The 115,343-nt window shown below is 35.9% G+C and carries 79 protein-coding genes (2 of these 79 running past the window's edge); 21 read left to right on the forward strand and 58 right to left on the reverse strand.

Going from position 1 to position 115,343, the window contains the following annotated elements; all coding sequences use genetic code 11:
* The 4 genes from DF185_RS16795 to DF185_RS16810 form a co-directional block, all read right to left on the reverse strand.
* On the reverse strand, positions 1 to 1,235 hold the 5' portion of the coding sequence (locus tag DF185_RS16795; RefSeq protein WP_110361921.1) for a SusC/RagA family TonB-linked outer membrane protein. Its footprint begins 2,014 nt before the window's first position; the window shows 1,235 of its 3,249 coding nt (coding positions 1–1,235); it begins with the start codon at positions 1,233 to 1,235; the stop codon falls past the left edge of the window.
* Between the two features lie 498 nt (positions 1,236 to 1,733).
* The gene (locus DF185_RS16800; RefSeq protein ID WP_110361922.1) at positions 1,734 to 2,513 is read right to left on the reverse strand and encodes a hypothetical protein; all 780 of its coding nucleotides are present in this window, start codon (positions 2,511 to 2,513) and stop codon (positions 1,734 to 1,736) included.
* Between the two features lie 34 nt (positions 2,514 to 2,547).
* Positions 2,548 to 4,146: a RagB/SusD family nutrient uptake outer membrane protein gene (locus tag DF185_RS16805; RefSeq protein WP_110361923.1), complete on the reverse strand. Its 1,599-nt coding sequence runs from the start codon at positions 4,144 to 4,146 to the stop codon at positions 2,548 to 2,550.
* A gap of 17 nt (positions 4,147 to 4,163) precedes the next feature.
* The gene (locus DF185_RS16810) at positions 4,164 to 7,334 is read right to left on the reverse strand and encodes a SusC/RagA family TonB-linked outer membrane protein (RefSeq protein WP_110361924.1); all 3,171 of its coding nucleotides are present in this window, start codon (positions 7,332 to 7,334) and stop codon (positions 4,164 to 4,166) included.
* A 362-nt stretch (positions 7,335 to 7,696) separates the two neighbouring features.
* Between DF185_RS16810 and DF185_RS16815 the strand changes: the two genes are divergently transcribed.
* The 3 genes from DF185_RS16815 to DF185_RS16825 all read left to right on the forward strand — a co-directional run bounded on the left by DF185_RS16815 (position 7,697) and on the right by DF185_RS16825 (position 10,480).
* Positions 7,697 to 9,160 carry an aminoacyl-histidine dipeptidase gene (locus tag DF185_RS16815; RefSeq protein ID WP_110361925.1) on the forward strand — a complete coding sequence of 488 codons (1,464 nt, stop codon included), beginning with the start codon at positions 7,697 to 7,699 and terminating at the stop codon, positions 9,158 to 9,160.
* A 201-nt stretch (positions 9,161 to 9,361) separates the two neighbouring features.
* Positions 9,362 to 10,141, forward strand: coding sequence for an HD domain-containing protein (locus DF185_RS16820; protein WP_165836056.1), 780 nt, complete (start codon positions 9,362 to 9,364; stop codon positions 10,139 to 10,141).
* Between the two features lie 114 nt (positions 10,142 to 10,255).
* Positions 10,256 to 10,480 (forward strand): (2Fe-2S)-binding protein, encoded by a 225-nt coding sequence (locus DF185_RS16825; RefSeq protein ID WP_110361927.1) that lies wholly within the window; start codon positions 10,256 to 10,258, stop codon positions 10,478 to 10,480.
* Positions 10,481 to 10,973: 493 nt separating this feature from the next.
* Here DF185_RS16825 and DF185_RS16830 read toward each other — a convergent pair whose 3' ends face one another.
* The 5 genes from DF185_RS16830 to mce form a co-directional block, all read right to left on the reverse strand.
* Entirely contained in the window at positions 10,974 to 12,608 is a 1,635-nt protein-coding gene (locus DF185_RS16830; protein WP_243421786.1) for a sodium ion-translocating decarboxylase subunit beta, read from the reverse strand.
* A gap of 33 nt (positions 12,609 to 12,641) precedes the next feature.
* Positions 12,642 to 13,064 (reverse strand): biotin/lipoyl-containing protein, encoded by a 423-nt coding sequence (locus DF185_RS16835; protein WP_110361928.1) that lies wholly within the window; start codon positions 13,062 to 13,064, stop codon positions 12,642 to 12,644.
* A gap of 4 nt (positions 13,065 to 13,068) precedes the next feature.
* Complete coding sequence (locus DF185_RS16840; RefSeq protein WP_243421787.1) at positions 13,069 to 13,419, reverse strand: OadG family protein; 351 nt, start codon at positions 13,417 to 13,419, stop codon at positions 13,069 to 13,071.
* Between the two features lie 11 nt (positions 13,420 to 13,430).
* Positions 13,431 to 14,987, reverse strand: a complete 1,557-nt coding sequence (locus DF185_RS16845; protein ID WP_110361929.1) for an acyl-CoA carboxylase subunit beta — start codon at positions 14,985 to 14,987, stop codon at positions 13,431 to 13,433.
* 122 nt (positions 14,988 to 15,109) lie between these two features.
* Complete coding sequence (gene mce, locus DF185_RS16850; protein WP_110361930.1) at positions 15,110 to 15,514, reverse strand: methylmalonyl-CoA epimerase; 405 nt, start codon at positions 15,512 to 15,514, stop codon at positions 15,110 to 15,112.
* Between the two features lie 512 nt (positions 15,515 to 16,026).
* On the opposite strand from mce, the gene purL reads away from it, so the two are divergent.
* Positions 16,027 to 19,716: a phosphoribosylformylglycinamidine synthase gene (purL, locus tag DF185_RS16855; RefSeq protein WP_110361931.1), complete on the forward strand. Its 3,690-nt coding sequence runs from the start codon at positions 16,027 to 16,029 to the stop codon at positions 19,714 to 19,716.
* Between the two features lie 170 nt (positions 19,717 to 19,886).
* Here purL and DF185_RS16860 read toward each other — a convergent pair whose 3' ends face one another.
* On the reverse strand, positions 19,887 to 23,624 hold the full coding sequence (locus DF185_RS16860; RefSeq protein WP_110361932.1) for a T9SS type A sorting domain-containing protein: 3,738 nt from the start codon (positions 23,622 to 23,624) through the stop codon (positions 19,887 to 19,889).
* A gap of 44 nt (positions 23,625 to 23,668) precedes the next feature.
* Positions 23,669 to 24,100, reverse strand: a complete 432-nt coding sequence (locus tag DF185_RS16865; protein WP_110361933.1) for a hypothetical protein — start codon at positions 24,098 to 24,100, stop codon at positions 23,669 to 23,671.
* Positions 24,101 to 24,424: 324 nt separating this feature from the next.
* On the opposite strand from DF185_RS16865, the gene DF185_RS16870 reads away from it, so the two are divergent.
* The 3 genes from DF185_RS16870 (at position 24,425) to DF185_RS16880 (ending at position 29,169) form a co-directional block, all read left to right on the forward strand.
* Complete coding sequence (locus tag DF185_RS16870) at positions 24,425 to 24,817, forward strand: hypothetical protein (protein ID WP_110361934.1); 393 nt, start codon at positions 24,425 to 24,427, stop codon at positions 24,815 to 24,817.
* 130 nt (positions 24,818 to 24,947) lie between these two features.
* Complete coding sequence (locus tag DF185_RS16875; RefSeq protein WP_110361935.1) at positions 24,948 to 28,094, forward strand: PKD domain-containing protein; 3,147 nt, start codon at positions 24,948 to 24,950, stop codon at positions 28,092 to 28,094.
* A 703-nt stretch (positions 28,095 to 28,797) separates the two neighbouring features.
* Positions 28,798 to 29,169: a helix-turn-helix domain-containing protein gene (locus DF185_RS16880; protein WP_110361936.1), complete on the forward strand. Its 372-nt coding sequence runs from the start codon at positions 28,798 to 28,800 to the stop codon at positions 29,167 to 29,169.
* Positions 29,170 to 29,241: 72 nt separating this feature from the next.
* Here the strand turns inward: DF185_RS16880 and DF185_RS16885 are convergent, their stop codons facing one another.
* Positions 29,242 to 31,053 (reverse strand): glycoside hydrolase family 15 protein, encoded by a 1,812-nt coding sequence (locus DF185_RS16885; protein WP_110361937.1) that lies wholly within the window; start codon positions 31,051 to 31,053, stop codon positions 29,242 to 29,244.
* Positions 31,054 to 31,300: 247 nt separating this feature from the next.
* Between DF185_RS16885 and DF185_RS16890 the strand changes: the two genes are divergently transcribed.
* The 6 genes from DF185_RS16890 to DF185_RS16915 all read left to right on the forward strand — a co-directional run bounded on the left by DF185_RS16890 (position 31,301) and on the right by DF185_RS16915 (position 40,087).
* Positions 31,301 to 33,505, forward strand: coding sequence for a bifunctional alpha,alpha-trehalose-phosphate synthase (UDP-forming)/trehalose-phosphatase (locus DF185_RS16890; RefSeq protein WP_110361938.1), 2,205 nt, complete (start codon positions 31,301 to 31,303; stop codon positions 33,503 to 33,505).
* Positions 33,506 to 33,660: 155 nt separating this feature from the next.
* On the forward strand, positions 33,661 to 35,238 hold the full coding sequence (gene nadB / locus DF185_RS16895) for an L-aspartate oxidase (protein ID WP_110361939.1): 1,578 nt from the start codon (positions 33,661 to 33,663) through the stop codon (positions 35,236 to 35,238).
* 15 nt (positions 35,239 to 35,253) lie between these two features.
* Positions 35,254 to 36,102 carry a carboxylating nicotinate-nucleotide diphosphorylase gene (gene nadC / locus DF185_RS16900; protein WP_110361940.1) on the forward strand — a complete coding sequence of 283 codons (849 nt, stop codon included), beginning with the start codon at positions 35,254 to 35,256 and terminating at the stop codon, positions 36,100 to 36,102.
* 24 nt (positions 36,103 to 36,126) lie between these two features.
* Positions 36,127 to 37,053 carry a quinolinate synthase NadA gene (gene nadA / locus DF185_RS16905; protein ID WP_110361941.1) on the forward strand — a complete coding sequence of 309 codons (927 nt, stop codon included), beginning with the start codon at positions 36,127 to 36,129 and terminating at the stop codon, positions 37,051 to 37,053.
* A gap of 229 nt (positions 37,054 to 37,282) precedes the next feature.
* The gene (locus tag DF185_RS16910) at positions 37,283 to 39,430 is read left to right on the forward strand and encodes a tetratricopeptide repeat-containing sensor histidine kinase (RefSeq protein ID WP_110361942.1); all 2,148 of its coding nucleotides are present in this window, start codon (positions 37,283 to 37,285) and stop codon (positions 39,428 to 39,430) included.
* Between the two features lie 96 nt (positions 39,431 to 39,526).
* Complete coding sequence (locus DF185_RS16915; RefSeq protein ID WP_110361943.1) at positions 39,527 to 40,087, forward strand: manganese efflux pump MntP; 561 nt, start codon at positions 39,527 to 39,529, stop codon at positions 40,085 to 40,087.
* Here DF185_RS16915 and DF185_RS16920 read toward each other — a convergent pair.
* Together DF185_RS16920 and DF185_RS16925 are read right to left on the reverse strand one after the other, a co-directional pair.
* A complete protein-coding gene (locus DF185_RS16920) occupies positions 40,084 to 40,620 on the reverse strand; it encodes an FMN-binding protein (protein WP_165836057.1) in 537 nt (178 codons plus the stop codon). The two genes, DF185_RS16915 and DF185_RS16920, sit on opposite strands and share 4 nt — an antisense overlap.
* A gap of 79 nt (positions 40,621 to 40,699) precedes the next feature.
* Positions 40,700 to 41,869 carry a putative porin gene (locus DF185_RS16925; RefSeq protein WP_110361945.1) on the reverse strand — a complete coding sequence of 390 codons (1,170 nt, stop codon included), beginning with the start codon at positions 41,867 to 41,869 and terminating at the stop codon, positions 40,700 to 40,702.
* Between the two features lie 200 nt (positions 41,870 to 42,069).
* On the opposite strand from DF185_RS16925, the gene DF185_RS16930 reads away from it, so the two are divergent.
* The 4 genes from DF185_RS16930 to DF185_RS16945 all read left to right on the forward strand — a co-directional run bounded on the left by DF185_RS16930 (position 42,070) and on the right by DF185_RS16945 (position 47,407).
* Positions 42,070 to 43,392, forward strand: a complete 1,323-nt coding sequence (locus DF185_RS16930; RefSeq protein WP_110361946.1) for an SO_0444 family Cu/Zn efflux transporter — start codon at positions 42,070 to 42,072, stop codon at positions 43,390 to 43,392.
* A 363-nt stretch (positions 43,393 to 43,755) separates the two neighbouring features.
* A complete protein-coding gene (accC, locus tag DF185_RS16935; protein WP_110361947.1) occupies positions 43,756 to 45,279 on the forward strand; it encodes an acetyl-CoA carboxylase biotin carboxylase subunit in 1,524 nt (507 codons plus the stop codon).
* A 26-nt stretch (positions 45,280 to 45,305) separates the two neighbouring features.
* Entirely contained in the window at positions 45,306 to 45,815 is a 510-nt protein-coding gene (locus DF185_RS16940; protein ID WP_110361948.1) for a biotin/lipoyl-containing protein, read from the forward strand.
* A gap of 56 nt (positions 45,816 to 45,871) precedes the next feature.
* On the forward strand, positions 45,872 to 47,407 hold the full coding sequence (locus DF185_RS16945) for an acyl-CoA carboxylase subunit beta (protein WP_243421788.1): 1,536 nt from the start codon (positions 45,872 to 45,874) through the stop codon (positions 47,405 to 47,407).
* A 65-nt stretch (positions 47,408 to 47,472) separates the two neighbouring features.
* On the opposite strand, the gene DF185_RS16950 is transcribed toward DF185_RS16945, so the two are convergent.
* The 6 genes from DF185_RS16950 to DF185_RS16975 form a co-directional block, all read right to left on the reverse strand.
* On the reverse strand, positions 47,473 to 48,555 hold the full coding sequence (locus tag DF185_RS16950) for an alpha/beta hydrolase family protein (RefSeq protein WP_110361949.1): 1,083 nt from the start codon (positions 48,553 to 48,555) through the stop codon (positions 47,473 to 47,475).
* Positions 48,556 to 49,060: 505 nt separating this feature from the next.
* Positions 49,061 to 50,383: a tRNA lysidine(34) synthetase TilS gene (gene tilS, locus DF185_RS16955; RefSeq protein ID WP_110361950.1), complete on the reverse strand. Its 1,323-nt coding sequence runs from the start codon at positions 50,381 to 50,383 to the stop codon at positions 49,061 to 49,063.
* Between the two features lie 101 nt (positions 50,384 to 50,484).
* On the reverse strand, positions 50,485 to 51,798 hold the full coding sequence (gene pabB, locus DF185_RS16960) for an aminodeoxychorismate synthase component I (protein ID WP_110361951.1): 1,314 nt from the start codon (positions 51,796 to 51,798) through the stop codon (positions 50,485 to 50,487).
* Between the two features lie 527 nt (positions 51,799 to 52,325).
* Positions 52,326 to 52,769: a DUF6265 family protein gene (locus tag DF185_RS16965; protein ID WP_110361952.1), complete on the reverse strand. Its 444-nt coding sequence runs from the start codon at positions 52,767 to 52,769 to the stop codon at positions 52,326 to 52,328.
* A gap of 29 nt (positions 52,770 to 52,798) precedes the next feature.
* Entirely contained in the window at positions 52,799 to 53,884 is a 1,086-nt protein-coding gene (locus DF185_RS16970; RefSeq protein ID WP_110361953.1) for an SGNH/GDSL hydrolase family protein, read from the reverse strand.
* A 130-nt stretch (positions 53,885 to 54,014) separates the two neighbouring features.
* A complete protein-coding gene (locus DF185_RS16975; RefSeq protein WP_110361954.1) occupies positions 54,015 to 55,007 on the reverse strand; it encodes a YhdH/YhfP family quinone oxidoreductase in 993 nt (330 codons plus the stop codon).
* Positions 55,008 to 55,144: 137 nt separating this feature from the next.
* Here DF185_RS16975 and DF185_RS16980 point away from each other — a divergent pair, with 137 nt between their 5' ends.
* On the forward strand, positions 55,145 to 55,459 hold the full coding sequence (locus DF185_RS16980; RefSeq protein WP_110361955.1) for a winged helix-turn-helix transcriptional regulator: 315 nt from the start codon (positions 55,145 to 55,147) through the stop codon (positions 55,457 to 55,459).
* Between the two features lie 17 nt (positions 55,460 to 55,476).
* Here the strand turns inward: DF185_RS16980 and DF185_RS16985 are convergent, their stop codons facing one another.
* The 4 genes from DF185_RS16985 to proS all read right to left on the reverse strand — a co-directional run bounded on the left by DF185_RS16985 (position 55,477) and on the right by proS (position 61,255).
* On the reverse strand, positions 55,477 to 57,486 hold the full coding sequence (locus DF185_RS16985) for a sensor histidine kinase (RefSeq protein WP_110361956.1): 2,010 nt from the start codon (positions 57,484 to 57,486) through the stop codon (positions 55,477 to 55,479).
* A 145-nt stretch (positions 57,487 to 57,631) separates the two neighbouring features.
* A complete protein-coding gene (gene pepT, locus DF185_RS16990) occupies positions 57,632 to 58,858 on the reverse strand; it encodes a peptidase T (protein ID WP_110361957.1) in 1,227 nt (408 codons plus the stop codon).
* Positions 58,859 to 59,002: 144 nt separating this feature from the next.
* A complete protein-coding gene (locus DF185_RS16995) occupies positions 59,003 to 59,686 on the reverse strand; it encodes a hypothetical protein (protein WP_110361958.1) in 684 nt (227 codons plus the stop codon).
* Between the two features lie 93 nt (positions 59,687 to 59,779).
* On the reverse strand, positions 59,780 to 61,255 hold the full coding sequence (gene proS, locus DF185_RS17000; RefSeq protein WP_110361959.1) for a proline--tRNA ligase: 1,476 nt from the start codon (positions 61,253 to 61,255) through the stop codon (positions 59,780 to 59,782).
* Between the two features lie 250 nt (positions 61,256 to 61,505).
* On the opposite strand from proS, the gene DF185_RS17005 reads away from it, so the two are divergent.
* Together DF185_RS17005 and DF185_RS17010 are read left to right on the forward strand one after the other, a co-directional pair.
* Complete coding sequence (locus tag DF185_RS17005; RefSeq protein ID WP_133250069.1) at positions 61,506 to 62,924, forward strand: hypothetical protein; 1,419 nt, start codon at positions 61,506 to 61,508, stop codon at positions 62,922 to 62,924.
* A gap of 109 nt (positions 62,925 to 63,033) precedes the next feature.
* Complete coding sequence (locus tag DF185_RS17010) at positions 63,034 to 64,524, forward strand: OmpP1/FadL family transporter (protein ID WP_110361961.1); 1,491 nt, start codon at positions 63,034 to 63,036, stop codon at positions 64,522 to 64,524.
* A gap of 107 nt (positions 64,525 to 64,631) precedes the next feature.
* On the opposite strand, the gene cysN is transcribed toward DF185_RS17010, so the two are convergent.
* The 9 genes from cysN to DF185_RS17050 form a co-directional block, all read right to left on the reverse strand.
* Positions 64,632 to 65,903: a sulfate adenylyltransferase subunit CysN gene (gene cysN, locus DF185_RS17015; RefSeq protein ID WP_110361962.1), complete on the reverse strand. Its 1,272-nt coding sequence runs from the start codon at positions 65,901 to 65,903 to the stop codon at positions 64,632 to 64,634.
* An 85-nt stretch (positions 65,904 to 65,988) separates the two neighbouring features.
* Complete coding sequence (gene cysD / locus DF185_RS17020; RefSeq protein WP_110361963.1) at positions 65,989 to 66,894, reverse strand: sulfate adenylyltransferase subunit CysD; 906 nt, start codon at positions 66,892 to 66,894, stop codon at positions 65,989 to 65,991.
* Between the two features lie 322 nt (positions 66,895 to 67,216).
* Positions 67,217 to 68,056: an enoyl-ACP reductase FabI gene (locus DF185_RS17025; RefSeq protein WP_110361964.1), complete on the reverse strand. Its 840-nt coding sequence runs from the start codon at positions 68,054 to 68,056 to the stop codon at positions 67,217 to 67,219.
* Between the two features lie 118 nt (positions 68,057 to 68,174).
* Entirely contained in the window at positions 68,175 to 69,830 is a 1,656-nt protein-coding gene (gene recN / locus DF185_RS17030) for a DNA repair protein RecN (RefSeq protein WP_110361965.1), read from the reverse strand.
* Between the two features lie 69 nt (positions 69,831 to 69,899).
* Entirely contained in the window at positions 69,900 to 70,799 is a 900-nt protein-coding gene (porD, locus tag DF185_RS17035; RefSeq protein ID WP_110361966.1) for a type IX secretion system protein PorD, read from the reverse strand.
* Positions 70,800 to 70,857: 58 nt separating this feature from the next.
* Positions 70,858 to 71,541, reverse strand: coding sequence for a phosphopantothenoylcysteine decarboxylase domain-containing protein (locus DF185_RS23960; RefSeq protein ID WP_317046854.1), 684 nt, complete (start codon positions 71,539 to 71,541; stop codon positions 70,858 to 70,860).
* Positions 71,505 to 72,062, reverse strand: a complete 558-nt coding sequence (locus tag DF185_RS23965; RefSeq protein ID WP_243421789.1) for a flavoprotein — start codon at positions 72,060 to 72,062, stop codon at positions 71,505 to 71,507. The genes DF185_RS23960 and DF185_RS23965 overlap by 37 nt, the downstream gene beginning before the upstream one ends.
* A 67-nt stretch (positions 72,063 to 72,129) precedes the next feature.
* Positions 72,130 to 72,465, reverse strand: a complete 336-nt coding sequence (locus DF185_RS17045; protein ID WP_054721395.1) for a DNA-directed RNA polymerase subunit omega — start codon at positions 72,463 to 72,465, stop codon at positions 72,130 to 72,132.
* A gap of 23 nt (positions 72,466 to 72,488) precedes the next feature.
* Positions 72,489 to 73,292, reverse strand: coding sequence for an outer membrane protein assembly factor BamD (locus DF185_RS17050; protein WP_110361967.1), 804 nt, complete (start codon positions 73,290 to 73,292; stop codon positions 72,489 to 72,491).
* Between the two features lie 168 nt (positions 73,293 to 73,460).
* On the opposite strand from DF185_RS17050, the gene DF185_RS17055 reads away from it, so the two are divergent.
* Entirely contained in the window at positions 73,461 to 74,711 is a 1,251-nt protein-coding gene (locus tag DF185_RS17055; protein ID WP_110361968.1) for an aminotransferase class I/II-fold pyridoxal phosphate-dependent enzyme, read from the forward strand.
* A gap of 174 nt (positions 74,712 to 74,885) precedes the next feature.
* Here the strand turns inward: DF185_RS17055 and trxB are convergent, their stop codons facing one another.
* The 25 genes from trxB to DF185_RS17185 all read right to left on the reverse strand — a co-directional run.
* Positions 74,886 to 75,863, reverse strand: coding sequence for a thioredoxin-disulfide reductase (gene trxB / locus DF185_RS17060; RefSeq protein ID WP_110362016.1), 978 nt, complete (start codon positions 75,861 to 75,863; stop codon positions 74,886 to 74,888).
* Positions 75,864 to 76,123: 260 nt separating this feature from the next.
* A complete protein-coding gene (locus tag DF185_RS17065) occupies positions 76,124 to 78,028 on the reverse strand; it encodes a pyruvate carboxylase subunit B (protein WP_110361969.1) in 1,905 nt (634 codons plus the stop codon).
* 55 nt (positions 78,029 to 78,083) lie between these two features.
* Positions 78,084 to 78,272, reverse strand: a complete 189-nt coding sequence (locus DF185_RS17070; RefSeq protein WP_110361970.1) for a hypothetical protein — start codon at positions 78,270 to 78,272, stop codon at positions 78,084 to 78,086.
* 40 nt (positions 78,273 to 78,312) lie between these two features.
* Positions 78,313 to 79,869 carry an acyl-CoA carboxylase subunit beta gene (locus DF185_RS17075; RefSeq protein ID WP_110361971.1) on the reverse strand — a complete coding sequence of 519 codons (1,557 nt, stop codon included), beginning with the start codon at positions 79,867 to 79,869 and terminating at the stop codon, positions 78,313 to 78,315.
* Between the two features lie 1,301 nt (positions 79,870 to 81,170).
* Positions 81,171 to 84,095: a GH92 family glycosyl hydrolase gene (locus DF185_RS17080; protein ID WP_110361972.1), complete on the reverse strand. Its 2,925-nt coding sequence runs from the start codon at positions 84,093 to 84,095 to the stop codon at positions 81,171 to 81,173.
* A 166-nt stretch (positions 84,096 to 84,261) separates the two neighbouring features.
* Positions 84,262 to 86,283, reverse strand: a complete 2,022-nt coding sequence (locus tag DF185_RS17085) for a basic secretory protein-like protein (RefSeq protein ID WP_110361973.1) — start codon at positions 86,281 to 86,283, stop codon at positions 84,262 to 84,264.
* Positions 86,284 to 86,330: 47 nt separating this feature from the next.
* The gene (locus DF185_RS17090) at positions 86,331 to 87,722 is read right to left on the reverse strand and encodes a basic secretory protein-like protein (protein ID WP_165836058.1); all 1,392 of its coding nucleotides are present in this window, start codon (positions 87,720 to 87,722) and stop codon (positions 86,331 to 86,333) included.
* Positions 87,723 to 87,873: 151 nt separating this feature from the next.
* Complete coding sequence (locus DF185_RS17095; protein WP_110361975.1) at positions 87,874 to 90,213, reverse strand: GH92 family glycosyl hydrolase; 2,340 nt, start codon at positions 90,211 to 90,213, stop codon at positions 87,874 to 87,876.
* A gap of 63 nt (positions 90,214 to 90,276) precedes the next feature.
* Positions 90,277 to 92,598, reverse strand: a complete 2,322-nt coding sequence (locus tag DF185_RS17100) for a GH92 family glycosyl hydrolase (RefSeq protein ID WP_110361976.1) — start codon at positions 92,596 to 92,598, stop codon at positions 90,277 to 90,279.
* Between the two features lie 91 nt (positions 92,599 to 92,689).
* On the reverse strand, positions 92,690 to 94,222 hold the full coding sequence (locus tag DF185_RS17105; protein ID WP_110361977.1) for a RagB/SusD family nutrient uptake outer membrane protein: 1,533 nt from the start codon (positions 94,220 to 94,222) through the stop codon (positions 92,690 to 92,692).
* A 17-nt stretch (positions 94,223 to 94,239) separates the two neighbouring features.
* Positions 94,240 to 97,491 (reverse strand): SusC/RagA family TonB-linked outer membrane protein, encoded by a 3,252-nt coding sequence (locus DF185_RS17110; RefSeq protein WP_110361978.1) that lies wholly within the window; start codon positions 97,489 to 97,491, stop codon positions 94,240 to 94,242.
* 184 nt (positions 97,492 to 97,675) lie between these two features.
* Complete coding sequence (locus DF185_RS17115) at positions 97,676 to 98,668, reverse strand: FecR family protein (RefSeq protein WP_110361979.1); 993 nt, start codon at positions 98,666 to 98,668, stop codon at positions 97,676 to 97,678.
* Between the two features lie 173 nt (positions 98,669 to 98,841).
* Positions 98,842 to 99,426, reverse strand: coding sequence for an RNA polymerase sigma-70 factor (locus DF185_RS17120; RefSeq protein WP_110361980.1), 585 nt, complete (start codon positions 99,424 to 99,426; stop codon positions 98,842 to 98,844).
* 232 nt (positions 99,427 to 99,658) lie between these two features.
* Positions 99,659 to 100,327: a DNA/RNA non-specific endonuclease gene (locus DF185_RS17130; RefSeq protein WP_110361982.1), complete on the reverse strand. Its 669-nt coding sequence runs from the start codon at positions 100,325 to 100,327 to the stop codon at positions 99,659 to 99,661.
* Between the two features lie 169 nt (positions 100,328 to 100,496).
* The gene (locus tag DF185_RS17135; protein ID WP_110361983.1) at positions 100,497 to 101,849 is read right to left on the reverse strand and encodes an MFS transporter; all 1,353 of its coding nucleotides are present in this window, start codon (positions 101,847 to 101,849) and stop codon (positions 100,497 to 100,499) included.
* Between the two features lie 80 nt (positions 101,850 to 101,929).
* The gene (locus DF185_RS17140; protein ID WP_207784683.1) at positions 101,930 to 102,928 is read right to left on the reverse strand and encodes a glycoside hydrolase family 2 TIM barrel-domain containing protein; all 999 of its coding nucleotides are present in this window, start codon (positions 102,926 to 102,928) and stop codon (positions 101,930 to 101,932) included.
* Between the two features lie 16 nt (positions 102,929 to 102,944).
* Complete coding sequence (locus DF185_RS17145) at positions 102,945 to 104,435, reverse strand: glycoside hydrolase family 30 protein (RefSeq protein WP_110361985.1); 1,491 nt, start codon at positions 104,433 to 104,435, stop codon at positions 102,945 to 102,947.
* Between the two features lie 20 nt (positions 104,436 to 104,455).
* Positions 104,456 to 105,892 carry an MFS transporter gene (locus DF185_RS17150; RefSeq protein ID WP_110361986.1) on the reverse strand — a complete coding sequence of 479 codons (1,437 nt, stop codon included), beginning with the start codon at positions 105,890 to 105,892 and terminating at the stop codon, positions 104,456 to 104,458.
* A gap of 56 nt (positions 105,893 to 105,948) precedes the next feature.
* Complete coding sequence (locus DF185_RS17155) at positions 105,949 to 107,028, reverse strand: glycosyl hydrolase family 17 protein (protein ID WP_110361987.1); 1,080 nt, start codon at positions 107,026 to 107,028, stop codon at positions 105,949 to 105,951.
* A gap of 12 nt (positions 107,029 to 107,040) precedes the next feature.
* Positions 107,041 to 107,988 (reverse strand): glycoside hydrolase family 17 protein, encoded by a 948-nt coding sequence (locus tag DF185_RS17160; RefSeq protein WP_207784684.1) that lies wholly within the window; start codon positions 107,986 to 107,988, stop codon positions 107,041 to 107,043.
* 36 nt (positions 107,989 to 108,024) lie between these two features.
* A complete protein-coding gene (locus tag DF185_RS17165; protein ID WP_110361988.1) occupies positions 108,025 to 108,909 on the reverse strand; it encodes a glycoside hydrolase family 17 protein in 885 nt (294 codons plus the stop codon).
* A gap of 73 nt (positions 108,910 to 108,982) precedes the next feature.
* The gene (locus DF185_RS17170; RefSeq protein ID WP_110361989.1) at positions 108,983 to 112,435 is read right to left on the reverse strand and encodes a 1,3-beta-D-glucan phosphorylase, GH149 family; all 3,453 of its coding nucleotides are present in this window, start codon (positions 112,433 to 112,435) and stop codon (positions 108,983 to 108,985) included.
* A gap of 87 nt (positions 112,436 to 112,522) precedes the next feature.
* Entirely contained in the window at positions 112,523 to 114,079 is a 1,557-nt protein-coding gene (locus tag DF185_RS17175) for a sugar porter family MFS transporter (RefSeq protein WP_110361990.1), read from the reverse strand.
* Positions 114,080 to 114,081: 2 nt separating this feature from the next.
* On the reverse strand, positions 114,082 to 114,912 hold the full coding sequence (locus tag DF185_RS17180) for a glycoside hydrolase family 16 protein (protein WP_243421790.1): 831 nt from the start codon (positions 114,910 to 114,912) through the stop codon (positions 114,082 to 114,084).
* A 78-nt stretch (positions 114,913 to 114,990) separates the two neighbouring features.
* A protein-coding gene (locus DF185_RS17185) for a family 16 glycosylhydrolase (protein WP_207784685.1) crosses the window boundary here: on the reverse strand, positions 114,991 to 115,343 show its 3' portion. It continues 1,285 nt past the right edge of the window; 353 of the gene's 1,638 nt are visible here — the last part of the coding sequence; the start codon falls outside the window, past its right edge; the stop codon is at positions 114,991 to 114,993.

Raw genomic sequence — 115,343 nt, forward strand, 5'->3', positions numbered from 1 at the left:
ACAGATAATTTATCTGTTAGATCCGCTCTGGTTGAAACCTTAAAGTCATGCTTTTCTTGCGATGAATTAGGCATTGTACCATCAACATCAGTGTATTTGTATGCTAAACGCATGCCATAATCTTCACCTGATTTATTGATACCAATCGAAGTAGTTGAAGTAACACCTGTTTCCCAAAAATCTTCAACATCATTAGCTGGAGCAACCCAAGGTCTAGTTTCTTTAACTGATCCATCCTCATTAAAACCATCCCAATGAACAACATTCACATTAGGGTTGTATCTTGGTCCCCAAGATTCATCTACTTGATATTGCGGATGTAAGTAAGTTTGTCCACCAACAGTAACTGTTGCGAAACCATTAACTCCTCCATCTTCGTCAGCAACGATGGTACCTCCACCATATTTTTTCTGCATTTCAGGAATAGTAGCTACTCTTTCGAAGCCCATACTTTGGCTAAAATCAATAGAAAATCCCTTTTTACCTTTGCTACCACTTTTTGTAGTAATTAAGACAACACCATTAGCAGCACGAGAACCATAAAGAGCTGCCGCAGCACCTTTCAATACAGAAATATCTTCGATCTCATCTGCATTGATATCGTTCAACATGTTACCATAGTCAATACCTCCACCACCAGAAGCAGCACCACCGGCATTGTAGTTAGAGTTATCCATTGGAACACCGTCTACAATAAATAAAGGCTGGTTTTCCTGAGTAATTGAGTTAGCCCCTCTAATAAGAATTCGGCTAGAACCTCCCATGTTTCCAGATGAAGCAATTTGCACACCTGCTACTCGTCCAGATAATGCACTAACAGCATCAGTTTGTTGAATTGTATTCAATTCATCTCCACCTACTTCTTGTGCAGCATAACCTAATGCCTTTTTCTCACGAGTAATACCTAATGCAGTTACAACAACTTCATCTACTCCAATAGATTCAGTTTCTAAAACCACATCAATTACAGTTTTTTGGCCTACTGTAATTTCTTGGGTAACCATACCTACGAAGCTAAACATTAAAACGTCTTCAGGGGATGCTTCTAAGGAATATTTACCGTCAATGTCGGTACTAGCACCAATAGTGGTACCTTTAATAACAACAGATACTCCAGGCATGCCTAGACCATCCTCAGCACTGGTAACTGTACCAGAAATCTGCTTGCTTTGCGCATTTACTACTTGTAAGCCCATAAAAATAAGACATACAAATAGTCCAATCATTTTTTTCATAAAAAAACTTTTTAGTTAGTAATTAAGTAAAGATGCAAAATGGTTAATGGTAATTCTTGAGGATAAAAATAGCACTTTAATTGGTTTTAACAAATTTTAACACATCTAAACGCACGCTATTACAATCGTTTACGTAAACACCATCTCATTATTTTGTTTACTACAGGTGAAAATATTTTCTATCCCCTAATAAAAAATAAAACTCATTCCATTCAATTTAATTCACTGATTAAATGACACTAATATATATTCGCTCTTGGTCACTATTTCATTGAACAAGATTTTCACAAATTAACATATTTACATTCCTTCATTTTTTTTATAAATAGACTAATTTTTCCACAAACATTTAAATTTTATACCTAAAGACATCCCATCAATTATCAAAATAGAAGGATATTACAACAAAAATGTTTATGCCACAAAAAAAAAGCTGCTCCACAGCGGGAACAGCTTTTAAATTTTTTGGCTTACTATAAGCCATTGTTTTAGCAGAAATTAATTCATAGTATAGGTATCATCTCCTTCTCCGAAAGAACCTGCAGAAACAGTCCATTTTCTCGTAAAAGTAAACGTTTTAGTTCCTGCATCATATGAAGCAGCATTAGTAGTAGCACTAACCATTCCATATGTAGGATGTACCATACCCGTTTCAATTGTTTTAGGTACAGGAGTAATCTCATTTTCTCCATCCCATGTAAATACGAAATGAACTCCTTCACTCATCAGGTTTCGGAATCTATATTGCTCCTTAGCAGGAGAATATTGAAGAACTTGAGTAAAGCTTTCTTCAGACCACCAGCTATAATAGGTTCCTGTTGAATAATCTGCCCAATCCGAAATTATAATTTTACCATAGTAGGTAGCATATTCTGTTTTATACGGATTTGACGAAGCATCATCAATCTTTATTTCCAAAGCAAGCTCAATACCTTTAGGAGCTCCATCTGCAATTGATACAATTAAGTCTGCAGTTTTAGATCCTGCTGCAAAAGCAATACTATTTGGAATAACAAAACCATTTTCCTGGTTCTCAACTACCACTACAGGTACTTCCAATGCATTGGTTTCATCATCTCTAGTAACTGTTAAAGTAAAAGATGCGCTAGCCAATGGATCATGTTCAAATGCGCTAGGGTTTTCATTTATAAACCTAACTGCAGGATTTCCTTCTGATATTTCTGGACTTAACTCCACCGTATCATCCCAGTCGCTACATCCTGCCATAAAAACTGTCATTAAAAACAGAACAGGAATATATATATTATTGAATTTCATACAATTAAAATTAATAGTAAAACATTATTAAAAACTATTCCGATACAGGAGTTGGTGCAGGAGCTGATGGATTGTTATCATCATCAGTTAATGCTGGATTCGCTTGAATTTCAGCTTCAGGAATTCTCCACAATAGAATATCACTACCTGCTGGAATATTAAATATCATAGTAGCATTAGGATAACCAGCTCCACGACGGTCAACTCCTTTGTTCAAACGCATGATATCAAACCAATTTAAACCTTCTCCCCAGAATTCGATTCTTCTATGGCGGAACACCTCTTCTTGAACTTCTGTTGCACTACTAGCTAAACTAGTATAGCTAGGATCACGATAAGTACGAATAAAATTCTCAAGCGTAGTTTTTCCAGCGCCACCACTCATTGCTTCAGCTTCTGCTTTAATTAAATACATTTCTTCAATTCTCATCAAAGGAATATCATTAGCATTTGTGGAAGTTTCCAATTCATTTTTATAAGGAGCAAACTTTACTTGAGAATAAGCAGGATAACCATGATCATCCATAACTGCAAGCTCTTCACTTGTCAAATTTGCAGATGTTTTATTTTCATCAAGCCACCAACCTTTACGTACATCGGTACTAGCAATAGAGTTAAATAATATCTTATTAATTTGTCTTCCACCATTATACCAGCAATAACCATAGTTAAATGATCCAAGGTGAGAGATATAATTTACAATACCCGAAGTTACAACAGCATCAGTTTCTGCAATAATAATACCCCACATCCAGTTGTCTTCATCAACAGTCCAAAACGAAGGATCATCTACATCATCAATACTAGCCGGTGTTGCACTTGTTGCATTAATAGCACTTGTTGCATCCGCAGCAGCTTCCGCATACTTATGCATAGTTAAATTAATACGAGCTCTTAAACCATAAGCAACAGCTAAACTAATATAGCGCTTATCCTTACGAACCACCGCTGCTTCTTCAGCATCTTTTAATAGTCTGACTGCATTATCAATATCGGTCATTATTAGATCATAAACTTCTTGAACTGAAGCGCGAGGGGCTCCATTTAGTGCGGCATCGTTAGAATTCTCATTAGTAATAATAGGTACACATGGTTTTTCTTGGTTTCCATCGTAATTAAATTGGAACAACTGAGCTAATATCCAATAACTAAAAGCTCTTGTTGCCAAACCTTGACCTAAATAGTATTTAGACAAAGCTTCCTCAGTATCGATACTAATAGAACCAATCACATTATTGGAATTACTAATAATAGAATACATGTCATTCCAAATAATCTGACACTCTCTAGAAGCAAAATCTCGATCTAAATATTCCAAATTATTTCCAGACCAATTGTATCCATTATCTTCCTGAACTATGTCATTACCATTGGCATCAGTAAACATCATCACTGAAGGATATCCAAAATCATTGTGACGAGATCCAATAGCATCTGCGTTCGGCTGATACTGATTAAACTGTGCAAAAACAGCATTTACACTAGCTTCTGCCTTTGAAGGATCATTTGCTACAACCTCCTCTTTTTGACCAGTAGTAACAGTATCTCCTTCTGGCAAAGTATCTAGATCTTCACACCCATATGCAAAAATCATTACGGGTATAAGTAACGTATATAAATATTTATTTTTCATATTAATCTTGTTAACTATTAAAACGATAAGTTAATACCACCAGAAATTGTTCTAATTGGTGTATAGCGAGCAGTAGTAGCAGCTGTAAAACTTTGACGAGGATCTAATCCTTTTCTGCTAGACCATAATGCAACATTATCAGCAGCTACATATACGCGAAGTTTTTCAACTCTAAGTTTTTTAACAAGCTCTTGAGGCAATGTATAACCTAAAGTAATGTTGTTTAAACTTAAATAATCCGAACTAGTAATAAATCTAGTAGATGTAGAACTCGCATACTTATCATTAGCATTCAAACGAGGCACATCAGTTTTCGTATTTTCAGGAGTCCAAGCATTGTAAATATCTTTATGCCAATTTGTACCAGCAGAACTACCTGTTCCACTATGCATTAGACGTCGGTAACCTGAGTCATAAATTTTTCCACCTAATTGGTAAGCACACTGAACTGAGGCATCAAAACCAAATGCATTAATAGTTGTCCCAAATCCACCATAAACAGTAGGTAGCAAATCATCGGTAGCCACTTTGAATTCTGTAGCAACTGAATAGTCATCTGTTTTTATTCTATTTCCTTCCTCATCTTCTGCCCAATATAAGGCTTTTCCATTGGTTTCATCAACACCAGCATAATCAACCAAGTACATACGATACATTGACTCTCCTTCAGAGTAAATTCTACTTCCATCAATTAACTCACCTTCAAGATCAGGATGTAATTCGTTAATCTTGTTCTTAAGGAAAGTCGCATTTCCATTGAAAGTCCAATCAATATCACTATTTTTAAAGATGGTATAAGATAAATCAATCTCTAAACCTGAATTGGTCAAAGAACCAATATTCATTGGAATAGAAGTATAACCCAAACTACCCGCAACAGGCTTATAGTACAACATATCTTGAGACTTTCGCCCAAAATATTCAAGTGTACCAACTAATTTATTATCTAATACTGCAAAATCAACACCAATATTATAAGATGTAGAAGTCTCCCATGTTATGTCTGGATTACCTTTGTAAGATAAAGATCCATCCGAAAATACTCCATCAGCACCAGTAACTTCATATTGGTCCATATATGCATAATAATTACCAATAGCATCATTTCCTTGCTCTCCGTAAGAACCTTTTAGTTTCAGCATATTAACCCAATCGATAGACTCCATAAATGACTCGTTAGAAAGAATCCAAGCTGCACTAGCTGAGTAGAAGTTACCCCAACGGTTATCAGGATGGAAGCGAGAAGATGCGTCACGACGGTAAGCTACATTAAAGAAATATGTATCATTATATGAATAATTCACTCGACCAAACATACCTTTGGTTGCATAGGTATCTTTTGCTCCACCACCTCTTAAGTTATCGATAGCATTGTTTACATAGTACAATTCAGGATTATAAAGATTTTGTCCCGTAGCATAAACATATTCTGTCTCGTATTCATAACCATCATAACCTGCTGTAATGTCAATTTGATGAATATCATTTACATCAAACTGATAGTTTGCTACATATTGCTGATTGAAACCTGTTGTTCTAGTCTGACTCTGATAAGCAGTACCTCCATAAGATGCACTTTGCCCCATATAAGCGTTACCCAAATCATTGTAACGAGTATTGTCAACATTTAATCCATAGCGAGCAGTAATAGTTAATCCATCAATTGGAGAAATCTCAGCAAACCAAGTTGAATTAACAATATCCATAACATAATCCGTATTGTTATAAGTTAAATCACCTGCAGGGTTAGCAATTGACATGAATGAACGGTCAAAATTTGTACTTACACCATCACCATAATCATAAACTTTACGACCTTTAATTGTTTGAATCTGCTTTGTCTCACCATCGCGAACATATAGTGGATAAATTGGAGCAATGTAGTTTGCAACAAAGAAAGCATTTCCACTAGAACTTGTAGATGTTTGTTCTCCTGGATAATCACTTGTAATATTGTTTATATTTACATTCGCTCCTACTTTTAACCAGTCTTTAACCTTATGCTCTCCTTTTACACGTCCTGAGAAACGCTCAAATCCAGAACCATCAATAACCCCTTTATCATCAAGGTAACCGAAAGAAACATAGTAAGTACTTTTATCGTTACCACCTGAAATAGATAAGTTATACTCTTGTCTTGTTTTGTTTTTGAAAGTTTCATCTTCCCAATTGTCTGGAGTATAATAATAATCACCATCACTATAACCTAATATTGCATTAGGATTTAGCTTACCATTAGCACCAATTAGTAATTCTCCATCAGGAATAGTGTAAACCTGATATCCAAGACCACCTTCAGTATCAGTAATAATTTTTGAGTTTGCATAAGTATTGGCTTGAGCTGGAGAATAGCCTAAATTATAGATCCCCGCATTGTAAATTGCCTTATATGCCGTTTCCATATAATTCTGAGGGCTTGTTAGTACCTCGTAATTCTCAATTGCACGAGAATTCACACCAACTTTCATATCAAAATTAACTCTTGCTTTACCAGCCTTTGCTTTTTTGGTTGTAATCATGATGATACCATTAGCACCACGAGCACCATACAAAGCAGTAGAAGCAGCATCTTTCAATACTGTCATAGATTCAATATCTGTTGAGCTGATAGAAGATAAGTCTCCATCAAAAGGAATTCCATCAACAACATATAATGGATTTGATCCGGCATTAATCGAACCAACACCACGTACACGAACAGTTGCTTCGGCACCTGGCTGACCATTATTGCTTAAAACCTGAACCCCAGCAACAGAACCTGACAATGCCTGAGAAACATTTGACACTTGACGCTTTTCAAGAACTTCCGCGTCCATTACGGCTGCAGATCCTGTAAAAGCTCCTTTAGTTGATGTACCATAAGCGGTTACAATAACTTCATCCATACCAATGGACTCAGATTCCAAAACAACATTAATTACAGTTTGATCTCCCACTGTAATCTCTTGGGTAACCATTCCTACAAAACTAAACATCAAAACATCCGATGGATCAGCTTTAAGGGAATATTTACCATCAATATCAGTACTAGCCCCAATAGTAGTACCTTTAATAACAACAGATACGCCTGGCATCCCCAGTCCGTCTTCGGCACTTGTTACAGTACCCGATATCTGTTTACTTTGTGCATTTACCATTTGCATACCTATTATAAATAGACATACAAACAGTCCAATCATTTTTTTCATAAAAAAAACTTTTTAGTTAGTAATTAAGTAAAGATTCTATCTGGTTAATGGTAATTTGAGATTATAAATATAATGCAATTATAGTTTTTAACAAATTTTAACAGACTTCTGAAACTATACAATCATATGACTTTTATCATATTTAGCATTTTTTCACTTTAAATAATTGAGAAAATTTAATGTTTAAAAAACTATAAATCATTTACAAACAAATTATATTTTACTTCTAAATTAGATTAGTTTTTTTTTTTACATTCAGAGAAAAAAAATATCGTTAATTAAAAAAAGACCAATTATTGAATTACAATTTGAGGAGATATTACAATTACTTATTCTTACATTTGAAAAAAATTTAAACAACAATGGAAAATATATTAAACAAATTAGAACCAAAGGAAGTTTGGAAACACTTTGAAGACATTTGTCAGGTTCCTCGCCCTTCTAAAAAGGAAGAACAAATAATTGAGTTTTTAATTGAATTTGGAAAGAATAACAAATTAGAAACGAAAAGAGATGAGATTGGTAATGTTTTAATTAAGAAACCTGCTACCCCTGGCAAAGAAAATCTTAAAACAGTGGTTCTCCAATCACATATGGATATGGTTTGTGAGAAAAACAATGATACAATTCACAATTTTGATACCGACCCAATCACTCCATGGATTGACAATGGATGGGTAAAAGCAAAAGGAACTACTCTCGGTGCTGATGATGGTATTGGTATGGCTGCAGAAATGGCTCTACTAACTTCTAATGATATTGAACATGGACCAATAGAATGTCTTTTTACTGTAGATGAAGAAACGGGCTTATCAGGTGCTTTCGCTCTACAACCAGGTTTTTTCGACGGTAAGATTTTATTGAATTTAGACTCAGAAGACGAAGGTGAGATTTTCATTGGATGTGCTGGAGGAATTGACACTTTAGCCAATATGGAGTATCAAAAAGAAGAGGTTCCTAACGGACATTTTGCCATTAGAATTGATGTTAAGGGATTGCTTGGTGGTCATTCTGGTGATGAAATTAATAAGGGACGAGGAAATTCGAATAAAATATTGAATCGATTTTTATGGCAAATCAATAAGAAATACCACATTCGAATTAACGAATTTAATGGAGGTAACTTAAGAAATGCAATTCCTCGTGAAGCATATGCAATTATTACTATCCCTTCGGAGTTTAAAGAAAATGTTAGAGCTGACTTGAACATTTACGCTGCAGAAATGGAGCATGTTTGGGAAATTTACGAACCTAAATTGAAGATCACATTAGAGTCTGTTGAAAAACCAGACTTTGTTATAGATGTAAATACCAGTAATAATTTAATGGATGCTATTTATGCATGTCCTCACGGAGTTTTCGCCATGAGTTCAAGAATGCCAGGTATGGTCGAAACATCAACTAATTTAGCTTCTATTAAATTTTCTAATGAAAATAAAATCCAAATCACAACTTCACAACGAAGTGATGTGGATAGCGAAAAATACAACATTGCCCAAATGGTTGGAAGTTCCTTAACTTTGGCAGGAGCTCAAATAGAACATACTGATGGTTATCCTGGCTGGGCGCCAAATCCTAATTCGGAAATTCTAACTGTTGCTGTAGATTCATATAAAAAACTTTTTGGGAAAGAGCCTATAGTAAGATCTATTCATGCAGGACTAGAGTGTGGTTTGTTTCTGGAAAAATATCCAGAAATGGATATGATTTCATTTGGACCGACTTTAAGAGATGTGCATTCTCCTGATGAAAAAATTAATATCGAAACTGTCGAGAAATTCTGGCTGCATTTGGTAGACATCATACAGAATATGCCAACAAACTAAGAAATAAAATAGATAATGCGATCAATAATTGGTCGCATTTTTTCTATCTCAAATCGTGAAAATTTAAGTATTAAACCAATGGATTTAGACTCTTGTCATGATACATGAACATTGGTCAAATCCTTATCAATTCTATTGTACAAATACTTTCCGCTTTTGTAGAAAAGATGTAGTTTTGCGTGCTATTTTAACACACACATCTTGAATCAAGAAATTTACCAAAATATAGAATCCTGGTTTGAAACATACTCAAACAGTTTTTCAAGCGAGAATGAAGAAATTCAATTGAATTTTGACCTTAAAAGAAATCATTCTTTTAATACAGTTGAGATCATTACTGAACTTTCATCAGAATGTGAATTAAATGATGAACAGTTATTAGTTTCTAAAACAATTGCTCTTCTGCATGATGTTGGAAGATTCGCACAATTATTGAAACACGAAACGTTCTCGGATAACGAACAGGATAATCATATCGATTTAGGAATCGATGTTTTAAAATCGGAAAATGTACTCGGAAAACTCGAGGAGGATACCGTTCAAATCATTTTCGAATGCATTCGCTATCACGATATCGACACACTACCTAAATCAGTAAATGAGGAAGCTTTAACATTTCTTAAGCTTCTAAGAGATGCTGATAGAATAGATATTCTTAATATTCTTTCAAAATACTATACGGAATATAAACCTGGCTCTAACAAAAGATTAGAACTAGAGTTAGCCGATAAACCAGAAATCTCAAAAATGGTTTATAAATCAGTAATGGACGAAAAAGTTGTTAGTAAAAAGGATGTTCTTACACTTAATGAACAAAAGCTTCATCAAATGTCATGGGTTTACGATTTAAACTTTAAAAAAAGCTTTAAAGTGGTAAGCGAAAAGAACTATCTAAAAAAGATCTACGAGTCTTTGCCCAAAAAAGATGAAGTTATAGATATGTACAGACAGGTGAAAATATATCTGGAAAACAACTTATAATCAAGCTCGCCACATCTCTATTTAGATTAATTTTAAATTAATTGCTTTATTTCTCTGATTTAAATCGAAGAATATATATATTTACATCAGAATTATATATTAATACAGATTAACATGAGAGACATAGTTTGCAACTGTCAAATGGTAGACAGAGACACAATAGATAAAGCAATTCACGATAAAAATGCCACTACAATAGAAGAAATTAGACGATACACTGGAGCCAATACAGGATGCGGAAAGTGCATGTCGTATATCAATAGTATTTTAGACGTAGAAGTTCCTAAAATAGTCAAAAAGGAAGAAAATACACAAGGCAGTAGATTTAAACTATGGTAATATAAAGCTTCGATTTTCGAAGCTTTTTTTTTATTTATATAACTCAAATCCTATAAAATCAGAAACAGGAGAAACGAAAAAACATTATCATTTTCGCCTCTCCCATTAAAACCATTTTTACATCTGATATAATTAGTTGTTATAAATATATAACAACCAATCAATATAAAAAAATCAGATATTTAAAATATCAAAACCTTCTGAAAGGCGCGCGAAGAGCGCCTCATTATAGCTATGGAAGGGTAATACAGGCTATGGAAGGCTTTTTGAGGCTATGGATGTATCGATTGAGGCTATGGAAAGTAAAATCGAGGCTATGGACGGGTCAAACTTGCGCAGGAAAAAATTCTTTAGGCTATGGGGAGTGTTATTTAGGCTATGGAGTAGTAAAAATCAAGAAGGAAGTGCTTTAAACGCCCAAGAGTATTGAGAAACAAAAAAAGGACTGTCGATTACTCAACAGTCCTTGCTATATAGATTTTTTAACGTTTCACTACATTAAGAAACTCAACAAAATACCAGCACCTACTGCCGAACCAATTACTCCAGATACGTTAGGAGCCATTGCATGCATCAATAAGTGATTAGATGGATCGTTTTGTAATCCCATGTTCTGAACTACACGAGCACTATCTGGTACAGCTGATACACCTGCAGCACCAATCATTGGGTTGATAGGACGATCTTTTGGTGAGAAAAAGTTCATGATTTTAGCGAAAATCACACCACCAGCAGTTGCTACGATAAATGAAGCAGCACCAAGACCGAAAATCATGATAGAATCAGCAGTTAAGAATACGTCAGCCTGAGTAGAAGCACCAACAGTAACACCCAACAAAATTGTAATGGTGTTGATTAATGCATTACTTGCAGTATCTGCCAAACGGTTAGTAACAGTTGATTCTTTTAACAAGTTACCGAAGAATAACATACCCAATAGAGGTAGAGCTGTTGGCGAAATGTATGCAGTTAACAACAAACCTACAATAGGGAAGATAATCTTCTCAAGACGAGTTACTGCACGCGGTGGCTTCATCTTAATCTTTCTTTCCTTCTTAGTTGTAAGCAAGTTGATAATTGGAGGCTGAATCACTGGCACCAATGCCATATATGAATAAGCCGCAATCGCAATAGGACCGATCAGGTTCTTCACAGTTTCACCATTGGCCATTACGTTCATACCGTTCGCCAATTTCGATGAAAGGAAGATAGCAGTTGGACCATCAGCACCACCAATAATACCAATTGCACCCGCTTCTGGTGGAGCAAATCCTAACCAAAGAGCACCTAGGAAAGTAGCAAAAATACCAACCTGAGCTGCTGCTCCCAATACCATCAATCTTGGATTTGAGATCAACGATGAGAAGTCGGTCATTGCACCAATTCCCAAGAAAATCAGAGGTGGATACCATCCATTCACAACACCGGAATAGAGAATATTCATTACTGAACCTGGCTCATAAATACCCAACTTCAAGTTGAAATCAACCGCCTGGAACATTGGAATATTACCAATAATGATACCAGTACCGATAGGAATCAATAGTAATGGTTCGTAATCATATCTAATTGCTAAGAATATGAAAACCAATCCGATTAACACCATTAACAGGTTACCGCCTGTAACGTTTGCAAATCCGGTAAATTCATAAAAGTTTTTCAACCCGACTACCGCACTTGAATTGTGCTCACTATCTAATACTGGGTTTCCGAAGTTTAGAAAGTCGCCTTCAATTTTTGCATTTCGTTCAGCAATTTGTAGAACTTCTGAAGTTGTAACATATGCATTTGAACCTGAATTAGGGTCAGTATTCTTATGCAAGTGAGTAACTTTTTTAGGATTAAAGGTCATTGTTAAGTTAGTACCATTTAGCACCCAATGTCCAGTAAATCTCTGCTTAATAGAGTCCATTGTAAAGGTATTATCCTTCTTGAACTCGATAGTTTTGTAACGTTTTACCGTTGTTTTCGATTCACCAATAGGATTTGGAATATAACCATCAGCATGGTTAACCCATTTTCCGCTTGTTAGTTTAGCTGTTGTATCCCCTTGATCTTGAGCAATAGAGTTTATTGCAAACCCCATTATCAAAATCATCGAGAATACCAATGTATAAAGTTTTCTCATTGTGTCAGTTCTTTGACTTTAAATTCAAAAATGTTATGCAATTTCAACAAGAACATCGTCCTGAAGTACGCTCTCGCCTACTGCAACCTTAACGGCCTTAACAGTACCTCCTTTTTCAGCCATAACATTGTTTTCCATCTTCATTGCTTCCATTACCAACAAAGTATCACCTGGGTTAATGGTATCACCAACAGCAACGTTGATTTTAATAATGCTACCTGGAAGTGGAGCCTTAACAGCAGTTGCACCAGCACCACCTTTTTGAATTTTTCCTTCGCCTGGCTTGTTAATAACAGGCTTACGAACTAGTGTAGGAGTTTTAGTTGCTTTTTCTTCAACGTGTACATCTACATCATAGCTAGTTCCGTTCACTTCAATTTTGGCATTCGATCCTTCAAAATCCTTGATTTCAACATCGTATTCCTGCCCTCTTATCGTAAATTTGAACTTCTTCATTTTTTTATCTTGGTTGATTATTTACCCCATAAATCTTAGAACTCCATGGAGAATAATTCTTAGTAACTTTTTTAATTGTGATGATATTGCTTTCTTCATCGTGCAATTGATTGAAGTGCATATGCAAAGCCATTGCGATAGCTGCATTCACGTTTCCTTCAACTGTTAAATCATCAACTTCTGCGCAAGGCTTACCTTCCTTTACAAGCTTCTTTCTTAAATTAAGCTGTAGAAGTTTAGGCAAATTGGTAAAAACAATAACCAAAAGTACCAATGCAACAAATACAATTGAGTACCCTACTAACGCTACTGTCCATCCTCCTTGACTTCCTATAGATAATAAATTCATCATCATAGTGCTATTTTTTACAATGGAATATTAGAGTGCTTCTTAGGTGGATTCACCAATTTCTTAGTCTGTAGAGACTGGAATGCGCGAATCACACGGAAACGAGTATTTCTTGGCTCAATTACATCATCAATGTAACCGTAAGAAGCAGCATTGTAAGGATTAGCAAATGCTTCGTTGTACTCAACTTCTTTTTCTTCAATGAACTTCACTTTTTCATCATCGTTCAGTTCAGCAAGCTTTCTACCGTGAAGTACTTCAATCGCACCCTTAGCACCCATAACTGCAATTTCAGCAGTTGGCCAAGCATAGTTCAAATCACCACGAAGTTGCTTAGAAGACATTACATCGTGAGCTCCACCGTAAGATTTTCTAAGAGTAATAGTTACTTTTGGTACCGTAGCTTCTCCGTAAGCAAACATTAATTTCGCTCCGTGAGTAATGATACCACCGAATTCTTGTCCTGATCCAGGTAGGAATCCAGGAACATCAACCAATGTTAAAATTGGAATATTGAAACAGTCACAGAAACGGATAAATCTAGCCGCTTTTCTTGACGATTCAATATCAAGAACACCAGCAAGGAAGTTTGGTTGGTTAGCAACCACACCAACTGACATTCCACCCATACGAGTAAAACCAACGATGATATTCTTAGCATAGTGACGGTGAACCTCCAAGAATTCTGCATCGTCAGCAATTGCATAAATAACATCCTTCATATCGTAAGGCATGTTAGGATTGTCAGGAATAATTTCATTAAGAACGTCCTCCATTCTATCAATAGGGTCGTTACTTGCTATAATTGGAGCTTCTTCCAAGTTGTTTGAAGGCATGTAAGATAACAACTTACGGATAATAGCAATACCTTCTTCCTCATCTTCCAACATGAAGTGAGAAACACCTGATTTAGAAGCATGCATTTTTGCACCACCAAGATCCTCTACTGTAATATCTTCACCTGTTACAGTTTTTACAACTTTAGGACCAGTAACGAACATATATGATTTCTCTTCAGTCATCATGATGAAGTCAGTTAATGCTGGAGAATACACAGCGCCACCTGCACAAGGACCGAAAATTGCAGAAATCTGAGGAATAACACCAGAAGCAAGAATATTTCTTTCGAAAATTTCAGCGTATCCTGCCAAAGCAGTAACACCTTCCTGAATACGAGCTCCACCTGAATCATTCAAACCGATAACTGGTGCACCCATCTTCATTGCCATATCCATGATCTTGCAAATCTTCTGTGCAAAGGTTTCCGATAATGAACCTCCAAATACAGTAAAATCTTGAGAGAATACAAATACCAATCGTCCATCGATTGTACCTTGTCCTGTAACAACACCATCTCCTAAGAACTTGGTTTTTTCCATACCAAAGTTAGTACAACGGTGAGTTACGAACATGTCGAATTCCTCAAAACTTCCTTCATCAAGAAGCATGTCGATTCTTTCGCGGGCTGTATACTTACCTTTCTTGTGTTGAGATTCGATTCTTTTCTCACCTCCACCAAGCTTAGCCTCTGCTCTTAAATCAATTAGTTTTTTAATCTTATCCTGACTAGCCATAACTTTTATTGAGTTATTATTTTAACGTGAGTTCGACCTAAAATTCCATCCTTAGAAATTTATTTCGAGCTCACGTTAATTAGTATATTATAATTATTGAGTTTTTATGTAATTATGAGTTTTTATTTTTCACCACAAAGCTCTGTCAATACTCTCATGGTTGATTTTGGATGTAAGAATCCAATCTTCAAACCTTCAGCACCGCCACGAGGAGCTTTATCGATTACTTGGCAACCAGCTTCCTGAACATCATTCAATGCTTCTTGTACATCTTCAACAGCAAAAGCCAAATGGTGCATACCACCTCCTGTTTTCTCTACAAATTTTCCGATTGGTCCTTCAGGATCTGTAGACTCCAACAACTCGATCTTTACGTCTCCAACTTTAAAAAAAGCAGTCTTCACCTTCTGATCAACAACTTCTTCAATTGCGTAACACTCCAATCCCAATACTTTTTCATAAAATGGAATTGCTTCTTCTAAGCTTTTTACAGCGATACCGATATGTTCAATATGCGTTGGTTTCATACTAGTTAATTTTTAAAAATTTATTTTGGACAAAAATATCTAATCAAAAAATTTTGGTCAATGATCTTGAACATTATTAAAGTTGTTCTTCAACATATTCTTGATTTACGGCCAAAAAGCTATTTACTTATTGAATTTCAATAAAATAACATTTTAATTCGAGTATTACGGTAACGATTTCATATATTTTTTTCGAAAACCTTTGCAGAATTAAATCGTCATTTTGAATTGCACTCCAAAGGAAGATGTTTTTTTCAAATTAAATGACAAAAATTTTACTATTACAAAACATATCTCTGCAGCATATAAAAGAGCTAAAACTCCGCTTCTATATTGACAATTTATTATGCGAGAACACCTATAATATTTATTTGCATTCCTATCGAAAAATTATTCTTGATTATTCATTTAAATCAGCATATAAATAAAAGCGATAATGCAAGTCTTTTATTTATATTTGCACTTTGAAACAACATTCAACCAATTTTATAAATTTATAAGTTGACTTTAAGATGATTTTATTCTTCAAAAAAGACGAAGTACACTTTGTTGTTCAGGCAACAAACCAATTGAATGGATTAGATCTTAACAAGCTATCGTGGCTGTTTGGTAATGCAGAAAAATTAGATCAAGATACACTTGATGGAATTTTTGTGGGTCCAAGAAAAGAAATGATTACTCCTTGGAGTACAAACGCTGTGGAAATCACTCAAAACATGGGAATTGATGGTTTGCTAAGAATAGAGCAATACATTCTTGTTGATTCCGACAAAGCTGATTTTGACCCTATGCTTCAGTCGATGTACAAAGGCCTAGATCAGGAAGTTTACACAATTGACAAGCAACCAGATCCAATTGTTTACATTGATAATATTGAAGAATACAATCAGCAAGAAGGGTTAGCCTTAAGTGCTGATGAAATCTCTTATTTGAATGATGTTTCAGAAAAAATTGGAAGAAAATTAACAGATTCTGAGGTATTTGGTTTTTCTCAAGTAAACTCAGAACACTGTCGACATAAAATCTTTAATGGTACCTTTATTATAGATGGAGAAGAAAAAGAATCTTCTTTATTCCAATTAATAAAAAAGACATCAAAAGAAAACCACAATAGAATTGTATCTGCATATAAAGACAATTGTGCTTTCCTTGGTGGACCAAAAGCTGAGCAATTTGCTCCTTACTCACACGACAAAGCAGATTTTTTCTATACAAAGGATATTGAAACTGTAATCTCGCTTAAAGCAGAAACTCACAACTTCCCAACAACAGTAGAGCCATTCAATGGTGCTGCAACAGGTACAGGTGGTGAAATTCGTGATAGAATTGCAGGTGGTAAAGCATCAATTCCAATGGCTGGAACTGCTGTTTACATGACTTCATACCCAAGATTGGAAGCTTCCCGCAAATGGGAAAGCGCTACTGAAGCAAGAGAATGGTTGTACCAAACCCCTGAAGAAATCTTAATTAAGGCATCAAATGGTGCTTCTGATTTTGGTAACAAATTCGGTCAGCCTTTAATTGTAGGTTCTGTTCTTACTTTCGAACATTTTGAGAACAATAAAAAGTATGGTTACGACAAGGTAATTATGCAGGCTGGTGGTATTGGTTATGGCCGTCTGGAACAAGCACAGAAAGATGTTCCTGAAAAAGGAGATAAAGTGGTTCTTCTTGGTGGTGATAACTACCGCATTGGAATGGGTGGTGGAGCCGTTTCTTCGGTTGCTACCGGTGAGTTCGACAACTCTATTGAGCTGAATGCTGTTCAGCGTTCAAACCCTGAAATGCAGAAGCGTGTATGTAATGCAATTCGTGCAATGGCTGAAGCTGATGAGAATCCAATCATTTCTATCCACGACCACGGTGCAGGTGGACACTTGAACTGTCTTTCTGAGTTGGTTGAGGAAACCGGAGGTAAGATTGATTTGAATGCGCTTCCAGTTGGAGATCCTACCCTATCTGCTAAAGAAATTGTAGGTAACGAATCTCAGGAGAGAATGGGATTGGTAATGAAGGAAAAAGACGTTGAGCTTTTGACTAAGATTGCCGAAAGAGAAAGAGCTCCTATCTATCAGATTGGTGAAACAACTGGTGATATGAGATTTACTTTTGAAGATAAAAAGACAGGTGAAAATCCTATTGATCTTGGTCTTTCTGAAATGTTTGGTAAACCACCAAAAACAATCATGAACGACAAGACAGTAAACGAAGGATTCGAAGCTGTTTCATATGATATTAATAAGTTCGAAGAATATTTAGAAGATGTTCTTCAGTTAGAGGCTGTAGCCTGTAAGGATTGGTTGACAAACAAAGTTGACCGTTCGGTAACAGGTAAAATTGCAATGCAGCAATGTGCTGGCCCTCTACAATTGCCATTGAATAACCTCGGTGCTGTTGCCATCGATTTCCAGGGCGAAAAAGGGATTGCAACTTCTATTGGACACACTCCTGTAGCTGCTTTGGTTGATTCTAAAAATGGTAGCCGTTTGTCGGTTGCAGAATCATTAACCAATATGGTATGGGCGCCAATCGAAAAAGGATTGAAAGGAATTTCGCTTTCTGCGAACTGGATGTGGCCATGTAAAAACGAAGGCGAAGATGCTCGTTTGTACAATGCAGTTCAATCGATCAGTGATTTTGCAATCAAATTGGGAATCAATATTCCAACTGGTAAAGACTCACTTTCCATGACTCAAAAATATGGACAAGATGATGTTGTTTACTCTCCAGGAACCGTTATCATTTCAACTGTAGGTGAGATTATCGATATCAAAAAGATGATTTCCCCGGTAATGAAAAATGATGCAAACTCTCACTTGGTATATCTTGATTTCTCTAAAGATAATTTCCAATTGGGTGGCAGTAGTTTTGCTCAAATCGTTAACAAACTAGGTAAGCAAACTCCTGATGTTACTGATGCTGACTACTTCGTGAAAGCATTCGAGACTTTACAACAATTGATACTTGATGGAAAAGTATTGGCTGGTCACGATATTTCTGCCGGTGGTATGATTACTGCTCTATTAGAAATGTGTTTTGCTGATAACAAGCTAGGTGCAAACATCGACTTAAACTCAATTGAAGAGCAAGACTTAATTAAAGTACTTTTCAGTGAGAATCCAGGTGTTATCTTCCAGGTAAAAGACAAGGATGCTGTTAGCAAAATTCTTGCTGATTCAGGCCTTCGTTTCCACTTCATTGGTTCTCCTGCAGAGGCTGGAACTCTTAAGCTTACTAAAGATGAGCAATCATTCAACTTAGATATTACAAGCCTTCGTGACCTTTGGTACAAGACTTCTTACCTATTGGATCGAAACCAGTCAGGTAAAGATCTTGCCTTGGAAAGATTCGAAAGCTACAAGAAAAACGAGTTGACTTACAAGTTCCCAGAGAACTTCATAGGAAAATTCGCTCAATATGGTATCGATCCGAAGAGAAAAGACAAATCAGGCGTTAAAGCTGCTATCATCCGTGAAAAGGGTGTGAATGGCGATAGAGAGATGGCCTGGATCATGCACCTTGCAGGTATGGATGTGAAAGATGTTCACATGACAGACTTGATTGCTGGTCGTGAAGATTTAAGCGATGTAAACATGATTGTATTTGTTGGTGGTTTCTCTAACTCAGATGTTCTTGGATCGGCAAAAGGTTGGGCCGGAGCATTCCTTTACAATGAGAAAGCAAAAGCTGCTTTGGATAACTTCTACAGCAGACCTGATACTTTAAGTTTAGGTGTATGTAACGGTTGTCAGCTAATTTCTGAACTTGAATTGATCTACCCAGAACACGAAAAACATCCTAAGTTAATCCACAATGAGTCACACAAATTCGAATCTGGCTTCGTAAGTGTAGAAGTTCCTGAAAATAATTCTGTAATGCTATCAAGCTTAGAAGGAAGTAGAATGGGGATTTGGATTGCTCATGGTGAAGGTAAGTTCGAACTACCATATGCAGAAGAAGAATACAATATTCCAATGAAGTATGCATACGATCAGTATCCTGCGAATCCAAATGGTTCACCATTTGCTACAGCAGCAATTTCTTCAAAAGATGGTCGTCATTTGGCGATGATGCCTCACTTAGAGCGTGCTACTTATCCTTGGAACTGGGCATACTATAATGAAAACCGCATGGAAGATGAATTGACTCCTTGGGTTGAAGCATTTGTAAATGCTAAGAACTGGATTATTGAAAACAAATAATCTTATCTAAGATATAATTATAAAGCCTCTGCAATTGCAGGGGCTTTTTTTATTCAATCAATAAAACATGTACAATGAAATCCTTCATATATCTTCAAAACTCAATACAAAAAAAAGCCTCAGGTGAATATTACCTGAGGCTAAATTTATTGTAAGTTATCTTTAAAACACTATCGAACTACTTGAATCTTTCCTGAATAAAATTCATCTCCAGCTTTTACTCTTACTATATACAAACCAGCTTCTAAAGATTGAATTCTAATCGTATTTTCTCCAGCATTAGTATCTTGCTTCGAAAACACTTTCTTACCACTTAGATCGAAGATTTCAATTGCAAAATCTTTAGCTGCATTTCCTAATGCAAGTTTAAACTCACCTCTACAAGGATTAGGATACATTTTAAACTCCTTAGTGGCTTCTTCAAGAACATCGTCAATTCCTGTAGCAATAATATCCACTTCCTGCGAATTAGATTTAAAAGGAGTATCAAATAAATATCCTATTACATAAACAGTGTAAAGCCCCGACTCTTCAGCATTAATATTGTAATAAAGAGTACCACGTGATGAATTAATAACTGTTTTATATAGATCATCATTCACATAAACTTCAAGCTTATCGTAATTTACAGGAGTTTCAACCCTTAAATCTAAATTGTTATCTCCATCAAAATCCAAGGATGTTACTTCAGGTAATTTATCCTTTATTTCAAATTCTTTTTCACTTGATTTAAATGGTTCGTCTGATATATAACCTATAACATAAGCACTATACACTCCTGACTCACTAACAGTAACAGAATATGACTGCTCTCCCTTTTCTGGAGTCTCAATTGTTTGATCTAAGTTATCATTAATATAGATTTCAATCTTTTGATAGTCAACTTTTACATTCATGTTAAGATTAACAACTTTATCTTTAACCTCTACCATTTCAGTAATTACCGGAATTCTATCAATTTCAGGAATATCTACACTCCAAACACCTCTACCATGAGTCGCAAGAACAACTTGATTTCCTACCACCTGCATATCGTAAATTGAAACCGGTGGTAAATTCCCTTCTAGCATATGCCATGAAACACCATCGTCATTTGACTCAAAAACTCCAATTTCAGTTCCTGCCCACAAAGTTTTTGTATCATGCGGCATTACCAACATACAATGAGTTACTACATCAGGAAATCCATTTGCACTTACAGTACCTGATGCACCAAAACCTGTAATATCTTCCCAAGTTTGACCTAGATCCTTTGTCCTAAGTATTTTTGGAGCCTTACTTAAAGAGTACATTAAATAAGCTGTATTGGGGTCACTTGGATGTGTAGAAAGACCACTTATATAGGTTACCATATCTCTCTCTGAATAGGCATTTACCCCTTTAAAAGTTTCTCCCTCATCTTGAGAAACAAAAATTTTATAACTACCACTTTGAGTCATAGCTGCACCACCCCAAACAATTTTTGGATCAGCCATGGATACCTCTACATTGTGCTGACTGGTTACTCCTTTCCATGCAGCATCAATATTCTTGAGAGTCCAATTCGCACCAAAGTCATTTGATTTATAAACTCCATCTTTAGCTACTGCAAAAACAACGTCAGGATTTCCTTTAGAAGCTGATAGTTTGGTTAAAAAAGGACCATCTTCTTCGGTTATTCCTGCTACCGAAGACCAATTTTTACCTCCATTTAATGACTTATAAATTGCATTATAATATATACTACCAAGCAATTTATTTGGATCTTCACTATGCCATAAACATTCAAAACCATCTCCACCCAAACGGAAAAAGTATTTAGTAGTTGAAGAAGCATCTTCTCCAACCGCAGATTGCCAAGTTCCATTGTCTTGCATTCCTCCTATATACTCATTAGCATTAGGATTTTTAGCAACACCATAAAATTGAGTGGTTATATAATTATTAGGCTTTTGTGTAAATGTTTTTCCATTATCTTCTGATACCCCAATACCTCCATCATTACCATTTACGATACGGAAGTTCTCTCCATCCATCGGAATTATAGTAATATTATGGTGGTCTGGATGTAAACCTGGAATTTTTGTATCTCCGAACCCAGCACCTTGATCATAACCATTTGAACCTCCATAATTGCCATAAGCATCAGCAACACTGGTTTTCTTACCATCGAACACTTCTACACCGCCATACTCAATAATAATTTTCGAATTAGGAAGGTTTGCATCATCCCAGGTTGCACCAGATTTTAGCTCAGGCCAAATCATATAAAGAGCCTTTTGTATATGACCTCCATTTACTGCAACGCTGGCATCAGCTTCATTTGCATTGTATTCAATTGCATTAATATATAGATATTCTCTACCTAAATCACCATATGCGTCACTTTCCCCATTTCGAGTATATAGATTAAACTTTCCATCTTTCTCTTGATCTCGGAAAGAAACCATCAATTGCTTATTATTAGTAACATCCCATACCTCAAAAGGAACGTCTACATAATCTACATAAGTATATTCTGCATCATTCACCCCAGAAGTTTTCTTATCAGGAACAGTAAAGCGATGCGCTTTCTGGCTTAATCCAGGACCAAATCTAACCTCTACCGAGGTCCAATCTGTTGATAATACATTAGATCCTATATCCGTTTTTAAACCGCCGTCCAAATGACTTCCTCCGAAATTTACAAATGATAGAAAGTCTGTATTTTCGGTATAAGCAGATTTAACTGCAGGATTTAATTCCGATGGTGTCTTGTTAAAAGCAAGCTGCCACATATCAACACCAGCTACAAATACTACACTATCAATAAATGGATGAGCCGCTATGGTATTGTCATATCCTCCTTGTCCTCCAAGGAAGTTTTGATCATCGTTATACTTTGACCAATTGTTTGCATTATCTTTAGATAAGAATACATGTGATTCTTTACTTGAGATATTTACACTTGTATAAACAAAATTTCTATCAACAGGAGAAACTGCTACTTCGTAACGAGTGCCTGCAGAAAGCCCTTTTGAAAATACTTTCCAACTATCACCTCCATCAATCGTACGCAAAACTCCTTTTCCATTTTCTCCTGCAAAAATTGTATCTCTTGCTTCTGGAAATGCAGATAAATCCTCAACTCCACCGGCACTCTCATAAACCTGATTCCAAGTAGTACCACCATCAACCGATTTAAAAATTCCCATTTCTGTTGCTGCAATAACAATGTTTGCATCAATTGGGCTCACAAATAGACGGTTAATGTATCCAAATTTCTCATCTGTTGCAGTACTTGCCAATTGACTCCAACTTTCACCTCTATCTTCTGATTTCCAAATCCCATTTCCCAAATTCTGAGCACTTCCAGGAAAACTCTCGCCCGTACCAGCGTATATAATATTATGATTTGACTTAGCCATTACTAATGCATTCACTGACAAATTCGTCAAATCATTCGATAAGTTAGTCCAGTTTTCTGCTCCATCAGTAGTCTTCCAGATACCTCCCGTTGCACTTCCTGCAAACCAAGTATTCTTATTTGAGTCATCAGGATCAACGATTATGGCACGTGTACGTCCTCCAACATTGGCTGGCCCTCTCGATATAAAGTTCAATTTAGTTTCTGAACTCTTAACTTTCAATCGAAATTTACGAGCTTTCTGAAGTTCTTTTGTTTTGTAATTCATTTCATAGCCAGACTCTTCCTCTCCCATTCGAGTTGTAATAGCCTTAAAGTACTTGCTATACATATCAGGTTTGTCCGCCTTACTATAGCCTACTTTTCTTTTTGCCTTTTTTTTCTGAAACTGATTTTGCCAGAACTCTTCAGGCGTAAAATCATTACTCGAGAATTGTTTTTTATCCTGCCTAATGTACTTCGTTACCGCAAGTATCGATAAAACAATTAGTCCACCCGCAAGTAGATAATAAAATTTCTTCATAAACTTTTAAAGTTAGTTAGTGATTTGGTTATTAATTTAATTAGTTAATTCTTTTCTCTTATGTCAGTTATTTTTTTCTTTGTTATCAAATCAAACACATAGGCCCATTTCCCTGTATCCTCAGGATTTGTTATATATCCTCTCTGTTTGGTTATTAAAAGTTGTTTTTCATTATGCCACTCAACCTTCGCATTGGCAATCTTATCTTCATAAATAATAGCTCCTTTGGTAATATCATATACAAAAAACTCTTTTAGCTGATTTGGATTAGGTTGTAATTTTGAATTCATCTTTTCGCAAATCACATATTTTTTGTCAAGATTAAATTTAAACTCTACCTCTTCCCCATATTTCTCTTTAGCAACCTGCTGATAAGTTGATTGTTGATTTTTTGTCATTTTTTTACTTGATTGATTCTTCGTTGCACAACCGGAGAATAGCATTACCAATATTATATTTAAAATTAGAGTTCTCATAGGTGTATTTTAGATAAGATTTTAATTCAACTAAACTTTGACATTATGTCGTTACTAATAATCATGTTTTTTTAGGGGAAATAAATATAATAACATTAAAGGATATATAAAATTTTCATAAAACAATATATACGCGAAATAAATTTTATCCATTTCTATCACTCTTTTATTTGGACATTAAAACCATCTCTTCCTTGTATATAATCGAATTAATATATCATGTTCTTCTCATCTAAAATCTATGTTAATCAACATTTAAGAATATCTATCCAAAAAATGCAATCTTTTTTGTAACTTATATCGAATCAGTCAAATAAATCAGTTATGAAGAACGTATATTATATTTTTTTATTTATAATCTTTCTTTCTGGATGCAATACTTCTAAACCTATTGCGAATTCAGAAAAAACCTCTCCTAAATCCAACCCGGAAAAAAAAGACAAAACTCATCAACAAATTGCACCAGCTACTTGTTACTTATCAGTTACTGATGTTGAATTATTTATTGATAGCAGTTCCATAAAAGCTAAAGTTTTAAAAATTCATGGATATGGTGCTGGATTCTCAACTTCTTTTCATGTAAATCAAGAAATTGAGTTAAAAGTATCAGATAAACACTTAAAAGAAATTAGAAATCACCAAACCATTTCATGTGTCATTTCACAAGTTACTGGCATGAACAACAAATCATTCTTAAAACTTATTGAACTCAAATAGAATTCTTGTAATAAAGACAATTTTATTCTCCTCTCACACTAATGCAAACAATCTCTTTTGCTGGGTAATACTAAAATTAAAAAATTGAACTGCACCTAATTGTTTGAGTGCTGAACAAACACTGTATACAATGAAGAATTTGTTAATTATTATAGCGATCTCTATACTCAGTTGTACTGTATTTGCAGAAAACAAAAAAAAGAAGAAGGAAGAAAAAGTACAAAACATTGTCATTACCGAGGAAACATTCCAAAATATTACAAACAGAAATGTAAACAAAAGCAAGCTTTCTAAAATTGCTGATCGCAGAGCGGGGAAATACAATTTTGCTGATGACCCCATAAGAAGACAAGAGTTTGAATTCAATCAGCTTAAGAATCCAATTACGGGTAAAATTCCCAACAACATTAAACTACTGGAAAAAAAATATGTTCTTTCTGCAAAATCAAAATTACAAAGCAATTTAAAAGCTGATGAAGTGAGTTATCAAATAAGTGGCCCACGCAATGTTGGAGGTAGAACAAGAGCTTTGGCAGTTGACAATAGCAACCCATCTGGTAATACAATATTGGCAGGCGGAGTTACCGGAGGAATGTGGAAATCAACTAACAGAGGTGTTTCCTGGACCAGAACAACAGACTTGGACGAACACCCAAGCGTTACAGCCATTGCTCAAGATCCAAGAACTGGTTCACAAAACATTTGGTACTATACTACGGGAGAATACTTGGGGAGCGCAAGCGAAGATGGAGCATTCTACGCTGGAAACGGAATATTTAAGTCTACAAATAATGGCGATACCTGGGATCTTTTACCTAGTACTGCCGAAAATACTTTTGCCTCCTTCGATCGTTTTTTCGACATCTGCTGGAATATATGCGTAGATCCAAACAATGGAGATGTTTATGCTGCTACTTATGGTGCAATTTATATTTCAAAGAATCAAGGAACCACATGGACTCGCGAAATAGAATCTTTTAATTCTACCGATCCAAATTATGCGGCTTACACCGATGTAATTTGCACTTCTGATGGAACAAAATATGCCAGTATTAGTTCAGGAGGAGATAAAAATGGAGGTATCTGGCGAAAAGATAGTGGAGCTACTACTTGGGAGAATATAAACCCAGAAGGATTTCCTTCGTCCTATGATAGAATTGTATTGGCTCACGCTCCAAGCAATACAAGCAAGGATATTGTATACATACTAGCACGAACAAGCGGAGATGGATTTCAAGATCATAGTTTTTGGAAATTGACTTATGATTCTAGTGAACCAAGCCCTGCAAATTGGGTCGATCGTTCTCAAAATTTACCTGACAGAGGTGAAGGTGATCGCGACGTAAATGGTTACAGCTCACAAAACTCATATAATATGGTGATTGCGGTATCGCCAACCAACGAGAATGTTGTATTTATTGGTGGAACTAACCTGTTTCGTTCCGACGATGCTTTTGCCACAAAGGCTTCTCCTGTTAGCGATGGCATTACAAATAATTCAAACACTTATTGGATTGGTGGATATTCCACAGAAAATGATGTGAGTCAATACGACAATCATCATGCTGATTTACATGCATTAGCTTTTATTGATGACAATACCCTTCTATGTGGTCATGATGGAGGTATTAGCATTACCAATAACTTTATGCAGACCAATGATTCTGGAATTGAAGATGACAATGAAAACACACCAGAAAACAATAAACCTGTAGACTGGGAATTGCTAAACAATGGATACTTAACCACACAATCATACACCATTGCAATTGATCATGACAATGTGGACAGAACCACCCTCATATCAGGATTTCAAGACAATGGAACATGGATTGCAGATAATGCAAATGTAACAACCGATTGGATAAGGTGGGGATCGGGAGATGGCAGTTTCTGTAGCATAAACAACAATGGCAATACAATTATCTCCTCATCGCAAAATGGAACAACATACCTAGAAGACAATGTATATGATGAAGACAATTATTACTTTACAAGAGTGGATCCTGAAGGTGCAGAAGGACAATTATTCATTAATCCATTTGTAATTGATGCCAACAATCACAAACTAATGTATTACGCCGCAGGCCAATTTATTTGGAGAAATCTTAACATCTTCGAAATTCCAAAACTAAGCAACGATAAAGCGACAGTAAATTGGGAGAAATTAGATATTTCGGAGGTTACTGGAACAGTTAGTGCACTTACCACTTCTACCTACCCTGCAAATACGCTGTACTATGGAACTAGTAATGGAAAAGTATACAGAATTGACAAAGCCAATTCAAGCGAGGCAGAAAGAGTAGATATTACAGATTCCAATATGCCTGAGGGCAATGTGATATCCATAGCGGTAAATCCTTTAAACGCTGATGAAGTAATGGTGGCATTCTCCAATTACAAAATAGAAAGCATCTATCATTCTACCGATAAAGGAGATAGTTGGACAGCAATTAGTGGAAATCTGGAAGAAAATGGAAATCCTGATGGTGATGGTCCTTCGGTTCGTTCGGTATCCATTATGCCAACACCTACCGCAAGCCTTTATTTTGCAGGAACAAGTACCGGTCTTTACAAAACTGATAACTTAAATGCGAACTCAACAATTTGGGCGCAAGAAGCCAATAATTTAATTGGAACAACAATATCAGCAATGGTTAAAAGTCGACGCGATGGTTTTGTTGCCATAGGAACACATGGCAATGGCGCGTTTACCGGCAACATTGATTTTAGCGGTTCTGCCCCACAAGCTCTCATCGGAATTGAAAACAGCCAACTCCAAGCAGGTGAAAGCACCAATTTTATTAGCCGATCAATTGGTGATGGAATCAACAGTTGGAATTGGAATTTTGAAGGAGGAACTCCAGCAAATTCCACAGAGAAAAATCCAACAGACATCAGCTATAATCAGGAAGGAACCTATAGCGTTAGTCTTACGGTTGCCAATGCCGCTGGAGAAGACACACAAACCATTACAACTGCCATAAATGTAGGAGGTCAGCCTGTTGGTATTGATGACGACATTGCAAACAATGCGATTGAAGATTTACGAATCTATCCTAACCCTATGGTGGATCAAAGCAAGTTGGAATTTCCAAATCAAAGCAACCAGAAGTACCGATTAATTGTGGTTGATGCCAGTGGCAAAGTAGTACGCATAATCGAAAATATAACAGGAAACAATGTAACCATTAATCGTGAGCAATTGAAACCAGGGGTTCATATCATTAAATTGCAAGGAGAACAGATTTATAAAGGAAAACTTCTGGTAAAATAAACCATAGCTAATCATATCGTAATAGAAGAGCTTGTTGACATTCGGCAAGCTCTTTTTATTTACCCGTGTTCGACGAAAGAGAGATTCATTAAATCTCTGACAATCTATATTGTTATGGGTTCAAAGTTTAAGGAAAAAGCTGTTAACTATTGGCTTAAAAAAGGTAATCTCAGCAATTTACGAACTATCAAAGGCCAATAGCTTTTATTTTTCATAAGCATACATACTTATTTTGCAGAAACTTACAGAGCAGTACTTAAAATCAAACTCGCGTTAATAATAAAAGATGAACTCCACATGAAATTCGTCACCCTTTGCTCTAATTTGAAGTGGAAATCTTCAATGATTAAGTTCGTAAGCTCTTCATTATAGCTATGCTTGGTATTTCCTAAATGAAATTTCATAATCTAGTAGGTATTTTTCATATTTTACTAAGTTATTTTCTAATTATATATTGGATTTTTCACATTTGAATTGATATTTTTCATAGAGTTATTTAAATTTTTCATATATACTATAGTTATTTTAAATCTCACACTGTTTCTTTCCATAATTTACTTAGCTTTTTACATATTCTATATTCAATTTTAAACACATATGAAGTAATATTTAATTATTTTACATTGTTTTGATATTGATTTTACTAAATACATCCTTTATCTTTATGGAAACAGGCTATTGTATCATTTAAATAGTAGACAAAATGTCCAAATTTAAGGCCAGAGTACCTATTGATATTCAAAAGAAGATCCGAAAATATCTTTCGGACAAACGTCTCCCGGTTAGCTTCCTGGCCAGAGACCTTCATATTAGTTCTATATCGCTACATCAACAGCTACATCGTAACACCATGCAGGTAGATCGCTTGTGGAGCATTTGTAAAGCCTTAAAATGGAATATCTTTCAGGAGATTGCTGATCGTTTAGAAAAGGAAATTCATGGAGAACAGGCAAAAGCCAAAGACATCGAACATCAGGATGTAAAGGAAGAAGTAAGTCAACTAAAAAAGACAATTGAGTTGCTCGAAAATGAAAATAAAACTTTAAAAGAGGTAATTACATTGTTAAAGAGCTAAATATTTTAAAACAAAACAGCATCAAGTAATTGCCTTTACCTGATGCTGTTTATTCAATAGGTTCGATATCATTTAACTCGTTAACTGATCGAGTAAATTATCCTCATCATCAATATTAACATTTGAAAAGTTGAGGGCCGTTTCTACAATGGCCAAATGCGAATAGGCCTGTGGAAAGTTCCCTAACATGCGCTTGGTCGCAAAATCGATATCTTCAGCGAACAATCCCAAATGATTCGAATAAGTCAGGAGCTTCTCGAATTTTTCCCTTGCCTCTTTTTTCTTTCCAATTTTGAACAAACTATTAATCATCCAAAACGAACAAATGGTAAAGGCAGATTTTGGCGTACCGAAATCATCCTGGTTCTTGTAACGATACATTAAACCATCGTGCTCCAATTCTTTTTGAATGGTAAGAACCGTTGATTTAAATTTAGGATCCTTCGCATCGATAAACCCGTAAGTTTCCATTAACAAAACCGATGCATCCATATCTTCCGATCCGTAATATTGAGTGAACGCTTTTTTCTCTCTGCTCCAAGCTTTCTTCAAAATATCATCCTTAACCGAATGTCTTAGCACCTTCCATTTTCCCACATAATAATCGCGCTTGAGCAAGCTGGCAATTTTAACCGCACGATCGAAAGCCACCCAGCACATTACTTTGCTAAAGGTGAAATGCAAACTTCTTCCTCGGATTTCCCAAATTCCTCTGTCTGGTTTTTTCCAGTTTGCTTCAACAACTTTAACTATACTTCTAACAATGGTCCAAAGTTCCTCACTATGTTCCAAGGAATTCTCAAAAGTTTCAAATTGCTGATGAATCAGATCCAGCAAAATGCCATAAATATCATTTTGCTTTTGCTTGTATGCTGCATTCCCAACTCGCACTGGCTTCGAATTTTCATATCCCGAAAGGTGTTCCAATTCATATTCCGTTAGCTTCTTTTCACAATTAATTCCATACATGATTTGAATCTTTTCATTCTTTTCAGGTAAGATATCCATGATGAATTTCAAATAACGCTTGGCAACATTGTAGTGCCCCAATTGAGTAAGAATCTTTACCACCATAGAGCCATCGCGGATCCAGCAAAAGCGGTAATCCCAGTTGCGCACCTCTCCTATGGTTTCCGGAAGCGAAGTTGTAAGAGCTGCCAATACAGCCCCACTTTTCTGATAACTCAGCAATTTCAACACCAAGGCACTTCGGGTAACTTGTTCGTTGTATTCAGGCAACAATTTGGTCTTCTCGCTCCAGTTTAGCCAGTAAGTCTTGGTTCTTTGTAGCTTTAAATAAACCCGTTCAATGTCCTGCTCCAATAATTTCTGATTGTAACTGATCAGGCAAAATTCATTTTTCTCCAAACTTATTACTTCACCATCTAGAATCGCTTTGTTATCAAAACTTGAATACAAATAAAGAGAATCGTAATTGCCTTTTGTTGTAAATGATTTTATAAATCCTTCTTCGGAAATAATATTTTCAGTTTGATTTCTAGCATAGTCCAGTTTCGGATCATATTTAAGCCTAAAAGTTGGCTTTCCATATACCAACCTAAAAAATCGAATCACATCAGGCGGTGCGTAATATTCTTTATTATCGGTAAGAAACCTTGGCATAAAATCCAATACCTCAAAAACGCCATCCACGCATTCAAATCTTGTTTTTAGGATATTGGTTTTAGATCGGTATTCTTGTTTTATTTCTAATAAATTTTCTGGAATAATCTCAAAACTCCCTCCTATCTCCTGGTCTAAAATCTTAGCAAATGCCGATGAAGAGTCGAATTGAGGCAAACAAACCCAATCCAACGATCCTTTTTCTGATATTAAAGCCGCACTCCGACAATTACCTATTACTCCATAATTTAAATTCTTCATAAAAAATCACTATTTTAGAGCTTAACAAAATATGATCCGCCAAGCCACTTTTTGTTTTGACAGATCTACAACAACACAAAACACACAAACAATCAAACGCTTAAGGAAAGAACATTGATATTGTCTGGAATAAGATCAATATTAATTAATAGTTAATTTTTAATTGTTTGCGTTAGATATGATTCGGAAAATAGAGATTTTTCACGAATATTAATAACATTTCTACCAAAATAAAAAACCACATTTTATGAATAGAATTCACATTGTCTCCAACAGACTTCCTGTAAGTATAAACGTAGAAAATGACAATATTGAGCTGATACCTAGCGTTGGTGGCCTGGCAACAGGTATGAGATCAGTTTACAAAGAATACAATGGCAAATGGATTGGATGGCCCGGATTGCCAAATGATGATTTAAGTGATGAACTTAAAACAAACATCGATGAAAAATTGAAAGGAGAAGATTGTGTATCGGTTCATCTGTCAAAAGAAGAAATCGATTTGTACTACGATGGTTTCAGTAACCGTACCATTTGGCCACTTTTCCACTACTTTGCTCAACACATCGATTATGATCCGAAGCTTTGGGAAGCATTTGTGAAGGTAAATCAGAAATTTGCTGACAAGGCACTTGAAACTTTGGAAGAAGGAGACACCATATGGATTCATGATTACCAACTTCTTTTGGTTCCAGAAATGATTAAATCGAAAAAGCCTGGCGTAACGGTTGGTTTTTTTCTGCATATCCCCTTCCCATCATTCGAAGTATTCAGAATTCTGCCATGGCGAAAAGAACTAATTCAGGGAATGCTTGGCGCTGATTTGATTGGATTTCACACCTTCGATTATCAGCGACACTTCTTTAGCTGTGTTCGCAGGTTAATGGGTTATGAGATCTCTTTTAATGAAATTCATATCGAAGACAGAATCATAATTGTGGATTCTTTCCCAATGGGTATTGACTATGACAAATTTAGAGATGCTGCCATTCAAACTTTTCAAAAGCCACTGCAGGAAAAATCGAAACTGCACCGCGAGTTAGAGAAATATTTCCTTGTTTCTCCGAACAGAAAGCTAATTTTGTCAATCGACAGACTGGATTATTCAAAAGGAATTCCAAATCGACTGCAGGCATTTGCTAAATTTTTGGAAGAGTATCCTGAGTTTATTGGTAAAGTTACTTTAATCATGCTGGCTGTTCCTTCAAGAGGTACGGTAGAACATTATATCAATCTAAAGCGTGAGGTTGACGAACTGGTAGGGAACGTAAATGGTAGATTTGGCAGTATTAACTACACTCCTGTTTGGTATTTTTATCGTTCCATGCCATTCGAAAATCTTATTGAACTTTATAGCTCCTGCGATGTAGCCTTAGTTACTCCAGTAAGAGATGGAATGAATTTGGTAGCCAAGGAATATGTGGCATCAAGAACAAACAGAACCGGAGTGATTATTTTGAGTGAAATGGCGGGCGTATCCAAAGAAATGGGAGAAGCGCTAATGATCAACCCAAACAACACGGGAGAAATTGCTCAAAGTATTTACCAGGCCTTAACCATGCCGTTGGATGAACAACGTGAGAGAATGATTTACTTGCAAGACAGAATCAAGCGTTACGATGTTTTCAAATGGTCATCGGAATTTGTCAAATCACTACGAAAAGTTGAGAAACTGCAAAGTTCAATATATGCTAAAAAAGTAAGTGATTCCATTTTAGAGAGCATTAAAACTGAATATGCTGATGCTAAGAAAAGATCCATTTTCCTTGATTATGATGGAACCTTGACTGGATTCAAGAAAAACCCTAACGATGCAAAACCTGATAAAGAACTGCACAACATTCTGTATAAACTGGAAGAAGATCCTAAAAATGTAATTACCGTTATTAGTGGACGAGACAGAGAAAGTTTAGAGTCATGGTTGGAAGGTCATAAAATCAACTTGATTGTTGAGCATGGAGTGTGGATTAAAAAACATGGCAAAGAATGGAAAATGCTAGCCAATGCAAATGATACCTGGAAACCTAGTATTCGTCCTATTCTTGAAACTTTTGTGGATCGAACTCCTGGTTCTTTTATCGAGGAGAAAAATTATTCTCTAGTTTGGCATTTTAGAAAAGCTGAACCTGAACAAGGTGAATTGAGAGCCAACGAACTAAAAGATGAATTAACTACCATGATTGCCAATCACAATCTTGAAATATTGGAAGGCAACAAAGTGATTGAGGTGAAAAGTGGTGGTATCAATAAGGGAATGGCTTCTCTGCAATTCCTGCAAAACCAGAATTTTGATTTTGTTTTGGCAATTGGCGACGACTGGACAGATGAATACATGTTTAGAGAACTGCCAGAATCATCGGTTACCATTAAAGTAGGCTTAAAACATACTGCTGCCAGGTATAAAGTAGACTCCGTAGCTAAAGTTCGCAGTTTACTTTCTGAATTGAAGTAAATTGAATACACATAGAATTGAAATTAAGGTGGCAATACTGTCACCTTTTTTTCTGATATTCAGTTTGAATTAATATTCCCGATGTATTTTTTCTCCAATTTTATTACTGATAGCTGGAAAATAGCTATTTTCGCACGAACCAAGATTTTTCAAAAATGTTACACAAACAATTCGATTTCTTAATAATCGGAAGTGGACTTGCAGGATTGTATTCAGCATTCGAAGCCTCAAAACATGGCTCTGTTGCTATCGTAACCAAATCTAAATTAGACGTTAGCAATTCATACTATGCTCAAGGAGGAATAGCTGCGGTAACCGATTCTGAGGATTATCCTCATTTGCATTTGGAGGATACCCTTACTGCCGGAAGAGGTTTGTGTGATTACACCCCAGTTGATATATTGGTGAATGAAGGTCCGGATCGAATTAAGGATTTGATTAATCTGGGAATGCAGTTCGATACAGAAAATGGTGAACTATCTCTGGCTTTAGAAGGTGGACATCACAGAAGAAGAGTATTGCACGCAGGAGGTGATTCAACTGGAAAAGAATTGGTAAGGTTTCTTATCCAGAAAGTTTTAAACACTTCCTCAATCACAATTTTCGAAAACCAAATGGTTTACGAACTTCTGGTTGAGGAACAAAAATGCTTAGGAGCGAAAAGTTTTAATTTAGATGACAATTCGAATCTTTGCATTCAAGCAAAATCTACCATACTAACTTTAGGAGGAGCTTCGGCAGTATACCAACGAACTACCAACCCGGAAACTACAGTTGGAGATGGAATTGCTTTGGCTTACAATGCAGGTGCTGAAATTACCGACATGGAATTTATTCAGTTCCATCCAAGTTCGTTTTACTCTGAAGAAGGCTATACTTTTTTAATCAGCGAAGCAGTTCGAGGCGAAGGAGCTCATTTAATCAACTCTAAAGGGGAAAGATTTATGACCCAAATTCATGAATTGGCTGAACTGGCTCCCCGAGATATTGTTGCGCGTTCCATTTTTAATGAAATGCAAAAGTGTGGTGATAAAAATGTAACGCTAAGCTTAAAACACCTGGATGGTGAAAAATTGAAGAATCGATTCCCTTCGATATATGCAAAATGCAAAGAATCTGGAGCTGACTTCTTGAATCAAATTCCTATTGCACCTGCAGCTCATTATACAGTTGGTGGAATTAAAACTGACAATAAGGGAAAAACAAATATTGATCATCTTTATGCCTGTGGTGAATTGGCATCAACAGGTGTTATGGGAGCCAATCGATTGGCATCGAATTCGCTTTTGGAATGCTTGGTGTTTGGTAAGCGAGCCATTCAACACGCTCAAAAAAATACATGTATAGCATCATTAAACACATGTCAGGAAGGTATTTCAGTTGACCATGATTTATCGGATTTATTTTTAAATCATGTTAATGATATCGCCAAAGCCATGAACACAAAGGTTGGGATCGTAAGAACAGCTCAACATTTGCAAGAAGTATTGGATTTACTGGATGAAGTAAAATCCAAGTTCCCTTTTAAAACCAATGAATACTACAGTATGCGTATGCAAAACCTATTAAGCGTATGTGCTTTAATTACAAGTGCTGCTTTGGCTCGAAAAGAAAGTCGTGGAGGTCATTATCGTGAAGATTTTAATACAGAAAATGAAGACTTTCTTGCCCACTCAGTGCAACAATTAAATAAAGAGCTTATTTTTGTGCCCGTAGAAATAAAATCAGAATAATATCATTTCATTCAAATGGAAGAAACAGGATTGAATATTCAGGAATTAGAATATATCATCGAACACGCTTTTCGTGAAGATATTGGCGATGGCGATATTACAACCAACAACTTGGTACCCGAAAACTCTGCTGCTAAAGCAAGTATGACTGCAAAAGCAGATGGTGTAATCGCAGGATTACCAATTGCTGAAAAAGTTTTCAAAAAATTAGATCCTAACTTAATTTGGAAACCATTGGTAAAAGATGGTGATACCATTAAAAAAGGGGATGTAATTGTTGAAATGGAAGGAAGTTTTAGAGCATTACTTACCGGTGAAAGGTTAGCCCTAAACTTGATGCAAAGAATGTCGGGCATTGCCAGCGAAACAGCAAAGTATGTTGCAGAAGTAAAGCACACCAATGTTCAGATTTTAGATACTCGAAAAACAGTACCTGGTCTAAGAGCTTTAGATAAATACTCTGTAAAAACAGGTGGTGGGACCAATCACAGAATTGGATTGTACGACTTGGTTATGATTAAAGACAATCATATTAAAGTTGCTGGTGGAATTGCTCCTGCAGTGGAACAGATCAGAAAATCAATACCAAATCATATTAAAGTTGAAGTAGAAACTACCAATATTGAAGAGGTAAAAGAAGCTTTAAATGCTGGTGCTGACATTATCATGCTCGACAATATGAGCAATGAAGACATGACAGAAGCTGTACAAATTATTGCTGGCAAAGCCAAAACAGAAGCTTCTGGAAATATGAGTTTGGAAAGATTAAAAGGAGTTGCTGAAACTGGTGTTGATTTTATATCAATTGGCGCACTAACACATTCAGTTACTGCACTAGATATCAGTCAAAATATTATTCTATAGTTTAAAGAAAGAGGTTTCCTAAAAATGGAAAATAAAGAGATTATAAGACAGATAGAGGAGTTGAAAAAGGCTAAGAATGCAATTGTTCTTGCTCATTATTACACACATCCTGAAGTACAAGACATAGCAGATTACATTGGAGATTCATTGGGCTTAGCTCGTGAAGCTGGTAATACCACAGCAGATATTATTGTATTTTGTGGAGTACATTTTATGGCAGAAACTGCATCTGTAATATCTCCTAATAAGAAAGTTCTAATTCCAGCACAAAAGTGTGGATGTTCACTTGCAGAAAGTATTACTGGTAAGGACATTCAGGAATGGAAAGCTAAAAATCCTGAAGGATTGGTAGTTTCGTATGTGAACACTACAGCTGAAGTAAAGGCTGAAACCGATTATTGCTGTACTTCATCAAATGCAATTCAGGTGGTTGAACATTTAGGAAAAGACAAGAAAATCTTCTTTACTCCCGATAAAAATCTTGGTGCATACATCGTAAAGAAAACAGGAATTAAGATGGATTTATGGGATGGAGATTGTTGCGTTCATGAGAGAATCGACAGCAATATGATTGTTGATATGGCCAATCAATATCCTGAAGCAGATATATTAATTCATCCGGAAAGTAATTGTGCCAATGATGATGATATTTTAAATATGCCAAATGCGTTCTTTTATTCTACTGCAGGAATTATTAAGCATGCGGCAGAATCGAATAAAAAGCAGTTTATCATTGCAACCGAATTGGGTACTTTACATCAATTGGAGAAAGCAAATCCTGAAAAAGAGTTTATCCTTATTCATCCAAAAACCATTTGTGGTTCGATGAAAAGGGTAAAACTACAAGGGGTGCTGAAAGCATTACAGGAAGAAAAATATGAGGTGAAAGTTCCCGAAGAAATATCAAACCGAGCAATAACATCCATTCAAAGAATGCTTGAAATCGGCTAACAACATTAAAAACCTTTCTATATTTTGGAAAGGTTTTTTTTACGATATTCTTTAGCTTTTTTAATGTTAATATCTTGCGAATTAGAAAAATATGGTATATTTAGCAATCATTAATAAAGCCATATAATAAATCAAGTAATAACCAATCTAAATAAACAAAAACCAAATAACAAATTCCCTTTTTTAACGTACACCAAACAGCTATTGTTAACGAACGATCTTTTATAAAATGCAATTTCCCCTTAAACTTGTATTATTAATTTTCTGTCTTCTCCCCTATTCTATTTTTGCTCAAGAGAAAATTGATCAACTAAAGAAGCAGTTAAAAATAGTACCAGATACTAGCAAAACTAAATTACTAATCAATATCTCCAATGAATACACTGCAACTAATCTTGACAGTGCTAATCTATATGCTGACAAAGCATACAATCACGCCAAAATCAATCAGGATAAATCGATTTTGTTCAGAGCTGGCTTAAATTTAGCCAACAGTTATTCTCAACTAGGACAATCCGAAAAATCATATAAATATCTTTTAGAAGCTAAAGCATTAGCTTATTCCCTGAGTGATACTGCAATGTTAGGAAGGGTATACCATTTTTTTGGTTACCATTTCTCTAAAAATAGTGAATATGACAAGGCTATACAAAATTTTAATATCGCAATTGAATATTGTAAAATATCAAGAAACGATCGAACTCATGCTAGTATTCTGAATGGATTGGGAATCATATACTGGGAACGTGGTAATTTAGAGGTAGCCTTGAAAAAATATTTAGAAGCATATGGCATTGCTGAGGATCTAAATGACACCAATTTAAAATTAGTTTTACTGCTCAATATAGCCAATATATATGCTGATGAAAGTAGAAATAATATAGCCCTTGAATACTACCAAAAAATTCTTGATTTAGCAATCAGAGATAAAAATCTTGATTCTCAAGCTATAGTATATAACAATATAGCTACCATTCACCAAGAAAATAAAGATTATGCGAAAGCTTTAGAGTTCTTTAAAAAAAGTCTGAACATCCACAACCAAATAGGTAACGAAGCAGGAGAGGCGCTAGCCATGAATAATATAGGGGAAAACTACTTCAAAACTGGAAATATCAAAGAAGCCATATTTTATATCGATAATTCTCTGGCAATAAATAGAAAATTAAAATTAGAAACGGATATTGTTTATAACCTGGAATCGCTAGCAAAAGTTTATTTATTTACAGGAAAATTGCAAAAAGCCTACGATATTATAACCGAAGGTCTAAAATTATGCAAGAAACTTAAGATAAAAACAATAGAACGTAGTTTCTTGCAGCTTAAATCGGAATACTACTACTCGGCTGGGAATTATAAAAAAGCCTACAAAACTTACGAGAACTACAATAAACTTAAAGACAGCCTAATAGAAGCCAATAAGTCTGATAAAATCGCTCATTTGCAAACCCAATTTGAAACCGAAAAAAAAGAAAAAGAAAACGAAATATTAAAAGTAACAAATGAGTTAACTCAGGAAAAATTAGATAAAGAAAAAGCATTCACCAACTACCTGATTGTGTTTTTTGTAATCACAATGTCCTTATTAATACTGGTTTACTTTTTATACAAATCAAAAACAAAAATCAACCAAAGAATCAATAAGATTAATGGTATGTTGGAAGAGTCGAATCAAAAACTAAAAGTAACAAATGCAACAAAAGATAGATTCTTTTCCATTATCGCTCATGATTTACGTTCCCCATTCAACTCTATTTTAGGATTTTCAGAGTTGATCAAAAGTGAATTAAAGGAGAGCCAAAATCTTGGTTTGATTGAAGAATACAATGCCAATATTAATGAATCGTCGCACAGTCTGTTTAACTTGCTTGAAAACTTATTACAATGGGCAAAAAGTCAACGAGGTGAACTCGAATTTAACCCATTACAATTTGATCTGCATCACTTGGTTCAATCAAATCTTATTATTTTCAAATTGAAGGCTGCAGATAAAGCAATTAAATTAAGTTCCGATATTCCTCCTCATACAGAAGCTTATGGCGACATCAATATGGTTAGTACAATACTTAGAAATCTAATTAGTAACGCTTTAAAATTCACTGAAAACAATGGAGACATAACCATCTCTGCCGATATACAAGATGAATTTGTATTCCTAAAAGTTAAAGATTCTGGAATAGGTATCAGTAAGGAAAACCAGGAGAAACTCTTTAAACTAGATTGTAATTATACAACAGTAGGTACAGCTGATGAAACTGGCAGTGGACTGGGATTAATTCTTTGTAAAGAGTTCGCAGAAAGAAATGGTGGAGATATTTGGGTAAAGAGTGAAGAAAATAAAGGCAGTGAATTTATACTTAGCCTAAAAATAGCGTAGACAAAATCTAAACAAATACAAAGCGATTCCTTTTTAAGAATCGCTTTTTTTAGCTTAAAATTTTCCTTCTATATTTGCCCCCCAATCTAATAAATCATGGAACTAGTAAGCATTTTTCTTATCGCATTGGGGCTTTCGGTAGATTCTTTCGCTGCATCGGTTTGCAGTGGATTAGCAATTAAAGACATCAGATTTCTACAGGCTGTAAAAATTGCATTCTTTCTTGCTCTGTTCCAAGGTGGAATGCCTGTAATTGGATGGTTTATAGGCTGGGAAATCAACGAATTGATTAAAGAATTCGACCATTGGATTGCTTTTATACTTTTGGCCGGTTTGGGAAGTAAAATGATCTACGAAAGTTTAACCAAGCACGAAGAAGATAACTCTTTTAATCCACTAAAATTAACTGTTTTGCTTGGAATATCTGTGGCAACAAGCATAGATGCACTTGTTGTTGGTTTTAGTATGGCATTAATTGATGTTTTTATTTGGTGGCCTGCGGTAATAATTGGTATTGTAACCTTTATTGCATCCATGCTTGGCATGTTGCTGGGCAAAAAAATTGGAAGTCAAACCAGTAAAAGATTCGAAGTGTTAGGCGGAATTGTATTAATTCTTATTGGTCTTCGAATCTTAATTGAACACCTGTTCTTTTAAAGCTTTCCTGTTTCTTTTAAATGAACCATTAACAAACTAAGCGATTTTATTCCATTTGTAATGGCTGGAGCTGATATGGTTGCTCCCGAAATTGAATCAATATCTTTATTGAATTCAAATTGTTCTCCGTTATACTTTCCTTCGAACTGTTTCAACCAATATTTGGCCATTATTTCGCCTCCATATGATGAGCGGTACACAAGAATTACGACTTTTTTAATGGTCATTGATTCATCAAATAGAACCAAATAATCAAACAGATCATTTTTTCCTTTTGAACTGGCAAAACCTGCTACTCCAATTTCGTTTCCTTCATTTATTAGTTTGCTAACAGATACTTTCTGGATACCTGGAAAGCTTGTAATATCAAATGAAGCCTCAGGTAAATCTTCAAATTTTACTTCTTCTGCACCAAAGGCACTCTTTATGGCTTTATCAATTCTTTTCTGAATTGGCTTTGGATACTTTTTGGCATTTGCATTACCACAAATCAACACTATCGATGCAACTAATAATATTCGCAATAATCTCATAGTAAGTTTAAATAACAGAAAACTGCAAAGCGAGTTGTTACACCCACTTTGCAGCATATAATTTGTCAAGAATTACGAATTAGAACCAAACTCCAACTCCGCAATTGATAAAGTTTTTCTTCAAATCATTACCATCCTTAAATCTTTGGTAATCTACTTTTACAACAGCTCCTTTAGCCAAATGGTAGCTTAATCCAACAAACCAGTCTTCACGATCGTATGCTTTGTTAGCTGTAATACCATCAACTTTGTGATGCGTGTTATAATTTTCGTAACGCACGAAAGGAACTAAAGCTTGCTTTTTACCATGCAACAAGTCGTACCCTGCTTCAACATAGTAACCTCTCATTTGCTTTCCTAAATCTTTTCCAGTCTTATCGTTATACTCTTTTACATCGCTAATGTAAGAGTGAATGTATTGTCCTTTTACCTGGAATGCATCAAGCTTGTAACGTAAGTCAAGTCCTAACATACTGATACCAACACGAGTTGAATCGGCAACTGCTTCTGCAAAATCATCATCTTTATCTAAACCATTGAATTCTGATGATTGAGTTTTCCCAAAGTAACCTGATAATCCAAGGTTAAGACCTTTAATTCCGTAGAAATCCACTTTTGCTGATACAGAAGGAGATGTAAATGTAGATTCAGCACCTTTTTGACGACCTTTTCTTAATCCATCAGATCCTCTTAATTTACCGCTACCATCAAAGCCGTTAAATCCGTTCATAACGTACAATTGGTATTTTAAAGGAGCATTAGCCAATCTACCTGTAACACCTACCCCAATTTCTCTCCATGTAGTTGGAACAATATACTTATCAACGCTAGGACGCTCAACACCATTAAAAGTAGTTGGTTCGTGATATTCATTAATAATACCCATTGGTACCAACATCAAACCACCTCGAATACTTGTGTTTGGCTTGATATTGTAATTTAAGAATGCTTGTTCTACATACAATTCTTTAACGTGTTCGTACTCAATCTCAGTTACAAAAGATGTTTTATCGTTGAATTGGTATCCAAAGAATAAAACCATTCTATGAACATCCATTTTTCCATTATATCTTTCATTACCGCTAATTTGCTGATTGTAGTGAACCTCGCCGTAACCACCAATACTTAACTTCTCATCCTTAATCTTCTCTAAAATAGTCGATCCAATGCTTTGTGGTTCTTTCTGATCTTGCGCATTAGCAACACCAAATGCAAAACAGATTGCTAATAGTAATAATACTTTTTTCATTTCGTTTTTTCTTAGGTTTTAATTCTGATAATCGTTAGTGTGATTATCTGCGACAAAATTAGATTCAGTCTTAATAAATAAAAATACCTACATGTTGGTATTTTTGGACATTTGAGTCTTTTATTCCGAAACTATAATTTGTGTTTAAGTATTTTAATAACTTTGAGAAGTCAAATACGGATTTAACTAGAAGAAAAAAAATGAATTATTTCAGCCAATTCATATACGATTTTATTGAGATTCTAAATGAAATGTCTCCTTATTTAATGCTAGGATTTTTTTTTGCTGGGGTATTAAAGGTGGCTTTTCCTCAACGCATTATCGACAAATATTTAGGACAAAAGAACAGTAAATCAGTGTTAAATGCTTCATTAATCGGAATTCCATTACCACTCTGCTCATGTGGTGTTATTCCAACAGGAATTTCATTTTTTAAAAGCGGTGCTACCAAAGGTTCTTCGGTTTCTTTCTTAATTTCAACTCCTCAAACAGGTATTGATTCCATTTTGGTAACCTATTCCTTATTGGGGTTGCCATTTGCTATCATTAGGCCTTTCATTGCTTTGGCAACTGGATTTTTTGGTGGCGTTTTAACCAATAGAATAGATGATTCTGATGAAATTCAGTCACCTGAGCAAACAAATAGTTGTTGTACTACATCGGAAAAAGATGATTGTGGTTGCGAATCAAATGACACAAAACAAAATAAGAAAAAGTCAAAGCTGTATACACTTTTCCATTATGCATTTGTGGAGTTCTTACAAGATATTTCAAAATGGCTAATCATTGGTTTGCTTTTAGCAGCAGTTATTTCAGTTCTAATTCCTGATGATTTCTTTAGTAGTTTTATTGGCAACGACTTAATTGGAATGTTTGTAATATTAATCGCTTCAATTCCTTTATACATCTGTGCGACCTCATCTGTTCCTGTAGCAGCAGTTTTAATGATGAAAGGTTTATCTCCTGGTGCCGCGCTTGTATTTTTAATGGCCGGACCTGCAACCAATGCTGCAACCATAACCGTATTGAATAAAGTTCTTGGTAAAAATACGATGTGGGCATATCTTATCTCAATAATTAGTGGAGCAATTGTTTTTGGATTACTTATCGACAACTTTCTACCAAGAGAATGGTTTACATTTGGTGGATTACACCATCACATGTCAGGGCATGAAGGACATTGGGAACTTCCTAATTGGCTAAAATGGGGAAGCAGTACAAGTTTGTCCTTACTAATACTTAATGGCTACATTCAAAAGTATATATCCTCAAAAAAGGAGATCAAAAGCACGGAACAAGAAATCCAAAAAGAGGAAAAATTAGTGAGTGTATATGGCATGAGTTGTAATCATTGTAAGAATAGTGTTGAAAAACACATTGGCTCTTTACAAAATATAAAAATTGCAGAAGTTAACCTTGAGCAGAAAATTTTACGTATGGTTGGTACCTCCATTAACTTATCTCAAATCAAAAAAGAAATAGAGAGTTTAGGTTTTGAATTTGATGAAAATGTAAAAAACTAAAAAATTTACTTTTCAACAAAGCATATACAATCAACAAACTTATAAACTGACAGTTACAAGCTGAATAAAAATAATTAAACAACTCCTAAAAAAGCTGTATAAACAAACTCTTATATGTATTAAGATTCTCTCTAAAACAAGGTATTCCACATGACTTTTATCATGTTTTTATGTCAAGTTACATTGATACATGTTCATATTTAATTACTTGGAAACTTCGATTTTTTAATTATTTTTGAGATGCTGTACAACATATTTATGCTGTATATTATCTTTTTTTTGGGAAAGTATTCCTAATCTAATGGTAAATAATTGACTTAAAACAAGGCTTTTACAAAGCCCAATTAACAATTAACCAAAACTATGATTACGAAGATTTCAAAAGTCCTCGTTGCGAATCGAGGAGAAATTGCTCTGCGCGTAATGAGATCGTGTAGAGAATTAGGGATTAAATCCGTTGCGGTATATTCCGATGTCGATAGAACATCAATGCACGTAAGATATGCCGATCAGGCATTTCATATTGGTCCCGCAGCATCTGCTGAAAGTTACCTGAACATTGAAAAAATTATTGAAGTAGCTAAACAATCCAAAGCGGATGCCATCCATCCCGGCTACGGATTTTTAAGTGAAAATGCAGAGTTCTCGAAAAGATGCCAGGAAGAAGGCATCATATTCATTGGGCCCACACCCGAAGTAATATCAACAATGGGTGATAAAATTACCGCTCGACAAACCATGATAGATGGAGGAGTTCCTGTTGTTCCTGGTACAAAGGAGAATCTTGATGATGATGAAACCGCCCTTAAAGTGATCCGAGAAATAGGACTTCCTGTAATGATTAAAGCTTCTGCTGGTGGTGGTGGAAAAGGAATGCGAATGGTTGATAAGGAAGAAAATATCCTTAGTGCATTAAGAGCTGCCAAATCCGAAGCCAGATCTGCATTTGGAGATGATTCCGTTTATGTGGAAAAATACATTTCCTCTCCTCATCATATCGAGTTTCAAATTTTGGGTGATCAGCATGGAAATGTAATTCATCTGTGCGAACGTGAATGTTCCGTTCAACGTCGTCACCAAAAAGTTGTAGAGGAAACCCCTTCTCCAATGATGACTCCTGAACTTCGCAATAAAATGGGTGAAGCTGCCGTAGCAGCCGCTAAAGCTGTAGATTATTATGGTGCCGGAACCATCGAATTCCTTGCTGATAATGATCACAATTTCTACTTCCTGGAGATGAATACTCGTTTACAAGTAGAACATCCAATTACGGAAAGAACTACGGGATACGACCTTGTCAAACAGCAAATTCTGATTGCTGAAGGACAAAAGCTAGATATCAAACAAGAGGAAGTTTTTCAGTTTGGACACGCAATCGAATGCAGAATTTATGCAGAAGATACCGACAATAACTTTATGCCAAGTCCAGGTTTAATTACACACATTACCGAACCAATGGGCTTAGGAGTTAGAACTGACGGATATGTTTATGAAGGTTATGAAATACCTATTCATTACGATCCAATGATCTCCAAATTAATCATTTGGGCCCGTACTCGCGAAGAAGCTATTGAAAGAATGCGTCGTGCCCTATACGAATACAAAATTACTGGGGTGAAAACCTCAATCAAATTCCTGGAAAGAATCATGGATTGCCGTGATTTTAGAGAAGGAACTTACGATACCCACTTTATTCAGAACAATGAAGAATTTTTGCTAGCTGATGATGAAGCCAAGCAACAATTCGAAGATCTGGCCATAGTTACTGCCTTTTTAGATTATCATCACAAATTAAAGAATGCTCAAGTAGGACAAGAAGATTCTAAGTCTAGTCGATGGAAAGATTTCGGTAGACGAAGAAGTGTTTACAGAGCAAGTGAAAATTAAAATGGTTCAACTTAAAAAAAATAATTATGGCACTAGAAATTAAATTAGATGACCGAGTTGCTAAGGTTGAACTTCTTGCTGAAGATGGCAACCATATTAAAATCATAGTGGACGACAGAGAGTATGATTTAGACATGCAACAGGTTGAAAGTGGAGTTTACTCCGTAATGTACAAAGGGCGTTCGTTCAATGTTGAGTTAATTGAAAATGGAACACCTAAAAAATACACTGTCAACACATTTTATCACTCATACGATGCAGAAATTATTGATGCTGAAACAAAGTATTTGCAAGCAAGGAATGCTGGCGATCTTGAAACAGCAGAAAGTACTATATCATCACCTATGCCTGGAAAGGTTGTTAAAATACCTGTTGAACTTGGCGCAGAGGTGAAAAAAGGAGATACTGTAATCATTATTTCTGCTATGAAAATGGAAAGCGAATACAAAGCAATGAAAGATGGAGTTGTGAAAGAAATCTTTGTAAAAGAAGATGACACCATTGATGGAAATCAACCTCTTGTATACATTGATTAAATCAAATTGCATCACAATTTGAAATTCGCAATTAATAATTTGTAATAAAATAAAACATGTTGACATTAGAAGATAAAATCAAAAAGTTTGAAGAACTAAATAAATCTGCTGAACTTGGCGGTGGACAAGAAAGAATTGACAAACACCATGCAGCTGGAAAAAAGACGGCTCGAGAAAGAATCAATGACTTACTTGACCCTGAAACATTTGTTGAAGTTGATAAGATGGTAACTCACAGATCAACAGATTTTGGAATGGAAAAAAACAAAATTCTGGGTGATGGTGTTGTTTGTGGATATGGAAAAGTAGATAGTCGTTTGGTATACGTATTTGCACAAGATTTTACGGTTTTTGGTGGTTCGCTAAGTAGAGCCAATGCCGATAAGATTGTAAAAATCACCAAATTGGCAATGAAAATGGGAGCTCCAATCATTGGATTAAATGATTCTGGTGGAGCAAGAATTCAAGAGGGGGTTCAAAGTTTGGCTGGTTATGCCGATATATTCTACCAGAATGTTCGTGGTTCAGGTGTAATTCCCCAAATTTCTGCAATTATGGGCCCTTGTGCTGGTGGTGCAGTGTACTCTCCTGCCCTTACCGATTTCATTATGATGGTAAAGGATACAAGCTACATGTTTGTAACTGGTCCGGATGTTATTAAAACTGTTACTCATGAAGAAGTAACAAAAGAAGAACTTGGTGGAGCTCTTACCCACAATTCGAAAAGTGGTGTGGCTCATTTTACCGCAGACAACGATGAACAAGCCATGATGATGCTAAGAGAATTGATTAGCTTCTTGCCATCAAATAATATGGAAGATCCTCCGGTAAAACCTTGTACTGATAACATTCACCGTGAAGATGAAAAACTTCAGACTATCGTTCCTGCCGATCCGAACAAACCATATGACATCAAAGAAATTATTGAAACTGTTGTTGATGATCACAATTTCTTTGAAGTGATGCCATTGTATGCTCAGAATATAACCATAGGCTTTGCAAGATTAGCGGGTAAACCAGTTGGTATAGTCGCAAACAATCCTGCAAATATGGCTGGTGTTTTGGACATTAATAGTTCGACTAAAGCGGCTCGCTTTGTTCGTTTCTGCGATGCCTTTAATATTCCACTGGTAACTTTTGTAGATGTTCCTGGCTTCCTACCTGGAACAGCACAAGAATATGGTGGTATTATAAAACATGGCGCTAAACTTCTTTATGCTTTTGCCGAAGCAACAGTACCTAAGATCACATTAATTACCCGTAAGGCTTATGGTGGTGCTTACGATGTAATGGCATCGAAACACATTGGTGCCGATATTAATTACTCGTTCCCAACTGGAGAAATTGCGGTAATGGGTGCCGAAGGGGCGGTAAATATTATGCACAAAGGATTAACTGATTCTGAACGTGCTGATGCGATTGAAGATTACAGAGATAAATTTGCCCATCCATATAAAGCGGCGGAATTGGGTTATATCGATGAAGTAATTCAACCAAAAGAAAGTAGATATAAACTAATTCAGGCTTTGGAAATGTGCGCCAATAAGAGCGAGCAAAATCCTCCTAAAAAACATGGAAACATTCCTTTATAGATAAAGATTAAATACAAAAGAAGCATGGCTTTCAAGTCATGCTTCTTTTTTTATGCTGTCTTTTTTTAGAATCGATAACCAGCTATCTGAATATCTTTTAAAGTCTTAATTGGTTTGTTGGGTTTTAATTGCTTCGACAAAAACTTATAAATCTTTACGCGAATTTCTTTTGCCTTCTTTGTATCCATTCTATCAAATGAATGCCCCCCTGGTACTGCTTGATAAATTTCATACTCGAATGTTTTTCCATCCGCTTTAAGCGATTTGATTAAATGCTCTACCTCCAATACATTTACATCATCATCATTGGTATTGGTATGAATTAATAAGGGTGTATTCTGAAACTTATGAGTATTCCAGGCTGGTGATCGTCTGCGATATTCAGCCAAATTATCATTGGCTGTTTTGCCAATATGGTATTCTGCCGAATACAAATCACGATAAGATTGAGTCATGTACCCCATTCGTGCAACCAAATCGCTTACAGGAACTCCTGCAAATCCAACTTTGTAATCCTTTGGGTGATTAAACAGATTAAAGAGCGTAATCATTCCTCCATGGCTCCACCCCATAATTCCTACTCTGTTTCCATCAACAAAATCGTAATTCTCAATCATGTAATTGCGACTGGCATAAACATCTTCATTCTCTAATCCACCGTAATCTATTTTCTCGTAATGGCCTTTACCGTATCCTGTACTGCCGCGATACTCTGCAGCAACAACAATATATTCCTGAGCAATTAACTCACGAACAATATGAGTGTAATAGGTTGTAAAATCGCCATGTACACCACCATGTGGCAATACCATAAGCGGATATTTCTTATTCACATCTAAGTTTTTTGGAAAAAAGGCATAGGTCCAAAACTTTACAGGATTACCTGCCCCTTTTGCCGTTGGATTTTTCTCTTTCCACTTTGGTGGTCCGTAAATGTATAATTTATCGACATGAGCTACATCTCCTACTCTCTCGAACCAAATGATATCATCTACCATTTTTTGAAGACGATCCAATCGGTGATCTAAATTTTCATTGTAATTCTTAAGCTCTTCAATCTCACTTTTAATTTCCTGAGATTGAGAAAATCCTGAAAGCGAAAGGAGACCTATGAAGAGAGTGGCTAGGCTGTGTTTTAGTTTTATCATGTTTTGAGTTTATTGGTTAGTTGTTTAATCGAAAGGACTAATTTATAAATTATGGATCAAGTATTAGCTTTTAATCTCAAAATATTACGGTGCGCTGCACCTCATTCTTAATACAATGAATCGACCTATAAATATATAGGTGCTCTGCACCTTTTAAAAACATTCAATACCCTTCTATAAGATTAAGATACCCTGTTCCAAATATAAATAATCATGCAAATCAAGCAACAGAGTTGCGCTATATTTATAGCCAATAATAATTGTGGAAAGCCATGTGCACAGCACCGTTTTATTATAGGATAATTAAATTCCCAAGCCAAATTCTTACCCAAATTGCGGATCAAAACCAATCGCAACCACTATACTTTAATATATCCCAAAAGAAAAGATTAAGGTATTCCCTACCATATTCATTCATGTAAATCAAGCAACAGAGTTGCACTATATTTATAGCCAGTAATAATTGTGGGAAGCTAGGTGCAGAGCACCGTAATATTTCCGGATTCTACTTCAACTCCAAGCTAAATATCTTGGTCGTTTCTTGGGTAATTTTAAATCGATCATCCAAACGATGGCCAACAACCCAGGCAATTCTATCGCCAGAAATCAATAACCAGGTATTTTCCTTATCCTGTAACGAAAACTTTTGATCGATAAAGAAATCCGAAATCTTCTTGTTTCCCTTCATGCCTATCGGACGGAAACTATCTCCTTTTTGCCATTTACGCAGCTTAAGTGGAAACTTCAACTTACTGGCATCTAAACATGCAATTTCCGGATTGGTTGGGAATTTAAAGTTTGGTGTTCTATCAATAAAAGATGCTTCCATTTCTATTGGGAACTCAATTAAACCTGATTTTTCCTCCAACAAATATTCGTTGGAATCATATTCTTCCAGTTCAGATAAAATCAAATACTTTCTGTCTCTTAAAATCTGGTGTGTGGATGAAAAGAACCTTTTACCAGAAATAGAATCTAAAGATTTGGCAATCATTCTTACATCACGATGGTGAAATCCGTAAGGAGATAATATTTCGAACAAATGAGATGATGGAGAAGGCAATTCTTGCAATCGAGCAATGGAAATTAACAGCTGGTTCTCCCTCTGAAATACCAAATGCAAGCGATTCTCTTCAATTACATCATTGTAAATCTGTTCAACCTCTTTAAATCGTTGAACATTTTCGCTCATGGTTTTTCTGATGGCTGGATTAATCTGTTCCAAAACCGGAATCACCTGATGGCGAATTTTATTCCTTACAAAGTCGGTTGCACGGTTGGTTGAATCTTCGCGATAATTTAAACCTTCGCTCTCGGCAAACTCTTCCAACTCTTTTCGGGTGAAAGGAAGGAGTGGTCGAATAATCTTACCCAATTTGGATTTGATTCCTGTTAAGCCATGAATTCCAGTGCCTCTTACCAGGTTAATTAATACAGTTTCTGCAACATCATCGGCATGATGACCAACGGCAATGTATTGATAATTCTCTAATTCCAGAATTTGATTGAACCACTCGTACCTCAATTCCCGAGCTGCCATTTCAATAGAAAGTTTATTGCTTTCAGCGTAAGCTTTGGTATCAAAATCTTTAGAATAAAAAGGAAGATTGTATTGCTTGGCCAGATTTTTAACAAATTCAAAATCCCCATCCGACTCATCGCCTCGTAAATGAAAATTGCAATGTGCAATGGCGCAGTTTACTTCCATTTTTAATAGCATCTGAAGCAAAACAACAGAATCGATTCCTCCGCTTACCGCAACCAAAATTTTTTCATCACGATAAAACAGATTTTCTTCTTCTACAAAGCGAACTAACTTACGAAACACGGTATCAATTGGTAATTAATAATTAATAATTAATAATGAGTAATGTGAAAATGAATATCTTATATAATACATTCAACTTAACACATTAATTTTTTCTCTCCCTACTCGTTTTTTAAAACTTTCATGATGGCTTTGGCTTTTAACATGCACTCTTCGTACTCTTTCTCGGCCTCGGCCTGCATGGTAATGGCTCCGCCAACCATAAACGAAAGATAATGATTTCTTGCATTATAAAGTATGCTGCGGATTACCACATTAAAATCAAAATCGCCTTCAGGTGTAATGTATCCAATAGCTCCAGAAAACAATCCTCTTTTGCTTGTTTCATACTTTTCAATCAGTTTCATGGCACGAACCTTAGGAGCACCGGTCATCGATCCCATTGGAAAACATTGGCGAATGGCTTCTATAAAGTGTACCCCTTCTTTAAGCTCCGAAACAACGGTGGAAATCATTTGATGCACCTGCGGAAAAGAATAAATCCCACACAACTCCTCTACGATTACCGATCCTTTTTCTGCAGTTCTCGATAAGTCGTTTCTTACCAAATCTACAATCATGATGTTCTCTGCTCTCTCCTTTGGATCATTGAACAAGATCTCCTTAATTTGCTTGTCTTCGGCTTCGTTTGCTCCTCGCTTAGCTGTTCCTTTTATGGGTTGAGAAATGATTTTCTTTCCAACCTTCTTGATAAATCGCTCTGGACTGGCCGACAACAAATACTGCTCGCCCATTTGGTAAAAGCCCGAATAAGGAGTAGGTGAAACTTCGGTTAGTTTCTGATAGGTGCCACGAGGCTTAATGTAGCAATCTTCGGCATAAAATTCCTGACAGAAATTCACCTCGTAGATATCTCCTCTTCGAATATGATCTTTCAGTCGATTAACAGCCATCAAATACTCATCACGAGAGATTCTGGAATGAATTAGATTTACAGAAATAGACTTTTCGCTAGGCAATTCCATATCTTGAAGATTTTGAACCAAAGAAAGCACCTCATCTTCTGTAAATTCCTCATCGTAATAATGCACAATCAGCGTATCTGCATCCAAAAGGAAGACCCAACGTGGTCGGAAAAAGTTCATTTCCGGAAAATCCAATCCATCATGATTTTCAGACTTTAGCTCTTCAATCTCATTCTTTAAATCATAGCCCAAATAACCAAACCACCAATCATTCGATTTTTCAATGCTCTCTTTCAAATGATGAAAACAATCCTGTTTGGGTTCAATAATCTGAAGCGCATCAATACCAGCAACCAATTCGTAGGTATTGTATTCGGCCTTCGAATTTACTTTCTGATTCACCTCATGACTATCGAGTATACTAACATACTCGAACTTCTTGCTCCAAAATAGAAGCTGGTACTTAAACCTGCTTGGATTATTGATATGAAATGTAAGCTGTTTTCGCATGCCGCAAATTTAGGTAAAAGATGCGTAGAATTGCTTTCCCTCCCTAATATAGATGCATTTTACCAAGCTAATATGAAATCAGAATTAATTGTTTGAGACTATTAGATTAAAAGTTAGGATGCTACATATTTGATAGTTGTTGGCGATAGGATTTACCGGTAAATGTATTCATCATTCATTGTCGGCGATATGATTTACGGATAAATGCAGTACTTTTTTCAGCAAATGATAAGATTTACCCGTAAATGTGCAACTTGTTGGTTGTTGACGATAGGATTTACCGGTAAATGTATTCATCATTCATTGTCGGCGATATGATTTACGGATAAATGCAATACTTTTTTCGGCAAATGATAAGATTTACCCATAAATGTGCTACTTTTTTGTTGTTGATGATAGGATTTATCGGTAAATGTATTCATCATTCATTGTCGGCGATATGATTTACGGGTAAACGAATCAACTTCTTTCAATAATGAACTGATCTAAAATTGATAGATTTATTTCATATGCAAAAACTAAGGCTATTATGGTGTTACTTTGTTCATCACATATGAAAAGCCTTGCTCATTGTCTCCCAAAACATTTACCTTAATTCGTGTTTCATTTATTTTCTGATATTGGATTTTCTTGGGGAAATCGTGTTCCAGATTTTCAAATGAATAGTATGCTGAAAGCTTATCATTTAAAGGAAATGATATTGTAGCTCCTTCGTTTTGATTTATAACAGTTGCCTGATAAATAATCCTACCTCTGATTTCTTTTATGGCAAGTTTTTCGAAAATCCGCTTTTTCCCATCAACAAGCTTATATCCCTCTCCCAACAAATCATCCTCGAACTTGTCCCATTTTTCGAATTGTTGTTTGCCTTCAACTTGCCAAGTCCCTTCCAGAAAATGAAAAGATTGAAGATCCTGAGTAGAACAGGATTGGGTACAAATCGAGAAAATAATTAAAATCAGATACTTCATAAAACGAAGAGATATTTATTTCTTCCAATTTACCAATTAATATTTTCATCGATAAATTGAATCAGGCTATTGGCCATTTCCTCTTGTTCCTTAATCGATGGATGTCCTGTTGTTTCTTTAAAAGGAACAAAATGTGTGTAGATTTTATCATCTTTTAAGCCAGCAACTGCCTTTTTAATATATCCAGGCCATTGGGATCTTTCCCTGGTAGCATCCATATTTCCCAGCATGCATATGATTTCTGCTTTAGGGTAGTGATTTCGAATCCCTGCTACAAACTGCTGGTATGCATGAATCAAATATTCTTCGCTTGGAGATTTTTCATCAAAATTCTTCTTGAACTCATCCCTTTCTGGCATATTTACCAACCATGAATCATTCTGAAATAAATTCACTACCACCACATCAGGTTCATACAAAGAAAAATCCCATTGACTAGTTGAATCTGCAGGATTTAATCGATCGTAAATATCGGGCATTTCGAAAGGGAACCAACTGATTGTAATTCCAATTCCACTTTTACAAATACAATGGTAATCGGCATCGAAATATCTGGCAGTTATTGAGGCATAGCTTAAATAATTGTTCGTAAAAGTACTGTCCGGAGAATCATTTCCTGAAGTATCTTCCACTGCATATCCTGCTGTAATGGAATTTCCATAAAACTCTATTTTTCTTTTTGCCACATCTGCTTTGGATAATAACTTCGCTTTTCCATCAATCTTAAAACCATAAAAGTTTGTTGTTCCCCTATCCCACTCAGTACGTTTAAACAACTCTATACTATGTTTCCCTGGCGACAAATTTGTAACCAATTCATGGTACTCCTTAATTGTATCGGGGCGAAACAGTACAACACTGTCCTTATCGATGATGATATTATAATAGTTATCCCCCTTTTTATCCTTCATTAAAGCACTCAGCGATTCTCCTTCAAAGTTTATTTTGATCGAGCTACCCGACCAATAGAGCTCTGCGTGATCGAAACTTGCAGTATCGACTCTTCCTGAATATTTAATTTCTGAGTTTGAGAATGGAACAATTAAACTTTGTTGTTTTGTACAAGCTGCAAAAATTGCAATCAAAGCAATTAGGAGATAATAGGTATTTTTCATGGTATGGATTTTATAGTCTGGAATTTCAAAACTACTTATTATTTTTATTAAAAATTAATGCCTCTTTCTTAAATAATAACAAAAAAGGCAGCCAACCGGCTGCCCCAAACTATAAACATCTAATGAAACCTTAGAGTTTCACAATTACTCTTCCTTTACTTTTCTTTTGTAACATTAAGTCGATATACTCATTTAAATCTTCTAAAGAAGATTCAATTACCTGTTCCTTATGCTTGTATACATTCCATTCTGCAGCCAATTTGTCCCAAACTTTTTGTCTTAACTCCATTGGACAGTTTTGAGAATCGATACCAATCAAACTGATTCCATTTAAAATAAATGGGTAAACAGTCATAGGTAAATCTCCTGATCCAACATTTCCACAACAAGTTACACTACCCATTGGCTTACACGCTTTCAATAATGTATGTAATGTATTTCCACCGATAACATCAATTGCTCCAGCCCAAAGTGGTCTTAACAATGGTCTTCCCGATTGATCATCTGTAATATCTTTTGAAATTCTGTTGCTAGCTCCCAACTCATTTAATACCTCTTCATCACCAGTTGCATCGAACGTTGCAGCAGTTACCTCAAAACCTAATGATGATAAGATACTAATGGCAATACTACCTACACCACCTAAAGCACCTGTAACTACAACTGGGCCCATTTCTGGTGTTTGACCAGATGCCAATAGCTTGTACACAGAAAGTGCAGCTGTAAAACCTGCTGTTCCATAAATCATAGCATCTCGAAAACTCAATTCTTTTGGCAATGCCACCACCCAGTTAGCAGGAACGCGAATGTAATCAGAAAAACCACCATCGGTATTCATTCCCAAATCATAGCTGGTAACAATTACCTCGTCGCCTACTTTAAATTTATCACTTGATGATTCTTCTACAACTCCTGCAGCATCAATACCAGGAGTGTGAGGGTAATTTCTGGTTACTCCTTTATTTCCAGAGACAGACAAGGCATCTTTGTAGTTTAATGATGAGTAACGCACACGAATTAAAACTTCACCTTCAGGTAAATCCTCAATCTTTCTGCTTACAATTTCTCTTTTGTATTCTCCATTTTCTTCGCGAATACGAAGTGCTTTAAATTCTTTATCCATAACGGTTCTGTTATTTATTCTTATCTTGCAACAAAAATACGTTCATTTAATCTACAAATCAAGAACTTACAATTACATCACATACTAACATTTTGTTCTGATTTACTGATTATCAATGAATAAAAATTTCAAAAAAATTGGAAAAAGGAATTTGTCCCATAGATACATTTATCAATTACGTAAAAGGAAAACGTAAGGCCACCATTATTTTGCATCTGAAACAAGGTACAAAACGATATTCGGAATTGGTGAAGCTCATTCCTGATGTAAGCGATAGAATGCTTAGTAAAAATCTTAAAGAATTGGAAGAATCTGGATTTATTGAGAAAAAGATATATCCCGAAATACCTCCAAAGGTAGAATATAGCTTAAGCAAGCTGGGTGATGAGATACATCCGGTATTAATTGCTATGTTTCGGGGTGGAAAGATATTGGAGAAAAAGTTGAAATAAATTGGTTCTTTCCATATTCAAATCGATGACTTTGTTGCAAAATCACTCATCTGTTGTATTAAAATTGGTTGAACGGGTATGGTAAAATAAAAGTTGGCGCCTTCTCCTAATTTGCTTTCTACCCAAATTTTTCCTCCAAGCATTTCAACGTAAGATTTCGCAATAGCAAGTCCCAAACCAGCTCCCTGTTTCGCATTCACATCGTATATATCTGCTTGGATAAAACGCTCAAAAATCGCTTTTTGCCTATCCTTTGCAATACCAATACCAGTATCTTTCACGTAGAACTCTAACCACTCCTTCTTTCTTACACATCCAAAATCGATAAAGCCATTTTCACAATATTTTATGGCATTTTTCAGAAGATTGGTTAAAACTGCATATATTTTCTCTTCATCAGTTTTTATTAATTCATCTTTCTTCAGTAATAGGTCACAACATCTCAACTCCACATCCTTATCTTCAAATTCTGGCTTAAAGAAATTGTAAAGTTCTTCAAGTTGATTGTTGATATTTGATTCCTGAATATTGAATTCGATGAGTCCGGATTCAATTTTAGAGATGTCTACTATATCGTTAATGATACTTAGCATTCTCTTTCCACTTTGCGATATAATTTCTAAATAACGAGTCTTCTTTTCTTTGTTTAATTGTGGAGTCTTTAATAAATCTGCAAATCCAAGGATTCCATTCATAGGGGTTCGGATTTCATGACTCATATTTGCCAAAAATGCAGATTTTAATAAATCACTCTTTTCTGCTCTTTCTTTGGCATATATTAATTCTGCTTCATATTTCTTTCTCTCAGTTACGTCTTTAGCTATTGAGATCACCAATTTTCTACCATCATCTAATACTCCAAGTGGAGCCGAACTAAAATCCCAAATTACCATATTACCTGAAGTTGTTATTATCTCTGATTCACCACCTTCTATTATCTTATCAGAATTATAAAGTTCTTCAATTAATTTACGAACATGTTTACCTTCTGTCCCATACGCTTTCTCTGTCCATTCCTGAACTGTAACGATATCATTACGAGTATAGCCTGTTAAATCTGTCCATGCATCATTTATTGTTATCACCTCCCCACCTTCAGCGTGAATCATTATAGGAAATGGGGCAAAGTATATCGCTGATCTAAAACTCTCCTCGGTTCTTTTTACTTTTCTTGTAACAACATTTACCCGGTATCGAAGGAAAAACACAAATGCTAATAATAGTATTAAAACACCAGATATTAGAATAATGGTATTTTTTAACCACGTGGGAAATACTGTAATACTCCCTATTTCACCATGAGACCATTCTTGTCTGGAATTATTGTAAACAGAGTTACTTTGGTATTTCCATTCCTTCAGATAATTATTTAAAAGATTTAGGATTTCTCCATTTTTTCCCTTCTTAACTGTAAAGTAGATATCAAAAGGATTAAAGATAATTCCACTAGAACGCAATGTATATTTTCTTGATTGCGCTGCTCCAAAAGTATTATTCACAACTCCTGCATCTACCTTATTGTATGCTAACATTTTGAATACTTCCTCTGAATCCTTGGCGTAGACAAATTTACAATTGACAGAAAGTTTTTGGGTTAAGTCCTGCAAATACCACGAATTGATATCTGCTTTCATAATGGCAACTTTTTGCCCTTCCAGATCAAGAATTCCATCAATTTCAGAGTCGGCATTGACATACACTTCTCCCCAAACAGTTAGCAATGGTTCCGTGCCATAATCCATATACATTGATCGTTCTTCGGTATATGCAACACTTACCAACAAATCAATTTCTTCATTTTTTATCCGCTCCAAACACATATCCCACGAACCAAAAACATATTCGAAGTGTATGTTATTTTGTTCCTCAACCTCTTTAAGTGCATCTACATAAAATCCTTTCACAATACCATCCGAATCCATAAAAATAGCGGGATAATAACTAAAGGCACCTATACGAAATTTCTCTTGTGCATTAGCTTGAATTATGGATAGCACTAACAAAAGTGTTACTAAAATCTTATTCATGAAGAAGGCTGTCTATTAATGTATGTGTAATATCAAAGCTTAATAGGATGATCTTTTTAATGATTCGCTCACTTAAATTTAACAATTATTCATATGCAAAAAAAGGCAACCTATTGGCTGCCTTTCTATAAATAATGAGTCTTATTTATCTTTTCGAAATCATCTCTACAATTTTCAGAATTACATCAACTGCTTTTTCCATAGACTGAACGGGAACATACTCGAATCTGCCATGGAAATTGTGTCCACCTGCAAAGATATTCGGGCAAGGCAAGCCCATATAGGACAAGCGGCTTCCATCAGTACCTCCTCGAATAGGAATCACCATAGGAGTAACGCCCACTTCTTTCATTGCTTCTTCGGCAATATCAACAACATACTTCACAGGCTCTACCTTTTCGCGCATATTGTAATATTGGTTGGTCATTTCAAGAATAAGTGTTCCTTCACCAAATTTCTGATTATACTCTGCACACAAATCTTCAATAAACTTTTTTCGAGCTTCGTAATTGGTCATATCAAAATCACGAATGATATACTGAAGAGAAGTGCTCTCTACTCCTCCATTCATAGCTATTAAATGATAAAATCCTTGATATCCTTCCGTCTTTTCGGGAACTTCATCTTTAGGCAAACGAGCTGCAAACTCATTGGCAATAGTCATAGAATTAATCATCTTGTCTATTGCCATTCCTGGGTGAACATTTCGTCCCTTAAAGGTGATTTTAGCAAAGGCTGCATTAAAATTCTCGTACTGCAACTCACCTATTTCACCACCATCTAAAGTGTAAGCGAAATCTGCTCCAAATTTCTTAACATCAAAAAAGTCTGCTCCTTTTCCAATTTCCTCATCTGGCGTAAAACCAACATGAACAGGACCATGCTTAATTTCAGGGTTCTTAGCCAAGTATTCAACTGCTGTTATAATCTCGGCAACACCGGCTTTATCATCGGCACCAAGTAAGGTTGTACCATCTGTTGTAATTAAAGTTTGACCTTTATAATTTGTCAATTCAGGAAAATCAGACACTTTCATTACAATATTCTGCTCCTCATTTAGAACGATATCCATGCCATTGTAATTTTCCAGAATTTGAGGCTTTACATTCTTTCCTGAGAAATCAGGACTTGTATCCATATGAGCAACGAATCCCACTTTTGGAACTTCCTTTTCTATATTTGAAGGAAGGATTCCCATTACATATCCATTCTCATCAACACTTACATTTTCTAATCCAATTTCTTCCAATTCTTTTGCTAGCTCCTTTGCAAGAACCATTTGACCAGGTGTACTCGGTGTTAAACCTGTTTCAGTATCCGATTCGGTATCGAACTTTACGTATTTTAAAAATTTATCTACTACAGTATTCATTGTTGTGTATTGTTAATAGTTCAAGTCTTACCCTCAGGTAAAATAAAACGCTTCAACTTTGTGAAGCGCTACAATATTATAAAATGATCATGAAAAAAGAATGTATTTTAATTCTTAATTCATCATTGATAATTATTAATTGTTTTAAACGTCATCCGATTTAAACTGAAATCCCAATCGCTTACCAGTTTGGATTCTTGCATTCTGCATCTTTTCGAATATTTGTGCAACCGACATAATCTTAACATTATCATATGGTGGAACCAATAAATCAAAATTCAATGAATAATTAATTGCTGTTTCTACAATTCTGCGTAAACTCTCTTTAGTCGCCATACTAGCTGATAAATCAGTTTGCAAGAGTCCCATTTGTCTCTTTCCTTCTACGATATAATGCTTTTCGCGATTGATAAAAATACGGGCTACCAAATAACCTAAATCATCATAGCGAGTGTATTTAAACGAATCGTAAAGAAAATTGTAAATATTAATGATTCCAGAATAAGCATTATCTGGATTTGTTCTTACATAGTTTTGTTCCCAAACATTGTGATCGCGATTAAATTGAAAAACGTTGGTATGCAAACTAAATATCAAAATATCAGAAGCTACTTTTATTTGAAATTCAAACTCACCCCTATCTTCATATCCCAATTGTACTTTCTCGTCTGTATCTTTTAGTTCCGCATTATACTCTAGCACCAAAGCTTCCAATACATCTCTTAAATCTTCAAAAATTTCTTTGGTATTCTGATACACCTGCTGTTTTAAGGTTGCTTTTTCTCGAATTGTATTTAATATGGCTGTTTTAGTATTCAATATGTTCATTGTATAGTTGTTTTAGGTGAAGTCTAAATATACAAAAAAACAGTCACCGATTTTTCGATGACTGTTTTTATTATGATTGTATTGTATACTATCTTAGTATGCTTTCGCAAAAACAACGCGTCTTTTAGAAGGCTTTCCTGTAACCATACAAACACCTTCTTCCTCTTCTGCATCAAAAGGAATACAACGAATGGTTGCTTTGGTTTCATTTTTAATTTGCTCTTCTGTTTCAGCTGTTCCGTCCCAGTGAGCAAGGAAAAATCCAGTTTTTGTTTCCAACAACTCTTTAAATTCATCATATGAATCAACCTTAGTTGTTTTCTCTGCTCTAAAGTCAAGAGCTTTCTGGAAAATATTGGCTTGAATTTCTTCTAATAATTTCTCAATCACCTCTTCAATACCTTCAATTGGAAGAGTTTCCTTTGTTAATTTATCACGACGAGCCAATTCAATTGTTCCATTTTCCAAATCACGATTTCCGATCGCCAAACGTACAGGAACACCTTTCAACTCGTACTCAGCAAATTTCCAACCTGGTTTGCGGTTATCGCTATCATCAAATTTCACAGAAATTCCCATTGTTTTTAGCTTCGCAACAATTGGATCTAGTTTAGCAGCAATCTTTTCTAATTCTTCTGCTTTTCTGTAAATTGGTACAATTACAACCTGAATTGGAGCCAATTTTGGAGGTAAAACCAAACCGTTATCATCAGAGTGAGCCATTATCAATGCTCCCATCAAACGAGTTGAAACTCCCCAAGATGTAGCCCAAACATAATCCTCTTTTCCTTCTTTGTTCGCAAATTTTACATCAAATGCTTTTGCAAAATTCTGTCCTAAGAAATGAGAAGTACCTGCTTGCAATGCTTTTCCATCCTGCATTAATGCTTCAATACAATAAGTATCCAATGCACCGGCAAATCTTTCTGATTCTGTTTTATGACCTTTTAATACAGGAACTGCCATGAAGTTCTCAGCAAAATCGCCATAAACATTAATCATTTGCTCTGTTTCCTGCAATGCTTCTTCTTTAGTAGCATGAGCAGTATGTCCTTCTTGCCATAGGAATTCTGCTGTACGCAAGAATAAACGCGTACGCATTTCCCAACGCATTACATTTGCCCATTGGTTACAAAGAATTGGAAGATCTCTATAAGACTGAATCCAGTTTCTATATGTGTTCCAAATAATTGTTTCCGAAGTAGGTCGGATAATTAATTCCTCTTCTAATTGAGCATTAGGATCAACAACTACACCGCGCCCATTGGGGTCATTTTTCAGACGGTAGTGGGTTACAACTGCACATTCTTTTGCAAATCCTTCTACGTGATCTGCTTCTTTACTCAAGAATGATTTTGGGATCAACAATGGAAAATATGCATTTTGGTGTCCAGTATCCTTGAACATTTTGTCCAATTCTTTTTGCATGTTTTCCCAGATTGCATAACCGTAAGGCTTAATAATCATACATCCTCTCACAGCAGAATTCTCTGCTAGATCTGCTTTCATTACCAGATCATTATACCACTGCGAATAATTTTCGCTTCTGCTCGTTAAAACTTTTGCCATTCGATATAGTTTTGGTATAGTATTTGCTACTTTTAGGCTGAATAAAATTCAATACAAAAGTATAAAATTATCTTATATATTCATTATTGGAGGACTTACGATGAAAACCTATTTCAAAATTCTATTAATTTCCGCCCTGTTTGCAACAGGATGTTCGCCTTCATATATGGGAGCTTCCCTTTATGATGACGATATTTATTATGACCCAAGCGATGCACCGTTAATTGTGCAAAAAGCTAAAAGCGAAACTATGATTGTCAAAAAAGACAATCCACTTGCTCCTGCTCAGGACAAGAAAACAAAATTAGTACCAGAAGCAAAATCAAGTATTGCTCCTGCTGACAATCGTGATTTTTCTGAAATTCAAAAGCAATATACTGCAATTCTTCAGAACGATTCAATTGGTAGTGTAGATACGTTGGTTTATCAGGCTGAAGATATCGGTTATTATTATGGTGGTTTCACAGGATCTGAAAGGGATCGTGAAGAAGCTGAAAGATTAAGAGCAATGTATCCACAGGGATTCGGCTATACCGATGGAAGTGGTTACAGTTTAGCCATGTGGCTAGCTGGTGATTCTGATTGGAACGTATATGTTGATGGAGATAAAGTTTGGTGGACACCAACCTGGACCAACTATCGCTTTTATAACTCTTACAACTTCCATACTATGAAATATGGCCGTTTCTTTGCCTATGACTATAGTTACAGATATTTTTATCCGAGTTGGGGAGTTAACGTTAGCTGGGATCCTTGGTATTGGGATTTGCATTTTGGATGGAGTTATCATTCCCCTTACTATAGTGGTTATTACTACCCATATGGTCATTACTACGGATATTATGGTTATGGACACCACCACCACCACTATGCAGGGCATTATGATGGACACTACGGAAGAAATATATATCATGGAAGAAGAACTGCAACAGGATCTCATGTTGGAACTTCTACCTACACAACCAACAGAAGTTCTAATTCAAATGTAACTAGAAGAGCAAATGCAAGAACTAATGTTAATAGAACTGATACAAACAGAACTAGTAGTAATAGAACCAGTAATGTGGCAACACGTAGATCTGCAAATTCATCATCTGCAGCTGATGTAAGAAGAACCAGAGCTGCCTCAAGATACAGTTCTGCAAACAGAAGCGCATACAGTAATCGTTCCAATACCACAAGAAGAACCTATAATGGTACAAACCCAAATACAAGAAGAAGTGTAAGCGGAACAACTACTAATTCAAGAACTCGTTACGGTACACAAACAAATAGAACAAGAAGATCTAGCAGCACCTATTCTAATACAACAAGAAGTAGTTCACCAAGCTATAATAAGACACGAAATGCTACTAGACCTACTTATAATTCAACAAGAGGATCAAGAAATTCAAGCTTCTCAAACAGATCTACAACAAGATCTTCATATTCTAAAGTGAGAAGCAACCCAAGAAGTTCTTCAAGAGGAAGTGCATATCGATCGTCAAGTTCAAGATCAAGTTCACGAAGTAGTTCGTACAGATCCTCAAGTTCAACTAGAAGTAGTTCTTACCGATCATCAAGTAGTGGATCAAGATCTTCAGGTAGCTCCGTACGTTCATCAAGTGGAAGTTCAAGATCATCATCAAGTGGTTCTAGATCATCATCCGGTGGATCAAGAAGAAGATAAAAAATAGCGAAGGGAAACAATCCTCCAGTTTCCCTTCAACTATAAAATAACTCTTATTTAATTAGTACATATTTTCCCAATATGGGTTCTAATATTTAAACCTAAAATTATGAAACGTATATATATTCTCATCTCATTAATGATCATTGCAGGAGTTACATATGCTCAAACTGCCGATGATGCATTGCGTTATTCAAAACAATATTTTACCGGCACAGCCAGATCTGCTGCAATGGGTGGAGCTTTTGGAGCTTTAGGTGGCGATTTTACTGGTATCGCTATTAATCCAGCTGGATTAGCTGTTTATAGAACTTCGGAACTAACATTTTCATCAAACCTTAATTTTAATGATACCAAAAGTCTAAACCTTCAGGCTAATACAAGTTTAAATGAAGATAAATATTCATTTGGCATATCGAACATAGGCTATGTGGCCACTAATAAGCCAAGAATAGAATCAGAAAGAGGTTGGAAGAACTTCAACTTTGCGATTGGTTACAACAAATTAAACACTTACAGAAAAAATTCAAGATCGAATGCACCAGAAGCGCCTACTTCACTATTAGATGTAATGGTGAACAATTCAAACGATATACATCCCAATTCATTAAATCGGTTTCGAGAAAATTTGGCTTATGAAACTTATTTGATAGATACAATTAGTGGTAGTAACAATCAATATATTGCAATTACCGATGAAGTTTTAAATCAAGCACAAACCATTGATGAAAAAGGATATGCAGGTGAATTCCTTTTGGCTTTTGCTGCCAATTACAATCACAAGTTATACATTGGGGGTTCATTAGGAATTCAATCGATTTATTATAAATCAACAAAAGTTTTTTCGGAAAGTATTTTACCTGATAGTAATTCTGATTTTAACGACTACACTTTTGAAGAATCATTTAAGTCATCGGGTGTAGGTGCTAATTTTAAACTAGGTGTGATTTACAAGCCAGAACAATGGCTTCGCATAGGGGCATCTGTTCATACGCCAACTTTTTATACTTTCGATGAAGAATACTATAGTGAAATTACTTCGAACTTTAATACAGCTGACGAAAATGGCTATTCAAGCTATTACATAGGATCTCCTGAAGGTAAATACTCTTATAAATATAGAACTCCTTTAAAAGCTACCTTTAGTGCAGCATTGGTTTTGAAGAAAAAATTAATTCTAAGTGCAGATTATGAGCTTATTGATTATTCAAAGGCAAAATTCTACGATGGAGACAATGGTGAAGATTTTAACGGCACACCAGATAATCCAGACACCAATGACATTATTAAAGCCAGCTACCAAAATACAGGCAATTTACGAACTGGATTAGAGTTTCGGGCAACACCTAACTTTAGTATTCGTGCTGGTTATGCAAAAATGGGTAATTCTTTTAAAGTATCAGGTGTTGATGATGGATTTGATGTATTCTCAGGTGGTTTCGGATTCAGACAAAACCAATTCTTTATGGATTTAGCTTATAGTTATGCTGATGTAGAAAATCAGTTTGTATACTACTCTACTCCTGACTTCGCTTCAGATCAAATAAAAGAGAATAATAAAAAACATGAAGTAAAAATTACTTTTGGATTTAAGTTTTAATCCTAACACTACTAAAAGATAAAGGTGGCATAAAGCCGCCTTTTTTTATGCATGAAAAAAGCTGATACCTATAAGATATCAGCTTCATATATTTTAATTTCGAATGCTTACAAAATCATACCTGCAGCAACAGTTTCGTTGGTTCCTTCATCAATCATGATAAAACTACCAGTAATTCTGTTCTCTTTATATGAATCAACAAATAAAGGTTTAGCAGACTTGAAAGTAATACATGCAATATCATTCAATGCCACTTGCTTATCATCCGTAACCTCTTCCAAAGTATTAACATTGACTTTGAATTTTACATCACGCACCATGCAACGAGCCTCATTTGAAGTATGTTTGATTGTGTACTTACCGCGCGGCATCATAGCACGTTCGTTCATCCAACAGATCATTGCTTCAATCTCCTGCTCTACTTTTGGTGAATTTTCAGCAGAAACAATCATATCGCCTCTTGACACATCAATATCATCGCTTAGATTAAGCGTTACTGATTGAGGAGGGAATGCCATATCTAACTCACCATCGAATGTATCAATTGATTTTACAGTTGTTTCCAATCCTGAAGGCAATACTTTCACTTTATCACCCGGACGGAAAATTCCACTTGCTACACGACCTGCATAGCCCCTGTAATCATGATACTCATCAGACTGAGGGCGAATTACGTATTGAACTGGGAATCTTGCATCAGAATGGTTTCTATCATCTACAATTTCGATAGTTTCTAACAAGTTCAATAAAGTAGAACCTTGGTACCAATCCATATTTTCAGATGCATCCACTACGTTATCACCAAATTTTGCTGAAATTGGAATGAAGCGAACATCCTTGATATTCAATTTCTCGGCAACCTTTTTATAGTCTTCTTTAATTTTGTTGTAAACCTCTTCTGAATAATCAACTAAATCCATTTTATTGATACAAACAATAAGATGAGGAATTTGCAAAAGGTTAGCAATATAAGAATGACGTAAAGTTTGTTCAATTACACCATTTCTTGAATCAACCAAAATTAGAGCTGCATTTGCAGTTGATGCTCCAGTTACCATGTTTCTGGTATACTGAATATGACCTGGAGTATCTGCAATAATAAACTTACGCTTTGGAGTTGCAAAATATCTGTAAGCAACATCAATTGTAATTCCTTGCTCGCGTTCTGCTCTTAATCCATCAGTTAACAAAGCAAGGTCAACTTCTTCGTCACCTCTTTTTTGGCTACTGATTTCGATAGCTTCCATTTGATCTTCGAAAATGGCTTTACTATCGTATAATAATCTACCGATAAGAGTACTTTTACCATCATCTACACTACCTGCAGTAGTGAATCGTAAAAGCTCCATATCTAAATATCCTGATGTTTTATCTGACATATCTTTTTTCTAATGATTAATGGTAAATGATTAATGGTAAAAGTTATTTACGCTAATCATTAATCACTAATAATTTATAATTATCTTAAAAATAACCTTCTTTCTTACGATCTTCCATTGCTGCTTCAGAACGTTTGTCATCATGACGTGTTCCACGCTCGGTAGTTCGAGAAGCTGCTACTTCCTCAATAATATCTTCCAAACTATTCGCTTCCGATTCTACTGCACCTGTACATGTAGCATCACCAATGGTTCTAAAGCGAACAATTCTTTTCTCCACTTTTTCGGTATCACGCATTGGAATAAAATCAGATACTGATAATAAGTTTCCATTACGTACGAATACATCACGTTCGTGAGAGAAGTAAATATTTGGTATTTTAATATTTTCCAGATAGATATATTGCCATACATCCATTTCTGTCCAGTTTGAAATAGGGAATACTCTAAAGTGCTCTCCCATGTGCTTCTTGCCGTTGAACAGGTTCCATAATTCTGGACGTTGGTTTTTAGGATCCCATTGTCCAAATTCATCACGATGTGAAAAGAAACGTTCTTTTGCTCTGGCTTTTTCTTCGTCACGACGACCTCCACCCATAGCACAGTCTACTTGTAAATCTTCAATTCCGTCAAGAAGAGTAACAGTTTGCAATTTGTTTCTACTTGCATCAAATCCTGTTTCTTCAACTACTTTACCTTGATCAATTGAGTCCTGAACATAGCGAACAATTAAACGAGTTCCCGTTTCTTCCATCAATTCATCACGGAATTGAATCGTTTCTGGAAAGTTATGACCTGTATCGATATGCATTAAAGCAAATGGAACTTTTGCTGGAGCAAATGCTTTACGTGCCAAGTGAAACATTACGATGGAATCTTTTCCTCCTGAGAATAACATCACAGGATTTTCAAATTGAGCAGCAACCTCACGAATTACGAAAATAGATTCCGCCTCAAGTTCTCTTAAATGATTAATATTGTATTCCTTCATTCGAAAATAATTTATTTACTTTTCTCCTTACCCAATGGGGTGTGTTTTAAGTCCGTTCAATTCTCTCTTCACATATTCTCAAGTGTATTTCTACACTTCAAAAAATCTCTACATCAATAATTTCATTAGCAACGGCTTTAATCTATTATTGGGCTATCAAAACAGTTATTTCCCTCGCTTTTCATCAAGCTTCAGAAAATTAAAGGCAAATGTACATATTATCACTAGATTTTAAAAATCAAATCAATCTATATAATTCACCATTGGGACAAAAAAAATCCGAGCTTTACAACCCGGATTTTAAAACAATTTTATATTCTTGTTACTCGCAATCGTCGCAAGTTTTAAAACTCTTGTTGTATTGGCTCATGGCTCTGTAACTCATACCCATGCTCGAGAATCCTCCATCGTGGAACAAATTCTGCATCGTTACTTTCTTCGTCAAATCAGAGAACAAAGTAATACAGAAATTAGCACACTCTTGAGCATCAGCATTACCAAGAGGAGACATTCTTTCAGAGAAATCAATCAATGAATCGAATCCTTTTACACCACTACCTGCTGTTGTAACTGTTGGCGACTGCGAAATGGTATTCACACGAACGCGCTTTTCACGACCATAAATGTAACCGAAACTACGAGCAATTGATTCTAGCATTGCTTTTGCATCAGCCATATCGTTATACTCATACATAGTTCTTTGGGCCGCTGCGTATGATAGTGCAACTACTGATCCCCATTCGTTAATAGCATCTAGTTTTTTAGCTGATTGTAATACTTTATGGAATGATGTTGCTGAAACATCTAAAGTTTTCTTAAGGTATTCATAATTTAAGTCATCGTAAGAGTGTCCCTTACGAACGTTTGGAGACATACCGATAGAGTGTAAAACGAAATCGACTCTTCCACCCAACACTTCCATTGATTTGGTAAATAGTTCATCCAAATCTTTAGGGTTGGTTGCATCGGCAGGAATTACCTCTGCGTTGCATTTTTTAGCCAATTCATCGATGGTTCCCATACGAATGGATACAGGTGTGTTGGTCAAGACGATTTCTGCACCTTCTTCTACAGCCAATTCTGCAACTTTCCAGGCAATCGACATTTCATTCAAAGCCCCGAAAATAATCCCCTTTTTTCCTTTTAATAAATTATACGACATAACTTGAAATTTTCAATTTTTCAGGCTGTAAAGATAACCATTAATTCTTATAATGATTCTAAACAAGCTTATTAATTAAGACTGAATAAATTCTTTAATTGAAATTCCAAGTAAATATCTAACTATTTAACAGCACTTTAGCATTTTCCAAAGCAGCCTTTGTCAGATCTGTTCCACTAAGCATTTTGGCTAGCTCTTCAATACGCTTTTGTTTATCCAGAAGTACGATATTTGAATAGGTTTCATGCTCATCGTCCGCCTTGTAAACCTTATAATGATATTTTCCTTTTCCTGCTATTTGAGGTAGGTGTGTGATGCTTATTACCTGAATATTTTCAGCCATTTGATTCATCATAGCTCCCATTTTATCGGCAATTTCACCCGACACACCTGTATCAATTTCATCGAAAACAATCGAAGGCAATGCTGTTGAAGATGATATTAAATACTTAATACTCAACATCAATCGAGACAACTCCCCACCTGATGCAACACGCTGTACTTCCTCTAAACTACCATTCTTGTTGGCACTAAATAAAAAGGTCACTTTATCAGCTCCTAATTGCTGAAATTCTTCGTTATTGGTAATTTGCACTTTAAAATTAGCATTAGGAATTCCAAGCAATACAAGCTGACTAACAATCGTTTTCTCTATTTTTGGAATCGCCTTTTTTCTGCTATTCGAAAGATTATCAGCAGCTTTCTGTAATTTCACCTTTTGCCCAGCCAATTGTTCCTTCAAATCTTCAATTAATTCATCGCTTGATTCAATTTTTCCAACTTTCTCTTCAAGATCTTCTCGAATTTGTATCAATTCTTCAACAGAATCGACACGATGTTTCTGTTGTAAAGAATAAATTGTATCCAAACGTTGATTCAAAAAGTCTATTCTTCCATTATCAAACTCCACCAATTCATTATTCCGATCCAACTCCTGAGACAAGTCTTGTAACTCGATTAGTGAACTATCCAATCGTTCAAAGTAAGAATCTGCTTCAGTAAATACTCCCTGAATCTTTGAAATTGCACTTCTGGCTTCTTTTATTTGTGAAATTACCGATGACTCGCCTTCTGACAAATATCCATAGGCCTGATACAATCCAGATTTGATTTCCTCAGCATGGTTCAGAGTTTCTAACTCCTCCTCCATTTCTTTCTGTTCCCCCTGAACAAAATTGGCCTCATTAAGCTGCTCCAATTGAAACTGAAAATAATCCAAATCAGCTTTTTCCTTAGCGGCTATTTCTTGCTGATGTTTTAGATCTTTTCTTAAGTCTTGATATTTCTTAAAGGATAACTGATATTTTGCAAGTAAAGCTGCATTTTGAGCATAAGTATCAACAATTCCTACTTGATATTCAAAACTTCCCAAAACCAAATTTTGGTTCTGACTATGGATATCCACTAAACATACTCCAAGTTCCCTTAAAGTTTTCAAGTTTACCGGTGTATCATTTACAAAGGCACGTGTTTTCCCGCTAGGTAAAATCTCACGACGAACAATAGCCTCTTTTTCGTAATCCAATTCATTCTTTTCGAAAAACTCTTGCAAATTGTATTTCTCAATGGAGAAAGAACATTCAATAATACACTTCTTCTCTTTATCTTTCAGCACATTCCCTTCCGATCTTTGACCTAACACCAAAGATAAAGCTCCCAGTAAAATTGACTTACCAGATCCTGTTTCTCCTGTTATTACCGAAAAACCATCCGAGAAATCGATTTCCAACTGATTAATTAAAGCAAAGTTTTGTATAGATATTGATTGAAGCATAATCTCAAACTAAATTATTATTTGCAACAAAAATAAGGATTAGAGAAAAACCAAGTCAATAATCCTAATCTATTTTTGTCCTATAATTTTTTTGTACTTTTTGATATTTGCTGGATCTATTTCACTTAGAATATTATAGACCCTTTTTTTCTCATCTGTAAACGATTCACTAAAGATATTTACGAGTTCATCAGCCTTCGCATCAAAAAATATGGTTAGAATAAAAGCCCCAGGTTTCGCACGATATGCTTTCTGTAACAATCTTAAACTTTCCGAAATTTCAGCTCTTGCTTCCGTCAAGTGATCAGCCATTCGATCTAATCCCAACCTGTGATATCGATACAAACATTCGCGAACTGGACTATATGCATTGTTTAGGATATTCTCGATTAGCCAATATCTATTATCCCGACTTTCATAAGCTTTCCAACCGGGAGTATTGGAATTCTGCATCTTATTTACGATGGTCTCAGCCTTTGCAAAATAAGTAGCTCCTCCATCCATTGCAAAAGTATCGTAATCCAAACCTAAAATGAGGTATGCATAATAAGCCAAAAGTCCGGTTAATTCTGTTGGAGTAACTGTTTCATTAAAATCCAGAGTCTGATACTCAACATATTTAAACTGAATATTGTCATCTTTAAAATTTAGCATTACCGTATTATAAGAGGAATTATAAACAGGCCTGCTAGCTTGAACTTGTAAACTTCCACGAAATTCATCCGCTGATATTTGGTCGGTCAGATTGAATAAAAAAGTACATTCAATTTTCTCATCGTAACTATACACATGATTGGTCCACTTACGAGCATTCATAAACTCGTTAATGGCAGTTTGCATGGTTCTAAAAACTTGTTTATTGGTACCTTGAATTTTCTGACTTACCACTTGAATATTACATCTGAATTCTTGCGAAAACACAGGAATCGAAAACAATGTAATAAATAATACTAGAAAGAATTTGCGCATAATTATATATCAAAAGTTCACAGCTAAAGTTAGAAATTATAACGAAAAAGATGCCAACTTATTTCTCATAAAACTGAATTAATTCGTCTACTATATCTTTAGCAACTTCTGTTTTAGGTTTTAACTCAAATTTTTTAGCTGAACCATTGTTGCCAATAATCGAAATTTTATTGGTATCATGCTGAAATCCTGCTCCTGAATCATTCAAAGAGTTGAGCACAATAAAATCAAGATTCTTCTTTTCCAGTTTTAATTTTGCATTAAATTCTTCATCATTGGTTTCAAGTGCAAAACCAATCAAGAATTGATCTTTAGCTTTGATTTTTCCTAAAGATGCTGCAATATCTTTGGTAGGTGTTAATTCGATAGAATAGTTCTCTTTTCCACGTTTTACTTTTCTATCTTCGGGATTTAAAGGAGTAAAATCGGCAACAGCTGCCGTCATAATCCCGCCATTACAATCAGGATAATTATCTATAGATGCCTGATACATCTCTTCTGCAGTTACAACATCAATTCTAGTGATATTTGTATGCTTTGTTTTCAAAGCAGTTGGCCCACTCACCAAAATAACATTTGCACCGTTTTCAGCTAGTTCTTCGGCTATGGCAAAACCCATTTTTCCGGATGAAAAGTTACCGATGAACCTAACTGGATCAATTTTTTCGTAAGTAGGCCCAGTAGTGATTAATATCTTTTTATCACTTAGCTTTTTTTTTTGTCCTCCAGAAATTCGCTTAATTTCTGAGCAATAATTTCAGGTTCTTCCATTCTTCCTTTACCGTACAATCCACTGGCCAATTCTCCACTCGATGGCTCTATAAATGTATCACCATATGATCTTAGAATATCCATGTTGCGCAGTGTTGCAGGATGCTTAAACATATCCAAATCCATAGCTGGAGCATGAACAACAGGACATTTTGCAGACAAGTAAGTTGTAAGAAGTAAGTTATCACAAATACCATGTGCCATTTTTGCCATTGTATTTGCAGTTGTTGGTGCAATAATCATCACATCTGCCCAAATTCCTAGGTCAACATGACTATTCCAAGAACCATCATCATGCTTAAAAAAATCAGACAACACCGTATTCTTAGATAATGTAGCCATGGTTACCGGTGAGATGAACTCTTTCGCATATGGAGTCATGATAACCTTAACATTAGCACCTTCTTTAACTAGCAAACGAACCAATGAGGCTGCTTTATATGCTGCAATACTAGCAGTAACACCTAAAATTATATTCTTATCCTTTAACATAAACTATCTCTAAAAAAATAAAAAGTTCCCTCTTTATTCAAAAGGGAACTTGACCATTATTTACTAATTAGTCTTCTGATTTTTGTTCTTTAGAAGGATTTCTATAATAGATTTCTCCATTAATGAATTCCTCAACCGCAATCAATGTAGGTTTTGGCAATCTCTCATAGTATTTTGAGATTTCAATTTGCTCACGGTTTTCAAACACCTCTTCCAAGTTATCTGTATAAGACGCAAATTCTTGCAATTTCTTATTCAGCTCACTTTTCAGCTCAACAGCAATCTGATTTGATCTTTTAGCCATGATCATTACAGATTCATAAACATTACCCACTTCTTTGCTCAATTCGTTCATGTTGCGAGTAACTGTAGAACTTGCTGCATTTGTTTTTTTATAATCCATACTGTGTAAGAATTAGATCTATTTTAATTATTTATATTAAACTTACTTAAATATGCTTCGATATCCTCTAGCATTTTTTCAGCACGCTTCATGTGCTTACTTTCAGGGTATTCATCAACAAATGCATAATATTCCTCTTTTGCATTGTTGTATCTTTCTCTTTGTTTCGACGGTATACTCTTAAAAGCCAACTGATGCTTCGATTCTAAAAGCATAAACATCAAATCTTCTCTGTGTGACGAACCAGGATAGTCTTTAAGACTATTTTGAAGAGCGATAATTGCAGAAGGAAAATGCTCCCTATCGTAATAATTCCTCGCACTCAAATAAGACTTATACACCAATTTATCCTGCATCTCATCTATATATTCATTACATTTAGGAATACGTGTGGAGTTTGGATAACGATTAATGTACAACTGAAATGCATCAATAGCATCTTGCGTTGGCGTTTGATCCAATCTCGGCTTTGGAGATTCCAAGTAATAACAATATGCACTCATGTATAAACACTCCTCTGAATATGGACTATCAGGAAATGTTTTCAAAAAGTTTCTAAAAAAATATCCAGCACCAATATAATCTCCTTGCCCATATGAGCAATATGAAATGTAATAACTTATGGTTTCTGCTTTACTTGTTCCTCTGTAGATAGGAAGCAATTCTTCAAACAAAGTGGCTGCTTTGGCATAATCTTCCGTACTATAATATTCAACAGCTTTTTTGTATTTCAGAGAGTTGTCGGAACTTTTCAGCAATTTTTGATACTCGCTACATCCTCCTAAAACGAAGGCGAAAAGCACGAACAGTAAGACAATTTTTCTCATAGGCCTTGCTACTATATTTTTTTGCATTTTGCAAAGATAAAGTTTTCATATGAAATATAGCACACTTTCTCGTGTATATTATACAAATCTTTATAATTTATTGGTTTGAACCCAAAAAAGATTACTTTTGCACAGTTACAAAGAAAATAACTCAAAAAAGCATAAATCGTGGATATTTTTGACAAAATTAAAACCCAAAAAGGGAATATCGGGCAATACGCAAAACAAGCTCATGGATATTTTGCTTTCCCTAAATTGGAAGGTGAAATTAACTCGAGAATGAAGTTTCGTGGGAAAGAGGTGTTAACATGGAGTTTGAACAACTATATTGGTTTGGCAAATCACCCAGAAATTAGAAAAGCTGATGCTGAAGCAGCTGATAAGTGGGGATTAGCTTACCCAATGGGTGCACGTATGATGTCGGGACAAACAAGTCTCCACGAAGAACTAGAATCAAAGCTTGCTGAATTCGTTGGAAAACCAGACGCTTTCCTATTGAACTTCGGATACCAAGGAATGGTTTCTATCATTGATGCTCTTGTTGGTCGTCACGATGTAATTGTTTACGATTCAGAATCTCACGCTTGTATCATGGACGGTCTTAGACTTCACCCTGGTAAGCGTTTCGTTTATCCACACAACGATATGGATAATCTTCGTAAAGAATTAGAACGCGCAACCAAGTGGGTTGAAAAAACTGGTGGTGGTATTCTTGTTATTACTGAAGGTGTATTCGGTATGGCAGGTGACCTAGGTAAATTGGATGAAATCTGTGCAATGAAAGATGATTTCAATTTCCGTTTATTGGTTGATGATGCTCATGGATTCGGTGTAATGGGTAAAAATGGTGCTGGTGCTATCGAACACTTCGGTGTTGAAGACAAAGTTGACCTTCACTTTAGTACTTTCGCAAAAGCTATGGCTGGTATCGGTGCATTCATCGCATGTGATGAAGAAGTTGGTACTTACCTAAGATATACTATGAGATCTCAAATTTTCGCAAAATCTCTTCCAATGCCTATCGTTGAAGGTTCATTGAAGCGTTTGGAAATGTTGAGAACTATGCCTGAACTTCGTGAAAAGCTTTGGTCTGTTGCAAACACTCTTCAAACTGGTTTAAAAGATGCTGGTTTAGATATTGGTGTAACTGAATCTCCTGTAACTCCAGTTTATCTTTCTGGTAGTGTAGCTGAAGGAACTCAGGTTACTATGGACTTAAGAGAAAATTATAACATTTTCTGTTCTATCGTAGTTTACCCGGTAATTCCAAAAGGACAGTTATTGCTTCGTTTGATTCCAACTGCAATGCACTCTCTTGAAGATGTTGAGTACACAGTTAACGCATTTAAAGATGTTGCTCAGAAATTGAAAGATGGAAAATATAGTAAAGATAAATTCGCTGATGTATTCAAACAGTAATCTTACTATTACTATGATATTGAAAACGACATTCTTTCGAATGTCGTTTTTTTTATATCATTAATGTTCCTTCATAAAGACAAAATGCACTGCCATTTATCAGGTATAAACTTCCCCCAGAATAAAAAAGCCCAACTTTTACAAGTCAGGCTTTACTATATCATCAAAATAAACTTACTCTCTTTCAGCTAAAAATCTCTCAGCATCCATAGCTGCCATACATCCCGATCCCGCTGATGTAATAGCCTGACGATAATGAGGATCTTTTAAATCTCCTGAAGCAAATACACCAGGAACATTTGTTTTTGTAGAATCCGGCTCAGTAATCACATATCCCTGATCATCTGTCGTTAGGTAATTAGCAAATACTTTTGAGTTTGGCGTGTGACCAATTGCAACGAAGAATCCATCAATTTTGATATCCACTTCTGTTTCATCAGCTTCTCCCATTCTCTTGATAAGCTTCGCTCCTTCTACAACTCCATCGCCATATAATTCTTTAGTATTGTGCTCAAACAACAATTCAATGTTCTCCGTTTTAAAAACACGATCTTGCATTGCTTTAGAAGCTCTTAAAAATGGCTTACGAACAATTAAATATACCTTATTACACAATCCAGCAAGATAGGTAGCCTCCTCGGCAGCGGTATCCCCACCACCTACTACAGCAACGTCTTTTCCTCTGTAGAAAAAGCCATCACAAGTAGCACAAGCTGAAACTCCAGAACCCATATATTTTTCTTCAGTTGGGAAACCAAGATATTTTGCAGTTGCTCCTGTTGCCAAGATAACCGATTCTGCTTCTATCACCTTTTTCTCATCAACTACAACTTTGTGTGGATATACCGAAAAATCAACAGCCGTAACTAGACCCCAACGGCAATCTGTGCCAAAACGCTCTGCTTGCTTCTTCAAATCTGCCATCATATCAGGTCCTGTTACTCCTTGTGGATAACCAGGAAAATTATCTACTTCTGTGGTAGTTGTTAACTGTCCTCCAGGTTGAAGACCTTCAATTACAACAGGATTTAAATTTGCTCTTGCAGCATAAATTGCAGCAGTATAACCAGCTGGTCCTGAACCAACGATTAAACATTTTACTTTTTCAACATCACCTTCAGGGACAACAGGTGCATTTTCGTTTAAGTTCATTGATTTAAATTCCATGTATTTTTAACTATTCTGTTTCTAAATAATATTTGGACAAACAAATCTACAAAAATATCCAGATAATTAACTGTATTCATCAATAGAAAGATTAAATCATTGAATCAATTTTATCTAATGATCTCTATTGTCCTTTTTATCAAATCAGTAAAACATAGAAATTCACTTCAAAGATGAAAATAAAGCAAAAAAATACCCCCTGAATATCTTCAGGGGGCCATAAAAACTCAATAATTAAATAGTCATTAGGCTTTTGGCTCTACTACTAAAAGTAAATCACCTTTAGCAACAGAATCACCAGAATCACATTTAATTTCTTTTACAATACCTTCAGCTTTAGCATCAAGATTATTCATCATCTTCATAGCTTCAAGTACTACTAATGTATCTCCTACTTTAACTTCGTCTCCTACCTTAACTTTGCACTCAACAATCATACCTGGGATTGGAGCAACAACACTACCTGTAGCAGCTTCGTCAGCGCTAGCTTCTTTTTTCTTACGACCTTTGAATTGAGGTGCAGCAGGTCCGTTTGGATCATTGATTTCAACAGTAAATGTTTCACCATCAACTGTAACTTCAAGCTCACGACCAGTACCTTTTCCTTTAGAAGTCAATTCTCCAGAAAGTGCTTTTCTAATCAACTCTTGCTCTTTCTCAACTTCAGCCATGGTTTTAGCTTTTACATCAGCTGGAACTTCTTCCATACCATACTTCCATTTCAAGAAACGCTTACCAGTTACTGGGTAAAGTGCGCACAATACTTCGTCATCGATATCTTTTGCAAGATCACCAAACTCTTCCTTAACACCTTCCATTTCTGGCTCAAGAATAGATCCTGGGCGCTCAGTAATAGGCTGCTCACCTCTTGGATAATCCTTCAATGCTTTCTTCTGTACCTCTGGATCAATTGGATGAGTAGTTTTACCATACAATCCGTAGCAAAGGTCTTTTACCTCTTTTGTAATCTGTGCATACTCTCCTTCGTAAGAATCGAACAATACATTGTTTACAGTTTGTACACCAACAATCTGAGATGTAGGAGTAACCAATGGAATGTTACCAAGTTGCTTACGTACTTTAGGAAGCAAACGGAATACTTCAGGAAGTTTATCCAATGCATCCATAGCTTTCAACTGGTTCACCAAGTTAGAAAGCATTCCACCTGGAGTCTGGTGCAACAATACGTTGATATCAGTTGTAGCATACTTAGGGTTGTTATCTAAGTGCTTATATTTAGGAATGTATTTCTCCATCTCCTCAGCAATAGCATTAATCTTGTTAATGTCCATTCCTGAATCACGGTTAGTTCCCAATAATGACATAATCAATGGCTCAACAGCAGCATGAGAAGTACGGTAAGCGTAAGGTCCGATACAAGTATCAACGATATCTACACCTGCTTCAATTGCTTTGAAGATAGCCAAGTCACCCATACCTGAAGTAAAGTGAGTGTGTAAGTTAATAGGCGTATCTGTGAATTTCTTGATTTCACGTACCAAGTTGTAAATATCGTAAGGAGCAACCAAACCGGCCATATCCTTGATACAAACAGAATCAACACCAAACTCAATCAAATCTTTTACTTTGTTGATGTAGTATTCCATGTTGTAAACTTCACCACCTAAACGAGGTTGGTTCAATGTATAACATACAACACCTTGTAAGTGCTTCTTGTTATCCTTAATAACTTTAGCTGCAGTTTCGAAGTTTCTGAAGTCATTCAAGGCATCGAAACAACGGAAGATATCCATACCGTTATCGATAGAACGCTGTACGAAAGCTTTCACTACATCATCAGCATAGTTACGGTATCCTACTACATTCTGTCCGCGAAGAAGCATAGAGAATGGAGTTTTAGGCATGTGCTTTTTCAACACTCTTAAACGCTCCCATGGATCTTCACCTAAGAAACGGTGCATAGTATCAAAAGTTGCACCACCCCATGTCTCAACAGCGTTATATCCTGCATCGTCGATCATTTCTGCAACTGGCAACATATCTTCTGTACGACCACGAGTAGCGAATAGTGACTGGTGTCCGTCACGTAAACTTACATCATTAATTTTAATTGGATTTTCCGCTTTTGGACGATCCTTGTCAAAGTTTAGTTGGGCCATTTCAAGAACCCCGTGTTTATCGAATGTCATCTTTTTATCTTTTTTTTTTGAATTAATACTTTTCCCAATGCATCAGGAAAATAAATTATGCACTTCGTAGACTTCGACCACGAAGTTGTACTACCTTACGTTTGGTCATCATCATTTTAATGCCAGTACGTGACCAAGAACTACTATTTGAATTTTCAACCTTCAATGCTTCAGCTTTTTCTTGCTCTACGTAATGAGCAACTGCTATAGCCACTGCTTTTTTAATCTTCTCTTCTCGTGTCATAATTATTTGGTATTAATAATTAACTTTTTAAAAATCTTTCTTACAATGGAATATTTCCGTGTTTCTTAGCTGGTAATACCTCTGCTTTTGTCTTCATTGCATTTAATGCATCAATCAAACGAGCTCGAGTTTCGCTAGGAAGGATTACATCATCAATGTATCCACGTTGAGCTGCCAAGTAAGGAACATTAAATGCATCTTCGTATTCCTTAATTTTCTCATCAGTCTTAGCTTGCTTATCGTCAGCAGCAGCAATTTCCTTTTTGTAAGAAGAGATTACCTCTACAGCACCTTTAGCACCCATTACTGCAATTTCAGCAGTTGGCCAAGCAAATACCATATCAGCTCCTAATGGCTTAGAACACATTGCCAAGTAAGCTCCACCGTAATCCTTACGTGTTACAACAGTAAACTTAGGTACAGTAGCTTCAGCATAACTCCAAAGTAGTTTTGCACCGTGACGGATAATACCACCTAACTCTTGCTGTACTCCAGGAAGGTATCCAGGAACATCAACAAATGTTACCATTGGAATATTGAAAGCATCACAAGTACGAACGAAGCGAGAAATCTTATCAGAAGCATCAATATCCAAACATCCTGCTTGAATTAATGGTTGGTTTGCGATGATACCAACTGATTGGTTATCTAAACGACCAAAACCGATAATTGCATTCTCTGCATAGTGCTCGTGCACTTCGTAGAATTCTCCCTGGTCAAGAACCGACTCAATAACAGCCTTCATATCGTAAGGTGTTTTTGCATCATCAGGAATCATTGTATCCAATTCTTCACAAATACGCTGAGGATCGTCACCCATTGCCAACTGTGGAGTTTCTTCCAAATTATTGTTTGGCAAATAGCTTAACAAATCGCGAATTGCTTCAATTGTTTCTTCATCAGTATCGCAAGCGAAGTGAGCATTACCACTCTTAGCGTTGTGAGCCATAGCTCCTCCCAACTCTTCGAATGTAGTCTCTTCACCTGTAACTGTTTTAATTACGTATGGAGATGTAATAAACATGTGACTCTGCTTCTTAACCATGTAAACAAAGTCAGTCATAGCTGGAGAATATACTGCACCACCAGCACAAGGACCCATAATTGCAGAAATCTGAGGAACCACACCTGATGCTCTTGAGTTACGCATAAAAATTTCACCGTAACCTTTCAATGCATCAACACCTTCTTCAACACGTGCTCCACCTGAATCATTCAATCCTACAACAGGAGCTCCAGCGCTAACAGCCAAATCCATTACCTTACAGATTTTTGCTGCGTGCATTTCACCTAAAGATCCTCCTCTTGAAGTAAAATCTTGAGAATAAGCAAATACCGTTCTACCATTTACTAAACCGTGACCAATAATAACGCCATCAGCTGGAATTTCAGTATTTTCGAAGCCAAAGTTTGTACAACGGTGTTCCACAAACATATCCAATTCTCTAAAACTTCCCTCATCAAAAAGCAAGTCTATTCTCTCTCGTGCGGAAAGTTTTCCTTTGTCATGTTGCTTGGCAACACGAGCTTCCCCGCCCATCATTTTAACTTCTTCTCTTTTTTTCTTTAAGAGATCTAACTTTTCAGATACCTTCATCTTTAATATTTATTTTCAAGTAATTTGCTAAGAAAATCTCAAGGAATTTCTATATATACTTCAATTGCTATTCAATTCTTCTTTTAATTCTTATCCCTTTAATTGAGCAGTTAATCTTTACATCAATTAATAAAGTCTGTATTTAAATCTCAATCCCCCTTTAAAGAATTATTTCAATATTGATGGACGAATATAAATACTTTCATTGTAGATAAGAAACTGTTTAAAAACAGCACTTTCCAGCGTAAACGTTTGAATATCAAACCTAGCTAAAAATCAATACTTATATCAATCTGTTTTCCAGATTATTAATCGCAATTGGTTGTTTTTTTCAAATTTTGTCAAAAAATCGCTAGAAATATTGTACAACATATAAAGAGCAAGTTTTAAAATGACAAAAGCCATCAAACAAAAACCCAATAAGCTTTTCTACGAAGCAAAAATGCATATTAATAAACTATCTATCAATAGGTATAATTACCCAATCGCTTCAAAATACCAATGTTTTTTTTAAACAAATCAACATCATTCTTTTATGCATTTTAAGCCATTTAAATAAAAAAGAAATTTCATCAGCTTAATTGAAATATCATTGTTTATGATTAGCGAGAAGGACATTCTTGATTTAGAGAATATGTATCCAGAAATCCTTATAATTCCCAGTGTATTTATAAGGAATTATTTCTTTAATATGAAACGATCTTTTACTATTCAACACACAATTAATCTCTTTCAGCAAACTTTTTGCAGGATGATTTTCATAAACTATATTTGTTGTTCTATTCGGGGCGTAGCTCAGCCAGGTTAGAGTACACGTCTGGGGGGCGTTGCGCTATAAACACAGAATCTCTTGATATGACCAGTAAACATGGAGGTTTTAAGATTTGAAATTTCTTTGATTTCTGCTTAGGAGCCACATGGGAGCCACAAAATTGATATAGATTTTCTTAAAAAAACAAAAAGCTGCCACGAAAATCGCAGCAGCTTTAAGCACCCTAAAATTACTTGACTTTTAAGTCACATTAACCATCTGGTATTGGTCCAAAGAGTATTTGTCAGCCTCGGCTGTTCCAAAGAAAGCATAAATGCGAATTGCTCCCGGATCCACCGGAAATGTAATCTCTGCAGATTGACCGGAATGACTGTGTTGAAGAACTATTAGAAAGACACAATATCATATCCACAAGCCAGATTGTAGGCTGCATAAAAAAGGGTTAGATCATATGTCTAACCCTTATTATTTCATTTACACCCTTTGTGGGATAATGTCGTTATTGAAATAATAAATTAAATAATAGCAACTAATTTGCCAAGTGTTTATAAAATTCCTTTGGTATTGTTTGTCGCACAATACCAGGGCCTTCCCACTCAACCACCAAATCAATATGATCCGAGCATTGATAGAACCCCATCTGTACTTGATGTAATCCTTTCTCCAATTGCAAACTTGCCTGCTGACCAAATGTAAGCGTTTTTCTGCCATCACTTTCAAACAGTTCCTCTCCATTAATACTCAACTTACATCCATCATTTGACGACATATAAAATGTATATTCTCCCGATTTTGGGATGTTAATCAAACCTTTAAAATCGAGTCCTATCCATTCTTTTCTCAAGCATACATCCAAAGTGGGAACTGAAACAACTCCTGTTTTCACAGGTTCATCCAATTCATAATCGTAAACAGAACGGTAAATCCCTTCGTAATAAGAGTACTGCAATCCCTTTTCGACCTTCCTTACAAGATAGTTTCCCGAGTTTTGCTTTGTTAACACTCGCTTTACCACAATTCCGGGTTCACAGCCTTGTTTGTAGGTTCTGAAACTCAAATTTGAACTTTTACTGATTTTAAACGGTTTCTTAAATGGTTTACTTTGTTTATTAGGTTCTGATCCATCGAGAGTATAGTAAATTTCTGCATCGGGATCATCACATTTTATATCTACCAAAAATTTTTCAATAAACACATCTGATGATTCTGTAAGGTAAGCAATTGGCGAAGCTTTAAACTCAACATTCAAATCAACATTTGCGCCCCAAGCTTTATTAGGTGTATCCCCCATTTCCAGTACCAAACTTCCTCCTTCCAGAATATCTACATGCGATAACAAACTCACATTCAATTTATTTTCATTTAGTTTGGCTGATTGTATATACTTGTTCTCCTTACTATTGTTTTTTGCCGTAAGTGTAAAAGTTTTTCCATTGTCCAAATGGATTTTTACTTTAGAAAATATCGGAGAACCAATGGCATATACAGGTTTACCCGGACAATCGGAATAAAAGCCCATTGCACTTAATACATACCAGGCCGACATTTGACCACAATCTTCGTTTCCACACAAACCATCAGGCGTATCCTGGTATTGTGTAGCCATAATTTCACGAACCATTTCTTGTGTTTTCCAGGCTGCACCAGAATAATTATACAAATATGCCATATGATGACTTGGTTCATTACCGTGAGCATACTGACCAATTAGACCACTTACATCCGTATCATCACCAAGTTCGTGTTCCATTTCAGTTGCAAATAATTTATCAAGCCAATGTTCCAGTTCTTTCTTACCTCCCAATAAACTAATTACTCCAGGAATACCGTGCGGAACAAACAGGCTATATTGAAAGGAGTTTCCTTCGGTATAATTGTATCCAACTGCTGTAGGATCAAAATTGGGAACCCATTTGTGCTCATCGGTTTTGCCACGCATAAATCCAACTTCAGGATCATAAATATTACGATAGTTAGAAGCCCTGTTCATGTAGTAAGTATACCTTTCAGTCTTCCCAAGAGCTCTTGCCACTTGTGCTATACACCAGTCGTTATAGGCATATTCCAATGTTTTGGATACTGCCTGACTGCTTTTATTGGAAGGTACATACCCTAAGGTTCTATAGGCTTTTAATCCTCTTTTATCGAGCATGGCAGTACGTTCCATTTCAACATAGGCATCCTCCAGATTAAAATTGGTAATTCCTTTTGCATAGGCATCTGCAATTAACGAAACAGCATGATAACCAATCATACAACGAGTATCATTAGATGCCAATTCCCACATTGGATATTCTCCTAACTCTTTGCTCTTTTGAACCAAACATTGTGCAAATTCACCTGATCTATCCGGCTCAATAATGGTTAACAATGGGTGTAATGCTCTAAAAGTATCCCACAAAGAGAAAACAGTATAATTGGTAAAACCATTGGCGGTATATACTTTCCCGTCCATCCCTCTGTACTTTCCATCAACGTCTTGCGAAACATTTGGGCTTAGTAAAGAGTGGTACAAAGCTGTGTAAAAATTGCGCTTTTCCTGTACACTTCCACCTTCAACCTCTATTTTTCTCAAGCTTTTTTTCCAAATCGCTTTCGCTGATTTTCTTGCCTTTTCAAAGTTTACTCCTTCCGATTCTTTCTCTAAATTTTTAAGTGCACCCTCTGCACTTACATTCGATAAAGCAACCTTTAGCTCTATAACCTCACCTTTTTCTACATCGAAAAACACCAAAGACTGCAATTGAGTTCCTTTGATCTGTTCAGCACTTTCCTTTTTTTGCTTTGCGTTAAACAATTCAGTGCGTTGAAAAGCCTTAGAGAATTCGATAGCAAAGAACAGTTGCTGATCACCTGCCCAATATTTAGATCTTCTTTTTCCAACAATTCGCTTTTCGCCTATGAGTTTAATTTCAGAATCAATAACAGGATCACGATGAATTAAGTCGAGCAATATTTTTCCTTCTCCTTCCTCATCAAAAGTGTATTTATGGTATCCAACTCTGTTCCCTGCAGTCAACTCAACTTTTACCTTATAATCATCCAAATAAACAGAATAATAGCCTGGTTCCGCACTCTCCGAGTTATGAGAAAAACGTGAACGGTAGCCTGCATCAGGATTTTTGCTTGTTCCTGAATTCAAATTGACTTTACCTGTAATAGGTAATAATAGAACATCTCCATAATCGGAAACCCCAGTTCCTGATAGGTGAGTATGGCTAAATCCAATAATAGAAGAATCAGAATAATGATAACCACCGCAACCATCCCAAGATTCGTCGTTTCGAGTATCAGGGCTTAGTTGCACCATTCCAAATGGAACCTGTGCACCAGGATATGTGTGACCATGAGCACCTGTTCCGATAAAAGGATCAACATACTGTGTATAATCCTTTTTTGTATCACACGAATACAAGATTATACTTAAGACTAAAATCGATATTAAATTTCTCATTATTGTGGTCCAAATTGTTAATTGTAACTAAATTTTATCAAGACACCTCTTAAAGTTAAATATATATCCCTAAACATTTTTTTGTTAAAGTATATATAAAGAAAGGTTCCAGTGCAATATTACTGACTGGAACCTTAGGTTTGTATAGTAGATTTTCTAATTCGAATTATTCAGCAGTACCAAATAACTCCAATTCGCCAATCATTATTCTTTTGTTATCGCCCTCTTCAATTTCAGCAGTCATTGAGATTCTATGGCAAGCGTAATACTCAGTATTGGTGAAAGTAAATTCTTTTCTTTCTTCGAAAGCTACGATTCCTGTTTCAGATACAGAGGCAATTTCAGACCAGTTTTGGCCATCATTCGAACCTTCTAATACAAATGTATCAGGAGTAAATACATAATCGATACCTAAAATATTAGCAGTTGCTGTAATTGCTACTTTGGTAACATTGTGTTTAGCTTCTGTTGCGAAAGTAAACCAAGTATTGTCGTTCATATTAAAAAAAGCAGTTCCAGGATCGTTGTCGAATGCAAAACTTGGCAATCCCCAATCGAAAAAGTCAAAACCTTCCTCTTGCCAGGAAGCTGTAGAGTTATCAGTAATATCAACAGTTTCAGCAGAAGAACCAGAATTTCCACCTTCTTTGGTTCCCATTAGCTCTAATTCTGCTAACTGGAAAATGCCACCTTGGTCGGTATTTTCAAAATCGAATTTATAATATTTGTACTCTTTGTTATTATTAAAAGCAAAAGCTTTGGTCTGATGTCTTTCTTCAAAAGAAACATCTTCTCTTGTATCTAAAACATCCCAGTTTTCGCCATCGTTACTAGCCGAAAGAGTTACTTTTTTTGGATCTCTGCCTGGTGCATCATCAGCAGATGTTAAAGTATAAGATGAAACAACAGAAGAAGTTTCGCTCTCCAAACGCACCCATGTGTTATCGGTAAAGATCAAAAATTTAGAAGCAATGTTATTATCAATAATATTTCCTATTTCTTCACCTGAAGGAGAATCAAACTCTGTATCTCTGATAGCTGTAAAACCTGTATCTGTAACATCATAAGGGTCTGCTACAGGCTCCTGATTCGTATATTCAGGCTTTTCTCTGACCTCTCTCATTTCTTTTAGATCTGCATCTATTTCAGAAATTTTCCCGGAAGCAATATCCGCCTGATACTCGTTCCACAATGCACTTACCGAAGCATCTGCTCCCAATACCGTTTTAATTGCTTCCTCCCACGACCATGGGTTGATATTTTTTGCAGTAGCATTAAACTTGTAAATGAACTTAGGATCTTTTGAGTGCAGCCAATCGATAAAGAAAGCGGAAGTATTGTAACCATCTTTCCAGTTTCCACCTGCTTTACGCTTGCTTACAGGAGTAAATCCTACAACATAACGAACGTAATCAGCCACACCTTCAATAAAGCCATAAAAATCAGTTCCCGACTCATATCCTCCAGCTCCCTGAGGCTCGTATTGGTAGCCATGAGTGATCTCATGAATCAATACACCTTCTATTTCTTCAATCAATTCTTCATCGCTTAAACCTTGATTTTTCTTTTGAACCAAATAGCTTGAGCTAAAATCGATCTTAATATGTGGAGCAGAACCTCCTTTAGCAGAAATGGTTTCTGAATCTTTTACTGTATAGGTAATATTACTAACCTGATTAACATCATTAGCTAACAAGAACATTTCGAAACATACTTTCAAACAAGCATGTTTAATAAAATCTTGCTCGCTAGGTATTAACTCCTTATACAATGCACCATTTTCATTAATGGTTTGATTGGTAAAATGAATGGTTGGAAAAGCGAAGTTATCCCATCCAGCATCATCTGTTACGGTAATAAAATCAACAATTTCTTTAACATTCTCACCATACTCGTTACTAATTTTTAAGCTTGCCTTAAAAGATCCTAATTCGTTATAGGTAACAATTGGATTCTCTTCGGTACTGGTAGCAGGAGAACCTCCCTCAAAAGTCCACTCAATGTTATTTGCATAAACCGATGAGTTGGTAAACTGTACCGCATCTCCAGGAAATACAATTTGCTTATCGGATACAAACTTGGCTTCTACATTGGCCTCAACTTTATCAAGTTGAAACGATTCTTCTTTATCACAACTGCTTAAAGTTGCTAGTAATGCAATAAAGAAAACACTTGCTAATTTCCTCATAATTAAAATTGTTTAGGGTTATTTATTCTTGCAATCAAAATTTATTATTATTTATTCGCTATTAAATACGCTTGATACTCATCCCATAACGATTGAGTAGATTGATCAAATATTTTATGGGTAGCTGCATCCCAAGACCAAGGAATAATAGTTTTTGCTGTTTGGTTCAATTTGTATACAAAATCAGGATCTTTTGTATGTAACCAATCGATGAAAAAAGCTGATGTTTTGTAACCATCATTCCAATGTCCACCAACTTTTCTGTACTCGTAACTGGAATATCCTGCTTTTAAACGAACATAGTCAGCTATTCCTTCTAAAAAACCGAAAAAATCAGATCCTCCAGCATAAGCTCCTGCTCCTTTTGGCGAATACTGGTAACCATGAGCTAATTCGTGATACAAAACTCCTACAATCTCATCTACCAAATCCTTATTGCTCATTTCTCCTTTTTTATTTTTCAGATACAATGAGCTAAAGAAGATATTGATATGTGGTGGATTCCCTCCTTTTGCTGATATGGTTTCTAAATCCTCAATAGAATAATCTAAAACATTTAAAACATCAATTTCATCAACACTTCTGTACAAAATCTTACAAACATCTAAACAAACAGTATTGATTAATTCTTTAGGGTTTGGAACCAATTCTGTGTACAAATCGCCATTTCCTCCTAAAGTTTTATTTACGAAGTTAATTTTAGGATAAGAGAATTGGTTCCAGCCACCTTTGCGTTTAACATTCACATAATCGTTTAAGATTATAGTGTCTTTCAATCCCTTATTCTCGGCTATTAACTGCACAGGATATTTCCCAAAACTTTCGTATTTCACTTTTGGATTTTTTGCTGTACTTGTTTCTGGCTTTCCTCCTTTAAAATACCAATGGTAAGCATCTGCCTGTACAGACAAATTGTTAAACTCAACCAATCCTTTTGTGAAAAAGGCTCTGTTTTCTGCCTTAAACAATGCTATTGGTGTGTTATCATTATTATCCCACGCAGCCAATAATTCTACTTCGGAGAGTTGCAAAATATCGTTTCCATTACTTTCCAATTGCAAACGATAATATTTATAGTTTTCATTTGCAGATACAGGAAAGCTTAGCTTTTGATTACGTCCTGAAAACTGTAAATCTTTTTGCCTATCGATTTCTTGCCACGTTTTTTTATCATTACTAGCTTCTAAAACGCAAATCATTGGATCACGCTCCTCGGCATCCCCTCCCGAAACCAAAGAATAGGAACTTAACTTGCATTTTTTTAAAGTGGTAAATTGAATGCTGGCACTGCTGTTAAATGTTAAGTATTTCGAATAAACATCTCCATCAACCAACTTATTAACCTCTTCACCAACAGGAGAATCATTTCTATCCGACATTATCCTACACTTGTAATTTGTTACATTTACAGGAGTGGTTTCCTGCAAATTACAAGACATAAGTAGTGCTGTTACACATGCTAACAGCATGAGTTTACTTGTGTTTTTTATCATGTTTATTTTATTTCGCTTACTGTTATTTTTAAGTGATTTAAAAAGGGTTTTCTATAGCCAAAAGTCAGGTTTCCAGCTATAGAAATTCACATTAAAATTATTTTGTAGTAGAATAAGGATAAGAGTCCTTTGAAATTCCGCGCTTTTTATTTGGGCGACTGCTCATTTCGAATAACAACTCTCCTCCATTTACAATATCAGTATGGTTCACATAGTTTTTATCCCACTTTTTACCATTTAATTTTACCGATTTGATATAAATATTCTTCGATGAGTAATTTTTAGTTTTTATGGTAAACTGTTTGCCATTTTCCAAATTTAGAACTGCCTGATCAACCGAAGGTGCTCCAATTGCATACTGACCAGAACCAGGACAAACAGGATAGAATCCTAAAGATGAAAAAATATACCAGGCCGACATCTGTCCACAATCATCGTTTCCACACAAACCATCAGGTTTGTTCAGGTACTTGGTTTTCATTATCTGATTGATACGCTCTTGAGTTTTCCAAGGCTTTCCTGCCCAATTGTACATGTAAGCAACATGATGACTAGGTTCGTTTCCGTGCACATATCCACCCATAATCCCCTCACGGGTAATGTCCTCGTTGTGCTCAAAATATTTGTCTGGAATATGCATGGTAAAAAGCGAATCCAAATGATCTGAGAAACGCTTCTCACCACCCATTTTGCTAACCAAACCACTAACATTCTGAGGAACATATAAGGAATAGTTCCACGAATTTCCTTCAATAAAACCTGCTGCGTGAGTATCCAAAGGATCGAATGGACTTACCCACTCTCCGGCTTTGCTTTTAGCTCGTACATAGCCTGTTTTATCATCAAATAAATTTCTCCAATTTTCCGATCGCTGCATGTATTCTTTTGCAATAGCATCTTTTCCCATTGCTTTCGCCAATTGTGCAATTGTATAATCATCGTAAGAATACTCTAGTGTGATAGATGCTCCTACTCTGCTTGTTTCGTGAGGCACATACCCATAACTTAGGTAATCACCAATACCATCGTATTTTTTATAATTTGCACTTGATAAGCAAGCCTCCAAAGCTCTTTCTTTATCAACACCTTGCAATCCATTTACCAAAGCATCGACAATTACTGGTACTGCGTGATAACCAATCATACACCAATTTTCGTTACCAAAATGGCTCCAAATAGGAAGAATTTTATGAACACTTTGATCGTAATGTGCCAACATGGAATTGATCATATCAGCCGAACGTTTTGGCTGTATCAGCGAAAGCAAAGGATGTTGTGCCCTGTAAGTATCCCACAAAGAAAAAACAGTATAGTTTGTAAAACCTTCAGCCTGATGAATGTTGTGATCTAAACCTCTGTATTTTCCATCCACATCCATGTATTCAACAGGATTGATGAATGAATGGTATAAAGATGTATAGAAAGTAACTTTTTTCTCTTCAGACGCCGCCACTTGCACACGACTTAGTTGCTTTTGCCATTCTGCTTTGGTAGCCTTTCTAACTTTGTCGAAATCGAAATGAGGAACTTCTGCTTTCAAGTTTTTTAATGCTCCTTCGGTACTCACTGCCGACAAGGCAAATTTTACTTTTATCTTCTCATTTTCCTTGGTGGAAAAATCAAAATTAGCAGTTAATGCTTTTCCGGCCATTTCAGGAAAATTATCCGTTTCGTCGAATTTGCGCCAAAAACCATTGTACACCACTTTTTCATTATTACGACATCCGTAATTTTTAATAGGCTTAGAAAAAGTCATGGCAAAATATTGATAATTAGATCTTGCCCAACCTCTTGTTATTCGATAGCCTGTTACCAAAGTATCATTTTCAACACGAATGGTAGACCACAAAACCTTGCCATCGTAATTATAAATTCCATGAGTTAAATCAAGAATAATATGAGCATTATCAGTAGCAGGAAAAGTATACTGATGAAACCCTACGCGCTGCGTAGCTGTTAATTCAGCTTTCACCTTATAATCATCCAATTCAACAGTATAATATCCAGGCTCTGCCTTTTCTGTCTCTTTTCGAAATAGCGAACGATAACCCTTGCTGGTATTTTCGATTGTTCCTGGATTGTAATTTACCTTCCCAACTGTTGGCATAATTAGGAAATCACCTAAATCGGAATGTCCTGTTCCACTTAAATGTGTGTGGCTGAAACCAACGATTGATTTGTCCTGATATTGATATCCGGTACAGTAACGATAAACTTCTTTATTGTACTTTCCTTCGTGAATAAACTGTACACTATCCGTATCGGGACTCAACTGAACCATTCCAAATGGAGCACAAGCCCCTGGAAATGTATGTCCCATTTCTTCCGTTCCAATAAATGGATCTACATACTTTGTTAAATCAGTATCCTGAGCAAATGCTCCTCTTCCAAGAACAAGAAAGAAACAGCTACTTATGGCAAAAATAATTGATCTCATAAATCTGTATTTTAGTAATTTGTTACTAATTTATAAAAATACTTTTGTCTGGCTTAAAGCCGATTACTTCTCTTCAATACCATCAGAGAATGAAGGAGGGCAAGCTGATTTTGATGATGCAAAGCCTTTATTCATAACATCACCTAAAACAAACTCTATTTTCCCTCCATCCACAATATCTGAATAACTAAACCAAGCTTTGTTCCAATCAATACCATTTATTTTTACCGATCGGATATAAATATTTTTCTCTGAAAAATTCTTAGCAATAACTTCTATTGCATTACCATTGCTCATGTACATTTTAACATATGGTAAAGCTGGAGAAGTGATTATGTACTGATCGCTACCAGGACAAACAGGATAGAAACCCATAGCATTAAAAATATACCAGGCCGACATTTGTCCACAATCATCGTTTCCACATAAAGATCCAGGAGTATTACCATACTGAGTAGCAATAATCTTACGCGTTAGCTCTTGTGTTTTCCACGCCTGTCCGGCATAAGAATACAAATGACTGATGTGATGGCTAGGCTCGTTTCCATGCCAGTAATCTCCAATTCTACCATGAATATCATCTACTCCTATATAATCTTTCCCCTCTTTATTGGCAAAAACAGCATCTAACTTCTGAGTAAACTCCTGATTCCCACCATAGCAGTTAATTAACCCCTGAACATCGTGAGGAACGGTCCATGTGTACTGCCAGGTAGTACCCTCTGTAAAAGCACCCAAGTGCTTGAAAAAATGAGGATCAAAATCTGGCATCCAATTGCCTTCACTGTCCTTAGGTCGCATCCAGCCAATATTAGAATCGAAAAGATTTTTGTAAGCCCTTGCTCGTTTCGAAAATCGCTGAGCATCTTCAGTTTTACCCATTGCCTTAGCCATACGAGCAATGCAATAATCGTCGTAAGCATATTCAAGGGTTTTTGATACCGATTCATTTTCTATATCGTAAGGTACATAACCTAATTTTTCGTATTCTTTTGTTGCATCGTATTCGGGATGAGTTGCCGAGTGAACACATGCCTGATAGGCCAAATCCCAATCTACACCTTTTACTCCTTTAAAGTAAGCATCAACAATTACAGGCACAGCATGATAACCAATCATACACCAGGTTTCGTTATTCCAAAAAGACCATATTGGCAACAATTTATCTGGGCTTTGTTTGTAATGCTCCAACATAGAATTAATCATATTGGCATTTCTATCGGCCTGTGTTAAGCAAAACAAGGGATGTGTTGCACGATAAGTATCCCACAAAGAAAATACGGTATAATTGTCAAACCCTTCTGCTTTATGAATATTCTGATCAAAACCTCGGTAAGAACGGTCAACGTCAAAATAGGTATTGGGTGCCATAAATGAATGATATACGGCTGTATAAAAAGTTTCTTTTTGAGCTTTGCTTCCTTCTACTTCGAATTTAGCCAATTCGTTTTTCCAAAGGGCTTTTCCTTCAGATTTAATTTTTTCAAAATCCCAATGAGGAATTTCCGTATCTAGGTTTTTCATGGCATTGGCAGTACTTACTGCCGAAATACCCACTTTTACCATAATTTGTTCCGCTTCCTTTGTACGATAATCGGCAACAAATTGAATATCGGAACCAGCTGACTCTACACTACTCCTAAATCGGTAGGTTTTATATGAGTCGTATTTTTCTTCCTTTTTGTTCGAAAAAATACGAGTAGCATCGAAAGGTCGGGAAAATTTGGCAGCAAAATAAACATAGCGTTCTTTTGCCCAACCTTTTACCTGGTGCATCCCAGTAATGGTGTTGTCATCCTCAACTCTAACATTCGACCAAATTACTTTATGACGCAGTACATGACTCAAATCCAAAACAATATGTGCACTATCTGATTTTGGAAAAGTAAAACGCATTAATCCAGCTCTATTACTAGCAGTTAATTCTGCTTTAATTTGGTAGTCATCCAACAAAACAGAGTAATAATTGGCTTCAGCAACCTCATTTTCATGAGAAAAGCTTGACAAATATCCAGGTTCTGATAAATCTTTTTTCCCTTCGTTAATATACAATTTACCTATTGTAGGCATAAATAAAATATCACCTAAATCAGGAATTCCAGTTCCATGCAAATGAGTCATGGAAAAACCATAGATGGTACTATCAGAATATTCGTAACCCGAGGCAGCTCCCCATTCCCATTTTTCAGTATCCGGACTTAATTGCACCATTCCGAAAGGAACCTGAGCACCCGGGTAAGTATTTCCTTCGCCTAAAGTACCCACCAAAGGTTTTACAAATTTTGTGTAATCTCCCCCACTTTTAAGATTTCCATTCTTTTTTGCTGAGCATGCCTGTAAAAGCAAAGCTGCAAAAATGAAAGCTCCTAACAATAACTTATTCATGCTTTTCTATTTTCTGTTAACTACAACAATTTAGGCAGCTAAAATTTTATTAGTTGAACTGGGCAACCAGTGCCCAGCTAAAATTTCTTAATTAATAACCGTCGTTTTGTTTCAGATTGGTATTGATATCTCTCTGAGTTTGTGGTATTGGAAATAGAATTCTTGTAGCGTCACTAGTTGATTCTTTTTCCCAACGAGACTGTAAATATTTTCCAAATCGAATTAAATCGGTTCTGCGGTGTCCTTCGTAAGCAAACTCTCTACCACGCTCTGCCAATAACTCATCTAAAGTTAAAGCATTTGTAGTGTATTTGTTTTCTTCAAATTTATCTCCAAATGCACGTTCTCTCACTTGGTTTATCAAATCAACCGCAGTATGATCTGCTTGTCCGTTGTTTTGACGCATAATTGCCTCTGCTTTGTTCATAAGCACCTCTGCATAACGAATTAAAACAATATCGTACTCTTGATTCCAGTTTAAACCTGCAATGGCCTCATATTTTTTACAACGTGCTCCTTCAAACAAACCTTCACTATGAAAAGTTGTTACCTCTTTAGAATATACAAGCTGTCCGCTACCTGGATTTCCGGCTTCGATGTATACAGGAGTTCCATCGGCATAAAACTGAGGACCAACCGCAAATTGATTTTTACGAGTATCATCATCACCATAAGAATCATAAAAACCCTCTTGTGTGATAATTCCGTTCCATCCACCTGCATCTACGTGATTACTCCAGTAACAAGTAAGTGCGTGCAAAGGTGCTGACATAGAAGATCCCCCTTTTTGGGTAAACACCTGAATGTTTTCTTTTGATAAGTTATTATCTTTTGAGAAAGCACTTAAATAGTCTGCCTCTAACTCGAAAAAACCAGAAGAAATAACAGCATCACACATTTTTATGGCATCCTCGTACTTATCGACGCCAATATAAGTTTTGGCATTTAAATACAATCGAGATAGTAAAGCTTCAACACTTTGCTGACTAAAAAATCCTTGAGCATAAGGTTCGAAAGCAGTTGGTAAACTTTCCTTAACAGCCAAAAATTCTGATTCTATAAATTCGAATACTTCCTGTGCCGATTTTGTTTCTGGATAGTAAGGATCTCCTACTTTGGTTACAATCGGAATATTTCTCCAAAAATCGAGACCAATCATGTGCATGTATGCTCTGTAAGCTCTCAATTGTGCCTGCATCTCAGATTTTGGAATGGATACTCCCATTTCTTCAAAATCCTTTTCTTCTATCCCCTCAAGAACAGCATTGGCAAAACCAACACCTTCCCAAACCGTATTCCATGATGATTCTATTTCGCCGTGACGAGTACCCCAGGTATGCTTGTGCAATTCAGACCAAAGAGCATTATCATAACCATGATTTTCTGATGTTTTGGTTGTCCATGCTGCCATATCAGTACCTAAAGTTCTCAACTTTAAATAGTAATAGGTATCACAGAAAAGCAAATGTGACCAAGGACGCATATAAGCTCCTTCAATTTCCTCAGCTGAAGTATAAAAATTAGTAGTTAAATTACTACTGTACACTTTCTCATCTAATTCGGAACAAGAGTACTGCATTAACAATGCCAGAACTCCTACTATAAATAATGATATTTTTTTCATTCTATAATCTCCTCCAATTAAAATTTAACAACAGCACCAATTGTAAATGTGCGTGTTACAGGGTAAAAATTCAAATTATCAAATCCTGGGGTAATACCAGAATGGCCTCCAAGTTCAGGTGATAATCCTGAGTAATTAGTGAAAGTATGCACATTGCTACATGAAACATATAATTTTGCATAGGAGACATTCTTCCATTTGCTTGTATCAAAAGTATATCCTAAGGAAATATTCTGAATTTTTAAATAATCTCCATCCTCTAAATAGTAATCGGAATATTGAGAAGGGGCACGTAGTGGGCTTGATAAAGCAGATGTATAAATATTACTTTGAGGAAATTTATCAAGATTCTCCATATAAATTCTACCAACATTAAGCACTTGATAATCCAAAGCACCACGCATAAAAATCTCCAAATCGAATCTTTTGTATTCTAAACTATTGGTTAAACCAACAAAATAGTTAGGCATTCCATTACCAATTACTTCTTTATCGGTATCAGCATGGTAACCTTCAACTTCATCATTAAGATCTTTAAATACCCACCCACCATTTTCATCGAACTTATCGAAACGAGGGCCATAAAAATCTCCAATAGATCCACCTTCTTTTACTCTGTAGGCACTACCTAAACCATTACCTGGTAAATCTCCGGCATAAAATGGAACAGGTTCTTCATCGGCATTGGATAGTTTCTCAACCTCGTTTACATTATAAGAAGCATTAAAATTAGCGTTCCATTTTACTTCTGTATCTTGAAGAATTTTAGCATTTATACTTAGCTCAATACCCTTTGAAGAAATCTCACCAATATTACTAACAATGGTAGGTTTAATTAAAGAAGGAACAGGAGCTGCTGCGCTATACAACATGTCATCTGTTTTTCTTGAGTACAAATCTACACTACCATCAAAACGATTTTTTGCAAGAGCATAATCGAAACCAATATTGTATTCTTTTTTACGCTCCCATTTCAAATCAGGATTTGGATTTTTTTCTAAAGCGTAAGCACTTACCACATTCCCATTGAACACATAAGGCAAACCTTCCTGAACAACAGTTGATAATGAATTGTATGGGCCTGTAGCAGGATTACCTGTTTCGCCATAACCTACACGCAATTTCAGGTAATTAACAAATGATAGATTTTCCATAAAAGCTTCATCAGATATGGTCCAACCCGCAGATACTCCATAAAAATTACCCCATTTATTATTTTCTCCAAAAATAGAGCTACCCTCTCTGTTGTAACTAACTGTTAATGCATATTTATCATCATAAGTATACACTAAACGTCCTCTCCAGGATTCAAGAATTTTCTCGCTTCTTCCACTTCCCATACTTGCTGGTCCATTCAAATCCTGAACTCCATCATCATTAACCGGATTTGTTAATTTAAGTCCTGAACCAATAGAATGCCACAAAAATTTATCGTTTACAAAGCCCGAGTTACTCATAGAGTAGGTATACCAAGTATCTTCCTCGTGAGTGTAGTTGGCCATTACATTAAAATCGTGCTTATCGAATCTTTTTCGGTAATTGATATTTCCCTCGTAAGTATATTTATAGCTGTAAAAAGATGATGTACTTGCTACACCCTTAATATCATCTTTTGCTAAATTTTCATTTTTCGATGAAGTATAAGATCCTGAATTTGCATCTTCTACTTTCCAGGCAGCTCTTCCTCCAACTGTTAATCCTTTTACGACTTCGAACTCAGCAAAAACATTCGCTAATAAAACTTTCTTAATATTCTCGGTAGAGTAATTTAGTATATTTCCAATTGGATTATCTACACCAAATTCCTGGAAGGTTGCAAATTCTCCATTTTCTTCATAAACAGGTCTGGTAGGGTTAAACTTCGCAACAGAACCAAAAGCCCCATAATCTGCTAATCTGTATTTTGCCTGAGAAGCAGATAAACTCAAACGCACATTTAATCGATCGTTAATCGCTTTGTGATTGATGTTAATACGGCCACTTAAGTTTTTCTTAAAAGATTCTAATGCAACACCTTTATTGTCCATATAATTAATAGATGCACGATAATTAGAATTTTTATTTCCTGCACTAAATGCGATATTATGAACCGTGTTGTGATTAGATTGTAGCATTTCGTCGTACCAATCGGTAGAAGCATCACCTGTTGCAACGCCCATCTTATTTCCTAAAGCTCGAAACTCATCAGCAGTTAAAATATCAGGTCTTTTGCTAATCTGATCAAATGCATAATAACCAGAATATTCAACTGTTGGTTTTGATTCTTTCCCCTCTTTGGTCGTAATTAAAATCACACCATTTGTACCTCTGGATCCATAAATTGCAGCAGCAGAACCATCCTTCAAAATTGAAAAAGTTGCAATATCCTCAGGGGCTACAATATCTAAAGATCCAACGGCAACACCATCAACAATAATTAGTGGCGATTGACCTCCTGTAGAAGTTACCCCACGAATTAAAATGTCTGGACTAGCATTAGGATCTGATCCTTTAGGAGTAGACACTGTTAAACCAGCTACACGACCTTGAATTTGCTGTACCGGAGAAGAAGCAGTTACCTTAGCAATATCATCAGTATCAACAGTAGCTACCGAACTGGTAATTTGTTTTCTTTGAACAGCACCATAACCAATTACCACAACTTCCTCTAAACCTTGTGTGTCGTCTTGAAGTGTAATATCGAAACTTGTAGCAGCAGATACTATCAGTCTCTGCGAAGTCATACCTATAAAAGAGTATAGTATAACCTGATTCGACTCTACGTTATCGATTTCGTAATTTCCATCAAAATCAGTTACACCACCACGTGTAGTTCCTTCGATAACAACACTAACTCCTGGCAATGGTAATCCCTTAGAATCGATTACCTTACCCGAAATTTTCCTTTTTTCTTGCTTGTTTTGCTGAAGAGGCGAAATAACAATGTCCGTATCTACAAGCTTGAATGTTAAGTTTGTACTTTTTAGTACTCGATTTAAAATTTCCTCAACAGACAAATCCTTAGCATCTACACTAATCTTTTTTGATTGAGGCAATTGCTCATTTTTATAAAAGAAATCAAAGTCAGTTTTAGCTTGTATTTCTTTAAATACATCTACAATAGAAACATTTTGCATTTTTACAGTAATACGCTTCTCTTGACTGATGTTCTTTGCATAGCCTGTATATGCAGTAGAAAGTAACAGCAAAATGTTCACCAAGCAAACGATTGCTAAGCGTCTGCCATATTCTCTCCATTTAGCAGACATTAAAAACGATTTTTTTTTCATAAATTTAGCGGTTATTAATTAATGAATCCTTTTTTCAATAAAGAGGTTTATTTTGCAAAGGGAAATGTTACCGCATTTCCCTTTTTTCACACAAAAAGCTCCTTATCGGCAATAGTATTTTCAAATTTTGTATCATTTACTAAAACGTTTTAGTAAATGATGAAATAAAAAACATTGTTTATATTTATTCATCAGGGATAATAATTATAACATCCCCTTTAATCTCATATTTGATTTTAGTTGTGTAATTAATTAATGTCAAAACATGCTCAACAGGCTTAGTCCTCTTAATAACTCCAGAGTAGTGCATGTTTTTAAAAAACTCCTTCGGATATTCGAACTTTACATCATACCATCTTTCAACCATTCGAATCAAATTATCGAAACTTTCATTTTCAAAAACATAACGACCTTCACGCCATACGGTATAGTAATTTGTTTCTACCTTTTTCAATGATAACCTATTACTTCTTCGGCTATAAATCAATTGCTGATTAGGCTCTATTACAACGGTTCTTCCTGCCGCTTTTACTTCAACACTTCCTTCTTCTAGTGTTGTATATACATTCTCTTCATTATCGTATGATCTCATATTAAATATAGTCCCAAGCACTTTTAAACTTTGTCCTTTCACATTTACAACAAAAGGTTTTTCCTTATCCTTGCTAACATTAAAAAATGCTTCTCCACTTAATGTTACAACTCTCTGTTTTTTATCCTTATCAAATGAAAAGCCCAATTTCGAATCAGAATTTAACCACACTTCTGTACCATCGGCTAAAACCAATTTAGACCTCTGTCCTTTAGGAACTTCAAGCTGATGTACCATCTGTTCTGCTTGGTCGAAAGAATTTAGAACTATATTAGTTCCCCATCCCAAGCCAAATACTATAATTACTATTGCAGCACCCCTCATCCATAAACCAAAACTCTTCCTTATGGTATAAACTTTAGGAACTTTAAACAGATCAATTCGATTGGATAAAATTCTCCATTCCCTCTTCAGATTTATTTTTCCTTTTTCCGAATACATTTTATAGGAATCCCAGATATCCTTCTGCTGAAAATACTCCTTTTTATTTTCGGCATTCGAATAAACCCATTCAAGAAACTGCACCTGCTCTTCCTCACCAAGCTGTCCCTGAAGGAATTCTGCTATTTTATCCTTATTATTCATCTTTAATTATCGGTTTCTATTCTACATGATCGGAAAAATAGATTTTACCCTACCTCCAATTTTCATTTTTTTAATATTTATAATTCTGAAGTGATATTAAATGGTAAGTCTGCTGTGAAGATCAACAATTGGGAAAGGCTAATTTTATTGTATTCTAATTCGAACACATCATTTTATAAAAAATCTCTTCCATTAAAGTATATGTACATCAATAAAGGAAGGTATTCTTTTAGCTCAAGCCTTAGAATTTTTAGTGATTTAGTGATTTGTTTTTCAACTGCCTTCACAGAAATTCCAAGTTGTTCAGCAATTTCTTTATTTTTTAGGCCATTAAAACGACTCATAACAAACACCTGACGACAACCATCAGGCATCTTGTCCATAGCTTTTTTAAGCTTTTCTTCCAATTCTAATTCAATGATACTTTTGATACCATCGTTATAATAAGCTAACTCATCAAGATTTAATGATTCCGCATTATAATCGTCTCTAACTTTTTGCCTCTCAATCTCCTTAAGACATTTATTGCGAACCATTCTAAAGAGGTAGGCAGATAAAGAGGATTTAATTGTAATATTTTCTTTGTTCTGCCAAAATATCATAAATACGTCATGAACTAAATCCCTTGCCAAATCATCATCTACAAACTTACAAGCATAGAAATACATAGAAGTATAATACTCCTCAAACAATTCTTGAAAAGCACTTTTATTTCCAGCCTTTAATTTCGAATACAATGGGTTGTTTAGATTTGTCATAGACTATTTTCTCGAATTCAAATTTAGAAAAAGATTTCTAATTCTGAATTTTGTAGTAATTTATAGTTTTCCCTTGTATTCAAAACAATCCTGAATCTTCTTAAATTATTACAAAATGCAAGTTTAAGTTGAAAACCGATTGTTTTGGATGAGTGTGCATTTGCCTTTAAAAACAAAAAACTGCTCCAACAATTGAAGCAGTTTAAGTAATCAGAAATATCTAAACTCATTTTTAAAGAGTATGATTAAATCCCTTAAAATAGACATTTGAAAAGCTTCGGATACTATCCAAAGGCACAATAAATGCATCAATTTCTTTTTCTATTTTTCGATTAGGCAACAAGTAAGCTAATGTTTTCTTTTGGCGAGGAAAATAGATCACTTTAAAATAATAGCCTGGCACAGAAACTTTATTTTGACCAATTTCACCTTGATTATTCTTAAAAACAGGTCCTGAAACTACATAGAGCGAATCATTTTTAAGTGTTAGCTTTCTGACCTTAGCTTCCAAACTTTTCCATTTTCCTCTATTAAAAGCTGGAACTTGAGGAGACATGTTACTCATGTAGAAACTTTCACTCATAGCCTGTTGATCGATTTTCATTGATGCTGCCGGACAAAGATGTCCGCGATCGTAACCAGAACCCTTGTAATCAGCTAAACTTGCAGAGCCAGTTGTGACTTTAGGATCTGCTTTGAAATTATTTTTTCGTTCTGCCTGACCTTGAATCATTTTACTTGTCAGTTTGTAGGCAACCCAGTTTGCTTGCTCTTCTTCTTCATTATAACTAAGTGTATAATATTTGTGTTTCACAATTTCACCAGATGATTTTGGCAACCAATATTGAGCTTTTCCAGAAATAGAAAAAAGAATAAATAAAAAAGATAATGTACGTTTCACAGAGTATAATTTTTAAATTCATTAAAACAGCTTGCAAAACTAGAAAAAATGGGAGAAGAACGATTTATGATTTTTATTTCGTAAACTAATTTTAAGCAAACCAGATATCGCATATAAAACAAAAGGCTTTCTATTCGAAAGCCTTACACAATTCACAGAAAAAATAATTCTATCCATTTAATCTTCTAGCATCCAAATCTCTTTTCATTCGTTCGCAAGTTTCATGATCAATTGTATAATAATACAACAATATCGCACATGACATGTAGAGGATACCGGGGAATACAGAAATCATCAATTTAATTCCGGTAATGGCTGTTTCTGTCTGCTCTACATTTGGGGTAAACTGAAATACCGCAAGCAACCAACCCGCCAAGGCACCTCCAACACCCCAACCTGCTTTTTGTGCAAAGGTAGCTGCTGAAAACACCAAGCCGGTTGCCCTGCGGCCCGATTTCCATTCTGAATAATCTGCAGTATCGGCCAACATGGTCCATAACAAAGGAACTGCCGGTGCATAAGCTATTTTCGCAAAAATATTAAAGGTATAAATCAGAAACAGATTATCGGAAGAAGGGATATAAAGGCAAATGAAGAAAAATCCAGACAATAATGAACTAGCCAAGAACACATTTCTCTTACCAAATTTTTGAGCCAATGGTTTTGAAAACGGTATTGCTACAATAAGCGCCACTGTTCCAATCACATTGAATAACTGGACATTTTCCTCATTACCAATATAGTATTTGAAATAATAGGCAATAGATAAGTTCTGCATGGCAAACATGATAAAGGAGATGATGCCAACTAAAAACAGGATTACCCAAGGCTTGTTTTTAAATAGGTTACGAATATCCTCTTTTAGGTTTTCCTTCTGGTCTTTGGGTGGTTGAACTCTTTCTTTCGTAGTTTTAAACGTGATTAGAAACAATATCAAACTAATACCTCCAAACAGCATTAATGTATATTGGTATCCTTTTGCAGTATCGCCGCCTCCAAAATACAATGCAAGGGATAATGCTGTACCTGAAACAATAAATTGTCCTATGAATGCGAAAATGAAACGATAAGAATTCAAACCTGCACGCTCGTAAGAATCGGAAGTCATTACAGCTCCTAAAGATGAGTATGGCAAATTGATTGCCGTGAAAACTGTCATCAAAAGAAAATATGTTGTTCCTGCATAAATTACTTTACCTGTCGGCCCCAAATTTGGGGTTGTAAAGGTTAAAACTGCTAAAACACTATAAGGAACGGCCATCCATAATATATAGGGTCTAAATTTTCCCCATCTGGTTGTTGTTCTGTCTGCAATAATTCCCATTACAGGGTCGCTAATCATATCCCAAAAACGCGCAATTAGCATAATGGTTCCTGCAGCAGCTGCCGAGATTCCAAAAGTATCGGTGTAGAATATCAGGATCCAGAATCCAACCATATCCCATACAAAATGTGAAGCTGTATCTCCTAAACTGTACCCAATTTTTTCCTTTAGCGAAAGTTTTGCATCTGCTTTGTTCATCGCTGTTAATAATTTTTATTCAGAGTTAATTTTGAACACAAGACATAAAACGTTAAATAACATTTGATGTCGTATTGACTTTATCTTTTTGATTCTTTGTATTGCTCTTTCACAATATAAAAAGCATCCTTCTTGTTTCTCTCAATATCCACAATTCCCCAGTACTCTTCATTTGGAGCTCCATCATAAGGTACTCCACTGCTGTTAGGAGCCCACCCTCCGGGGTCTTGAGTATTAGAATTTCCTGCCTTCCAGAATTCATCAGCAAAGGCAAACAAGGCAACTCCTGCACAAATATCCTTATGCTCAAAAATGGATGTCAAGATTTTCTCAGTAGCATCCGCTTGTGCCACTTGGTTCTCTCCTTGTTTATAACCTAATTTAGAAATGGTCATGTAACTATCGGCTCCTGCTTCGGATAAATACATTGGTTTATCGCTAATGGCTTTCCACTCTGTGAAAACACCTGTTGGATCATCCCAGCGGTATACATTCATTCCCCAAATATCAATGTCCGTACAAATAGACATGGCTAATGAATCAGGAAGTTCCCCATGTGCCGTAGCAACCGGATGTTGATCATCAATAGCATGAACTTTTTTTGCTGCATGATTTAAAGCATGATACCAATTTGCCATGTCGCCTTCGAACCACTCTGGGTGATAATTGTATTCGTTTCCCAATTCCCAAAACAAAATGGCTGGATGAGATTTATATTTGGTGATATAATCTATAAAACTCCCTGACAGAATATCGAAATATCCATTCTGATTGTAACCAAAACCTACGATTACTTTTATTCCCGCTTGGTGAATCTCGTCAAGTACTGCTTTATCATCTATCGGAGAATACAAACGGATTGTATTGATACCAGCTTCATTCATCAAGTCCAAATCTTGTGTCAGAGTTTCGAAGCTACGTTGACTACTTCCCTTTGAAACAGGGTGATAACAAATCCCTTTAATAATATAAGGAGAATCATTAAGAACAATTTTTCTACCTGATATTGAAACAATATTTTCCCTTTGGCTGCAAGAAATGCACATCATTAAAAAGGCAATACAAAGAAATCTATTCATAGCTAGCATGATTCATTTATTTTTCACTATGAATGACAATTGTTTGAATGGCTTGTGCATCAATTTTGAAAGTAGTTTCTTTTTCACCCAAAACTAATTTCATAGCTTTGGCTTTCTCTTCCATATTCAATACCACCACAGCAATCGATCCATCTGGATTTTGAGCCGCGGTAACCATCAAATCATCATCATCCAATTCAAAACCAATTCGTGTGGCTCCCGGACGAATATATTTACTAAAATGTGCCAAAGTATAGTACATTGGAGTAAAGTACACCTCATCTATTTTAGGATCTACAATAACAGGAGCCAAACACCAGTTATTTGCCCAGTTTGGACCACCTTGAGTGTCAAGCACCATATTCCAATCGATCCATCCTTGTACCCAATTGTTTAAACAGCCAATAATATCTCGTGCGTAACGATATACCGGAACATATTTTGGATGCAGATGCTTTTGCTCTTCAGGAGCCCAGTCCCAGCCCCAATCGGTTGCTTCTTTTTTCCAGTACCATGCATCATCATTCCAATGTGGTACTTCTGCATCAACACATGCCTCCGATTGTATCATCAATTTATTAGGTGCTTTTTCATGGGTGTATTGTAAAACGTCAGGCATATAGTCATAAGTTCTCGCATACCAATGAATCGCCATACCATCAAAGTATTTTGAAGATTCTTCATCTTTGTACATCACATCAGCCCACTCTTTCAACTCATCACGATTCTGATCGTAACCCAACACCTTAACATCATGTCCGTCGGCCTTTAGTTTGGGTCCTAAGTGATTACTAACAAAATCAACCATTTCCTCAGGAGTATAGTGCATACTCTCCCAATTGTAATCATTGCCCAATGGCTCATTTTCAACTGTCAAGGCCCAGATATCAATTCCCTCTTTCTTGTACTCGTTAATATACTTCGAGAAGAACAATGCCCAGGTATCGTAATATTCAGGCAATAATTTTCCACCTTTCCAATCCTTATTGTCCTTCATCCAAACAGGTGCAGTCCATGGCGATGACATGATTTTAAATCCATCTTTAGAAACAGCCATTGCATCCTTTATCATTGGAATAATATCATCACGATCTTCATCAATAGAAAAATGCTTTAGCTCCTTATCTCCTTCTACCGAGGCATAAGAGTAATTACTCAGCGAAAAATCACAGGAATTAATATGAGTTCTAGTCAATGAATACCTTGCTCCCTTTTCACCAAAATAGGCATCTAAAATCAGTTTTCGATTTTCCTCACCGATTTGATTCATCAAATAGGCAGTCGACTCAGTAAATGAGCCTCCAAAACCTATAATTTCCTGGAATTTCTGTTCCGGTTTTATAGCAATTGTAACAACTGCTTCCTTAATTTCTACAGCTTCAACTTTTTGAAGTTTATTCCCAGCTGCCGATGTTTCATAAACCTCAACAGACAAATTTTTATCTTTTGAATTACAAGCCATGACAGTAATGCTTATAAAAATCCCAAATATATAATTCAGTTTCATGATTGCTTCTAATGTTTTATTTAGTGTTTTACCTTTCCTCTTCGTGCAATTAATGCCTTTCGAATTTCAAGTGCTCGCTCTTCCGAAATGCTATACTTCATCATCATCCAAATGGCAATAAGAGCAAAAAATATCGGAATAATAATATCTGCTAACCTTAGGTTAGTCAAGGATTCTGCCGTTTGAATCGTTGCATTTTGATCGAAACCAACCATTTTTAAAGCTACACCACTTACCAAAAATGCAAGAGCATTACCCAATTTCACCATCAACCAATACACGGCACCAAACATTCCCTCACGTCGAGTTCCATTATTCAACTCATCCAAATCACAAACATCTGCAGTCATCGACATCATTAGAGTAAACAAACCACCAATTCCGAATGATATTAATGGCAATGGAATAAACATTAACCATGGATTTGCTGGATTAAATCCCCACCATTTCAGTATGTATCCCACAATAGAAAGCAAAGTGGAAATGATGAAGGCCTTTCTTTTCCCAAATTTTGTTGAAAGACGAGTTACAATTGGTATGATCAGAAATGCAGTACAAGCAGCGTTGACAGTACTAAACCAAGGTGGCCAAGATCCTGCAGCACTTATGCTACCATCAAACAAATAATAAAGAATAATGAAATAGGAGAACTGTGCAATTGTCTGAAAACCATTAAATACTAAAAATGTTGCTCCGCATAATTTAACGAATGGCTTACAGGTTAAGGTTTGTACAATTGCTGTCCAAAATTCTTTAAGGTTTGATGCTAATTTCTTCATACTTAACTTGGATTCACCTTCCAAGTCAGGCAATTTAAGTTCTTTACAAAACAGTGCTGGCAGTGCACCCAAAATGATACTTGCACCTCCAACCCACACAGATAAAACCCTAACTCCCGTTGTCGATTCCTCAAAAAACAGATCTGAGTTTCCAATCATGATCCAGAACCATGGAGCAATCATCCAGGCCATCTGACCAAAAAACTGCCCTACCGCCATTAAACGGGTTCGTTCGTTGTAATCTGGTGTCATTTCATATCCTAAACCAATAAATGGCGTAGAATATATGGTAAAGGCCAGGAAGAAAATGATGGATAGTACTAAAAAGTAAATGAAATTATAAGTCTGTGAATTTTCAGGATGCAATTGCCAAAGCACCATAAAAGCGATTCCTGTAATGATACTTCCCAACAACACATAAGGCTTTCTTCTTCCCCAACGAGTACGAGTATTATCTGAGATATAACCCATAATTGGATCTATCAGAGCATCGAAAAATTTTGGTAAAGCAGACAACAAACCGGCTAAAACAGGATCCATTTTAAAACCATAGATCAGGTAGAACATAAAAACGCCCAGGGCTGCTGGATAAAGATTGATTGTTAATTGCCCTGCTCCGTAAGCTGCTTTCTGTCCAAAAGGAACTTTATCTTCTGCTGCTGTTTTATAAGGTGCCATATTTTTTGAATTACGAATTAAGAATTATGAATTGAGTGTGATACTTCCACTTATTTTTAAAGCTCAGGATAAAGGGCCTGCATTACCTTTTTAGGTTTGCGGTCAACTGTGAATATTCCCCAGTGCTTTTCAGCTCCTAAAGGATTGGCTGTTTCACCTTTCCAATCTTCGTCGAAAGCCTCGAAAAAGAAAGTGGTAATGTTCATTTCCTTCGACCACTTATTCAACTCCTGATAGTAACGTTCCTGCTTCTCTTCACTAGCTCTTTCTCCAAATTCAGTAGCAATACTTGCCCATCCAGCTTCTGTAATCACAAGTTTGCTATCGGGAAATGCATTTCGAACATCCTGCACATTCTGAATGGTATATGACATACCTTCATCAATATCTTTTCCTTCCCAAACTGGATACACATGAATTGAAACAAAGTCTACAACCTTGGCCAATTCCTGTCCACTTTTAACCCACCATTCATAGTTATCGGCAACAGTTACTGGCTGCTGAATCTTTTTCTGCACTCTTTTCACATAGGAAATAATAGAATCGGTATCAACTTTATGGTCGTTCCATTCAACCAATGACTCATTACCAACATTCAGGGCAATTATTGTTTCCGGATATTTATTGGCTAAAGCAATTCCTCTTTGAATTTCTTCCTGGTTCAGTATCATGTTTTTATCCAATACTTCCTGAGAGATTGGCTCATTAAGCCACGAACAGGTTTCATGTGCGCTTAACTCTGCCTTTAACCAAACTCCTAACATCACTTTAATGTTCAGCTGATTTTCTTCAATAATTCTTAGAACTGCCTGTGAATTTTCGCCACAATCATACAACCTGATCAAGTTGAACAGTGAATCTTTCGAAATGATTTGTAAATCTTCCAGTACTTCCTCATCACTGGGATTTACCGCGCCATTTCCCCTATCAGGATGTTGTCCACTGCGAAATCCAGAGTAGGCCACAGCCCATGAAGTTCCACCTAAAAGATCTGCTTTCTCTTGTTTGATTTCCATATTCTGCTTTGCTTGTTCCTGAATGTTTACTTCCGATTTCTTGGCAGCATTCTTACAAGAGAACAAGCCTATCGTAATACAAATCAGTACTGAAATATTTTTAATGCTAGAGTTTTTCATTTCTATTAATTGTTAAGCCTTCATTAGTTCTGCAAATTGATCTTCCATTACTTTCTTTGGTTTCCTATCGAACTTGAATAAACCCCAATGTTTTTCAGGTTCCATTGGCTCAGGTGAACCTTTCCATGATTCATCAAAAGCTTCAAAATAAAAGCAGAGTATCTCTTCTTCCTCTGTCCATCTCATCAAATCCTGGTAGTAAATACTTTGAAAATCTTCGCTTACATTTTCAGGGTCAATTCCTCGTCCATTTGAATTAGTAGCCCATCCCGCCTCGGTAATTACCACCGGTTTGTGTGGATATTTTTCGGCTATGCTGTAATAGTTTTGTTTGGTGTAGTCTAAGGCTTCATGAATATTCTTGTATTCCCAAACCGGGTAAGTATGAATAGAAATAAAATCCACGACATCTACAAGATCCTTGATATGATCGAGCCAAGGCACATAATTTTCGCAGAATGTAACTGGCTGCTTGGTACCTTTCTTTATGATTTTCACATATCTAATTACACTTTCAACTGGAACATAGTGATCTGTCCAATTTACAGTAGCCTCATTTCCTGCGGAAAGTGCAAAAACGATGTCAGCATATTGATTTGCCAGTTTGATTAATTTCTCAACTTGATTGATATTGTGTTCCTTATTGGCAATCAATTGTCCTTCGGAGTAAACTCCTCCCCAAGGACAGGCAAAATTGTTCATTTCGGCACCAATGTAAGCGCCTAGCATCACCTGGAAATCAAGCTTCTCATTTTTTATTACCTCAAGCACAGTATCAGTTTGTTCATCGCAAGCATAAAGCCTGAGGTATTTCCAGTGTCCTTGCAATATTAACAGATCTTCTTTGATCTGCTCATAGCTAGGAAAAATACCTGCATCCGGACTTTGTCCCTCTCTAAATCCTGAGTAACAAATTGCCTTGTCAAATTTTATATTTAGTTGTTCTGTAATCTTCTTCATTAACTATTTACTTAGCCTTCTTCGTAAGTACACGAATTAGAATTTCAACTTCTCATTCTTATCCCAAATTCCCCAATAAGCACCTACATCACCTTCGTCTGATGTTTTCCATTCTTCGTCGAATGACGAGAAGTAGAATATCTCTATATCTTCTTCTTTTGACCAATTTTGAGATTGAATGAAGTACTTCATCGCATTTTCCTGCGAAGGTTCCGCTCCATGAAATGGTTCTCCAACATTTGGCCAACCCGTTTCCGAGATAATCACCTTTTTTCCTGCTCCGGCTCTAAATGCACGATTGTACATGTCTTTCATGTACAGGTATGAATTTTCGAGACTACAACCTTCCCAGAATGGATAGCAGTTGGCAAGGATCACATCACAAACTTCAGTAACCTTAGGTCGATTGGCGAATTCATAATATGCATCCACATATGCAACAGGAACACCAGGAAGTTCTTCCTTCACTCGGTAGATATATTTCAGAAGTTCTTCTTCCGTTAAATCTTCACGATACAAAACCTCATTACCAACAGCTACAATATCTGCATAACCAGCTTTTGCAACTTCAATGATTCCTTCAATTTCGTTTTCGTTAATGCTTTGATATTTCCCCAACCAGGCTCCTACCATGGTTTTCAGTCCAAATTCCTTGGCTACCTTAGGAATCAATTCATTTCCTTCAGTACATGAAAAAGATCGAATCCACTTGGTATGAGGACTCACAATTTCCATTCTTCGGCGAATCTGCTCCTCGCTAATCTGGGTTCCCGGTTCTTGTCCTTCCATATATGGACTGAAACAGATACCATGCATACCTCTATTTAAATACTGATAGTATAGCGCTCGTATTTCATCTTGGCTCTTGTCTTCAAGATCAACCCCTGCCAAGGACATTAAATATTCACTTCTTACAGACATAGGTTTAGGCTTAAAAGGTTAAAGTTTATCCGCGTGCTCACAAATCACTGCAAGCACACCGATTGTTTATTTGTTATTTTTTAGACATTGTATAATCGATTCTTCTTACTGAATCTTCTCTTCTAAATATTGATGAACTGATATTTTCATCGATGACATTACCAGTGATCAAAGTGCTCGATCCATCTTTATATATAATTTTAATCTCAGAAATTGAACCATTAGAGAATACAACCGGAACCTTGCAAAATGTTAATGCCAATTGTCCCTTATCCAATTCAATAATTTGCTTTGCATTTTGAAGATCGTAGTAGGTAAACACTTCAGAATTCTCAAGAACCTCCTTCTCATTCAACAAAGGCAAATCAAAAACAATTTTCCCCTGATCGATACGGATACCCAGCTCTCCCATTCTCGAGATAAAGTCTTCCTTCACCTGCCCAGTCATTCCTGGTTGCTTGACTCCCGCATTTCCAGGAGTATGAGAATAAGCATCGGTTGGGAAAGCACCATACAAATCTGGCGATTTGTAGATTCCAATACCAGCTTTGATTTCGTAATAATGTTCCTTCAATCTACCAATCAACTCTGGACTTAAATTCTCGTCGGTTGCCAGGAAGAAATTTTCTTGGGCGGCAAGAAGCAGTTTCGAAACCATATGCCAGTAGATACTTCCTAATCCTTCATAACCATAGAATGTTCCTGATCTTCCTGTAAAAGACTGATGATCGAACATGCTTTCATAAGCATTTAGTACAAGATCTCTATCAGCATTTACCAATTCTTTATATTCAGAATTTAATCCATCAAGAATTCCATTCAGCACCTCGGTATTTCGAATATTACCATTAAAATGACAACTTCCTGATTGATCAGCGGAAACTAGTGCAGTATTTTTATCTTCAATTAATTTCTGAAGTAAAGCTGATTTTGCTACTTGTTCCTTTGAAATATTATTCTTCTCGGTAAACCTTGCCAACTGTCTATCAGGATACAAAATATAACTAAACTGATCTTCACGGAATAAAGAACTCGCCTTTAAAGCATCCAGTACTTCCAGGCTTTCTTCTGCCGATAAATATCCAGAACTCAATACAGCTACCTGACCTTCCAGCATTTCATACAAATAGCGAATCGATATTTCTTCATCTGAAATTGAAATCAGGTTGTAGGCATGATACAGTTTATCTTCTCGCTTATTTACACGAATCGACTGATCCATATAGGACATTGCCAAGCTGGTAAATTCTACCAAATCTGCAACTTTAACCGAATTTCGCTCTCCTGAGAACGAATTCGTATAAATCGCTTCTCTATATTCTGTTCCTGCCAAACCAAGTATATCGGCAAAATACTTTCTTTCCTTGTTGGTAAAACCAGTATTCAATAAATTTGATTTCTCATTGAACAGTTTAAATACCTTATCCAATAACGATTTTACTTCTGCCGAAACACTAATTTCTTCAACTGATAATTGAGTCAACTTTTCGGTCCAAAACTTCAAGAATCTACGCAAGTAATATAGGGTTACCATGGAAACACCATTCCCTACCAATGCATTGTTTGCATCGTTCCATTCCGGACGTTGAGTATTCAGCCAGATCCCTGCTTCAGGAATAAAATTGCTTAATTTACTTAGCAATGTCACCAAGATTTTCTCCATCAGGTTTACCCTGTATATTTCGCTACCCTGCTTCAACAAGAAAGCATCAGCTCCAATCTCTTTGTAATTTGCCTTTATTTCTTTGTTCAGATCAAAATCAAACCCAATGGTATCCTGTGGATTTTTAACAATCTGATCGTAAGCTTTAATTCGGTAAGGTACATTTGCATACACAAATATCTCTTTACCCAACAACTCATCCAGCTTTCCTGGGTGGAAGTCATTGCTTAGTTCCAATAGTTTCTGCAAATAGATAATTTGGTGATCTCCCCAATAGCCAATGTATGCCCATGGATCCTCCGGATCGGGACATTCCCAATCGATTCCTTCACGGGTAATTCGATATGGGTTGTAGCCATCGGCAGTAGAGGCATTCACAAATTTGCTAATCATTCCTTCCAAATACTCAGGAAATGACCAAGCCAAAGCTTCCCAGTTTTGGAATATATCTCTCCAATTTCCTTGGTAGTTTAACTTCGGACTACCATCCTCATTTTTTGTTTCAATAGAAAACTGATTCCATGGGCGACTTGGATCGCCATGGCGACGACTAAATGTTAATGGCAAGTATTCCAAGCAGATTCTTTGCAAATCAGAATTAGCCACTATACTTACCTTATCAAGCAATTCATTATATGATATTTCTTTAGGCAATTCATTCAACCAGCTATTAAATTCTGAATAAATTTTAGAATTCGATTGCTTCACAAACAAAGCTAAATCTGCACTATTAATATTGTATGAGTCAATGAAAATTCCACCACGCATTGCATTAAACATGGTATTCGAAAAATGACGAGCAGTACACAAATCATCTTTTCCAGACTGTAAACCATCTGCGTCAGCAACAATTTGAATCAAATTTTCTGTTCCCAATTGAATGTCTTCATCGATAGCGATTAGCAGATTCGTGTCATTTTTAATGAACTCATTTAGGTTCGAAACTGCAGAGCTATCCTGATTAATCTCAGCGACAATCATCCACTCTTCCGATTCACTTGTCGACAATTCCAATTCAGAATTCAACATGTAAGCACCACGAGTTGCTCTCACATCAACTTCTGTTTCAAGATTCAAACCTTTTATGAAATTCTGTTCCTGTTTTGCCGAAAGTAAGATTTTCTTGTTTTGCAATCCTGCAGACCATACAGTAGTGCATTTTAATGACTCACTTGGCTCTGCTCTATCAACCGGAATTGAGCTCAACATGAATAAACCCAAACCCGATGCTGGTATGAGTTCATTCTTTTTATAAGCATCAAGTAGATTGCTGTATTCACTCTGAAATGCATAATCGAACCCATATGGAATAATGTTTTGAATTCCATCAAGAACTTCTGCATTTAGCTTATTTCCGCTAATGTTTTTTACTTTCGATTTACGAACAAATCCAAACTTTTCTGAATTGTACCAAGCATACTGGAATTCGATTCCCAAATCAAGATTCACCTCTTCAAAAATGATCTTGTTGCCATAGATACTTTTATATAGATTTCTTTGAATTTTATATACTTCGTTCAAATTCTTTGCAAATGGTTCCCATAGAAAAGTTTTTTCTTCTTTCTCAACCAAAAACAAAGTTTTACTTCCTGTAATACCCTTAAAATCATGAATCTTATCAACAGTGTAATAAGGAAATAATGCATTATCGCGATTCTTTCTACCTGCCGATAATGAACCATTACTTGATATGAACATCCAGTGATCCGAATCACTAACAATACTCATAAAGAAGTCTGCCATTTGGTCAGAATTGCTAATCTTGTAAAACTTCTCATTATTTAGTTCTACAAATTCTCCTTTAATCTCAGCCCCGCTGCAATTCAAATTTGTGTTTCCCAGATAAATGTTACTCTTCTTCATTTTAACCTAACTAGATTCAACTTCAATTTCTTTCAACAAAAACTTCTGAGTTTTATATAATAAATCCCTAAAGGATTCAATCTGTTCCTATTCTTTAATCAGAATTACTTCCAATTCTTCAAGGGATTTTCCCTTGGTTTCAGGCAGCATTACGATCACAAACACAAGACCCAATGCACCAAATATTCCATAAATTAAAAAGGTAGTCGCATTTCCCAGGTTCATTTGCTCCCAAGGGAAAGCCAACTGTACAACGAAACTTATTCCCGAGTTGATCAGCCCTACAAATGAGATGGCCAACCCTCTTACCCGATTTGGAAAAAGTTCTGAAAACAAGACCCACATAACAGGTCCGATAGAAATCGCAAAAGAGGCTACAAAGCCTATAATTCCTGTCAGTACCAACCATGGGTTGATGCTGATTGCTTTTGCGATAAATTCTGATTGGTGTTCTTTAAATGTCTGTTCACCAACACTACTCAATAATGCTTTATTGAATTCGATATCACTTTCGAATACAACATTTTCAATTTCTTTTAATTGGGAAGGTTCCACAAAGTCTGAACATTCCGATATGCTCTTTTTACTTAATTGATAGGTTGCATCTCCAAAACTTGCTGATAATACAAACATGGATACTGCAATCCCAAACAAACCATAAATCAGAAGTGGTTTTCTGCCTACTCTGTCGATCAACCAAATTGCAAAAAGAGTAAATACTAGGTTGGTTAATCCAACCAAAATGGCTTGTGAAAATGAGGCATCAGTTCCAATACCAGTTTGTTCAAATATCATAGGAGCATAAAAGAACACTGAGTTAATTCCCGTAATTTGCTGTGTAATAGCAATTACAACACCAATAATGAGAACCAACTTTAAAGATGGTTTGAACAACTCCTTTACAGAGATTCTCTCCTTATTTTTCGATGATTGAATACTTCTTGCAATGTTTACCAACTGTTTCTTTGCCTCTGATTCACCTAATGCCTTTTTCATCACATCAAGGGCTTCATCATCCAATCCGTTCATAGCTAACCAACGTGGACTTCTTGGCACAAAAAACAAGAGGAAAAAATAGAGGAAGGCAGGAATCGCTTCCAGTCCTAACATCCATCTCCAATTATAAGCATCGAACTGCAGCCAGGTGCCCCAGTTTTCATTTGATTTACCCAATTGTAAAATCATGTAATTGGTAAAAAATGCAACTGATATTCCCAGTACAATATTAAGTTGGTTAAAGGATACCATAGTTCCCCTAAGTTTTGGAGGGGCGATTTCGGCAATGTACATTGGAGCAATAATCAGCGATGCGCCAACTCCAATTCCTCCAATCATTCTTGCCAAAACCAACATTGTAAAATTAGGGGCTATGGCTGATCCTAAAGCTGAAATAAAATATAATGCTGCTGCACATTTTAATACTGATCTTCTTCCAAACCTATCACTAACAGGGCCAGCCAACATCATGGCCAAAGTTGCGGTAAGAGTCAAACAGCTCACAGCCCAACCCAACTGAATTTTGCTAAGGTCGAACTGAGGTTCTATAAATTTAACTACGCCTGAAATTACCGACGCGTCAAATCCCATTAGAAATCCTCCTAAGGCAACAATTAAAGAAACAGCAGCACTATATTTTAAGTTCATGATTATTTCTTTTGATATACTCTTACAAAGTCTACTTCCATTGTTTGTGGAAATGCTTCCTTATCAATTCCTTTTACACTTCCCCATGCACCACCAACTGCAACATTTAAAATCAGGTAAAATGGTTTGGTGTAAGGCCATTTTGATTCTCCAAGGCCTTCATTTTTGTACTCGAAAAACAATTGCTCATCTACATAACATTTCATGATATCTTCAGACCATTCCAGTATGTATGAGTGAAAATTTTCAGTCGCATCGGGAATATTAATAATTGCAGTTTGCTGCGTTCCTTTTTGCCACTGATAATCTTTTGAATGAGCAGATGCATGAATTACTCCTTTATCATGCCCAACATGTTCCATGATATCAATCTCACCTATATCCGGCCAGTTTCCATCTTGGAATGACCAGTCTCCTGGCATCATCCAAATTGCAGGCCAAGTGCCTCTTCCATTGGGAAGTTTTGCTCTTACCTCAATTTTTCCATGCAACCAATCCGATTTGGAGTTCAATCTGGCAGATGAATAGTCCTTACCTTCTATACTTTCCTGAAGTGCGGTAATGTGAAGCACTCCATTCTCGACCCATGCGTTTTCTTTTCTGTCTTGAGTGTAATGTTGCAATTCATTATTTCCCCAACCGTTACTGTTTCCTTCTGTATCGTAAATCCATTTTGCAGAGTCTGGTAATCCTTTATAATCGAATTCATCAGACCACACCAATTGATACTCTTTTATTGCATTATTTTGCTTGGATTTATCTCTTTTGTTAAAGTTGCATGAAGAAAAAAGAAGACAGAATACACCCATTATCAAACAAGCTGTTGATCTCATATTTTAAAGATTTAGCTTAATGATTAAGTATTTATAGGCTGTTCAAATAACAGGAACAGCCTATATCTTTTTTCATAATTATTGATATACTCTTACGTAGTCAATTTCCATAGAAGATTCAGTAAAAGCAGGATCAATAGTACCTCCAAGTGTACCACCCATAGCCACATTCATAATCAGAAATTGATCAGCATTGTAAGGCCAGTTGTCTGCGTTTTTGTCTACCGGTGCATAGGTGTAATAAACCTCATCGTCAATCAGGAATGTAATCTGATTTTCAGACCAGTTTACAGAATACACATGAAATTCATCTGAAGCATCAGCAACAGTTGTTGATGCCATATTTTCGGTTGCTCCCGAACTTGATGGAGTATGCAATGCACACTGAATATGTCCAGGATTGTTACCAATACCTTCCATGATATCAATTT

Origin of the sequence: Marinifilum breve, from assembly GCF_003202155.1 — a bacterium.
Taxonomy (GTDB): Bacteria; Bacteroidota; Bacteroidia; order Bacteroidales; family Marinifilaceae; genus Marinifilum; species Marinifilum breve.

Coding starts and splice junctions, on each gene's coding strand:
- DF185_RS16800 (WP_110361922.1), bottom strand. CDS start 2,513: ATGAAATTCAATAATATATATATTCCTGTTCTGTTTTTAATGACAGTT.
- DF185_RS16805 (WP_110361923.1), bottom strand. CDS start 4,146: ATGAAAAATAAATATTTATATACGTTACTTATACCCGTAATGATTTTT.
- DF185_RS16810 (WP_110361924.1), bottom strand. CDS start 7,334: ATGAAAAAAATGATTGGACTGTTTGTATGTCTATTTATAATAGGTATG.
- DF185_RS16815 (WP_110361925.1), top strand. CDS start 7,697: ATGGAAAATATATTAAACAAATTAGAACCAAAGGAAGTTTGGAAACAC.
- DF185_RS16825 (WP_110361927.1), top strand. CDS start 10,256: ATGAGAGACATAGTTTGCAACTGTCAAATGGTAGACAGAGACACAATA.
- DF185_RS16830 (WP_243421786.1), bottom strand. CDS start 12,608: ATGAGAAAACTTTATACATTGGTATTCTCGATGATTTTGATAATGGGG.
- DF185_RS16835 (WP_110361928.1), bottom strand. CDS start 13,064: ATGAAGAAGTTCAAATTTACGATAAGAGGGCAGGAATACGATGTTGAA.
- DF185_RS16840 (WP_243421787.1), bottom strand. CDS start 13,419: ATGATGATGAATTTATTATCTATAGGAAGTCAAGGAGGATGGACAGTA.
- DF185_RS16845 (WP_110361929.1), bottom strand. CDS start 14,987: ATGGCTAGTCAGGATAAGATTAAAAAACTAATTGATTTAAGAGCAGAG.
- mce (WP_110361930.1), bottom strand. CDS start 15,514: ATGAAACCAACGCATATTGAACATATCGGTATCGCTGTAAAAAGCTTA.
- purL (WP_110361931.1), top strand. CDS start 16,027: ATGATTTTATTCTTCAAAAAAGACGAAGTACACTTTGTTGTTCAGGCA.
- DF185_RS16860 (WP_110361932.1), bottom strand. CDS start 23,624: ATGAAGAAATTTTATTATCTACTTGCGGGTGGACTAATTGTTTTATCG.
- DF185_RS16865 (WP_110361933.1), bottom strand. CDS start 24,100: ATGAGAACTCTAATTTTAAATATAATATTGGTAATGCTATTCTCCGGT.
- DF185_RS16870 (WP_110361934.1), top strand. CDS start 24,425: ATGAAGAACGTATATTATATTTTTTTATTTATAATCTTTCTTTCTGGA.
- DF185_RS16875 (WP_110361935.1), top strand. CDS start 24,948: ATGAAGAATTTGTTAATTATTATAGCGATCTCTATACTCAGTTGTACT.
- DF185_RS16880 (WP_110361936.1), top strand. CDS start 28,798: ATGTCCAAATTTAAGGCCAGAGTACCTATTGATATTCAAAAGAAGATC.
- DF185_RS16885 (WP_110361937.1), bottom strand. CDS start 31,053: ATGAAGAATTTAAATTATGGAGTAATAGGTAATTGTCGGAGTGCGGCT.
- DF185_RS16890 (WP_110361938.1), top strand. CDS start 31,301: ATGAATAGAATTCACATTGTCTCCAACAGACTTCCTGTAAGTATAAAC.
- nadB (WP_110361939.1), top strand. CDS start 33,661: ATGTTACACAAACAATTCGATTTCTTAATAATCGGAAGTGGACTTGCA.
- nadC (WP_110361940.1), top strand. CDS start 35,254: ATGGAAGAAACAGGATTGAATATTCAGGAATTAGAATATATCATCGAA.
- nadA (WP_110361941.1), top strand. CDS start 36,127: ATGGAAAATAAAGAGATTATAAGACAGATAGAGGAGTTGAAAAAGGCT.
- DF185_RS16910 (WP_110361942.1), top strand. CDS start 37,283: ATGCAATTTCCCCTTAAACTTGTATTATTAATTTTCTGTCTTCTCCCC.
- DF185_RS16915 (WP_110361943.1), top strand. CDS start 39,527: ATGGAACTAGTAAGCATTTTTCTTATCGCATTGGGGCTTTCGGTAGAT.
- DF185_RS16920 (WP_165836057.1), bottom strand. CDS start 40,620: ATGAGATTATTGCGAATATTATTAGTTGCATCGATAGTGTTGATTTGT.
- DF185_RS16925 (WP_110361945.1), bottom strand. CDS start 41,869: ATGAAAAAAGTATTATTACTATTAGCAATCTGTTTTGCATTTGGTGTT.
- DF185_RS16930 (WP_110361946.1), top strand. CDS start 42,070: ATGAATTATTTCAGCCAATTCATATACGATTTTATTGAGATTCTAAAT.
- accC (WP_110361947.1), top strand. CDS start 43,756: ATGATTACGAAGATTTCAAAAGTCCTCGTTGCGAATCGAGGAGAAATT.
- DF185_RS16940 (WP_110361948.1), top strand. CDS start 45,306: ATGGCACTAGAAATTAAATTAGATGACCGAGTTGCTAAGGTTGAACTT.
- DF185_RS16945 (WP_243421788.1), top strand. CDS start 45,872: ATGTTGACATTAGAAGATAAAATCAAAAAGTTTGAAGAACTAAATAAA.
- DF185_RS16950 (WP_110361949.1), bottom strand. CDS start 48,555: ATGATAAAACTAAAACACAGCCTAGCCACTCTCTTCATAGGTCTCCTT.
- pabB (WP_110361951.1), bottom strand. CDS start 51,798: ATGCGAAAACAGCTTACATTTCATATCAATAATCCAAGCAGGTTTAAG.
- DF185_RS16965 (WP_110361952.1), bottom strand. CDS start 52,769: ATGAAGTATCTGATTTTAATTATTTTCTCGATTTGTACCCAATCCTGT.
- DF185_RS16970 (WP_110361953.1), bottom strand. CDS start 53,884: ATGAAAAATACCTATTATCTCCTAATTGCTTTGATTGCAATTTTTGCA.
- DF185_RS16975 (WP_110361954.1), bottom strand. CDS start 55,007: ATGGATAAAGAATTTAAAGCACTTCGTATTCGCGAAGAAAATGGAGAA.
- DF185_RS16985 (WP_110361956.1), bottom strand. CDS start 57,486: ATGAATAAGATTTTAGTAACACTTTTGTTAGTGCTATCCATAATTCAA.
- pepT (WP_110361957.1), bottom strand. CDS start 58,858: ATGAATACTGTAGTAGATAAATTTTTAAAATACGTAAAGTTCGATACC.
- DF185_RS16995 (WP_110361958.1), bottom strand. CDS start 59,686: ATGAACATATTGAATACTAAAACAGCCATATTAAATACAATTCGAGAA.
- proS (WP_110361959.1), bottom strand. CDS start 61,255: ATGGCAAAAGTTTTAACGAGCAGAAGCGAAAATTATTCGCAGTGGTAT.
- DF185_RS17005 (WP_133250069.1), top strand. CDS start 61,506: ATGATTGTCAAAAAAGACAATCCACTTGCTCCTGCTCAGGACAAGAAA.
- DF185_RS17010 (WP_110361961.1), top strand. CDS start 63,034: ATGAAACGTATATATATTCTCATCTCATTAATGATCATTGCAGGAGTT.
- cysN (WP_110361962.1), bottom strand. CDS start 65,903: ATGTCAGATAAAACATCAGGATATTTAGATATGGAGCTTTTACGATTC.
- cysD (WP_110361963.1), bottom strand. CDS start 66,894: ATGAAGGAATACAATATTAATCATTTAAGAGAACTTGAGGCGGAATCT.
- DF185_RS17025 (WP_110361964.1), bottom strand. CDS start 68,056: ATGTCGTATAATTTATTAAAAGGAAAAAAGGGGATTATTTTCGGGGCT.
- recN (WP_110361965.1), bottom strand. CDS start 69,830: ATGCTTCAATCAATATCTATACAAAACTTTGCTTTAATTAATCAGTTG.
- porD (WP_110361966.1), bottom strand. CDS start 70,799: ATGCGCAAATTCTTTCTAGTATTATTTATTACATTGTTTTCGATTCCT.
- DF185_RS23965 (WP_243421789.1), bottom strand. CDS start 72,062: ATGTTAAAGGATAAGAATATAATTTTAGGTGTTACTGCTAGTATTGCA.
- DF185_RS17045 (WP_054721395.1), bottom strand. CDS start 72,465: ATGGATTATAAAAAAACAAATGCAGCAAGTTCTACAGTTACTCGCAAC.
- DF185_RS17050 (WP_110361967.1), bottom strand. CDS start 73,292: ATGAGAAAAATTGTCTTACTGTTCGTGCTTTTCGCCTTCGTTTTAGGA.
- trxB (WP_110362016.1), bottom strand. CDS start 75,863: ATGAACTTAAACGAAAATGCACCTGTTGTCCCTGAAGGTGATGTTGAA.
- DF185_RS17065 (WP_110361969.1), bottom strand. CDS start 78,028: ATGACATTCGATAAACACGGGGTTCTTGAAATGGCCCAACTAAACTTT.
- DF185_RS17070 (WP_110361970.1), bottom strand. CDS start 78,272: ATGACACGAGAAGAGAAGATTAAAAAAGCAGTGGCTATAGCAGTTGCT.
- DF185_RS17075 (WP_110361971.1), bottom strand. CDS start 79,869: ATGAAGGTATCTGAAAAGTTAGATCTCTTAAAGAAAAAAAGAGAAGAA.
- DF185_RS17080 (WP_110361972.1), bottom strand. CDS start 84,095: ATGAGAAATTTAATATCGATTTTAGTCTTAAGTATAATCTTGTATTCG.
- DF185_RS17085 (WP_110361973.1), bottom strand. CDS start 86,283: ATGAGGAAATTAGCAAGTGTTTTCTTTATTGCATTACTAGCAACTTTA.
- DF185_RS17090 (WP_165836058.1), bottom strand. CDS start 87,722: ATGTCTTGTAATTTGCAGGAAACCACTCCTGTAAATGTAACAAATTAC.
- DF185_RS17095 (WP_110361975.1), bottom strand. CDS start 90,213: ATGAGATCAATTATTTTTGCCATAAGTAGCTGTTTCTTTCTTGTTCTT.
- DF185_RS17100 (WP_110361976.1), bottom strand. CDS start 92,598: ATGAATAAGTTATTGTTAGGAGCTTTCATTTTTGCAGCTTTGCTTTTA.
- DF185_RS17105 (WP_110361977.1), bottom strand. CDS start 94,222: ATGAAAAAAATATCATTATTTATAGTAGGAGTTCTGGCATTGTTAATG.
- DF185_RS17110 (WP_110361978.1), bottom strand. CDS start 97,491: ATGAAAAAAAAATCGTTTTTAATGTCTGCTAAATGGAGAGAATATGGC.
- DF185_RS17115 (WP_110361979.1), bottom strand. CDS start 98,668: ATGAATAATAAGGATAAAATAGCAGAATTCCTTCAGGGACAGCTTGGT.
- DF185_RS17120 (WP_110361980.1), bottom strand. CDS start 99,426: ATGACAAATCTAAACAACCCATTGTATTCGAAATTAAAGGCTGGAAAT.
- DF185_RS17135 (WP_110361983.1), bottom strand. CDS start 101,849: ATGAACAAAGCAGATGCAAAACTTTCGCTAAAGGAAAAAATTGGGTAC.
- DF185_RS17140 (WP_207784683.1), bottom strand. CDS start 102,928: ATGAATAGATTTCTTTGTATTGCCTTTTTAATGATGTGCATTTCTTGC.
- DF185_RS17145 (WP_110361985.1), bottom strand. CDS start 104,435: ATGAAACTGAATTATATATTTGGGATTTTTATAAGCATTACTGTCATG.
- DF185_RS17150 (WP_110361986.1), bottom strand. CDS start 105,892: ATGGCACCTTATAAAACAGCAGCAGAAGATAAAGTTCCTTTTGGACAG.
- DF185_RS17155 (WP_110361987.1), bottom strand. CDS start 107,028: ATGAAAAACTCTAGCATTAAAAATATTTCAGTACTGATTTGTATTACG.
- DF185_RS17160 (WP_207784684.1), bottom strand. CDS start 107,988: ATGAAGAAGATTACAGAACAACTAAATATAAAATTTGACAAGGCAATT.
- DF185_RS17165 (WP_110361988.1), bottom strand. CDS start 108,909: ATGTCTGTAAGAAGTGAATATTTAATGTCCTTGGCAGGGGTTGATCTT.
- DF185_RS17170 (WP_110361989.1), bottom strand. CDS start 112,435: ATGAAGAAGAGTAACATTTATCTGGGAAACACAAATTTGAATTGCAGC.
- DF185_RS17175 (WP_110361990.1), bottom strand. CDS start 114,079: ATGAACTTAAAATATAGTGCTGCTGTTTCTTTAATTGTTGCCTTAGGA.
- DF185_RS17180 (WP_243421790.1), bottom strand. CDS start 114,912: ATGAGATCAACAGCTTGTTTGATAATGGGTGTATTCTGTCTTCTTTTT.